We start from the raw sequence: 111,895 nt of genomic DNA, 5'->3' as shown, positions 1-111,895 counted from the left end.
GCGCCGCGGATGTCATCGCCGTGGCCCGTGGCGGTGCCCGTGTCGAGCTGTCGGCCGACGCCGTGGCCGCGCTGGCCGCCGCCCGCGAGATCGTCGACGCCCTGGCCGCCAAGCCCGAGCCCGTCTACGGCGTCTCGACCGGCTTCGGCGCGCTCGCCACCCGGCACATCAGCCAGGAGCTCCGCGCCCAGCTGCAGCGCAACATCGTCCGCTCGCACGCCGCCGGCATGGGCCCGCGCGTGGAGCGCGAGGTCGTCAGGGCCCTGATGTTCCTGCGCCTGAAGACGGTCTGCTCCGGGCACACCGGCGTACGCCCCGAAGTCGCGCAGACGATGGCGGATGTGCTCAACGCCGGGATCACCCCGGTCGTCCACGAATACGGCTCGCTCGGCTGCTCCGGCGACCTCGCGCCGCTCTCGCACTGTGCCCTGACGCTCATGGGGGAGGGCGAGGCCGAGGACCGCGACGGCACCGTCCGCCCGGCCGGCGAACTGCTCGCCGAGCACGGCATCGCCCCCGTCGAGCTGCGCGAGAAGGAGGGCCTCGCGTTGCTCAACGGCACCGACGGCATGCTCGGCATGCTGCTCATGGCCCTCGCGGACCTGGAGCGGCTCTACGTCAGCGCCGACATCACCGCGGCCCTCTCCCTGGAGGCCCTGCTCGGCACCGACAAGGTCCTCGCGCCCGAGCTGCACGCCATCCGCCCGCACCCCGGCCAGGCCGCCGCGGCCGCCAACATGCTGAAGGTCCTTGCCGGTTCGGGCCTCACCGGCCACCACCAGGACGACTCGCCGCGCGTCCAGGACGCCTACTCGGTGCGGTGCGCCCCGCAGGTCGCGGGCGCGGGCCGGGACACTCTCGCGCACGCCCGTCTGGTGGCCGAGCGGGAGCTGGCCGCCGCCGTCGACAATCCGGTGGTCCTGCCCGACGGCCGGGTCGAGTCCAACGGCAACTTCCACGGCGCCCCGGTGGCGTACGTCCTGGACTTCCTCGCCATCGCAGCCGCCGACCTCGGCTCGATCGCCGAGCGCCGTACGGACCGGCTTCTCGACAAGAACCGTTCCCACGGCCTGCCGCCGTTCCTCGCGGACGACGCGGGCGTCGACTCGGGCCTGATGATCGCCCAGTACACCCAGGCCGCCCTGGTCAGCGAGATGAAGCGGCTCGCGGTCCCGGCGTCGGCCGACTCGATCCCCTCGTCGGCCATGCAGGAGGACCATGTCTCCATGGGCTGGTCGGCGGCGCGGAAGCTGCGGACCGCGGTCGACAACCTGGGGCGGATCGTGGCGGTCGAGCTGTACGCGGCGACGCGCGGCATCGAGCTGCGCGAAGGCCTCCAGGCGGCGCCGGCTTCGCGCGCGGTGATCGCCGCCGCGCGGGCCGCCGGGGTTCAAGGGGCCGGTCCCGACCGGTACTTGTCGCCCGATCTCGCCGCGGCCGAGGCGTTTGTGCGCGGTGGGGGACTGGTCGAGGCCGCGGAGTCGGTGACGGGTCCGCTGGCCTAGGAGGGGCAATCGCCGGAGGGGCCGGGTCTTCCCGGCCCCTCCGGAAAGAGACCTCTTACGGAAGTCCTCTTACGGAAGTCCTCTTACGGAAGTCCTCGTAACGGAAGACCCCTTACGACAGCCGCGCCCGCCGCGCCGAGTACGCCACGAAGCCGAGGCCCGCGCCCAGGAACAGCATGCCGCCGACCGCGTAGGGCGTGGTGTCCACCGGGGGGCCCGTTTCCGCGAGGCGTGGCTCGGAGGCGGACCGTGCCGCCGGGTGCTGATCCTCATGCCGGTCCGCCGTCGCGTTCGCGGAGGGGACGAACCACAGGGCGCCGAGTACGGAGGCGGCGGCGGTGGCGGTGAACAACGAGCGACGTGCGGCGGACACGGGATCGATCCCCCTTGTGGTGCTGGCGATTTGGCCGTGTGAGCCGATGCTAGTGAAAGCCGCGGGTCGCGGGAAAGTCGGGAGGGGCCGGCGGCTTACGCTCCGTCGTATGAGCACTCCTGAGACATCCCGTTATGTGCGCCTCCGGGTTGAACTGGTCCTGGACATCACCGACTCCGACGGCCTGACCAGCGCCGCTCTGGAGCGGATCGGCGAGGACGAGTACATGCCCGACGAGGAGCGCACCCACGCCGCGACCGCCGTGCGGGAGGACGACGCCGAGGCCCTCGCCTATCTCGTCGACCCGTTCGACCTCGTCTCCGATGTGCCGGGCGTCGAGCTCGCCCAGGCGTCGTGGAGCAGCGAGCCGGTCGACTTCGACCCGGACGCCGACGACTGGGACGCCGACGATGAGGACGAGGACGAGGACGGGGACGGCGACGAGGACGGCTACGAGGAGGAGGACGAAGGCGCCAATGACGCCGACGACGACGAGCGCGGGGACGGTGAAGGGGGCGCTTCGCGCGGGGCGTAACCTCGAAGAGTGCGGACCCTGGACGGCGCGGCCGCCCGGGGTTCCGTCATACGCGGCCGACCTGCTAGAACGGCGGCCGAGAGGCGAATGACGTGGTGTTCCCCACATCTTCCGCACCTTTGGAACCGGACGCACCGGCAGGGGTGTTCTAGGGAAGGTGGGGGGTACTCAGCCACTCCGCCTGTTTCGGGGGACTCTCGGGGATTTCGTGGGGATTCGGCAACGATGGAGAAGCGTGTGATGACGGACAGCAAGCGGCGCAGGGGCCTGATAGCCGTGTCCGCACTGCTCGGCGGCGTACTGGTGCTCTCTGCCTGTAGCAGCGATGACGGTGACAAGGCGGCCGACGGCGGCAAGAAGTCGCAGGCCGAGGCCGACGAGGCGGCCGCCAAGGACGCGTCGGCTGCCCGAATAAAGATCACGCCCAAGGACGGCGAGAACAAGGCCGGCATCAACAACGCGGCCCGGGTCACCGTCAGTGAGGGCAAGCTCACCGCCGTCACGATGAAGACCTCCGAGGGCACCGCCGTGGCGGGCACGATCTCCGCCGACAAGAAGAGCTGGAAGCCCGACGCCCAGCTGGAGCGCGCGACCACCTACAAGGTCACCGCCGCGGCCAAGGACTCCGAGGGCCGCGAGGCGCACGAGAACGCCTCGTTCACCACTGTCTCGCCCGACAACAGCTTCATCGGCAACTTCACGCCCGACGACGGCAAGGAAGTCGGCGTGGGCATGCCGGTGTCGATCAACTTCGACAAGGCGATCACCGACAAGAAGGCCGTCCAGTCCGGCATCAAGGTCAGCTCCAGCAGCGGCCAGGAGGTCGTCGGCCACTGGTTCAGCCCGAACCGCCTGGACTTCCGCCCGGAGGACTACTGGAAGGAAGGCTCCACGGTCACCCTGAAGCTGAGCCTCGACGGCGTCGAGGGCGCCGACGGTGTCTACGGCGTGCAGCAGAAGACCGTCACCTTCAAGATCGGCCGTAACCAGGTCTCCACCGTCGACGCCAAGACGAAGACGATGACGGTCACGCAGGACGGCAAGACCGTCAAGACCATCCCGATCTCCGCGGGCGCCCCGGACAACCCCACGTACAACGGCCAGATGGTGATCTCCGAGAAGTTCAAGGAGACCCGGATGAACGGCGCGACGGTCGGCTTCACCGACGACGACGGCAAGGGCGAGTACGACATCAAGGACGTGCCGCACGCCATGCGTCTGTCGACGTCCGGCACCTTCATCCACGGCAACTACTGGGGCGCCAAGTCGATCTTCGGCTCGGCCAACACCAGCCACGGCTGTGTGGGCCTCGCGGACGCCAAGGGTGCGAACGACTCCAAGACGCCGGGCTCCTGGTTCTACGACAACTCGCTCATCGGCGACGTGGTCATCGTGAAGAACTCCCCGGACAAGACCATCAAGCCGGACAACGGCCTCAACGGCTGGAACATGGACTGGTCCGAGTGGAAGGCCGGCTCCGCCGTCTGACCCTCGCCCCACGGCCGCCGAGCGGGCCCGCACCGATCCGTCGGTGCGGGCCCGCTCCCGTTCACACGGGCGCCGTACCCCGGTTCACACGGGCGCCGTACCCCACGAGTTGAGCAGCCGCAGCGACTCCTCGGAGTGCGAGCCGGGCTCCGCGTGATAGGTCACCAGGGACTGCTCGTGGGTGTCGGGCAGCGTCAGCGTCTCGTACGACAGGGTCAACTCGCCCACCACCGGGTGGTGCAGGCGCTTCGTGCCGTGCCGTTTGCGCTGCACCGTGTGCGCGGCCCACAGCCGCCTGAAGTCCTCGCTCTTCACCGACAGTTCACCGACCAGGGCGGACAGCTCCTTGTCGTCCGGGTAGCAGCCGGCTTCCAGGCGCAGGAAGCTGACCACCTCCACCGCCTTCGCCTCCCAGTCCACATACAGCTCGTGCGCGGCCGGGGCGAGGAAGATCTGCCGGGCCATGTTGCGCTCGTCCGGGCCGAGCGCCGCGAAGTCGCCGAGCAGGGCGCAGGCCATCCGGTTCCAGGCGATGATGTCCAGGCGCCGCCCCAGGACGTACGCGGGCACGCCCTCCATCGCGTCGAGCAGATGCTGCAGCTGCACCCGCACGTGCTGCGGCCGCGCGGACGGCTTCTTCTTCTTGCGCACCAGCTTGGGCTTGGCCAGATGCGTCAGATGCGCCTGCTCGTCCTCGGTCAGCTGCAGGGCGCGGGCGATGGCGTCCAGGACCTCGCCCGACACGTTGTTGCCGTGGCCCTGCTCGAGCCGGGTGTAGTACGCCACCGACACCCCCGCCAGCTGCGACAGCTCCTCGCGCCGCAGGCCCGGCACACGGCGCCGGTTCCCGTAGTCCGGCAGACCCACGTCGGCGGGCTTGAGACGGGCCCTGCGGGTCCGCAGGAACTCGCTGAGCTGGGCTTCCGCGGAGTGCCCCGCCACGGGCGTGACGCCGCTGCCAGGGCCTTCGGCGCCGCTGCCGGGGCGGTCGGTGCCTGTGCCGGGGCGGTCGGTGCCGGGGCGGTCGGTGCCTGTGCCGGGGCGCGGGGTGTCGAGAGGGGCCATGACGTCCAGTATCGAGGCCCGCCGCCGGACGGGCGCGGCCGAGCCTGTCCTTGCCAGTGGTAGGCACGGCAGACGTAGGTACGACAGAGGCCTGGGTAGCGGTCCCGCGCCCCGGCAGGCTTGCTGCCATGACCACCACTGCACCGACGTCCGTCGCCGCCTACGCCGCACCCTCCGCCAAGGCCCCGCTGGAGCGCACCACCGTGCCGCGGCGCCCCGTGGGCGAGCACGACGTTCTGATCGACATCAAGTACGCGGGCATCTGCCACTCCGACATCCACCAGGCCAGGGACGGCTGGGGCGAGGGCATCTTCCCGATGGTGCCGGGCCACGAGATCGCCGGCGTCGTCGCCGAGGTCGGCCCCGGCGTCACCAAGTACGCCGTCGGCGACCACGTGGGCGTCGGCTGCTTCGTCGACTCCTGCCGCGAGTGCGCGTACTGCCGGCAGGGCCTGGAGCAGTTCTGCACCCAGGGCATGACCGGTACGTACAACGCCCTCGACAAGAACGGCGAGCCCACCTACGGCGGCTACTCGACGCACCTCGTCGTCGACGAGAACTACGCCGTCCGCATCCCCGACGGCCTCGCCCTCGACATCGCCGCACCGCTGCTGTGCGCCGGCATCACCCTCTACTCGCCGCTGCGGCACTGGAACGCGGGCCCAGGCAAGAAGGTCGCCGTCGTCGGCCTCGGCGGTCTCGGGCACATGGGCGTGAAGATCGCGCACGCCCTCGGCGCCGAAGTGACCGTCCTGTCGCAGTCGCTGCGCAAGAAGGACGACGGTCTGCGCCTGGGCGCCGACCACTACTACGCGACCAGCGACCCGGCCACCTTCGAGACGCTCGCCGGCACCTTCGACCTGATCGTCTCCACGGTGTCCGCGCCGCTGAACATGGACGCCTACATGGGCCTTCTGAAGGTGGACGGCGCTTTCGTGAACGTCGGGGCGCCCGAGGAGCCCAACGCCCTCAACATGTTCTCCCTCATCAACGGCCGCAAGACGCTTGCCGGTTCGATGATCGGCGGTATCGCGGAGACCCAGGAGATGCTGGACTTCTGCGCCGCGCACGGCCTCGGCTCGGAGATCGAGGTGATCAGGGCCGAGCAGATCAACGAGGCGTACGAGCGGGTCCTGGCCAGCGATGTGCGCTACCGGTTCGTCATCGACACAGCGACCATCTGACGAGAGGGGCCCCGTCCTGGGCCCTAGGCCGGATTGCCGATGGTGGATACAGGTACGCCCGCATAGCGTTCCTCGGGACAGCGGAAGTGGAGGGAGAAACCATGTCCATCGAGCTGAACCACACCATCGTCACCGCCCACGACAAGAAGGCCTCAGCGGCCTTCCTCGCCGAGCTGCTCGGCCTCCAAGTGGGCGCGCCTTACGGCCCGTTCATCCCGGTCGAGGCCGACAACGGCGTCACTCTCGACTACATGGAGAGCGACGGCGGAGAGATCACCTCGCAGCACTACGCGTTCCTGATCTCGGAGGACGAGTTCACCGAGATCTTCGGCCGCATCCAGGCCGCGGGCATCGAGTTCTACGCGGACCCGGGGCACCAGCGCGCGGGCGAGATCAACACCAACGACGGCGGCAGGGGCGCGTACTTCTCCGACCCCAACGGTCACAACATGGAGATCTTCACGCGCCCCTACGGCAGCGGCTCCTGAGGCCTTTCGGAAGGGACTTAGGGCACCCGATCCAGGTCTTTCGGGTGCCCCGTCGGCCCCTCGCTCCCCGTACGAATGAGAGGTCCTCGCCTCAAGACACCCGTACGGATACAGGAGCACCGCCCGATGAAGGTCCAGTCCCGCTTCGCCCTCGCCGGTGGTCTGCTCGCCGCCGGCGCGCTGCTGACCCTGACCGGGTGCGACAACGGCGCCAAGAAGGGCCAGGACACCCCGTCTACCCCGCCCGCCTCCACGGCCCCGTCCAAGTCCGCCGAGCAGCGCGGCCGTGAGACCGGCCGCGACGCGGAGGAGAAGGGCCGGGAGATCGGCCGCGAAGCGGAGAAGAAGGGCCGTGAGGCCGGCCGCGAAGCGGAGGAAAAGGCCCGCGAGAAGGCGCGTGAGGCCGAGCAGAAGGGCCGGGAGACCGGCGAGAAGTGGCGCGAGTACGGCGAGAGCCACCGCGGCTGACCGTCCGCGGACCGGACCGGACCGGACCAGCCGGCCAGTCCGCGCCGGCCAGTCCGCGCCGACCAGGACCGCGCCGGATCGCTCCGGCCGGTCCGCGCCGTTCAGACCTCGTCCGTCAGAAGGGGAACCCGTCGCTGTGGAAGACGGCGAGGTTCGCCGTGGCCAGGACGAGGAGCAGTCCGGCGGAACGCATGCCGCCCGCCACGTCCCGTGGCGGTCCGGCGGCCATGGTGTGCAGGAGACCGCCGGTGAAGGGCGGCCACGCGGCGAAGTAGAGGTACCAGCCGACGCGCTCGGCGGACGCTCCGTCGACGAAAGCGCTCAGGGCCATCGCCACCGCGGCGAGCACCCCGGACGCAAGCCACCACAGATCACGTACGCGGAACTTCTCGCCCCGGCCCTCCCGGCCCTCCTGGCTCTTCCGATCCGTGAACGTCATGTCCGCCCCCGAATATGAACCGGCCCCGAACTGCCCCCGTTGCAGGGGCAGTCGGGGCCAGTGAATCATGAGGCGCCGGGCCACTTCGACAGGTGACCGCGAGCATCACCCCTCAGCCTTGGCCACCCCGATCGGGCAGGAGACGCCCGTGCCGCCGATGCCGCAGTAGCCGGCCGGGTTCTTGTCCAAGTACTGCTGGTGATAATCCTCTGCCACGTAGAAGGGCCGGTCGTCGGCCGGGAGGATTTCCGTGGTGATCGTGCCGTGGCCCGAGGAGGTCAGGACCTTCTGATAGGCCTCGCGGGACGCCTCCGCCGCCGCGGCCTGCTCGGGGGAGTGGGTGTGGATCGCCGAGCGGTACTGGGTGCCGACGTCATTGCCCTGGCGGAAGCCCTGGGTGGGGTTGTGGCTCTCCCAGAACAGCTTCAGGAGTTCCGTGTACGAGACGGCCTCGGGGTCGAAGACGACGCGGACGGCCTCCGTGTGACCGGTCAGGCCCGAGCAGGCCTCTTCGTACGTGGGGTGCGGGGTGTACCCGCCCTGGTAGCCGACCAGCGTCGTCCAGACCCCGGGGGTCTGCCAGAACTTGCGTTCCGCGCCCCAGAAGCAGCCGAGCGCGAAGTCGGCCACCTCCAAGTGCTCGGGGTAGGGGCCGAGCAGCGGGTTGCCCAGGACCGTGTGGCGCTCGGGCACGGCGTAGGCCCGCTCCGGGCGGCCGACGAGGGCCTCCTCGCGGGTCGGCAGGACGGGCGTACGGCCGAAGAGCATCTGGTCCTCCAGAGGGCACGGGCAGGGGTCGCGGATGGTTCAACGTACGAGCGGCCGCGCGGATTCCTCAGCGCGGCGGCGGAGCGGCGGCGGCCGTCAGGGAGTCACTGCGGGAGCGTCGCCGGAGTGCCGCCGTTCGCCTCGTACCCGGCGACCGCGAGCGCCCGGAAGACCGCGTACTCCGCGGCCGGGTCGGGGGAGAGGGTCCACGGCAGTGCGCCCACGTGCCCGTCGACCGCGACCAGCTGGTGCATGGCCTCGCCCCAGCGCTCGGAGCGGACCAGGAAGTAGACGAGGAGATGGCGTACGTGGGCGAGCATCGGGTCGTCGGGGCGGGCCGAGTGCGCCGCGAACTGCGCGCCCTCGACGGCCTTGCGGACCACTTCGCTCTCCCAGAAGCTGCGGACCAGATTCACCTCGGGAAGGTGCTCGAAGACCGCGAAGAGGGGCAGGGCGGAAAGCAGCGAACCCCGGGGGGCGCGGGCCGCGGCCGCCTCCGCGAACTCGTAGGCCTGCACGCGCGAACCGTGCCACTTCTCGCTGTAGTACGGCAGCGCCGCCAGGTGCGCGCCCATGTGCTGGGGCGCGCGGTCCAGGATCTTCAGCCACAGCTGGTCGAACTCCGTACGGGAGTACGCGAGACCGCGCGCGACGGCCAGTTCCGTGATGTACGGGACGGGGTCGCCGGGGGCCAGGAGCGCCGCTTCCGCGCAGGCCGCCTTGGCCTCCTCCAGGATGATGCGGTACTCGTCCGTGCCCGGCATCGACGTGCGGAACGCCTGCTGCACGAGGAACTCCGCGTGCACCTGCGCGCCGCCCGCGTCCTTGGGCGACTCCGCCCGCCACACCCGCAGCCACTGCCCGCCGGGAGCGTCGCTGACCCCGCCGGGCCGCTCGGCCAGCTCAAGGGAGGCCGCACCGGCGAAGGCCTGTACGCGCTGCAGCCGTACCTCGCCCTCCTTCTCGGTGCCGGCGAGCAGCTGCGACGCGTACTTCCAGTCCTGGGACCGCTGCACCACGTCGAGGACGTCGAGAAGATCCTGGTCGGGGCCCGGCATCCGGATGTCGAGCTCCTCCTGGCGCGCGAAGCCGTAGTTCGCCGGGTCCGCGGCGTCCGGCGAGCCCGGGGCCGCCAGGCGGATACCGCCGCGACGGCGGAACAGGAACGGACCGAGAGCCGCGCCCAGCATGAGGAAGGCCAACAGGACCCAGAGAATCTCCATGCCTACAAGCGAACCAGACTGCCACGGCAAACGGCCAACCCGCGGAAGTTGCCGTGGCCTGGCCGAACCTCGACCGGCCCCGTGCCGCCCCGGCTACGCTCGGGCCGCATGACCGACACGCACAGCAGTGACAGCAACGGCCTCACCGACAGCGGCCGGAGCTTCGAGACGCTCGCCATCCACGCGGGCAACACCGCGGACCCCCTGACCGGCGCCGTCGTCCCGCCGATCTACCAGGTGTCGACCTACAAGCAGGACGGCGTCGGCGGCCTGCGCGGCGGCTACGAGTACAGCCGCAGCGCCAATCCGACCAGGACCGCGCTGGAGGAGAACCTGGCCGCCCTGGAGGGCGGGCGGCGCGGGCTCGCCTTCGCCTCGGGCCTCGCCGCCGAGGACTGCCTGCTGCGGACGCTGCTCACCCCCGGCGACCACGTGGTGATCCCCAACGACGCGTACGGCGGCACCTTCCGGCTCTTCGCCAAGGTCGTCTCGCGCTGGGGCGTCGAGTTCTCCGTCGCCGACACCAGCGAGCCGGCCGCGGTCCGTGCCGCGCTCACCGACCGTACGAAGGCGGTCTGGGTGGAGACGCCCTCCAACCCGCTGCTCGGCATCTCCGACATCGCGGCACTCGCGGCGGTGGCGCGGACGGCGGGCGCGAAGCTGGTCGTCGACAACACCTTCGCCAGCCCCTATCTGCAGCAGCCGCTCGCGCTCGGCGCGGACGTGGTGGTGCACTCGACCACCAAGTACATGGGCGGTCACTCGGACGTGGTCGGCGGCGCCCTCGTCGTCAACGACCCGGAGCTCGGCGACGAGTTGGCGTACCACCAGAACGCGATGGGCGCCGTGGCCGGGCCCTTCGACGCGTGGCTTGTCCTTCGCGGCATCAAGACCCTTGCGGTACGCATGGACCGGCACAGCGAGAACGCCACCCGGATCGCGGAGATGCTCGGCACGCACGCGCGCGTGACGCGGGTTCTCTACCCGGGCCTGCCCGGCCACCCGGGCCACGAGACCGCCGCCAAGCAGATGCGGGCCTTCGGCGGCATGGTGTCGTTCCAGGTCGAGGGCGGCGAGGAGGCGGCCGTGGAGGTCTGCAACCGCGCCAAGCTGTTCACCCTCGGTGAGTCGCTCGGCGGCGTCGAGTCGCTGATCGAGCACCCGGGCCGGATGACCCACGCCTCCGCGGCGGGCTCGGCGCTCGAGGTGCCCGCCGATCTCGTACGCCTCTCCGTGGGCATCGAGTCCGGCGACGACCTCCTCGCGGACCTGCGGCAGGCGCTGGGGTAACCGGCTTACGGGGTGCGGGAGTTCGGGCCCGCACCCCCGCGCTCTACCAGCCGTCGAGCGGCGGTGTCGTCTCCGAGGGCGGCACCACCCAGGGCTGTGCCACCGACGCCCACACCGCGAACGCCACCACCGCGACGAGCAGCAGCAGCCACATCAGCCGCCGTATCGCCGCCCGCCGCCGGCCGAGCCGGGCGCCGCGCCGCATCGCCTCGGCGCACAGGTTGGGCGGCACGGTGGGCGTCGGCCCGTCGAGCAGCCGTCTGACCTGCTCCTCCTTGCGGTCGGATGTCATGAACGCGGCTCCTTCTCGCGGTCGGGCGTCATGACGGCGCCACCGTCACCGCGGGCGGTGACGCCCCTTTGCCGCCAGGGGCGCCCGGGGGCGGGGCGCTCAGAAGCACCGCCATCGACCGGAAGCAGATCGTCCGGACACGTTCCACGGGCAGCCCGAGCAGCGCGGCGGTCTGTTCCTCGGCGACGCCCTCGCAGAGCCGCAGCACCACGATCAGGCGCTCCTGCGGGCCGAGGGCGGAGAGCAGTCCGCCGCGGCCGCGGTGCGAGCGCCAGGCGGAGTGGGCGAAGCGGGCGGCGAGCTCCTGCCGGGTGCGGTCGTAGGGGTCCTCGCCGCGCAGCCGGTCCCAGGAGGCGTAGGTGCCGGCGAGTGCGGCAGTGAGCAGGCGGCGTGCCCGCGGGTTGGCCTCGGGCGGTTCGCTGGTCAGCAGGGTCGCGGCATGCAGCAGCCGCCCTGCCGCGCCCGCGACGAAGGACTCGAACTCACGGGCCCGGCGGGCGTGTTGACGTATCCGCCGGAGGGACGGACTCCGGACCGCGTCTGCCTGCCGTTCTCGCACCGCGCCTCCCGTTGACCGGGGACCCTGATTTCATCTAGGGGGCAGCGCGGGCACGAGGTCAAGAGGTCGGCGGCACCTCGTCCGCACCGGAGCCGCCCGCCTGGCGGGCGGAGAGCGCGGCGTTGAAGCGCGTGAGGAGCGTGCAGAACGCCTCGCGCTCCTTGGGGGCCCAGTCCTCGGTCAGCTGGGCCATCAGCTCACGGCGCGAGGAGCGCACCTCGTCCAGGCGGGCCTGGCCGCGCGGCGACAGCTGGAGCACCACGGCGCGGCCGTCCTCCGGGTGCGAGGTCCGCTTGACCAGGCCGGACTCGACGAGCGGCGCGACCTGCCGGGTGACCGTCGACGAGTCGATCCCCATGCTCGCGGCGAGCGCCTTGACGCCCATGGGGCCTTCTTTGTCGAGGCGGTTGAGCAGGAGGTACGCGGCGCGGTCCATGGAGTTGCGCACCTGGCCGACGCCGCCGAGCCGGGTCTGCTCCGCGCGGCGGGCGAAGACCGCGACCTCGTGCTGGAGGTGGTCCAGGAGGCTGGGATGACCGGACTGCGGATCGGTCGTCATGTCCGAAGGTGTGGGCATGGCCGGAGGCTCACTTCATGCGTAGTCGGCGGGTTGGGGGACAGGGTACGCGGCCGTGGGCCCCCTCGTACCTGCGCTGCGTAAACCCGTGGCCGCCCGACGCCCCCTCGAGCCGTGCCCTGTGAGGACTGGGAGACTTGAGGTCATGAGCTACAGCACGGCTGACTCCTTGCCCACGGTGACCCTGGACGATGTGCGCGGGGCGCAGAAGATGCTCTCCGGCATCGCCCGGATCACGGCGATGGAAGGCAGCAGGCATCTGTCGCAGCTGGTGGGTGCGCCGGTCCACTTCAAGTGCGAGAACCTGCAGCGCACCGGGTCGTTCAAGCTGCGTGGCGCGTATGTGCGGATCGCGGGTCTGATCGCCGAGGAGCGGGCCGCGGGGGTGGTCGCGGCCAGTGCGGGCAACCACGCGCAGGGCGTGGCGCTGGCGTCGTCGCTGCTCGGTGTGCGGTCCACGGTCTTCATGCCGAGCGGCGCCCCGCTGCCGAAGATCGCGGCCACGCGTGAATACGGCGCGGAAGTGCGTCTGCAGGGGCAGGTGGTGGACGAAACCCTGGCCGCCGCGCAGGAGTACGCGCGCGAGACGGGCGCCGTCTTCATCCACCCCTTCGACCACCCCGACATCGTCGCGGGCCAGGGCACGGTGGGCCTGGAGATCCTGGAGCAGTGCCCCGAGGTGCGGACCATCGTGGTGGGCATCGGCGGCGGCGGGCTCGCAGCCGGCATCGCGCTCGCGGTCAAGTCGCTGCGCCCCGACGTGAAGGTGATCGGCGTGCAGGCGGAGGGTGCGGCGGCCTATCCGCCCTCGCTCGTGGCGGGCCGTCCGGTGGCGATCGAGAACCCCTCGACGATGGCGGACGGCATCAAGGTCGGCCGCCCCGGCGATGTGCCCTTCAAAATCATTGGCGATCTCGTGGACGAGGTCCGTACCGTCTCCGAGGACGCGCTCTCGAGTGCGCTGCTGCTCTGCCTGGAGCGGGCCAAGCTCGTCGTCGAACCGGCGGGCGCGAGTCCGGTCGCGGCGCTGCTGAGCGAGCCGGAGTCGTTCGAGGGTCCGGTGGTCGCGGTGCTCACCGGCGGCAATGTGGACCCGCTTCTGATGCAGCGCATCCTGCGTCACGGCATGGCGGCGGCAGGCAGGTATCTGTCCCTTCGGCTGCGTCTTACCGACCGGCCGGGCGCCCTGGCGACGCTTCTCGGGGTGTTGTCAGTGGTGGATGCCAATGTGTTGGACGTGAGCCATGTCCGGACCGACCCGCGCCTTGGGCTCACGGAGGCGGAGGTCGAGCTGCATCTCGAGACAAAGGGCCCGGAGCACTGCGCCGAGGTGCGCGGCGCGCTGCAGGAAGCGGGCTACACGGTCATGACCTGAGCGGTGAGTACGGGGGTGGGGAGTGCGCACAGGTACGAGGAAGCGCGGACAGTCGCGATATAGGTCGCGGTGGGTACACCCGCTTCCGGACGCCCGTCTCTTGAGTAAACGCGATACATCGCGTTATGGTGTGGGCCTCGCGAGCCCTCTGTCGGGCGGAACAATCCCGGCAAATCTAAAATCTGCTTAGGAAATCACCCAAACCCTGGGAGAACCCACATGCCAGGCGCCATCTACGCCGAAGGGCTGGTCAAGCACTTCGGTGACGTAAAGGCTCTGGACGGCGTCGATATCGACGTCCCCGAAGGCACCGTCCTGGGCCTGCTCGGTCCGAACGGCGCGGGCAAGACCACCGCGGTCCGCTGCCTGACCACCCTTCTCACCCCCGACAGCGGCAAGGCGGTCGTCGCCGGTATCGACGTCCTCAAGCACCCCAACGAGGTGCGCCGTTCCATCGGCCTGTCCGGCCAGTTCGCGGCGGTCGACGAATACCTCACCGGCCGCGAGAACCTCCAAATGGTCGGCCAGCTCTACCAGATGAGTGCCAAGGCCGCGAAGCAGCGGGCCGGTGAACTCCTCGAGCAGTTCAATCTCGCGGACGCCGCCGACCGACCCTCCAAGACGTACTCCGGCGGTATGCGCCGCCGGCTCGACCTCGCGGCCGCCCTGGTCGTCAGGCCGCCGGTGATGTTCATGGACGAACCCACCACGGGGCTCGACCCGCGCAACCGGCAGGGCCTGTGGGAGGTCATCAAGGACCTCGTCGACGGAGGCACGACGCTGCTCCTGACCACCCAATACCTCGAAGAGGCCGACCACTTGGCGCATGACATCTGCGTCGTGGACCACGGCCGGGTGATCGCCCGCGGCACCTCCGACCAGCTCAAGGCCCAGACCGGCGGCGAGCGCGTCGAGGTCGTCGTGCACGACCGCGACCGGATCGCCACGGCCGAGGAGATCCTGCGCGGCTTCGCCAAGGGCGGCGGCGGCACCAAGGTCGAGGAGCACACCCGCAAGCTGACCGTCCCGGTCGCCGGCGGCGCCAAGCTGCTCGCCGAGGTCATCCGTGAACTGGACGCCCGCGGCATCGAGATCGACGACATCGGCCTGCGCCGCCCCACCCTGGACGACGTGTTCATCTCGCTCACCGGCCACGCGGCCGAGGCGGAGGACGCGACGGGCGACGCCGACAAGGAGGACGCGAAGTGAGTGCCGTAACCGACACGGTCAGGCCCGGGGCGCCGGTGGCCGGCGGCGGCATCGCCGGGTCCATCAGAGACTCCCTGGTCGTCGCGAAGCGCAATCTGATCCGGATGATGCGGATTCCGGAGATGATCATCTTCGGTCTCATCCAGCCGATCATGTTCGTGGTGCTGTTCACCTACGTGTTCGGCGGATCGATCCAGGTCGGCGGCTCGCTCTCGTCGCAGGACTACAGAGAGTTCCTGATGGCGGGCATCTTCGCCCAGACCGTCACGTTCGCCACCGCGGGCGCCGGTGCGGGTATCGCCGACGACATGCACAAGGGACTGATCGACCGCTTCCGTTCGCTGCCCATGGCGCGTGGCGCGGTGCTCACCGGACGCACCCTGGCCGACCTGGTGCAGACGGCGCTCACTCTGGTGGTGCTCGCGGGCGTCGCGCTGCTCATCGGCTGGCGCACCCATGAGAACTTCGGCAAGATCCTCGCGGGCTTCGGCCTGCTGCTCCTGCTCGGCTACGCGTTCTCGTGGATCGGCGCCCTGATCGGTCTGGTGGTGCGCACGCCGGAGGCCGCGACCTCGGGCGGACTGATCTGGCTGTTCCCGCTGACGTTCATCTCGAACGCCTTCGTGGACTCCAACAACCTGCCGACGTTCTTCCGGCACATCGCCGAGTGGAACCCGTTCAGCACCACGGTCCAGGCCTGCCGCGAGCTGTTCGGCAACCTGCCGCCCGGCTTCAAGACCCCGGACGCCTGGCCCATGCAGCACCCGGTCATCGCGTCGATCCTGTGGTCGGTGCTGATCCTGGTGGTCTTCCGGACCCTCGCCGTCCGCAAGTACCGCTCCGCCACCGCCTGAGGCGACGGCACGACAGCAGTACGAGTGCGGCACGACAGCAGCACGACGAGAGGCCCCGGTGCACCGTGCACCGGGGCCTTCGCCGTGCCGCTACTTCTTCTCGCGGCCCTCGGCGGACGCGGATCCCGAGGACGCCGGCGCTGCGGGCGCCGTCCCCTCGGCCGCCGGCGGGGCCGCCGGGTCCGGGGCCTCCTTGAAGTTCACCCGACCCATGTGCCGGTTCATCGACTTCATCAGCAGCCATACGCCGACGGCGAGGGCCGCGAACACGATGAAGCCGAGGACGCCGGGGGTCACCTTGTCCTCGTCGATCTCCTTGGCCAGAGGGACGAGGTGCGTCATTGCCAGGCTCGCGCTTGCGCTCATGTCAGACATTGTCCCTCAGGGCTGTCAGGCCCCGGTGAAGAGGGGCTACCGGATGCCCGCGAACAGGTCGTCCTCCGGCAGCGACGTGTCGACGAGCGACTTCGCCAGCTCGTACTCCTCCGTCGGCCAGACCTCCCGCTGGATCTCCATCGGGACCCGGAACCAGCCGCCGTCGGGGTCGATCTGGGTGGCGTGTGCGATCAGCGCCTTGTCCCGGATCTCGTAGAAGTCCGCGCACGGGACATGCGTGGTCAGGGTGCGCTCGACCCGCTCGAACTCGTCCCAGCGCTTGAGCCAGTCCCCGTACGGCGACTCCATGCCGCGCTCAAGGAGGGCGTGGTGCAGGGCCTCCGTGCGGGGGCGGTTGAAGCCCTGGTTGTAGTAGAGCTTCTGCGGCTGGAAGACCGGTCCGAACTCGCTCTCGGGGAACTTCTCGGCGTCGGCCGCGCCCTCGAAGGCCACCATCGAGATCTTGTGGGTCATGATGTGGTCGGGGTGCGGATAGCCGCCGTTCTCGTCGTACGTCGTGATCACCTGCGGACGGAACGAGCGGATCTGCCGCACCAGTTCTCCGGCCGCCTTGTCCACGTCCTCAAGGGCGAAGCAGCCCTCGGGCAGCGGCGGCAGCGGGTCGCCCTCGGGCAGACCCGAGTCGACGAAGCCCAGCCAGGACTGCTTGACGCCGAGAATCTCGCGCGCCTCGTCCATCTCCTTGCGGCGTACCTCGTGGATGTTCTCCTCGATGTACTTGTCGCCCTGGAGCTTCGGATTGAGGATGGAGCCCCGCTCGCCGCCCGTGCAGGTCACCACGAGCACGTCCACCCCCTCGGACACGTACTTGGCCATGGTGGCCGCGCCCTTGCTCGACTCGTCGTCGGGGTGGGCGTGGACGGCCATCAGTCGCAGTTGCTCTGTCAAGACTCGATCCTCATGTGTTCGGCGCCCTCGGTCGAAGGGCGGCCCTCGGTCATCCGGCGCTTCGGGGGGCTTCTATAGTGACCGAATCGGGGTCGGGATAATTCCCCGGGCCCCGCAGCGGGGCCGAGCCGGAGAGGACGATCATGAGCGCGGTACGGGAGCAGCTGCCCGAAGGGCGGTACGGCCGCTCCGCGGACGCCCGCGCCGACCGCAAGCTGAAGATCGTCGGATCGGTCCTCGGCGTACTGCTGCTCGCCGTGGTCGGCTGGATCGGCTACGACTACATCTCCGGCAAGAGCGCCTTCAGCGGCGAGATGATCAAGTTCAAGGTGACGTCGGCGGAAGCCGTGGACGTCCACATGGAGATCCGTAAGGACGCGGAGGCCACCGGCGTGTGCACGCTGCGTGCGCTCGCGGAGTCCGGTGCCGAGGTCGGCCGCAAGGACTTCACCTTCGACCAGCACGAGAAGCTGGTCAACGAGGTGGTCACGATCCGCACGACCCAGCGGGCCACCGCCGTGGAGTCGGTCTCCTGCGAAGCCCGCTGAGCGCGGGGTCACGGACCGGGAGCATTACCTCCTCCCCCTTTTCTGCCTGAATTGTTAGGCTCGTGGTTTCGCCCATCCATAAGGGAACATCCTTCTGGGTAGGGCGATGCTTTGTATTCCCAGTACCGACGAGGAGCACCTGTGACCCAGACCAGCGACAACGTCACCTGGCTGACCCAGGAGGCGTACAACCAGCTCAAGGCAGAGCTGGAGTACCTGTCTGGTCCCGCGCGCGTCGAGATCGCGAAGAAGATCGAGGCCGCCCGCGAGGAGGGCGACCTGCGGGAGAACGGCGGGTATCACGCAGCCAAGGAGGAGCAGGGCAAGCAGGAGCTCCGGGTGCGCCAGCTCACCCAGCTCCTCGAGCACGCGAAGGTGGGTGAGGCCCCCGCCGACACCGGTGTGGTGGCCCCCGGCATGGTCGTGACGATCGCCTTCGACGGTGACGAGGACGACACCCTCACTTTCCTGCTCGCCTCGCGTGAGTACGCGTCCGAGGACATCGCGACCTACTCGCCGCAGTCGCCGCTCGGCGGTGGCGTGAACGGCAAGAAGGTCGGCGAGGAAGCGGAGTACGAACTCCCCAACGGCAAGACGGCGATGGTGAAGATCCTCGACGCCAAGCCGTACCAGGGCTGACCGCCCGCTCGTCCTTGCCCGTGCCCCGGCACCCGGGTTCCGCCCGGTGCCGGGGCACGGTCATGTCTGCCATCTCTGCCATCTCTGCCATCTCTGTCATGTCTGCACGGTCATGCCGTGGCAGCCATGGCTACGCCGCGACCGGCACCCCCATGACCTCCCGGGCGTGGCGGCTCGGGACCATGCCGAGGCGCCAGGCCTGCCAGCCCGCGTCCAGCTCCACGCCGCGGTCGAGCATCAGGGCGTAGGTCGCGAGGTACTCGGTGAGTTTGGTGTCGCGGGTCGGGTGGACGGCGCGGGTGAGCTGGGCCAGCTCCTCCTGGGCGACGGCCGTGCCGATCTCCGAGCCGCCGGGTGAGGCGTACGGCAGGAGCGTGCAGCGCAGGAAGCGGGCCCAGTCCTCGCCACGCCGGTCGCCGTAGGAGACGAACAGCTCGGCCGCCTCGTCGCAGAGCGCCAGGGCCTGCTGGGAGCGGGCGTTGCCGGCGTCCACCACCGCAAGCTCCAGACAGGTCCAGGCCTCGCCGTGGGCGACGCCGATGCGCTGGAAGTCGGCGCGCGCGTCCTGGAGCAGCTGGCGGGCGAAGCCGGAGTTGCGCAGCGAGCCGGTGCGGGCGGCGCTCTGGTCGCGGGTGACACGGCCCGAGTGGTGGCGGGCGCAGGCCAGTCCGTACACGTCACGCATCCGCGAGAACATCGTGCGGGCCCGCTCCAGGTCGCGTACCGCCTGGTCGAGGTTGCCGGTCTCCTCCAGGGACTGGCCGAGGTAGTACAGGGTCCAGGCCTCGCCGCGCGCGTCCTCGTTGTCGCGGTGGCGTGAGACCGCCTGCCGCAGGCCGTCCACGGCCGCCGACGGGTCGCCGTCGACGAGCCGCGCGCGGGCCAGCTGGGTCAGCGCCCAGGCCTCGCCGCGCGGGTCGCGGGTGCGGCCGTACAGATCGAGGGCCGCCCTCAACTCGCCTTCCGCGCGCGGTACATCACCCATGCGCAGACAGAGCTGGCCGAGCTGGAAGTGCGCCCAGGCCTGGCCGTGCACCGACTCGCTGTCCTGGTGCAGGGCCTGGGCCGTGGTCAGCAGGTCGAGGGCCTCGGCGACATGGGCGCGGTCGCGTTCGACGGCCGCGAGTGCGTGCAGGGTCCAGGCGCGGTCACCGGCGAGTTCCTCCGCGCTCTGCAGTTCGAGCGCCTCGCGCAGCTTCGTCGCGGCCTCGGTGAGCTGGCCCTGGTGGTGCAGGGTGATGCCGAGGGAGCCGAGGGCGCGGGCCGCGCCCGCTTCGTTGTGGGCCTCGAAGTACAGGTCGACGACGGAGGAGAGGGTCGTACGCGCCTTGTCGAGCTCGCCGAGCTGGCGGGCGGCGATACCGGTGCGCCACTGCACGGAGCGGCCGAGCAGACCCTGGTCGACGGCCTGCGTCAACTCGCTGATCTCGCCCAGGCGGTAGAGGTCGCCGCGCAGCAGGCAGTAGTCGCACAGGGCGCCGAGGAGATTCAGTACGGCCTGTTCGTCGACGCCTTCCGCGTGCCGCAGGGCCGCCGTGATGAAGCTCGACTCGTCGTCGAGCCAGCGAAGGGCGGCGTCGAGCGAGGTGAAGCCGTGCGGCCCGAACTGGTCGGCGCGGGTGGAGGTCTTGCCGTCGACCAGGCGGATCACCGAGTCCGCGAGCTCCGCGTAGCTGGCGATCAATCGTTCCTGCGCGGCGGTGCGTTCGGCCGGCTCCTCCTCGTCCTGGAGGCGGGCGGAGGCGAAGGACCGCACCAGGTCGTGCAGGCGGTAGCGGCTGCCGCGGACGTGGTCGACCAGGCCGGCGTGGGCCAGGGCGGTCAGCTGGCGGCCCGCCTCGCGTTCGTCGGAGCCGAGGAGCGCGGCCGCGGCGGCCGCGCCGAGGGAGGCGCGCCCGGCGAGCGCGAGCCGGCGCAGCAGGCGCCGGGCCGGGTCCGGCAGATCGGTGTAGCGCAGCCACAGGACCCGCTCGACCGGGTCGATCGGGCCGTATGCCGCGAGGTCGGTGGCGAGGCGGCTCGCGGTGCGCGGCCCGAGTGCGGAGCCCGCTATCCGCAGGGGCAGCGGCAGGCCGCCGCACAACTCCCTGATCCGGTCGGCGGCTTCGGCGTCGTACGGATCGGAGGGGTCCTCCGCCGCTTCCTTGAGCAGCTCTTCCGTGCCCGCCGCGTCCAGGGGCCGCACCGGCAGCTGGTGCACCCAGGCGGGCAGGTCGTCCGGCAGGTCGAGCGGGGTGCGCGAGGTGACCAGGACCAGGCTGTCGGAGCGGTCGGGGACGAGGGTGCGCACCTGCTCGGCGTCGCTCGCGTCGTCCAGGACGACCGTCACCGGCAGTCCGGTCAGATGCTGGTGGTACAGCTCGGTGAGCCGCTTCAGCTGCTGGTCCTGCGCCGAGCGCTCCCGGAAGAGCAGCTGCTCGCGCGGGGCGCCGAGGCGGTTGAGGAGATGCAGGAGCGCGTCCCGGGTCGAGCGTGGCTGCTCCGTCGGGCTGTCACCGCGCAGGTCCACGAGGCAGGCGCCGCGGAACTGGTCGCGCAGGGCGTGCGCCGCGCGGATCGCGAGGGTGGAGCGGCCCGAGCCGGGCGCGCCGTGCAGGACCACGACCGTGGGCCTGGTCTCGGTGGAGGCGCGGGCGGCGTGCACCCACCGGCCGATCTGCGCCAGGTCCTGCCGCCGGCCCGCGAACGGGCCCTCGGGTTCTGGAAGTTGGCCGAAAGACTTCTCCAGGACGCTTCTGCGCCGGGCCGCCGCGCTCTTGTCGGTACGCCGCAGCGGCACCGGCTTCTTGCCGCCGGAGCCGGTGCTGGCGGCCACCACGCGCTGCTGGTCGAGATAGGGGCGGATACCGCGCACTTCGAGGGCGGTGAGCCACTGCAGGCGCAGCTGCTCGGGTCCGCCGGGCTGGCCGAGCGCCCCGGCCCGCTGGTGGGCGGCGGGCAGATGGGTGGCGGTGACCTTGCCGACGGTGGCCGCCGCGCCCGCCACGGCCACGACCGCGCCGGTGCCCACCGCGGTGCCCGCGCCGGTGCCGAAGCCGAGGTCGGCGACGGCCGCCGCGACGGCCGCGACCAGGGTGACCAGGGCGGGCGTGGGCGCCTCCCGGCCGAGCCGCTCACCGAAGGTCTCCCGGCCCGCCTCCGCCTCGTCCACCGCGCGCGCATAGGCGGCGTACTCCTCGGCGGCCGTCCCGGCCATGGCGTCCAGGGCGCCGCGCGCCCGGCTCAGGAGGATATTGCCGTCGGTACGGCCACCGGAGCGGCGTACCTCCTCCTCCACGGCCCGTGCCAACAGCCGCTCGGCTTCGGCCCGATGGCTGTCCCGCATGCGCGTCCCCCTCCACCTGCGTCGGTCATCGCACCAAGTGTCCTGCGTACACGGCGAGTACGCGAGGGAGTCGGCCGATCACGTGAGGCGCGGGGGTGGGAGGAGGACCTGGCCGCCCCGGTGCGTAAGGATGGGGGTATGCCGAACCGACTGGCCCACGAGACCTCCCCCTACCTCATCCAGCACGCCGACAACCCGGTCGACTGGTGGCCCTGGTCGGACGGGGCCTTCGACGAGGCCCGCAGGCGTGGTGTGCCGGTGCTGCTCAGCGTCGGCTACTCCAGCTGCCACTGGTGTCACGTCATGGCGCACGAGTCGTTCGAGGACGAGACGACGGCCGCGTACATGAACGAGCACTTCGTGAACATCAAGGTGGACCGCGAGGAGCGCCCCGACGTCGACGCCGTCTACATGGAGGCCGTGCAGGCAGCCACCGGGCAGGGCGGCTGGCCCATGACCGTCTTCCTGACCGCCGACGCCGAGCCGTTCTACTTCGGCACCTACTTCCCGCCCGCGCCGCGCCACGGCATGCCCGCGTTCCGGCAGGTCCTGCAGGGTGTGCACGACGCGTGGACGGGCCGGCGCGACGAGGTCGCCGAGGTCGCCACGAAGATCGTCCGGGATCTGGCGGCCCGTGAGCTTCCCTACGGTGGCACCGAGGTGCCCGGCGAGGAGCAGCTCGCGCAGGCGCTGCTCGGTCTGACCCGGGACTACGACGCGACGCACGGCGGCTTCGGCGGGGCGCCGAAGTTCCCGGCGGCGATGGTCGTGGAGTTCCTGCTCCGCCACCATGCCCGCACCGGTGCCGAGGGCGCCCTGCAGATGGCCGTCGACACCTGTGAGCGGATGGCGCGCGGCGGGATCTACGACCAGCTGGGCGGTGGCTTCGCCCGTTACTCCGTGGACCGCGAGTGGGTCGTGCCGCACTTCGAGAAGATGCTGTACGACAACGCCCTGCTGTGCCGGGCCTACGCCCATCTGTGGCGGTCCACCGGCAGCGAGCTCGCCAAGCGCGTCGCCCTGGAGACCGCCGACTTCCTGGTGCGTGAACTGCGCACGAACGAAGGCGGGTTCGCCTCCGCGCTCGACGCCGACAGCGACGACGGTACGGGCAGGCATGTGGAGGGCGCGTTCTATGTGTGGACGCCCGGGCAGCTGCGCGAGGTGCTGGGCGAGGCCGACGCGGAGCTCGCCGCCGTGCACTTCGGCGTGACGGACGAGGGCACCTTCGAAGAGGGTGCGTCGGTGCTCCAGCTCCCGCAGGACAACGCCCTGCTGGACTCCGAGCGGCTGGTGTCGATCCGCTCGCGCCTGCTCGCCGCGCGCGAAGAGCGGCCGCGGCCCGGCCGTGACGACAAGGTGGTCGCCGCCTGGAACGGCCTGGCGATCGCGGCGCTCGCCGAGACCGGCGCGTACTTCGACCGCCCCGACCTGGTGGACGCGGCACTCGCGGCCGCCGACCTTCTCGTACGCCTGCACATGGGTCCCGACGCGCGCCTCGTCCGTACCTCGATGGACGGCAAGGCCGGTGCGCACGCCGGTGTGCTCGAGGACTACGCGGATGTCGCCGAGGGCTTCCTCGCGCTCGCCTCGGTCACCGGCGAGGGGGTGTGGCTGGAATTCTCCGGGTTCCTGCTCGATATCGTCCTCGATCAGTTCACCGGTGAGAACGGCGCCCTGTACGACACCGCACACGACGCCGAACAGCTGATCCGCCGCCCGCAGGACCCCACCGACAACGCGACGCCCTCCGGGTGGTGCGCGGCCGCCGGTGCCCTGCTCTCGTACGCCGCGCAGACCGGGGCCGAGCCCCATCGCACCGCCGCCGAACGGGCGTTGGGCGTGGTCACGGCGCTGGGGCCGCGCGCCCCGCGCTTCATCGGGCACGGTCTGTCGGTCGCCGAGGCGCTCCTCGACGGCCCGCGTGAGGTGGCCGTGGTCGGCCCGCCCGGCGACCCGCGGACCAAGGCGCTGCACCGTGCCGCGCTGCTCGCCACCGCGCCCGGCGCCGTGGTCGCCGTCGGTGAACCGGCAGGCGGGGAGCTGCCGTTGCTGGCGGGCCGGGAGCTGGTGGACGGGCACCCGGCGGCGTACGTCTGCCGGAACTTCACCTGCGACCGGCCGGTGACCGATGTGTCCGCACTGGCCGAAAATCTCACGCGGCCCGCACAACCCTAGACAGGCACCCCTTGTCGTACTTCGGGGGGCATCGGGGGAAGCAGCCGGGGGTTGGCCGAAACACTAGATTTATCGGAACAGGGTCTGAGTTTCACATTCCCCCCTTACTCTCTCCACGTTGAAGGGGGAGGCGCGACGCAACAGGAAATCGCGCCTTAGGGGGTCTGGGGGGACCGTTGCTCACATCTGTGCTCATTTCTGCTGTCTCGCTCGCGCTGTTCTGGATGGCCGCCTTCACGCTCTGGTGGCAGATGCACGCCTGGCGCACACCCGAGACACTGGCCGCGACCCGTTTCGAACCACCGCGAGGCGGGGCCGGGCTCGCCTTCTCGCTGCTCCTGCCGGCCCGTCATGAACAGGCCGTGCTCGACCACACCATCCAGCGGCTGCTCGAATCGAGCCACGCCGCCTTCGAGATCATCGTGATCGTCGGTCATGACGACCCGGAGACCGCCACGGTCGCCTTCGCGGCCGCCGGGCGCGATCCGCGCGTACGCGTCGTCACCGACACCCACGAGACGAAGAACAAACCCAAGGCGCTCAACACGGCGCTGCCGCACTGCCGGGGCGATGTCGTCGGGGTCTTCGACGCCGAGGACCAGGTGCACCCGGAGCTGCTCACCCACGTCGACCACGCCTTCAGGTCCACCGGCGCCGATGTCGTCCAGGGCGGCGTCCAGCTGATCAACTTCCACTCCAGCTGGTACAGCCTGCGCAACTGCCTGGAGTACTTCTTCTGGTTCCGCTCCCGGCTCCATCTGCACGCGCAGAAGGGGTTCATCCCGCTCGGCGGCAACACCGTCTTCGTCCGCACCGACGTGCTGCGCGAGGCGGGCGGCTGGGACCAGAACTGTCTGGCCGAGGACTGCGACCTGGGCGTACGGCTCTCCAGCGTCGGCAAGAAGGTCGTCGTCGCCTATGACTCCGACATGGTGACCAGGGAGGAGACACCCGGCACCCTGATGTCGCTGCTCAAGCAGCGCACCCGCTGGAACCAGGGCTTCCTGCAGGTCTACCGCAAGAAGGACTGGCGCCAACTGCCGGGCAGGGGACAGCGGATGCTGGCCCGCTACACCCTGATGACCCCGTTCCTGCAGGCCTTCACCGGGGTCATCATCCCGCTGAACGTCGCTGTCGCGGTCTTCCTCGACGTGCCGGTCGGGATCGCCTTCATCACCTTCCTGCCGCTCATCACCGCCGCGGTCACCTTTGTCTTCGAGGTGGTCGGGCTGCATGACTTCGGCAAGCAGTACGCCCTGCGGGTGCGGTTCGTGCACTACCTCAAGCTGATCATCGGCGGCCCCTTCTACCAGGTGCTCCTGGCCGGCGCGGCGATCCGCGCGGTCTGGCGGGAACAGCGCGGCCGTAACGAGTGGGAACTCACCAGCCATGTCGGCGCACATCTGACCCGCGAGGAGATCCGCGCGTGACCTCCACACTCCCCGCGGCGGACCCGGCCAGGGTTCCCGCGCAAGACACCCGTGCGCCCGAACGGCCCCGCCCTGCCGCACCGGTCGTGCGGCGCGCCAAGCGGCAGCTCACCGTCCGGCCCGTCGTCCGCTTCCGCAGCTCCCCGCCCGACCTGCTGCTCTGCGCCGTCCTGCTCGCCGCGATCCTGGTCGTCCAGGGCTGGAACATCGCGGCCTACCCGACGCTCAGCGACGACGAGGGCACCTATCTCGCGCAGGCCTGGGCCGTGCAGCAGGGCGAGGGCCTCGCCCACTACACCTACTGGTACGACCACCCGCCGCTCGGCTGGATCCAGATCGCCGTACTCACCTGGATACCGGCCCTGTTCACGCCCGAGTCGATGAACGTCGGCTCGATGCGGGTGGCGATGCTGCTCGTCAGCGCCGCGAGCGCGGTCCTGCTCTACGTCCTCGCACGCCGCCTCTGGCTGCCGCGCTGGGCCGCGGGACTCGCCATGGTCCTCTTCGGCCTGTCCCCGCTCTCCGTGATCCTGCAGCGCGAGATCTTCCTCGACAACATCGCCGTGATGTGGATGCTGCTCGCCTTCTGCTGGGCGGCCTCCCCGAACCGGCATCTGTGGCACCACTTCGCCGCCGGCATCGCCGCCGCCATCGGGGTGCTCACCAAGGAGACGATGCTCGTCGTCCTGCCCGCGCTGCTCGTCACCATGTGGCGCCACAGCCACAAGGACACCCGTAAGTTCGCGCTCACCGGCGCCATCACGGCCTGCGCGCTCATCGGCCTCGGCTACCCCCTGTTCGCCCTGCTCAAGGGCGAACTGTTCCCGGGCGACGACCATGTGTCGCTGTGGGAGGGCATCACGTACCAGATGAGCCGCCCCGGCTCCGGCTTCATCCTCGACGCGGGCTCGGGCTCGCACGGCGTCCTCACGTCCTGGCTCTACTACGACCGGGTGTTGCCCGTCGGCGGCCTGGCCGCGGCCCTGCTGCTCCTGCTCGTGCTGTGCTGGTCGGTCACGGCCCGCGCCCTCGCGGGCCCCGCGCTCGCGGTGGCGATCCTCGCCCTGGTCGCGCTGCGCCCCTCCGGCTATCTGCCCGCCATGTACATCATCCAGGCCCTGCCGTTCCTGGCCCTGGTGCTCGCCGGTGCGGCCGCCAGCGTCTGTCACGCGGTGCTGCGCAAACTCCGGCGTACGGACGAGAGGCGCGTCCTGACTGGGGCGCGCTGGGCGGTGGCCGTCGCCCTGTCGGTGGCGGCCGCGGCGTATGTGACGCCGCGCTGGTACGACGGCGCGCGCACCGCGATGACCGCCGACGCCAACGGCCCCTACCGCGCCGCCGCTTCCTGGATGGCGACCGAGGTCGCCGACCCGGCTCAGACCCGGGTCCTGGTCGACGACGCGCTCTGGCTCGACCTGGTGCACGCGGGCTACCGCCCCGGGCTCGGCGCCATCTGGTTCTACAAGGCCGACCTCGACCCGGCCGTGACGAAGACGATGCCGCGCGGCTGGCGCGACCTCGACTACGTCGTCGCGTCCCCGACGGTGCGCCGCGACGCACCGGATCTGCCGGGCGTCAAGGCGGCCCTTGAGCACTCGACACCCGTCGCCGTGTTCGGCGAGGGCGAGGAGCGGATCGAGATCCGGAAGATCGGGGGGCGGCGATGAGTGCGTTTCCGGTGCCGGCCGAGGACGAGCTCGACGCCCTGGCCACCGCTACCCGCCCCGGCACGGTCACCGTGATCGTGCCGACGTTCAACGAGGCGGCGAACGTGGGGGAGTTGCTGGCCCGTATCGCCGCGTCGGTCCCCTCGCACCTCCCCTGCGAGGTCCTGTTCGTCGACGACTCCACGGACGACACCCCCGAGGTGATCGCCAAGGCGGCCCAGGACTGCCCCTTTCCCGTCTCGGTCATCCACCGCGACCGCCCCGACGGCGGTCTCGGCGGCGCCGTGGTCGAGGGCATCAAGGCGGCCGCTTCCGACTGGGTCGTGGTCATGGACGGCGATCTGCAGCATCCGCCGTCCCTGGTACCGGAGTTGGTGGCCGTCGGCGAGTCGGCGGACGCGGACCTGGTGGTCGCCAGCCGCTACACCAAGGGCGGCAGCCGGGCGGGCCTCGCCGGCGGCTATCGCGTCGCCGTATCTCGCGCCTCCACCTGGCTGACGAAGTCCCTGTTCCCGCGGGCCCTGCGGGGTATCAGCGACCCGATGAGCGGCTTCTTCGCGATCCGCCGCGCCGCTGTGCCGGCCGGATCCCTGCGCCCGCTCGGCTACAAGATCCTCATGGAACTGGCGGTACGCAGCCGACCGCGCGCCGTCGCCGAGGTGCCGTTCGTCTTCCAGGAGCGGTACGCGGGCGAGTCCAAGTCGACGCCGCGCGAGGGCCTGCGCTTCCTGCGCCACCTGGTGGAACTGCGCACGGCCGCGCCCCTGGCCCGGCTCCTGGTCTTCGGCCTGATCGGCCTGACGGGGTTCGTGCCGAACCTGCTGGGGCTTTACGTGCTCACGCAGGCCGGAATGCACTACCTCCCGGCGGAGATCCTGGCGAACCAGGCGGGGGTCGCGTGGAACTTCGTGCTGATCGAGGTGTTCTTGTTCCGGTCACGACGGCACCGTCACTGGGCCGACCGGGCGGGCCGCTTCGCGCTTCTCGCCAACGCCGACCTGGTGCTCCGGATCCCGCTGATCGCGGTGCTGGTGGGCCAGTTGGGCATGTCGGTGCTGCCGGCGACCGGGCTCGCCCTGCTCCTGACGTTCGTGGTGCGTTTCGCGGCGACGGAGGCGCTGGTGTACTCGCGCCGCCGGAAGTTCCCCACCCCGCCCCTTCCCGTAACTGGGGCTCCGCCCCAGACCCCGTGTCCTCAATCTCCCCCAGCTACCGCTGGGAGGTGCCCCCAGACGGGCTCAGTTTGAGCCTGTCCGGCGATTGAGGACAGCCGTCCGCAGGACTTTCGGGAAGGGGCGGGGAGGGGATCAAGCCCGCCGCAGGCGCAACGCACCCGCACCGCATCACGAAGCGCAGCACAGCTCAGCATCACAAGGGGGGAATCCATTGGCACCGAAACGCAGAACCGCGGCCCTGGGCGTGGGAGCCCTGACCGCAGGTCTGATCCTGGCCGTACCACCACCGCACGCGACCGCCGCCCCGAACCTCATCAAGAACCCCGGCTTCGAACTCACCGCCGCGGGTGCCGACATGCCCGACTGCTGGTCCAAGTCCGGCTGGGGCGACAACGACTTCACCTTCCGGACCGTCGCCGACGCCCACACCGGCACCAAGGCCATGAAGGTCGAGCTGACCAGACGGGTCGACGGCGACCGCAAGGCGCTGATCACGGAGAGCGGTGCCTGCGCCCCGCACGTGACGCCCGACAAGCAGTACGACCTGTCGCTCTGGTACAAGTCCACGACCCCGGACGCGTCGATCACCTTGTTCCGGCATGACACGACGGCGGGCTGGCAGTACTGGACGGACCTCAAGTCCCTGCCCGTGAGCCCGGGTTACGCCCGCACCGAAGTGCGGACCCCGCCCGTACCGCCGGGCACCGACCAGATCACCTGGGGCGTGTCCGTGTACGGCACGGGCGCCGTCACCACCGACGACTACGTGATGGAAGAGGTCACCCCGCCCGCCCCCGACCCCGGCTGCACCGGCACCGCGGCCGAGTGCGCGGACGGCAAGTGGGAGGTGCTGCCCACGAAGAACCCGGTGCGGTCGATGCACTCGGTGGTGCTGCACAACGGCAAGATCCTGCTGATCGCGGGCTCGGGCAACGACAAGGCGGCCTTCGAGGCGGGCAAGTTCACCTCGGCCGTGTACGACCCGAAGTCGGGGACGTACAAGCAGATCCCGACCCCGAAGGACATGTTCTGCGCGGGCCACGTACAGCTCTCCGACGGCAAGGTCCTCGTCATGAGCGGTACGAAGGGCTTCCCGACGGCGGACGGGACCATCGGCTACCAGGGCTACAAGGACAGTTATGTCTTCGACCCGGCGACCGAGTCGTACATCAGGACCAACGACATGAACGACGGCCACTGGTACCCGTCGGCGACCGTACTCGGCAACGGTGACGTGATCTCCTTCGGCGGCCTCAAGGAGGACTCCACCGGCTCCGTGACCGCGGAGAAGTTCTCGCAGGCGCAGAACAAGTGGCTGCCCCTGAACGAGGTCAACCAGACCTGGTCGTACTGGGGGCTCTACCCCTCCATGATCCTGATGCAGGACGGGCGGCTCTTCTACTCCGGCAGCCACACCTTCGGCAACGGAACGCCGGGCACCGGCGCCTCGGTCTACGACTACGACGCCAACACCATCACCGATGTGCCGGGCCTGCAGAACAAGGACCAGCGCGATGAGTCCGCGAGCGTGCTGCTGCCGTCGGCACAGGACCAGAAGGTCATCACGATGGGCGGCGGCAACAACGAGACCAACCCGGTGGCCAACCGGCTCGTCGACATCATCGACCTGAAAGAGCCCAACCCCGCTTATCAGCACGGCCCGTTGATCCCGCAGGGCCAGGTCGACCAGGGGCAGGGCAAGCGGCCGCAGACCGGTGCCGAGGGCAAGATGTATGTCTCCGCGGTGCTGCTGCCCGACGGCAAGGTCCTGGAGACCGGCGGCGCGATGCACGACCGGGCCGATCCGGTCTACGAGTCGTCGCTGTTCGACCCGCGGACGGAGACCTTCGACCCGGTGGCCCCCGACCCGGAGGAGCGGGGCTATCACTCGTCGGCGTTCCTGATGCCGGACGGCCGGGTCATGACGACCGGCGACAACCCGGGCAACGGCACCTGGAACCACGACGTGTCCGTCTACTCGCCGCCGTATCTCTTCAAGGGGCCACGGCCGAAGATCACTTCGGTGATCGACAAGCAGTGGAGTTACGGCGACACGCAGCGGATCACCGTCGACCGGCCCATCGCCAAGGCGGAGTTGATCCGTCCGGCGGCCGTCACGCACTCGTCGGACCCGAACCAGCGGTTCGTCGATCTGCCGATGACCGTCGACGGCAGCACCATCGACCTCAATGTCACCAGCAACCCGAATCTCGCACCGCCCGGCTGGTACATGCTCTTCGCGGTGGACGCGAACGGCGTGCCGTCCGTCGCCGAGTGGGTGCGGGTCGGCGGCCCGGCCGCGCTCGACGCCCCCGCCCCGCACGTCCATGACTTCGCGGACGAGCCGGCGGGCGGCGCGAAGAGGAACGGCAAGAAGCGGGACGGGGTGCCCGTGAGCCCGCAGATCGCGGGCTGCGACCGGCACTACGGCAGCGCCAACGTCTGCGTACCGACGCACTTCCCGCCGCAGGTGGCGAGGACGACGGCGGCCCGCTGCGACTGGCTGAAGGACCACGACTACGGCCGTCTGAAGGTCAACGGCAAGGACGATCCGCTGCGCCTCGACCCGGACAGGGACGGGCGGGCCTGCGGGAAGGGAGACGTCAGGCGCCGCTGACGCGCTGGTGGTTGGGCGTCAACGGGCGCCCTACCACCCGTCCTTGAACACATCGAGCGCCTCGTTCACCAGCGCCACCAGATCGTCCTCGCAGCCGTGCTCCCCCCAGTAGAGGAGCGCCTCCATCAGCGAACCGATGACGCCCATCGCGAAGACCCGCACCTTCAGGTCGTCCGCGTCGCGGCCCGTGCGTTCGGCGATGACCCGGCAGACCAGGCGGCCGGTGACGGACATGGACTCCATCATCCGGGAGCGCACGGCGGGCACCTCGATCATCAGCTTGGTGCGTACGTACAGCTCCTTGCGCTCGTCCTCGCCGCCCTGCTCCAGGATCGCCCGCACATGCGCCGTGATGATGTACCGCAGCGATTCCAGCATCGGTTCGTCGAGCGGCCGGTCACGCAACTCGGCCTCCATGACCGGGTCGTACTCGTCGGTGAGCACGATGTCTTCCTTGGTCGGGAAGTAGCGGAAGACGGTGGAGGGGGAGACCTCGGCGGCGTCGGCGATCTGCTCGATGGTGGTGGCTTCGTACCCCTGACTCTCGATCAGCCCGTAGGTGGCGCGGCGAATGGCGAGGCGCGTCTTGAGCTTCTTGCGCTCGCGCAGTCCGAGCGCGTCCGCGGAGGCGGCGGGGGTCAGGGGGGTACGTGCTGCCGTCATGCGGTCATTCTCGGCTATCACCACGACCCGCGGCCACGCCGTGGACCGCAACCGGAACCGGATCGGGCCCCGCCGCCCGGCGCGGGTTCGGCAGCAGCAGCGCCACCAGGAGCGCCGTGGCGAGGGCCGCGAACGCGCAGGCCACCAGGACGAGCCCCATGCCGTGCAGATAGGCCTCGTCGGCGGAGGCGGCGAGCCGTGGCAGGCCGAGGCGCTCGGCGACCATATGCGCGCCCACCACCGAGTCGTCCGCGGCGTCGGCCGCCGCCGCGGGCAGCCCCGACGTGTCCAGACGCCCGGCGTAGGCCCCGGCCATGAGGCTGCCGAGCAGGGCGACACCGAGCGCGGTGCCCACCTGTTTGAAGGTCTGCAGAAGCGCGGAGCCGCTGCCCGCCTCCTGCGCCGGCACGTCGCCGATCGCCCCGTCCATGGCGGGCATCAGGGCGAAGCCGAAACCGAGGCCCGCGACGCTCAGCCAGACGGCCGTGAACACATAGCCGTCGCCGGGCCCGGTGCGCGCGCCGAGCAGCGCCGCGAAGCACAGCACCACGAGTCCCGCGGCGACGACGGGGCGCGGCCCGAGCCGTCCGGTCAGCGGCGCCGCGGCCTTGGCGGCGACGACGATCCCCGCCATCAGCGGCAGCAGCCGCAGGCCGGTGCCGAAGGCGTCGTACCCGAGGACCGTCTGCAGATGGGCGGGCAGCAGGAAGAGCAGACCGGAGATGACGAACGAACCGAGCGTCACGGTGACGGTGTTCCACAGAAACCCGCGGCGGGCGAGCAGCCGCAGGTCGAGCATCGGGCGGGCGGCCCGGCGTTCCCGCAGCACCAGGGCGGCGACCAGGACGACGCTGCCGCCGAGCAGCGCGAGCACCAGCGGATCCGACCAGCCGCGGGCCGGCGCCTCGATGAAGCCGAGCACGAGCGCGCCGAGCCCGGCGGCGCTGAAGAGGGTCGACAGGACGCCGATCCGGGGTGCCGACGGGGTGGGGGCACCTCCCATGCCTTCAGGGCTATGGGGGAGGGTCTCGGGCAGCAGCCACAGGCAGGCGGCGATGCCGAGGGCGACGAGCGGCACGTTGATCAGGAAGATCGAGCCCCACCAGTAGTGGTCGAGCAGCCAGCCGCCGATCATCGGCCCGAGCGGAAGCCCGGAAGCGGTGGCCGCGGTCACGGCGGCGACCGCCTTGCCGCGTTCCTCGGGCCCGAACAGCGAGGGCAGCACGGCCAGGGAGAGCGGGGCGACCAGGGCCGCGCCCATGCCCATCACGCCACGCGCGGCGATCACCAGGGCGGGGGTGCCGGCGAGCGTGCCCGCGAGAGCACCGGCCAGGAAGACCACGAGCCCGGCGACGAGCATCCGGCGCCGCCCGTACCGGTCGCCGAGCAGTCCGGCGGGGAGCATCAGGGCGGCGAAGACCACGATGTACGAGTCCACGATCCACTGCTGTTCGCCGGTGGAGGCGCCCAGCTGCGCGGCCATCGTCGGCAGCGCCACGTTGAGGATCGTCATGTCGAAGCCGAGCACGAGGGTGCTCGCGACCAGGGCGCCGAGCGCCCACCAGCGCCGGGGGTGGAGCTGTGCTGCCTTGGGGTCCATGAAATGACAGTAACTCTCAAAAGGGAGTCACTGTCAATATTTTTTCTCATGGGTGTGCCTGGGCGTGGTGCAGGGGTACTCAACGGCCGCTTGAGACTTGCCACTTGAGGCTCGGGAATGGCCGGTGGCGCATGTCACCCTGTGCTGGGGGAAGCATCACTTTCTGCGATCACGAGATGGCATACGGCAGGGGCATCGGTATCGAGGGGGCTCATATGCGGGGATCGGTGAACGCGCTGGCGCTGCTGCTCGCGGCGCTGTGTGTGGTGGGTTATGTGCTCGGCGGCACGACCGCCGTGGTGGCCCTTGTCCTGGCCACCGTCACGCTCCTGGCATGGGAAGTGGCCGCGGCGTCGAGGCCACGGCCACGGAACGGACGGCTGGAGTCCGGCTCAGCTGTGCTGATAGGCCACGATCGAAATGCCCGTGTAGTGCACGGTGAACGCGGCGAGGGTGAGGGAGTGGAACACCTCATGGAAGCCGAACCACCGAGGTGACGGGTTGGGGCGCTTGATTCCGTAGATCACGCCGCCCGCGCTGTAGAGCAGCCCGCCGACGACCACCAGGACGAGTACGGCGATGCCGCCCGCCCGCATGAAGTCGGGCAGGAAGAAGACGGCGGCCCAGCCCATCGCGATGTAGCACGGGGTGTAGAGCCAGCGCGGGGCGCCGACCCAGAAGACCCGGAAGGCGATCCCGGCGGCCGCGGCCGCCCAGATGCCCCACAGCAGCCACTGCCCCTTGGAGTCCGGAAGCAGCAGCATGGTCAGCGGGGTGTACGTGCCCGCGATGATCAGGAAGATATTGGCGTGGTCGAGCCGACGGAGGACGGCGTTGGCCCGCGGGCTCCAGTTGCCCCGGTGGTAGACCGCGCTCACGCCGAAGAGCAGGCAGGCGGTCAGGGCGAAGATCCCGCAGGCGATACGGGCGCGGGTCGAGTCGGCGAGCGCGGTGAGGACGATCCCCGAGATCAGCACCGCCGGGAACATGCCGGCGTGCAGCCAGCCGCGGAGCTTCGGTTTCACCGGGTCCGGGAGCGCTATCGGCGTCGGACCGCCATCGGCGTCTGTGGATGCGGCGGGGACAGGCGCAGTCATAGGCCGAATGGTACCTACGCGACCGTAGGTTGCGTATCAGTGCCCGAGGAGAAGCTGTGGCCGCTCGCTCCGGCCGCAGTCCGTCTCCGGTCCTACCCGGACCGCTGCTCGCCCATGCCTGAAGCGGCTTTCGAGTGGTGATGCTCACGTGTGAGGCCCTCTGGACATATGGGCGCGTGGGTCGGATGATCAAATGAGTGCGGTCGGCACCGGATGAGCAGCTACGACGCATCCGGGTCGCAGCCCCCACGGGGCATACATCTCGAAACCCCTCATAAGACCCCTCATCAAGGAGCAATCGTGGCGCGCGACAACGCGGCTCCCAGCACCGTCCCGACCACCCACCAGGAACTGATCTCCTGGGTAGACGAGATCGCCGAACTGACGCAGCCGGACAGCGTGGTCTGGTGTGACGGATCCGAGGCGGAGTACGAGCGCCTCGCCGAGGAGCTCGTCGCGAAGGGCACCTTCAAGAAGCTCGACCCGATCAAGCGCCCCAACTCCTACTACGCGGCCTCCGACCCGACCGATGTCGCGCGCGTCGAGGACCGCACCTTCATCTGCTCCGAGAAGGAGGAGGACGCGGGCCCGACGAACCACTGGAAGGACCCTGCCGAGATGCGGCAGATCTTCCAGGGGAAGGACGGGGTCGAGGGGGGCGGAGCCGAAGGCTCCTCGGACAAGGGTGGTGGCGGGCGACGGGAGGGCGGTATCTTCCGCGGCTCGATGCGCGGCCGGACGATGTACGTGGTGCCCTTCTGCATGGGCCCGCTCGGCTCGCCGCTCTCCGCCATCGGCGTGGAGATCACCGACTCGGCCTACGTGGCCGTGTCGATGCGCACGATGACCCGGATGGGCCGGCCCGTACTGGACGAGCTCGGCGACGACGGCTTCTTCGTCAAGGCCGTGCACTCACTCGGCGCCCCGCTCCAGGAGGGCGAGGCCGACGTCCCGTGGCCGTGCAGCACCACGAAGTACATCTCGCACTTCCCGGAGTCCCGCGAGATCTGGTCGTACGGCTCGGGCTACGGCGGCAACGCGCTGCTCGGCAAGAAGTGCTACGCCCTGCGCATCGCGTCCGTCATGGCGCGCGACGAGGGCTGGCTCGCCGAGCACATGCTGATTCTCAAGCTCACGCCGCCGCAGGGGGAGTCGAAGTACGTCGCCGCCGCGTTCCCGAGCGCCTGCGGCAAGACCAACCTCGCGATGCTGGAGCCCACGATCTCCGGCTGGACGGTCGAGACGATCGGTGACGACATCGCCTGGATGCGCTTCGGCGAGGACGGCCGGCTCTACGCGATCAACCCCGAGGCCGGCTTCTTCGGTGTCGCGCCCGGCACCGGCGAGCACACCAACGCCAACGCCATGAAGACCCTCTGGGGCAACTCGGTCTTCACGAACGTCGCGCTCACCGACGACAACGACATCTGGTGGGAGGGGATGACGGAGGACACTCCGGCGCACCTCACCGACTGGAAGGGCAACGACTGGACGCCCGAGTCCGGGACGCCCGCCGCGCACCCCAACGCCCGCTTCACCGTCCCCGCCTCCCAGTGCCCGATCATCGCGCCCGAGTGGGAGGACCCCAAGGGCGTGCCGATCTCGGCGATCCTCTTCGGTGGCCGCCGCGCCAGCGCCGTGCCGCTGGTTACCGAGTCCTTCGACTGGAACCACGGCGTCTTCCTCGGCGCCAACGTGGCCTCCGAGAAGACCGCCGCCGCCGAGGGCAAGGTCGGCGAGCTGCGCCGCGACCCGTTCGCGATGCTGCCGTTCTGCGGCTACAACATGGGCGACTACATGGGCCACTGGGTCGATGTCGCCAAGGGCAAGGACGCGGACAAGCTGCCGAAGATCTACTACGTGAACTGGTTCCGCAAGAACGAGGCGGGCAAGTTCGTGTGGCCCGGCTTCGGTGAGAACAGCCGCGTACTGAAGTGGATCGTCGAGCGTCTCGACGGCAAGGCGGAAGGCGTCGAGACCCCCATCGGCATCCTGCCGACGGCCGGTTCCCTGGACACGGCGGGCCTCGAACTGGCCGACTCCGACCTGGAGTTCCTGCTCACCGTCGACAAGGACGTCTGGCGCGAGGAGGCCTCGCTGGTCCCCGAGCACCTCAACACCTTCGGTGACCACACGCCCAAGGAGCTGTGGGACGAGTACCGGGCGCTGGTGCAGCGCCTCGGCTGACCGCACGCCTTCCGGAGGGGCCCGCACCGTGAGGTGCGGGCCCCTCCGCGTGTGCAGGCCGGTGACTCCCGTACCGGAACACACTTTGAATACGTTGCCTTCACATCCCCCTCACATGTTTCAATGTCCCGCACGGCGGCCCGCTGATCGACGCGAAGCCGCCAACTGATCCTGTGGGGGGACAAGTTGATCATTTCTCGGGGCTTGAGACGGGCCATGGGCGTGGCCCTCGCGACGGCACTCGGCTCGGCCGGACTGGTCGCCGTCGGCGCACCCGCCGCGCATGCCGCCACCGCGTCCGACGAGGTGGCGAAGCTGCCGATCTCGTCGTTCGGGGCGCTGGTGGTCGACTCCGCGCACGAGCGGGTCTATCTCAGTGACGGCCGCAAGGGCAGCGGGGCGAGCGAGGTCCTGGTCTACAACTTCCAGGGGCAGCGGGTGGGTTCGCTCGCCACGGACCAGCCCGCCTCCGGAATGGCGCTCAGCGCCGACGGCGCGACGCTGCATGTGTCGCAGACCAACCGCATGCTGACCTTCGACACGGAGACGCTGACCAGGAGCGGCGCCACCTACACGCCGTACGACGTCGCCTGTGGCCGGGACGTGGCCGTGGCGGGCGGCAAGGCGTGGTTCACGGAGACGCCGTACTACGACTCGTACTGCGACCGGCCCGACAACAGCGCGCTGCTGTACGGGGTCGGCGACCCCTACGCGGTCGACACCGGCTGGCGGGCCGAGGGGCGGCTGAAGCTGGAGGCCGGGCCCGAGGCGCCGGACCGGCTCGTGATGGGGCAGGCGGGCGCGGGCGATGCGGCCAACGCGTTCCTCACCACGTTCGACGCGAGCGGCGACACGCTCGTACGGGGCCCCTCGCGGCGCTTCGCGGACGCCGAGGGCAAGGGCGCCCTCGATCTGAAGGACATGGCCCAGAGCGCCGACGGCAAGCGGATCGCCGTGGCCGACGCGGCGTACGGCACCCGGCTGCTCGAAGCCGGTGACCTGACGGACGCCCCGGCCGGCTACCAGCCGCTCGCGGACGGCGCGAAGGCCTCGGCGGTGGCGTTCAGCGGTGACGGGAAGTACGTGGCGCGGGGCGCGGTCGCCGCGGGCAGTGCGGCCGACCTGCTGGTGCAGCCCGCCGACCCGGCGGCCGGGGGCACGCCGCTGGAGTTCGCCTTCGAAGGGGAGCTCGACGGGGCGCGGGTCGTGCCGCAGGGCCTGGCCTGGTCCAAGGACGGCTCGCGGCTCTTCGCGGTGACCTCGAACGGCGCCAGCAGCCACTGGCTGCATGTCATCCAGCCGCCCGCCGCGCAGTACGACTCGCGCTTCACGGGCGGGCTCAGCACCACGCCCGCGCAGGCCGTGGTCGGTGAACCCCTCGGTATCCGGGGCCGGTTGGAGCTCGACGGGCCCGCGCCCGCCGAGCCCGTGAAGGTCACGGCGGTCCGCAAGGACGCCGACGGGACGCAGGAGGTGGCGGCCGCGAAGGTCGCGGCCGACGGCAGCTTCACCGTGCTCGACGTGCCGGACCGGGTCGGCGAGGCGACGTACACCCTGCGGTTCCTCGGCGATGTCACGCACCGTCCGGCCGAGGACGTCACGGTCACGGTCGCTGTCGCGAAGGCGCCGACCGCCATCGCGCTGACCGCGCCCGCCGAGGCGACCCGCGCGGACGGAGTCGAGATCACCGGGAAGCTCACCGCCCAGGGGCGCGCGCTGCCCTCCGGGATCAGCCTGAAGGTGACCCGGACGGACCGGTTCGGCACGACGGGGGAGCTGACCTCGGCGGCGGTGGCCTCCGACGGGACGTTCCGCATCAGGGATCTGCCGAACAAGCGCGGCAGGACGGTCTACGCCGTCAGCTACGGGGGCGACGCCCTGCACACGGCCTCATCGGCGGAGGCGACGGTGCGCGTGACGGGCTGAACCGTGCCCCAAAGGGGCGCGGGGAACTGCGCGACAAGCCACGACGTACCCGCAGATGAGGCACCGCACATCCGCGAAGCGTGGGTGGCACCCGGTCCGCGGCCTCCCCGGCCGCGGACCGGGGCCGATCAGGGGGTGCCGACGAGATCGCCGGTGTGCGCGGCGGCGGCCGCGTGCGCGTCCATCCGCTCGGCGGCGAGGATCGCCGCCGCGGTGTCCGCGCGGGAGGCGGCGACGACCAGGGCGCGGCCCGCGAGGGCGTGGGCGCGCTGGTGCAGGGCCGCGAGGTCGGGCTCGTGGATGGCGGCGGCGACGGTCGAGCGGACCGGGGGCAGACCGCCGCGCAGGCGGGCGATCTGCAGGGCCAACTGCTCGGCCCCCGCGTCCAGTTCGGCATCGGGGGCCAGGCCCCGCAGCTCGTCGGTGACGGCGAGCAGGGCGGCGAGGTGACCGGCGAGCTGGATGTCCAGCTCCTCCTCGCGCGAGCGATGCGGGAAGTTCTGGTCCTGGGCGCCGGCCATCGTGTGGACCGACTTGCTGCGGATCGGTTCGTACATGGTGGATGGCCTCCTGAACTCTCAGGAAGCCATCCTAGCTTAGAAGCAGTCTAAAGTTTTGCCGGGTCGGAAAGTGGCCGGGATACGGCGGCGGACATGTCGGCCGCCGCCGCGGTCACGGCTGGCTGTAGCCGTCCAGGAAGTTCCCGATCCGGGTGACCGCCTCCGCCAGGTCGGAGGCCTGGGGCAGGGTCACGATGCGGAAGTGGTCGGGCTCCGGCCAGTTGAAGCCGGTGCCCTGCACGGCCATGATCTTTTCCTGCCGGAGCAGGTCGAGGACCATCTGCCGGTCGTCCTTGATCTTGAAGATCTTGGGGTCGAGCCGCGGGAAGAGATAGAGCGCGCCCTTGGGCTTGACGCAGGTCACGCCCGGGATCTGGGTGAGCAGGTCGTACGCGGTGTCGCGCTGCTCAAGCAGCCTGCCGCCGGGCAGCACCAGGTCGTCGATGGTCTGCCGCCCGGTGAGCGCGGCGACCACGCCGTGCTGTGCGGGCATGTTCGCGCACAGGCGCATGTTGGCGAGGGTCGTCAGGCCCTCGATATACGACTCGGCGTGCGCCCGCGGCCCGGAGATCACCATCCAGCCGGTGCGGTACCCGGCCACCCGGTACGCCTTCGACATGCCGTTGAAGGTGAGGGTGAGCAGATCGGGGGCGAGGGCGGCGGTCGGGGTGTGGGTGGCGCCGTCGTACAGGATCTTGTCGTAGATCTCGTCGGAGCAGACCAGGAGGTTGTGGCGGCGGGCGATGTCGGCGAGGCCGCGCACCACGTCGTCGCTGTAGACCGCGCCCGTCGGGTTGTTCGGGTTGATGATCACGATCGCCTTGGTGCGGTCGGTGACCTTCCGCTCCACGTCGGCGAGATCGGGCATCCAGTCGGACTGCTCGTCGCAGCGGTAGTGCACCGCGGTGCCGCCCGACAGGGAGACGGCGGCCGTCCACAGCGGATAGTCGGGGGAGGGTACGAGCACCTCGTCGCCGTCGTCGAGCAGGGCCTGCATGGCCATCACGATCAGCTCGGAGACGCCGTTGCCCATGAAGACGTTCTCGACGTCCGAGTCCACGCCCAGGGTCTGGTAGTGCATCATCACCGCGCGCCGGGCCGCGAGCAGGCCCTTCGCGTCGCCGTATCCATGGGCGCTGCCGACGTTGCGCAGGACGTCCTCGAGGATCTCCGGCGGGCACTCGAAGCCGAATGCCGCGGGGTTGCCGGTGTTGAGCTTGAGGATGCGATGGCCTGCTGCTTCGAGCCGCATGGCCTCCTCGAGAACCGGACCCCGGATCTCGTAGCAGACGTTCGCGAGCTTCGTCGACTGGATCAGCTGCATGCGGCAACTTTACGAGCGTGTTTCGTCCTGGCGCGCGGTGTTTAAGCCCACGTGGGCGCGGGGGAACCGGACCGCGCCCGCCGCCGCCTTCCATCGTGAGGCCCCGACCGGCGGCCACGTGCGGATTGCCGGGCCGCGCGGTGGGCGGGGCTTGGAAGTGGCGGGGGCGGGCCACGGGAGTGAGGTACACCACCCAGGCGGTCGCCGCCTCAGGTCCCGGTCTCAGGGCCCCGGTCCAAGGGCCCTTGTCTCAGGCCCTGGGGGTGCGGCGCACCGCACGGCCGGCGAGCACCTCCGTGCGCCGGCCGTCCTCGATGACGAAGCGGCCGTCGATCAGGACGTGCGGGATACCGACGGGCAGGGTGCGGGGCGCCTCGAAGGTGGAGCCCGCGGCGACCGTGTCCGGGTCGAAGAGGACGAGGTCGGCGCGGTAGCCCTCGCGGACCAGGCCGCGGTCGGGCAGCCGGAGCCGGGCGGCGGGGCGCGAGGTGAGATGGGCGACGGTCTCCTCCAGGCTGAGGATGCCCAACTCCCGTGCGTAGCGCCCCAGGTACTGCGGGAACGTGCCGTACGCCCGCGGGTGCGGCTTGAAGCCCTGCAGGATGCCGTCGCTGCCGCCGGTGTGCACCCGGTGCTTCATGATCGCCTGGACGTTCTCCTCGTGCCCGACGTGCTGGAGGATCGTGGAGCCCAGCTTGTCGTTGAGGAGCAGCCGGCGGGCGGTGACCCAGGGTGCCTCGCCGCGCATCCCGGCGGACTCGGCGATGGTCTTGCCGACACAGGAGGCGAGCCCGGGGTCGGAGACGCCGGAGATCTCGATCGTGTCCCACTCGATGGGCACCCCGTGGCAGCCGTCCGCGCCGATCACCTCCATGTGGTGGCGGATCTTCTCGGCCGTCTCGTCGTCCCGGAGCCGCGCCATGATCGCGTCGGGGCCGCCCTCGCTCGCCCAGCTGGGCAGCATCGCGACGAGGGTGGTGCAGCCCGGGGTGTAGGGGTACGTGTCGAGGCTGATGTCGGCGCCGGAACCGAGGGCGTCGTCGATGAGGGAGAGCAGATCGGGCGCTTTCCCCTTGTTCACGCCGAAGTTCATGGTGGCGTGCGCGAGGTGCAGGGCGCAGTCGGCCTCACGGGTCAGCTCCACCATTTCCCGGTACGCGTCCAGGGCCCCGGCGCCGTAGGAGCGGTGATGGGGGCAGTAGTAGCCGTCGTACGCCGCCACGACCCGGCACAGCTCGGCCAGTTCGGAGTCCTTGGCGTACATGCCGGGCGTGTAGGTGAGCCCGGAACTCATGCCGACGGCTCCCTGCTCCAGGCCTTCGGCCACCAACTGCCGCATCCGGTCCAGCTCTTGGGGCGTGGCGTCGCGGTCGTCCCAGCCGACGGCGTACATCCGGACGGTGCCCTGCGGGATGAGGTACGCGGCGTTCACCGCGATGCCGTTGCCGCCGTGGGCGCGGTCGAGGGTGTCGAGGTACTCGCCCACGGTGCGCCAGCTGAAGTCGATATCGCTGCCGTCGCCGTTCCAGCCGGTGATGGCCTGGCGGACCTGGGCGAGGGTGCGGTCGTCGACCGGCGCGTAGCTGAGCCCGTCCTGCCCGATGACTTCGAGGGTGACGCCCTGGGCGGCCTTCGCGCTGTGGTCGGGGTCGCGGAGCAGGGCGAGGTCGCTGTGGGCGTGCATGTCGATGAAGCCGGGGGAGAGGGCGAGGCCGTCGGCCTCGATCACCTCCGCGGCGGTGGGCCGCGGCCCACCGCCCTCTTTCCGGATCTCGGCGATCCGGCCGTTCCGTATGCCGACATCGGCGCGGTACGAGGCGTCGCCGGTGCCGTCGATGACGCGGGCGTCGCGGATGAGGAGGTCCATGGTGGGGTGTGCTGCCTCTCATGAGAATCAGCCCGTCCTGGGGGGGGCACCTCCCAGCGGTAGCTGGGGGAGTTTGAGGACGAGCCCGCAGGGCGATCTGCGGTGCCCCGGTTGCCGGGTGAGGGGGCGACGGCGGTCAGAAGTACGTGCGGATGTAGTCCGTGACCGTGCCGTCCGCCTCGACCAGAGGGATCAACTGCCACTTGTCGAAGGACGTGCAGGGGTGGGAGAGGCCCATGCCCACCCAGTCCCCGACCTCCAGGTCCGCCTCCGGCGACGTCCGCAGCCAGGCGTGCTGGTCGGAGAGACCGGTGACCTCGATACCGGTGGCCGGCCGCTGCGAGCCGTCACGTGCGTCCCGCACCACCTGCGCCGCGGGCAGATGCAGGTCGTACGCCGCGTCCCGCTTGCCCGCGTTGGTGAACGCTTGCTCCGGGTTCGGCCGCGACACCACCTGCGCCCACAGGCGGAAGGCCGGCTGCAGGGTGCCCTCCTCGGGCACGCGGTTGAAGGGGGTCAGCTCCTTGTAGTGGCCGTCGTCGTGCGAGACGTACGCACCGGAGCGCAGCAACTTCAGGACGGGGGCGGACAGTTCGGGGATCTCCGCGAAGACATCCGCCACCGCGTCGAACCACGCGCTGCCGCCCGCGCTGACCACGATCTCGTCGAGCCCGGCGAACCGTCCCGCCTTGTCGAACTCCGCCGCGAGCGCGACCAGGCGCCGCAGCCAGGCGTGCACCCGCTCCGGGTCGGCCTGCGGCACCTCGCCCTCGTAGCCGGCGACACCGGTCAGACGCAGGGTCGGGGCGGTGGCCACCGCGTCCGCCACCGCCGCGCACTCGGCCTCCGTGCGTACGCCGGTACGGGCCCCGTCGCCCGCGCCGAGCTCCACCACGACGTCGACGGGCCTGGTCGCGCCCGCCTCGCGCAGGGCGGCGTCCATCAGCTCGACGCCGCGCTCGGAGTCGACGTAGCAGACGAAGCGGAACTCGGGGTCCGCCGTCAGTTCGGCCGCGAGCCAGCGCAGGGCCGCCGCGTCGACCAGTTCGTTGGCGAGGAAGATCCGGCGGAAGCCGTGGGCGCGCGCGACCCGTACCTGGTGCGGCACCGCGAGCGTGATGCCCCAGGCGCCGTGCCGCTCCTGGCGGGCGAACAGTTCGGGGGCCATGGAGGTCTTGCCGTGCGGGGCGAAGGCCAGGCCGTGGCGGGTGGAGTAGGTCTCCATGAGGGCCAGGTTGTGCGCGACGCACTCGGCCGAGAGGGCGAGGACGGGGGTGGTGAAGCCGCCGGTGAAGAGGTTGCGGCCCTGTGCGGCCAGCTCGCCAACGGTCAGTCCGTCGGCGTCGGGCGGCAGCCCCTTGAAGCGGAAGTCGACGCGCTCGTCGGCGAGTTGGGTCAGTTCCGTGTGCTGTCCGACCGCGTTGTCGGCTGCCATGGGGGCCTCCTGAGGGCTGGCTGCAACCGTGCGTTGCAACATGTGCAACACCTATTGCGTATTTCGCTTACTGCTGTCTAACATCCGAGCCAACGCCGGGTCAATGGCGCCCGGAACGGCTGTGAAGGAGCTCAAGCGTGCCCACTGTGAACGTGTCAGGACCCCTCCGAGAGGCCCAAGACGTCGGGACCGACGTCGTCTGCCTCGGTGAGTCCATGGTCACGTTCCGGCCCACGCGGCCCGGGCGGCTCGCCGATGTGCCGTCCTTCGAGCGCGGGATCGGGGGTGCGGAGTCGAATGTCGCCTGCGCGCTTGCCCTGGCCGGGCACCGTGCGAAGTGGGTGAGCCGGGTCGGCTCGGACGGGTTCGGGGATCATCTGGTCTCCGCGATTGCCGCGTGCGGTGTCGACACGTCGGGTGTCGGGCGGGATTCTTCGCGGCCCACGGGGATTTACTTCCGTACGGCGGGAGAGCGGGCGACGGGGCTTCGCCCCGGGGGCGCGTCACTTGAGGAGCGGGGCCCAAACTCAGCCTCTCCGGCGTTCGAGGAGCGGGGTCCGGGGCGGAGCCCCGTGGCGTCGGCAGGGTCGACGGTGCCTGATGAGCCGGGCTCGGAACATGAGGCAAACGCCGGCCAGGCCGAAGTCGCCTACTACCGGGCCGGGTCCGCCGCGTCCGCCATGTCTTCGCGGAACATGGACCTCTCCGCGCTCGCCGGTGCCCGTGTTCTTCATCTTTCCGGTATCACCGCCGCCCTCTCCGCCGACTGCCTCGCCCTGATGCGGGATCTCACCGAGCACCGGGCCGGCCGGCCGCTCGTGTCCTTCGATGTGAACTACCGCGTCCACCTGTGGGCGGAGCCCGCGCAGGCGGGGCCCGTGCTGCTTGACCTCGCGCGCCGCAGCGATCTCGTGTTCGTCGGTGAGGACGAGGCCGAGGCCGCCTGGGGGATCACCGGTGGGCCCGTGGCGATCAGGGCCGCGCTGCCCGAGCCCGCGACCCTCGTGGTCAAGCAGGGGGCCCGGGGTGCGACGGCCTTCGGCAGCGGTACGGAGGCCACGTACGAACCCGCCCCCAAGGTCGATGTCGTCGCGGCCGTCGGGGCCGGGGACGCCTTCGCCGCCGGGTTCCTCTCGGCCACCCTGCGCGCCCTGCCCGTCGCCGCCCGGCTGCGGCACGGCCACCTCATGGCCGCCGCCGCGCTCACCGTCCCCGGCGACCTGGGCACACCGCCCGCCCGCGCCGACGCCGACCGCCTTGCGGCGCTGCCCGCCGAGGCGTGGGGCACACTGCGCCTTGGCCCCGGTTCGCCGACCGCCGGTGCCGCAACCGGGGAGGTAGTGACCACATGAGCCAGACCGTCGACCGGGCGCTGAGCATTCTGCCGCTGCTCGCCGAGGGGCCCGCCGATCTGGGGCAGGTCGCCGAGCGGCTCGACGTGCACAAGTCGACCGCCCTGCGGCTCCTTCGCACCCTGCACGAGCACGGCCTCGTCTACCGCCAGTCCGACCAGCGCTACCGCCTGGGCGCCCGCCTCTTCGCGCTCGCCCAGGAGGCCGTAGAGAACCTGGACGTACGGGAGATCGCGCATCCCCACCTCGTCGAGCTGAACGAGAGGGTCGGGCACACCGTTCATCTCGCGGTGTACGAGGAGAACGAAGTCCTCTACATCGACAAGGTCGAGAGCCGCTACCCGGTGCGCATGTACTCGCGGATCGGCAAGCCCGTCGCGATCACCGTCGCCGCCGTGGCCAAGCTGCTGCTCGCCGATCTGTCCGAGCCCGAGCGGCGCGCCGTCGCCGAGAAGCTCGACTACCCCATGTACACGGCCCGTTCGACCCCCAGCGCCGCGGCCTTCCTCAAGGAGCTCGCGACGGTACGGGAACAGGGCTGGGCCACCGACCTCGGTGGCCACGAGGAGTCCATCAACTGCGTCGGCGCCCCCATTCGCGGCGCGGACGGGCGCGTCGTCGCCGCCATGTCGGTCTCCGCGCCGAATGTCGTCGTCACCGCCGAGGAACTCCTCTCCCTGCTGCCCCTGGTGCGCCGCACCGCGGAGGCCGTCAGCCGGGAGTACTCGGGGCACACGCCCACGTAAGTCATACGCCCACGTAAGCCATGTATTTCGCACGCAGCACCCAACACCCCTCAGAAGGAAGACAGTTCATGAGCAACGAGAAGGTCGCCCTGACCCCCGCCACCCACACCACCCCGCCCGCGAAGTTCTCGCACGGTGTGAAGAAGGGCAACATCCTGCAGGTCGCCGGTCAGGTCGGCTTCCTTCCGGCGGAAGAGGGCAAGGCCCCCACCCCCGCAGGCCCGACCCTGCGCGAGCAGACCCTGCAGACCTTCGCCAACGTCAAGGCGATCCTCGAAGAGGGCGGCGCCACTTGGGACGACGTGATGATGATGCGCGTCTACCTCACGGACGTGGACCACTTCGCCGAGATGAACCAGATCTACAACGAGTACTTCGAGGAGCAGGGCCTCAAGGCCCCCGCCTCCGCCCGTACGACCGTCTACGTCGGTCTTCCCAAGGGTCTGCTCATCGAGATCGACGCGCTGGCCGTCCTCGGCTGACGTCTGCGCCGACGTGCCCTTAGCTCCCCGGACTCCCACCGGCACGGCGCCCCGCATCCCGGGTGCGCCGTGCCGTGATCCGCCCTGCCCGCAAGCCCCGTAACGAACAATGGAGTTCCCCCCATGTTGCTTGCCGCCGCCGCGCCCGCCCCCGAGCCACCACCCCACACGGGCGGTCTCCTCACTCTCATAGACGGCACCGCCGGTCTGCTGACCGTCGCGGTCCTCGGTATCGCCCTGCTGCTCTTCCTGATCATCAAGGTCAGGCTGCAGCCCTTCGTGGCCCTGCTCGCGGTCTCCATCGCGGTCGGCCTTTCGGCGGGTCTCTCGGTCACCGAACTCTTCGGCACCGTCCAGAAATCCGACGCCGTCTCCATGATCGAGTCCGGTATGGGCGGCATCCTCGGCCATGTCGCGATCATCATCGGCCTCGGCACCATGCTCGGCGCGATCCTCGAAGTGTCCGGCGGCGCCGAGGTGTTGAGCAGCCGGCTGCTCGGCCTCTTCGGCGAGAAGCGCGCTCCGCTCGCCATGGGTATGACCGGCCTGATCTTCGGTATCCCGGTCTTCTTCGACGTCGGCATCTTCGTGCTCGCGCCGATCGTCTACGCCGCCGCCAAGCGCTCCGGCAAGTCCATCCTGCTGTACGCGATGCCGCTGCTCGCGGGTCTGTCGATGACCCATGCCTTCCTGCCGCCGCACCCCGGACCCGTCGCCGCCGCCGGGCTCTTCAAGGTCTCGCTCGGCTGGATCATCATCATGGGCATCGTCTGCGGCATCCCCGCGGTGCTCGCCGCCTGGGCCTACTCCACCTGGATCGGCAACCGTCTCTTCGTGCCCGTGCCGCAGGACATGCTGGAGGCCACCGAGGAGGCCAAGGCCGCCGTCGCCGCCGAGCGGGAGGCGGCGGGCGCCAAGGCCCCGGAGAAGCCGGTCGCGCTCGGCACGGTCTTCGCCATCATCGGTACGCCGCTGGTCCTGATCCTGGCCGCGACGTTCTCCTCGATCGCCCTCGACCCCTCGACGCTGCGCTCGGTCATCGAGTTCTTCGGCCACCCCTTCGTCGCCCTGACGATCGCGCTGCTCCTCGCGTACTACCTGCTCGGTCTGCGCCGCGGCTGGTCCCGCAAGTCCCTGGAGCAGGTGTCCACCGCGTCCCTGAAGCCGGTCGGCAACATCCTGCTCGTGGTCGGCGCCGGCGGTGTCTTCGGCGCGGTCCTCAAGGGCTCCGGCATCGCGGACGCACTCGCCGACGCCTTCAACGGCATGGGCCTGCCGGTGATCGTGCTCGCCTATCTGATCTCCGTGGTCCTGCGCGTGGCCCAGGGCTCGGCCACCGTGGCGATCGTCGCGACCGCGGGCATCGTCGTCCCCCTCGTCGAGGGCGGCGGCCACTCGCAGGCCTTCCTCGCCCTGGTCATCATGGCCATCTCGGCGGGCTCGATCTTCGCCTCGCATGTCAATGACGGCGGCTTCTGGATCGTCGCGAAGTACTTCGGGATCTCGGAGCGGGACACGCTGAAGTCGTGGACGGTCCTGGAGTCGGTGCTTTCGGTGGCCGGGTTCGCGGTGGCCGCGGTGCTGAGCCTGCTGGTGTAGCTCCCCGCGGGCAGAGACGGCGCGGCTCCCCGCCGACAGGGAGAGCGCCGGGTGGGCCGGTCGAGCGGCCCACCCGGCGCTTTACTCTTTTTCCCATGTCATTCGGTCCGCCGCCCCCCGCCTACCCGCCCGCGCAGCCCCCGCTTCCCCCGCCGCCCCCGCAGGGCCCCGAGTTCCTCGCCACCGACCCGCGCAACGCGGTCGTCGTAGACGCGGACGGTGTCTCCTTCGAGCTGGGCGGGCAGACCGCGGACTTCCCCTGGCAGCAGATCGGCAACGTCCACTACACGGGGAACGGCAACTGGCTGCTCGTCGGCGTGACGCATGCGAGCGGGGCGTTCTACGAGTGCCGGGTCGACGCCAAGCGACCGGAGCGGCTGCAGCAGTGGTTCGCGGAGCTCGCTCCGGTGCTCGGGTACTACCTCGGCGGCCGTACCGCGCCGCAGGGCTGACTCACCCGGTGCAGTACTGGCTCTCCTTGCCGATGGAGCGGTACATGCAGTCGGAGTTCTCCAGGAGCTGCAGGACCGCGTCGCGGTTGCGGCTCGTCTCGCGCTCGATCACCTCGTCGGGCGGGTAGAAGCCCCCGCCGCTGCCCGAGCGCGGATACATCTCGAAGGTGTAGCCGAAGATCTTCTGGGCGCCCCAGAGATAGTCGTCGATCGAGCCGTCCGTGATGTAGAGGTCGCTGGACTGCTCCGGGGTGTAGCCGTTGCTCGCGGCCATCTTGCGGCCCACGGTCGCGAAGGCGTCCCGGTCGTCCTGGGTCAGGCCCGGGGCGGTGTCGTTGTACGTGTAGCCGTACGGCCACAGGACCAGCTCGCTGTACGTGTGGAAGTCGATACCGGTCCTGATCTGCTGCTTGCCGCCGATGACCCGGCTGCGCACGAAGTTGGCGACGACCTTCACCTCGGGGGCCGACTCGGGCGCGGTGCCGCGGTAGGTCTCGGAGCCGGTGTTGCCCGAAGAGCCGCCGCAGCAGCCCCACTTGAAGTTCCAGTTGCGGTTCATGTCGGTGCCGACGTACGACGAACCGGAGTTGGGCTGCCGGTTCTTGCGCCAGCTGCGGTACGAGCCGGTCGCGATGTCGTACTCGCCGCCGTCCGGGTTGAGGTCGGGGACGATCCAGATCTCGCGCTCGTCGACCATCTTCTTGATCCGGGCGTCGGTGGTGTAGTCGTCGCCCAGTTCACGGATCAGATAGAGCGCCATCTCCACGGTGAGGTGCTCGCGGGCGTGCTGGTGGTGGGTGAAGAGCACCTCGGGCTCGGCCTCGTCGGTCGCGACATTGTCGCTGATCTTGATCGCGATGATGTCGCGGCCCTGGTAGGACTTGCCGATGACGCGCTTGGACATCAGGTTCGGGTGCTTCTGCAGCGCCGCGTTGATGTCCGTGTTCATCTCGGCGTAGTTGTGATACCGCGAGTCGGCCGGCGGAAAGTCCAGCGGCGTGACGTCCTTGCCGCCCGTGCGGTCCGGGACGGCGCCGAGCGGTGCGAGCTCGTAGCCGAGTTTCCTGAGCTTGTCGGCCTGGGCCGCGCGGGCCGAGACGACCACGACATGGCCGTCCGACTCGTCGATGGCCACTCCGGTCTTCGCGAGTGCGGTGCGCGTGACCTTGGTGTTGGAGTGCAGATGGATCTCGTACTGACGGATCTCGTCCTCGGCGGCACGGTCCCTGCCGTCGGACGAGGCGCTGGCGCTGAGCGGCGCCGCCAGGGCGAGGGCGAGTATCCCCGCGAGTGCGGCTGAACGTCTTCCGCGGATGCGAAGTCGCATGGATGTCTCCTGAGGGGTGGGGGTGACTCAGTGCGACGCATGTGCTGGACGTGCAGGAGGTGCAAGGGGTGCAAGGGGTGCAAGAGGCGCAAGAGGTGCGGAGAGTGCAGGAGTTGCTACTCGTGCAGAGAGTGCTGCCGGTGGCGATGTGCGATATCCGGTACACCGGGTCCTCGTGTGCGGGCTCATGGTGGGCCTGTGGCATGGGCCGGTCAATAGGCGCCTCGGGCCAAACTCACCGGAACGCCGAAGACCGGAGTGGCCACGGCGGTTGATCCGCCGGGCTCACTCCGGTCCCGGGTCCTCAAGGGCGCTCGCTCACCCCTGACGGTGGCTCACATACGACTGAGGCTCACCCCTTGCAGTACTGCTCCTCCTTGCCGATCGAGCGGTACATGCAGTCGGAGTTCTCCAGGAACTGGAGCACCGCGTCCTTGTTGCGGCTCGTCTCCCGGTCGATCACCTCGTCGGGCGGGTAGAAGCCGTCGCCGCCCGACGACGAGGGATACATCTCGAAGGTGTAGGAGAAGATCTTCTGGTTGCCCCACAGCCAGTCGTCGATCGTGCCGTCCGTGACGTACAGGTCGCTGGACTGCTCGGGCGTGTAGCCGTTGGACGCTGCCATCTTCTCGCCGACCGCCGCGTGTGCGTCCCGGTCGTCCTGGGTGAGGCCGTCCGCGGTGTCGTCGGTGGTGTAGCCGTAGGGCCACATGACCAGTTCGCTGTACGTGTGGAAGTCGATGGCCGACTTGATCTGCTGCTTGCCGCCGACCTCACGGCTGCGCACGAAGTCCGCGACGACCTTGGTCTCGGGGGCCGACTCGGCGGACTCGCCCCGGTAGGTCTCGGAGCCCGGAGTGTCCGAGGAGCCGCCGCAGCAGCCCCACTTGTGGGCCCAGTTGCGGTTGAGGTCGGTGCCGGTGTCGCCGCCCGGGTTGGGCTGGCGGTTGAGCCGCCAGCTGCGGTAGGAGCCGGAGGCGATGTCGTACTCGCCGCCGTCCGGGTTCATGTCGGGCACGATCCAGATCTCGCGCTCGTCGACCATCTTCTTCACGCGGTCGTCGGAGCCGTACTCGCCGCCGAGGGTCTTGATCAGATAGAGCGCCATCTCGACGGTGAGGTGCTCGCGCGCGTGCTGGTGGTGGGTGAACAGGACCTCGGGCTCGGCCTCGTCCTCGCCGACCTTGTCGCTGATCTTGACGGCGATGATGTCGCGGCCCTCGTGGGACTTGCCGATGACCTTCTTGCTGATCAGGTCGGAGTGCGCGGCGATCTGCTTGTCGATCTCCGCGTTCATCTCGGCGTAGTTGTGGTACTTCGCGTCGGCGGGCGGGAAGTCCTTGGCGCTCACCTTCTTGCCGCCGGTCCGGGCGGGCGGCGCGGGCAGGATGTCGAGCTTGTGCCCGAGCGCGCGCAGCTTCTCGGCCTGCGCGGCGGTGGCCGAGACCACGACGGAGTGGTCGTCGGCCTCGTCGACGGAGACACCGGCGGAGGCGATGGCCGTACGGTCCTGCGCTGTCGAGGGCCCGTGGATCTCGTACTGACGGATCTGCTCGTCACCGCCGCCGCCGCCGCCGGCGGCCTCGGCCGACGGCTTCGGGTCCTCGCCGACGGGTGATGCGTTGGCGCTGATGGGCGCGGCGATCGCGACCGCGAGGAGGGCCGCGAGTATCGCTGACTGTTTTCCGCGTATGCGGAGTCGCATGAAGTCTCCTGAGAATGTGGGGGGTTGGAGATGTGGGGGGTAGTTCAGTGCGACACAAGTGATGCAAGTGATGCGAGCGAGGTGTGCGCTATGCGGTACGGGCGGTACCTCTGTGCGGGCCATCGTGGGCCCCTGGCATGGCCCGGTCAAGAGTGGCCCCGACTCGGCCCCCAGAGCGCCCCGGTCGAACCCCTTGTGCAGGCAGTGGGGTTCACGCTTTGGTGACCTGTGATCACGTACTCGGGGACGAGTGCCGACGACGGGGAGGCAGCCGGCATGGCGGACACCACCGACAGCACCACCGGCGGTACGGGGGACATCTCCCGGCCGCGCAAATCCAGCTGGAAGTACATCGGGCCCGGCATCGTCGTCGCCGCGACCGGTGTCGGGGCCGGCGACCTGGTCGCCACCCTGATCGCGGGCAGCAAGTTCGGCTACACCCTGATGTGGGCCGCCGTGATCGGCTGTCTGGTGAAGATCTCCCTCGCGGAGGCGGCCGGGCGCTGGCATCTGGCCACCGGGCGCACGCTCTTCGAGGGCTGGCGCAGCCTCGGCCAGTGGACCACGGTCTACTTCGCGGTCTACGTCGTCGTCTGGGGCTTCATCTACGGGGCGACGGCGATGTCGTCCTCCGCCCTGCCCCTGGTGGCGCTCTTCCCCGACGGGCCCGGCCTGAAGACCTGGGCCATCATCACCGGCCTCATCGGTCTGGTCTTCGTCTGGTTCAACAAGTACGCCGTCTTCGAGAAGGCCATGACCGTCCTGGTCGGCGTGATGTTCGTGGTCGTCGTCTACGTGGCGATCCGGGTCACCCCCGATGTCGGCGCGAGCTTCGCGGGTCTGCTGCCCGTGCTGCCCGACGGGTCGCTGCTCTACACCCTCGGCCTGGTCGGCGGCGTCGGCGGCACCATCACGATGGCCGCGTACGGCTACTGGGTGAACGCCAAGGGCTGGACCAACACCGGCTGGATGAAGGTGATGCGCCTGGACAACCGCGTCGCGTACATCACCACCGGCGTCTTCGTCGTCGCCATGCTGATCGTCGGCGCCGAGCTGCTGCACGCCTCCAACATCGCGCTCACCAAGGGCGACCAGGGCCTGGTCGACCTGGGCAGGATCCTGGAGCAGCGGTACGGCACGGCCACCGCGAAGCTGTTCCTGATCGGGTTCCTGGCCACCTCCTTCTCCTCCCTGATCGGCGTCTGGCACGGCGTGAGCCTGATGTTCGCCGACTTCGTGGAGCGGCTGCAGCGGGACCGCAAGGGCGCCCCGGTCGAGGAGGGCACCGTGGCCGAGGTGGCCGCGGGCAAGAAGGAGCAGTCGGCGGCGTTCCGCGCGTATCTGCTGTGGCTGACCTTCCCGCCGATGGCGCTGCTCTGGCTCGACCAGCCCTTCGGCCTGGTGATCGTCTACGGCGTGCTCGGCGCCTTCTTCATGCCGTTCCTCGCGCTCACCCTGGTCTGGCTGCTCAACTCCTCGCGTACGCCGAGGGAGTGGCGCAACGGCATCCTGAGCAATGTGATGCTGGTCGCCGCCGGGCTGCTCTTCATCGTGCTCTGCGTCCAGCAGCTGCGCGAACTGCCCTGGTAGGAAGCCGGGGTCCGGACGTACGACGCGGCGCCACCGGGGGAGCGGTGGCGCCGCGTCGGCCTGCGGAGCCGGTGTACGGCGTGTGCGGCGCTTACGGCGCCTTCGGCACTTACGGCGTTTGAGGCGTTTACGGCAGACCGTGGACGTGCGGGCCCACCGTCTTGGACCAGGAACTGCCCGCCGTGGCGTCCCAGTTCGTCGACCACGTCATGGCGCCCCGGATGTCCGGGTAGGTCTTCGACGGCTTGAAGGAGCCGCAGTTCGTGCCCTTGGCAAGGCAGTCGAGGGCCGCGTTCACGACCGACGGCTCGGCATAGCCGCCGCCCGCCGCCCGGCTGGACGCGGGGGTGCCGAGGCCCACCTGCGAGGGTGCGAGGCCGCCCTCCAGCTGGATGCAGGCCAGGCCGGTGAGGAAGTCGACGGTGCCCTGCGAGTAGACCTTGCCGTCGCAGCCCAGCATCGAACCGCTGTTGTAGTACTGCATGTTGACGACGGTCAGGATGTCCTTGATGTTGAGGGCCGTCTTGAAGTACTCGTTCGACGTCGACTGCATGTCGATGGTCTGCGGCGCCATCGTGATGACGAGCCCGGGGGCCTTCTGCGCGAGGGACTTCAGGGCCTGCGACATATACGTGGAGTTGAGGCCGTTCTCCAGGTCGATGTCGACACCGTCGAAGCCGTACTCCTGCATCTGCGCGTACACGGAGTCGGCGAACGCCGTGGCCGAGGCCGCGTCATTGACCGAAACCGTGCCCTTCTCGCCGCCGACCGAGAGGATCACGGACTTGCCGTCGGCCTGCTTGGCCTTGATGTCGGCCTTGAACTGGTCGACGGTGTAGCCGCCGAGCCCGGCCGAGTCGAGGTTGAACTTCACCTCGCCGGGTGAGCCGGTGGCGTCCGCGAAGGCGACGGCGATGATGTCGTAGTCGCTCTGTACGTCGGCGAGTTTCTGCACGGTGGCGCCGTTGTTGAAGTTCTGCCAGTAGCCGGTTACGGCATGCTTCGGTACGGCGGCCGAGCCGACCGCGACCTCGAAGGCGGCATCGTCACTCCGGCCGGTGTCCGTCTGGCCCGCGTTCGCCTGGGTCGCGTTGCCGGTGAGGGCGAGCGCGCACGCGGCGAGTGCCGCCACCGCCGCGCCGATACACCTCTTTCTGGTCATGCCCGATACGCGGTGCACTGCTACCTCCTGTGGGGGGGGTGAGGGAGGGTGCGTTTCTGGAAACGGTGGCCACCGCCGGTGCTGCCCGTACAAGCTGGTCCAGACCAATCGGGTTGTCAAGACCTCTGGAACCCCAACTGACCTTTGAGATAACGAGGTTGGGGAAAGAGAACCCGGAATAGCGTGAATTCGTGGCGAGACCTTCACCGTCCGTCGATCAAGAACCCACCAGGAGTTATGAACTTCGAGTGTTGAGGGGCGCGCGACCTGGATATGGTGCAGACGCGGGCGATGGCCGCATCTACCGAAGTGAACGGGGTGTGGGGGTGTGGGAAAGTGCCGACCGCTATAGCCGTCACCAGTCCCGATCTGGTCCTGCCGCCGCCGGACCGGCAGACTCCGCCCGCTGCCGTACTGCACCCCGCGAGCAAGCAGCACACGCTCGACCACTCGCTCGCCGAGATGCACACCTTGCTGGAGCAGCACGGCTACGTGATCGTCCTGTACCCGGCGTCCCTGCCGGCCCGCGCCGTGCACCGGCTGCACACCGTGCGCTCACTCCTGGAATCCGACCGGATCGCCCTGCTGCGCCTCGATCTGCCGCCGCTCGGGCTCGCCATGCTCGCGCTGCAGCTGCGCCAGCTCGCCCTGTGCGACTTCAGCCCCGGGGTGCTCGCCTCCGCCGCGCGGCTCCTGTCGCACTACATCTACGCGGGCGCCCTGCTCGGCTCCGTCACCAAACTCGACCGGGTCCCGGTCAGCCTCACCTCGCACGCCAAGTCCTGGGTGCCCGGCTCCCAGTTCGCCGTGCTCGCCACGCCGCAGCCCCACCTGGTGAAGATCAGCGGCGGCAACGGCCAGGGCGGCACGCTCGAAGGCCCCGGATTCGGTACGCAGTTGCTCATCGCCAAAGGACAGCTCCAGTCCGACTGGGTGACCTCGCATCTCGCCCCCGCCTGGAAGGTGCAGGGCGTCGGCGAGGCCCGGCTGCCCGCGGAGTCCACCCGCTGGTGGGCCACCGGGCGCCTGGTGGAATTCGCCGCGGCGATCCCCGATATCTCGATGCTCTATCAGCTGGTGTCGTCGGTGAAACGGGAGGACTGCCATTGGTGCGGCCTCGAACTCATAGGGGACCGCTGCGGATTCTGCGCGGCGCCGCTGCTCGCGCGTGAGCAGCGCGGCGCCCGTGCGCGTGGCCCGGGGGTGGGCCCCGGTGCCGGCAGCGGAACCGGAGCCCGTGAACTCAGCCCCGCCACCCGGGCCCTCGCCACCCCGCGACCACGAAGGGCCATAGGCCCTTGACGACTCACCGGCCGCCGGGTTCCCGTGGCGGCCCCGCCCGCCCCTCCGACCCCCGCACCAGTGCCCGCTCCCGTCCCCGTCCCCGTCAATACCCGTCTTGATCGAGGTAGTTCGCCCCATGAACTCTCGCCAGCGCCGCGGCGTGATACTCCTGCTCCTGTCGGTCCTGTGCGCCTTCGGCGCCTTCGCCGGGGTGCTCTCGGTGATCCGCGACGTGAACTCCAAGGTGGGTCCCGAGGTCTCGGCGTACCGGCTGAAAAGCGATGTCGCGCCCTACAAGGCGCTCAGCGCGGCCCAGTTCGAGAAGATCGAGATGCCCGAACGCTGGCTGTCGGAGAACGCCGTGACCGATCTCGGCGAGATCCGCGGCAAGATCGCCGTCACCCAGCTGCGCAAGGGTTCGCTGCTGCAGAACGACATGATCGTGAAGCGGCCCGCGGTCGGTGAGGGCGAACAGGAGATCGCCATCATGATCGACGCCGCCACCGGTGTGGCCGGCAAGATCACGCCCGGCGCGACGGTGAACATCTTCGCCACCTTCAAGGGCGAGGACCAGGGCGGCCAGGGCGTGAAGGACCAGTCGAAGGTCATCGTCCAGAACGCCCGCGTCATCGACGTCGGCAAGCTCACGGCGCTCGAACCGAGCGAGGACGACCGCACGAGCCGCCGCAGGGAGACCGAGGCCGTGCCCATCACCTTCGCCCTCACCACCGCCGACGCCCAGCGCGTCGCCTACGCCGAGTCCTTCGCCACCCACGTCAGGCTCGCCCTGGTCGGTGGCGGCGGCGAGTCACCCGTATCGGCGGACGACCGGAGCTACACCCTCGATGAGGACAAGTGAGGGCCCCGTGACCACCCGAATCCTGCCCGCCGTCGGTGACGCGGATGCCGCGCGCTGGCTGACGGCCTTGCCCGGCCGGCTCCCGGAGGCGAAGTCCGCGGCCTGCGTATCGGCGGGCAACCGGAGCTACACCCTCGATGAGGACAAGTGAGGGCCCCGTGACCACCCGAATCCTGCCCGCCGTCGGTGACGCGGATGCCGCGCGCTCGCTGACGACCTTGCTGAGCCAGCTCCCGGACGCGGAGCCCGCGTTGCCCGTCACCGACTCCACGGCGCTGCTCGACACCCTCGCGCGGCTCGCCGGTGAGTCCATCGACGAGCTGCCGGAGGTCGTCCTGGTCCATGAGCGCATCGGCCCGGCGCCGGCCCTGGAGCTGATCAGGGAGGTCGCGCTGCGCTTTCCCGCCGTCGGCGTCGTCCTCATCACCACCGACGCCAGCGCCGGGCTCTTCTCCGCCGCCATGGACTCCGGCGCCCGCGGCCTGGTCGGACTGCCCCTGGGCTACGAGGAGCTGGCGGCCCGCGTGCAGACCGCGGCGTCCTGGTCGGTCGGCGTACGCCGCCATCTCACCAGCGGCCACGACGTGGTCACCGGCCCCGGCGGCACCGTCGTGACCGTGACCGGCGCGAAGGGCGGTGTCGGCACCACCCTCACCGCCGTCCAGCTCGCCCTCGCCGCGAAGGCCTCCGGCAGGAGCGTGGCCCTGCTCGACCTGGATCTGCAGTCCGGCGACGTCGCCTCGTATCTCGACGTGCAGTTCCGCCGCTCCATCGTCGACCTCGCCGGTATCAACGACATCAGCCCCCGGGTCCTCCAGGACGCCGTCTTCAGCCATCCGACGGGCCTCGGCCTGCTCCTCGCCCCCGCCGAGGGCGAACGCGGCGAGGAGGTCACCGACCGGGTGGCCCGCCAGGCCGTCAGCGCGCTGCGCAACCGGTACGAAGTCGTGGTCGTCGACTGCGGCACGCAGATGAACAGCGCGAACGCCGCCGCCATCGAAATGGCCGACCAGGCCCTGCTGTTGGTGACCCCCGACGTGGTCGCCGTACGCGCGGCCAAGCGCATGGTGCGGATGTGGGACCGGCTGCAGATCCGCAAGGCGGAGGAGACGGTGACGGTGGTCAACCGGAACTCCCGCCTCACCGAGATCCAGCCCGCCCTCGTCGAACGCATCACCGGCACCCGGGTCGCCGGGATCGCGATCCCTTCCCAGTTCAAGGAGTTGCAGGCGGCCGTCGACGCGGGCCGTATGCAGGACCTCGACAACCGCAGCACGGTCAAGCAGGCCATGTGGGGACTGGCGGGCGAGCTGGGACTGCTGACCGCCCCGGGAGAGGCCCCGGGCCCGCCCTCCGGACGCAAGGCCCTCACCCGCTTCCAGGGCGACCGCGGCGCCCTCGGCCCGTGGCGCCGCAGGGCCACGGACGACACCGGCTCGGCGACCCTGGAGTTCGCGGGCATGGCCCCCCTGATCTTCATGGTGGTCGCCCTCCTGTGGCAGTGCGTCCTCTTCGGCTACACGTGGTCCCTGGCCGGGAACGCCGCGGACGAGGGGGCGCGGGCGGGAACCTCGGCCGAGTGGTCGGGCGACGGCGCCGGCGCCTGCGAGGAGGCCGCCCGCGAGCGCCTCCCCGGGGCGTGGGAGGGCGGTTTCAACGTCACCTGCGGCGGCGGCGACCAGGTCTACCGCGCGGAAGTCACCCTGAACGTCCCCCTGTTCTTCCCGGGCTTCGACGCGGGGTGGACGGTGGACGGGGGCGCGGGAGCGGCGAGAGAGGGGGAGCAGTGATGACCGCTCGTTCAGGGAAGGGGCGGGGCGGGGTGAGAGACGACCGGGGCTCGATCATTCTCGAGTTCACCGGCTTCCTGCCGATCCTCCTCGTCGTGGGCCTGGCCGTGATCCAACTCGGCCTGGTCGGCTACTCCTTCAGCCAGGCCGGATCAGGAGCCCGTGCCGCCGCCCGCGCGGAATCACTGGAGCCCGGCACCGGAGCCGGCGCCGCCGACGCCGCGATGAGCGACTGGTACGACCCGGCGGTGAGCGTCACGGGCGGCGACCTCGTCGAGGCCACGGTCACCGTCGAGATCCCCGCCCTGATCCCCTTCGTGGGCCTGGGCGACGCCGCCCGCACCGTCACCATGCCCGCAGACGAAGACTGACCCGAGCCCAGCCCGACCGAGCCCAGCCCCACAGAGCCCAGCCGACCCGAGCCCAGCCCGACCGAGCAGCCCCACCGAGTACAGCCCGACCCGAGAGGCGAGAGGCACCGCACCATGAGCCTGAGGTCCCGTATCGCGACGCCCGAGGACACCGGCCCCGGACACGAGGACGACCACGTCGTGGCCGTCTACCGGGCCAAGCTCCTGGAGGAGATCGATCTCGCCGAGATGTCGTCCCTCGCCGCGGCCGAGCGCAGGGCCCGCCTGGAGCGCGTACTCGGCCACATCATCAGTCGCGAGGGCCCGGTCCTGTCCACCTCGCAGCGCGCCCAGCTGATCCGGCGCGTGGTCGACGAGGCGCTCGGCCTCGGCGTACTCGAACCGCTCCTCGAAGACGCCTCGATCACCGAGATCATGGTCAACGGCCCGGACGCGATCTTCGTCGAACGTGCCGGACGGGTCGAGCAACTCCCCCTCCGCTTCGCCTCGCACGAGCAGCTGATGCAGACCATCGAGCGCATCGTGTCGACCGTGAACCGCCGGGTCGACGAGTCCACGCCGATGGTCGACGCCCGGCTGCCCTCCGGCGAGCGCGTCAACGTGATCATCCCGCCGCTCAGCCTGTCCGGCGCGACCCTCACCATCCGCCGCTTCCCGCGCGCGTACAAGCTCAGCGAGCTGATCGACCTCGGCTCGCTCGACCAGCAGATGCTGATGCTGCTCAGCAGCTTCGTACGGGCCCGTTTCAACGTGATCGTCGCCGGCGGCACCGGCACCGGAAAGACCACGCTCCTCAACGCGCTCTCCGCGCTCATCCCCGAACACGAACGCATCATCACCATCGAGGACTCCGCCGAACTGAGCCTCCAGCAGGCCCATGTGATCAGCCTCGAATCGCGGCCGCCCAACGTGGAGGGCAAGGGCCAGGTCACCATCCGCGACCTCGTACGCAACAGCCTGCGCATGCGTCCCGACCGCATCATCGTCGGCGAGGTCCGCGGCGGCGAGACCCTCGACATGCTGCAGGCCATGTCGACCGGCCACGACGGCTCCCTCGCCACCGTGCACGCCAACTCCGCCGAGGACGCCCTGATGCGGCTGCAGACGCTCGGCTCGATGTCCAACGTCGACGTGCCCTTCGAGGCGCTGCGCGACCAGATCAACTCGGCCGTGGACGTGGTGGTCCAGCTGACCCGGTTCGCGGACGGCTCCCGCAAGGTCACCGAGATATCGCTGCTGGTCTCGCACGGCCGCGAACCCTTCCGGATCGCACCGGTGGCCCGCTTCTCGCCCGCCCCGATCGGCTCCGACCGCGTCGTGCGGGGCGTCTTCGAGCATCTGCCGCTGCCCCGCCGCGCCGCCGACCGGCTCTATCTGGCGGCCGAGCCGATCCCGCCGACGTTCGGGGTGATCGAAGGGGTGGACGTACTCAACACGAGGGAGGCGGCGGGCTGATGCCTCGTAGGGACGCCACGGACACCAGGGTCGCCACGGACACCAGGGTCGCCACGGACACCAGGGTCGCCACGGACACCAGGGTCGCCACGGGAAGCCCGCTGATACGAGCAGCGCACCCGATACGAGCAGCGCACCCGATACGAGAGGCAGCCGCCGCATGAACAACCCCGCGCTTCTCGCGCTCGGTGCCACGCTCCTGTGCGGCACCCTCGCCGTGGCGGGTCTGCACACGTACGCCTCGGGCAGGGCGCAGCGCCAGGCCCTGGTCGAGCGGCTCATCGACGAGGGACCGCTGCCCGGCGGCCGGCAGCGGCACTTCACGGCCGTCGACCGCAGGCTGCGGCACACCCGGCTCGGCCGCCGTATCCAGCGGAAGCTGGCCGCGACCGGACTCGACGTCACACCGGGCGAGTTCTTCGTCTACGTCCTCGTCGGCGCCGCCGCGGTGTGGCTGATCGCGACCGCCCTGCTCGCCCCCTTCTTCGGCCCGCTGGCCGCCGTCGTCGCGGTCGGCACCGCCAACGCCTTCCTCAACTGGCAGCACCAGAAGCGGATAGAGGCCTTCATCAACCAGCTGCCCGACCTGGCCCGGCTGCTCGCCAACGGCACCTCGGCGGGCCTGGCCCTGCGCACCTCGCTCGCCATGGCCGCCGACGAGCTGGAGGCGCCGGCGGGCGAGGAGCTGAGAGTGGTCTCCAACCAGCTGGCCATGGGCCGCTCCATCGACGACGCGCTCGGCGAGCTGGCCGAACGCCTGCCGTCGCGTGAACTCAGCGTCCTCGTCACGACGTTGATCCTCTCCAACAAGGCCGGCGGCACCATCGTGGAGAGCCTGCGCAACCTCACCCAGACCCTGGAGGAGCGCAAGGAGACCCGGCGTGAGGTACGCACGATGCTCTCCGAGGTCAACGCCACCGCGTTCACCATCCCGTGCCTGGGCGTCGGCGCGATGCTGATGCTGAACGCCATGAACGACGGCGCCCTCGCGAAGGTCACCGGTTCCCCGCTCGGGCAGATCCTGATCCTGGTCTCACTCGGCCTGTACGCGGCCGGGTTCGTGGTCATCCGCCGCCTCGGCAAGATCGAAGTCTGAGGGGGCCGCCGACGTGATCGCACTGCTGCTCGCACTCCTGGGAGGCGTCGCCGTCGCGGGTGTCTTCCTGGGCGTCCGGATGTACCGCGCGGAGGCCAGGCTCCCCGACGACCTGGCGCTCGCCCTCGAAGTGGGCTCGTCGCGGGTGTCCGTCGCCGACTCGGCCATCGACCGCCTGGGCATGCGCTTCGCGCCCACGGTGCTGCGCCTGATGGGCCCCAAGCGGGTCGACGCCAAGCGCCGCAAGATCGACCAGGCGGGCAACCCGAACGGTCTGACCGTGGACCGGTACGCGGCCCGCCGCGCGGTCTACGGGGTCTTCGGCGCGGTCTGCGCGTTCTCGCTCTTCGTCAACGGCGTCCCGCTGATCGGCTTTCTCGCCCTGGCCTTCGGCCTGTTCGCTGCGGACGCGCTGATCTGGCAGGCCGTCCGGGAGCGCAAGGAGCAGATCGAGCGCACGCTGCCCGACTTCCTCGACGTACTCGCCGTCGTGGTCTCGGCGGGCCTCGGTTTCCGCCAGGCCCTCGACCGGGTCGCCGACCACTACGAGGGTCCCTGGGCCGACGAACTGCGCATCACACTCCGCCAGATGGACATGGGGGTCTCGCGCCGCAAGGCCTTCGAGGAGCTGCGCAGAAGGAACACGAGTGAGCAGGTCAGCCAGTTCGTGACCGCGCTGCAGCAGGGCGAGGAGCTGGGTGCCCCGATCGCCGAGACGCTCATCCAGATCGCCAACGACATGCGCCGCACCGACGCGCAGAACGCCCGTCGCCGCGCCGCCAAGACCGTCCCCAAGACGACGCTCGTCACGCTCATCTTCATGGTCCCGGCGACCCTGATCCTGATCGTGTGCGGCATGTTCCTGGGCTCGGACACGGACTTCGGATCGATCCTGGGGGGCTGATGGGGCGATGGACGAGTCGATCCCGGGGGCGGGAGGCGCTGTGGAGGGCGACCGGCAGACGGTGAGATTCCCTGCGGGGCAGGTGGGGGTGGGGGGTTCGGCTCCGGGTCCGGCTCCGGCTCCGGCTCCGGCTCCGGGTCCGGCTCCGGCTCCGGGCCCCGCAGGCCCGCCGATGCCGCAGTCCGGTGGCGCGCAGATGCCGCAGTCCGGTGGCGCGGAGGGGGCTCAGTCCGGTGGCGGCCCGCAGATGCCGCAGTCCGGTGGCGCGGAGAGGTCGCTGCCTGGCGGTATACAGATGCCGCAGTCCGGCGGCGCGGAGAGGTCGCAGCTCGGGAGCGCGCAGATGCCACAGCCCGGCGGTATGCAGACGTCACAGCCCGCCGACGCGCAGACGCCACAGCCCGCCGACGCGCAGACGCCACAGCCCGCCGACGCGCAGACGCCACAGCCCGCCGACGCGCAGGCGTCACAGCCCAGCGGCACGCAGAGGTCGCAGCCCGGTGCGCAGACGCCGCCGCTCCACGGACAGCCGCCCCCGGCCGACAGCTCCGCCCTGAGCAGTTTCCGGCCGGCCCGTGCCCCCGGCTCCCGCCCCCGCACGCCAACCCCCGGCTCCCGCCCCCGCACGCCAACCCCCGGCTCCCGCCCCCGCACGCCAACCCCCGTCTCCCGCCCCGCGATCAGCTACGGCCCGGCGCCCGAACCCGTCGCCGCCTCCGCCCTGGCGGACGACGCCCCCGCGCCCAGCCTCCCCATCCAGCTCAACGCTCTGCAGGCCCTGTGCCGCCAGGTCTTCGGCTTCCGGCTCGCGATGATCATCATCGGGGCACCCCTTGCCCTGAGCCGCGCCGAGGGCCGGTTCGGCAGCGTCCTCGTGGGCGCGGCGGTGGTCTTCAGCCTCATGGGCTCGTACGCGATGCTCCGCGACTGGGAGCGCCTCGGCCCCCTCGTCCTGCGCCACCGCTGGCTGATGGGCATCGACCTGCTCTTCGGCGCGGTCCTGCTCCTGACCGCGTCCCCCGACTCCACCCTCGGCTACGCCACGGTCTGCACCCCCCTCCTCGCCGGACTGCTCTACGGCTGGCGCGGCGCCGGTATCTACACGGGCATCCAGATCGTGGTGCTCGTGGCGGCGTTCACGGCCTGGCGCGACCGTCTGTCGGCGCCCGACGACCCGGCGAGCCCGGCGAGCACGCTCCTCATCAGCGGATTCTGCGTCGCCGCGGGGATCATCGGCGTCACGCTCCGCAACCTGATGTTCCGCTTCGGCACGGCGACCCAGGCCCTGTCGGAGGCCAACGCCCGCCTCGCGGTGACGGACGCCGTCGAGGCCGAACGGGCCCGCCTGGCACGGGAGATGCACGACTCGGTGGCGAAGACCCTGCACGGCGTGGCCCTGTCCGCCGACGCGCTCGCCACCTCCGCCGACCGCATGGACCCCCTCACGGTTAAGCACCAGGCGGGCATCGTGGCCCGCTCGGCCCGCCGCGCCGCCGCCGAGTCCCGTGAACTCCTCGCGGATCTGCGCCGCAGGACGGACTACGCGGAAGGGGAGACGGGCAGCGGCGTGGACATCCCCGCCGAACTCGCGGCCCGGGTGGAGGACTTCAGAACACGTACGGGAGTTGTCTGCGACTGGCACCTGGTGGGCGAGGCCCCGGTCCCGCTGGTGCCGCACGCGGTGGCCCGCCAGCTCCTGACGGTCGCCACGGAGGCCCTGGAGAACGCCCACCGCCACGCCGAGGCATCGCACGTCACGGTCGAACTGGGCGTCACGAGCGCCTCCGGCACGGCGGCCGGAGACCTCCTGCACCTCAACATCCTGGACAACGGCAAGGGCCTGCCGCCCGGCACCAACCTCGAAGAGCTGCGCAGATCCGGCCACTTCGGCCTGGTCGGCATGGTCGAGCGGGCGGCGTCGGTCGGGGCGCGCATCCGGATAGGCCGCGGCCACGGGGCGAGAGGCACGGAGGTCCGGGTGGACCTGCCGCTTTCGGCCCTGAACACCCCCACACTTCCTACACCCCCCACGACTCCGCCTTCCCCCTGAAACCCCACTCTGAGAGGAGGCCGCCATGCAGGACGAGAACGTGAACGTGAACGTGAATGGGAATGGGAATGTGCACATGTCCCAGCACACTTCGGCGTACACCACGCCGCCGCGTTCCGAGCACACCCCCGCTCAAGTCCCCGTCCCCGCGCCGGTCTCGCCCCCCGGGCAAGCCCCACCGGCCCTGCGTGTGGTCGTGGCGGACGACAATCCCGTCGTACGCGCGGGCCTGACCGCTCTCCTCGGCGCCCGGGACGACATCCACGTGGTGGCGGAGGCGGCGGACGGCCGCGAGGCGCTGGCACGGGCCCGCGAACACCGCCCGGACGTCGTACTCCTGGACGTCCGCATGCCCGGCGTCGACGGCATCTCGGCCCTGCCCCACCTGGTACGGGTCGCGCCGGTGATGATGCTGACGTACAGCCGCGAGAACACGATCGTGCGGGAAGCGCTACGCCTGGGCGCGGACGGCTATCTCGTCCACGGCGAGTTCACGGCGGAGCAACTCGTCGCGGCGGTACGGGACGTACGCGACGGCCGGGCCCACTTCACGGCGTCGGCCCAGGGCGCACTCCTTGCACACGTACGGGACGGCGCCCCGACCCCCGCCGGGCTACCCGAAGGCCTCGGCCACGCCTACGGGACCGAAGTGCCGCCCTCCGCCCCGCCACCGGAGCCACCTGTCTCGATTCCGCACCAACTCCCCGTAACCACTTCGCATGTGCAACCAGTTGTGCCAGAGTCTGAGCGACGCGAAAACCGCCGCGAATTCGGGCTGAGCACACGGGAGGTGGAGGTGATGGGGCTCATCGCAGCAGGAATGAACAACCAGCAGATCGCCGCCACCTGCTTCATCAGCGAGAAGACCGTGAAGAACCACATCAACCGAATCTTCGCGAAACTGCACAGTACAAGCAGAAGCGAAGCCATCGCGGTATGGCTGGGCACGGCCCGGGGGAGGTCGACACGATGAGCCTCCGACCACGACAACTGCGGCTTTGGGCCCGGGGTTGGGCCCAGGGGCCCTCTGGCCATCGTCGCCATTCGGCGTACGTTTCTCCTGTCAGCGCATCGGCAGGGGCCGGAGGAGAACGTCATGTCGAGGATCCGAACCTGGAAGAACACCGTCATCGCACGGATGCGTGGCGAGAAGGCCGACGCGGGGGCCGGGTTCGTGGAGTACGCGGGGTTGTTGGTGCTGATCGCGGCGATCGTCACTGCGGTGATGGGGTTGGGGTTGGACGACACGATCTCGTCGGCGATCGACGAGGCGGTGGCCTCCATCACCGGCGGCTGACTTTTCGCCGTCTCCGCGACGACAAGGGCTCGACCATCCCGCTGTACGTATGGCTGGTCGGCATGCTCCTCTTCGTCGCCTTTGTCTTCTTCGTCTTCGCCAAGGGAGCCGTGGCGCGCAACGGAGCTCAGTCCGCTGCCGACGCCGCGGCTCTCGCTGCTGCCCAGGAAGTCCGTGATGAGCTGACAGAGGGCTTCCTCGGCGGACTCAAGGCGGGGGACTGGGACGACTGGCTCGACGGCGACGGCTTCCTCGGCGACGGCGAGGCGGCGGCAGCGGATCTGGCCGCCGCGAACGACTCCTCGCTCACGAGCCTGGACACCGGCTCCCTGGACGGGAATCCGTCGTTCACAGCCGCAGTGGAGACCAACTACACCGTGGGCGACTCGCTCATTCCCGGAACCGAGAACACCCGCGCCAATGCCGAGGCGACGGCGGTGATCGAACCCCGATGCACCGTCGAGGTGGACATCGACCCGGCGAAAGACGTGAAGTTCACCTGTGACGGCAGTGGTCCCTGGGAGATTGATCCCAAGAACCCGGGAGAGATCGCCGATCTCCCGAAGGCCAAGGACTTGTTCGCTGTCCGGCTGGCCGACTGATGTCTACGAAGGAGTCTCGATGAGGGCCCGAAGGGCACTGACCGTAGTGGCGATCACGACCGGCCTGGTCCTGACGGTGGCCGGCTGTGGTGGTGGCGACGACGGCGGCAAGAAGAAGACGGACACGCAGTCCACGACCTCCTCCAAGGGCGGCGGCAACAAGGAAGAGCCGGAGGAGCAGGCGGAGGACAAGGTCCTGGCCGAGGTGACGGGTGGCGAGGGCGTCACGCTCACCATCAACTCGGCCGTTCGTGACCAAGGTGGCTTCCTTACTGTCAGTGGCAAGGTGCGGAACGGCGGTTCCGGGCGCTGGGTCGCCAACTCCTGGCGTGGCGAGGAGCAGGAGCTGCAGCGCAACGCCGCGTCCATGGCCGGCGCCAGCATCGTCGACAAGGCAGGAAAGAAGCGCTACTTGATCCTTCGCGACACCGAGGGTCGCTGCCTGTGTACGACCTTCACGCCCTTCAAGCAGGGGGAGGAGAAGACCTGGTACGCCCAGTTCCCGGCCCCGCCGGACTCGGCCACTAATGTCACCTTCCAAATCGCGGACATGCCCCCCGCCACCATCGAAATCTCCGAGGGTGAGTGACCCATGCCCCGCACTCTCCCCACCCTCGTCGCCTTGACCCTGCTGACGGCGGTCAGTGTCACGGGCACCGCGTACGCCGAGGACGACCCGAGCGTGCCACCGGGCTCGGTGACATCCGACCCGCCCCCGAAGGTCGACGCCAACTCCCCGGGTCTGAAGCTCGGTGACGGGGCGACGCTCGCGCCGGCGAAGGTTCTGGACATCAAGTCCGTGGTCGAGGACATGGGCGGCGAGGAGCGCCGCGAGGACACGAACTCGGATGTGAAGTTCGCGCTGCAGGCAGAGGTGCTCTTCCCGAAGGACAGCGCGAAACTGAACCCCGAGGCGAACTCCCGTATCAAGGCCATCGCGGAGGAGATCAAGGCTCAGAACTCCACGAAGGTCAGGGTCTTCGGCTTCACGGACAACCTGGGGTCGTACGGGCACGGGAAGAAGCTCTCGAAGGAGCGCGCGGACGCGGTGCACGACCAGTTGTCGAAGGACCTCGGTCCGGAGATCACGTTCGAGGTGCGCGGGTACAGCGAGGACTACCCGATCGCGTCGAACTCCTCGGAGGAGGGCCGTAAGAAGAACCGACGGGTCGAGGTGACGTTCCCGCGAGGCGAGACGGGCGAGTCCGGCGACTCGGCCGAGTAGCTCCGCAGGGCGACGAGCTCGCCGGGCTCGGCCAGGCTCTTCTAGAGCAGGTGATCCGCCTTGCCGTCCTTGATGTCGCGGATCAGCGTCCGCAGGGCGTCGTGGCTGTCGGTGAGGTATCGGTCCTCCTGCCCGGCGACGGCGATGTAGGCGTTGCCTTCGTCGTCGGTGCCGAGCCGGAAGCAGCTTGAGCCTTCCCCGCAGAAGGGTTCTTCCCAGGTGATGCCGGTCATCGAACTCCCCATCAGAGCTGTTGGGCGATGGCGTGAATGAAGTCGCGTGACGCAGGAGGGTCGAGAGCGATGCGCTCCATCCAGTCCAACTGGGCGGTGTACTTGGACAACTGCGCTTCCTGGTACAGGAATTCCGGCCCGTGTGTGCTGTCGATCTGCACAGTGTCGAGCTGTGGCACCGGTCCCTCGGCGTAGATCACGGTCTGTCCGGCTCCGGGGAAGACCCCGGCCTCGATCGTGATGACCCTCAGGATCACGCTGCCTCGTTCGGCCAGCTCAAGCAAGTGCGCCAACTGCGCTCGTGCGGCTTTCCGCCCGCCGAACTGCATGCGAAGTGCGGCCTCATGGATTATCGCGACGTACTCGGGGTGGTCCGCGCCATCCAGTACCTGCCGCCGTTCCATGCGATGCGCCACGCGAAGGGCGACTTCGTGCTGGGGGAGTGTGGGGACCACCGCCCGGAAAATGGCAGTCGCATGGTCAGCGGTTTGCAGGAGCCCCGGCATGTGCACGGTGTGGGCACTGCGCATACGGGTGGCGTGCCATTCCATCTCGGCGATGTCCAGGAGCCCGGCGGGCAGCTGACCCCGGTATCGCTCCCACCAGCCCCGCTCGCGTCCACCGGCCATCGCGGCGAGAGCTTCGGCGTAACTCTTGTCCGCACACGCGCAGTTGCATGCCAGGGTGCGAACCCGTTCGGCACTGATCGCGCGAGCGCCCGACTCTATGGCGGAGATGTTGCTGCGGTTGACGCCGAGTAGCCCGGCAGCGGACTCGATGGACATGCCCGCAGCGGTGCGCATCTTCCGCAATTCCGCACCAAGCCGCTGCTGACGTTCAGTTGGGGCTGTCCTGAGTGGCATGCGCCGGAGTGTAGTGGGTGGGCCAAATTGCTGGAATGGGTGGTCCATGGACCACTCGTAGCCCTACAGTGAGTAGCGCAACAGTCACGCCAAGCACGCGGCGGAAGTGCATCCCGTCATGCCCGGGACAGAGCCACCGCCCACACTCCAAACCCCCACCGCGCCCGGGAGTCCCCCATGCTCACCGATACCGCCCCCACCCCCTGTCCCTCGTTCAGGCCCCCCTCCACACCTCCCGCCCCACCACCCCCAGAAGACCTCACCTACAGCCTCACGCTGCCCGCGTCCCTCACCACACCGGCCATCGCGCGGACCGCGACCCGGCGCATCCTGGTCGCTCACGGCCTGCACGGGCTCACCGATGCCGCGCAGCAAGCCGTGGGTGAACTGGCCGCCGCCGCATGCCAGTTCACACCCACCCCGGAGGTGTATCTCTCCCTCCGTTTTCGCGACGGCGCCCTGCGCGTGATCCTCTACGACGGGCACCCGCGGCACACGAACGAACGCCTGGCCGCCGCCTGTGACACGCGCCGCCGCGCGGCCCTGCGGCTCCTGGCCTGTGTCGTACGGGCCTGCGGCGGAGAGTGGGGCTTCGGGGAGGCCCGGGAGCCCGGCGGCGGAACCCGGATGTGGGCGGTGCTGCCGCAGGCCGGTGCGACGGCGTACGGGCGGCCTGGCAGGGTGGAGGAAAGAGCACTCCACCTGGGAGGGAACGACAGACATGCAGCTCGCGGGTAGGACCGCCATCGTCACGGGAGCCGCCCGAGGCCTCGGCCTCGCCATCGCTCAGCGCTTCGCGCAGGAGGGCGCCACCGTCGTCATGGCGGATGTCATCGACGCCACCGAGGAGGCCGAGAAGCTGGGCGGCCGCTACATCCGTACCGACGTGAGCGACGAGGCACAGGTCGCGGCGCTGGTCGCGGAGACCGTCGACGCGTACGGCCGTCTCGACATCCTCGTGAACAACGCCGGGATCGAATTCGCCGCCACCGTCCTCGACACCACCGTCGACCAGTGGGACCGGCTCATGTCCGTCAACATGCGCGGCGTCTTCCTCGGCACCAAGCACGCCGTCCCCGCGATGACCGACGGCGGCGGCGGGGTCATCGTCAATGTCGCATCCGAGCTCGGTTTGGTCGGAGACGCCGGCGTGGCCGCGTACTGCGCCTCCAAGGGCGGTGTCATCCAGCTCACCAAGGCCACCGCCATCGACCACGCGAAGGCCGGGATCCGGGTCAACGCCCTGTGCCCGGGGCCGGTCGCGACCGACCTCCTGGAGGAGGTCTTCCGGGCGAGCGGCGACCCCGAGGGCATGCGGCGGAAATTCGAGGAGCTGACGCTGCTCGGACGCCTCGGCCGCCCGGACGAGGTCGCCGCGTCCGCCGTCTTCCTCGCCTCCGACCAGTCGTCCAACATGACGGGCGCGAACCTCGTCCTCGACGGCGGCTGGACGGCGCGCTAGTCCACAAAGGGCTCAGCGGCAAAGCAGGCTCAACGGCAAAACCTCAGCGGCAAAGCAGGCTCAACGGCAAAACCTCAGCGGCAAAGCAGGCTCAGCGGATCTCCGTCGGCGTACGCCGATACGTCGAGCGCCGGTCGTCGATCTCCCAGGCCCGGTCGCCGTAGACCGTCTCTACGATCCCCGGTTCACGCAGGAACGCATGCGGGAACCCGAGCGGCACCGCACTCACCTCGTCCAGGCGCCGCAGCGCGTCCTCGTCGAGGTGTACGTCGACGGCGCCCAGGTTGTCGACGAGCTGCTGCTCCTTCGTGGCGCTGATGATGGGGACGACATTGCCGGGGCGCGAGCGCAGCCAGGCCAGGGCGACCTGGGCCGGGCTGAAGCCGCCCTGCTCGGCGATCTCCAGGACCGCGGTGACGGTGGCCTCCGTGTTGTGGTCGCGGTGGCTCTCGTCGCCGCCGCTCAGACGGCCGCTCTCGCCGCGCCGGTACTTTCCGGTGAGCATGCCCGCGGCGAGCGGCGCCCAGGCGAGTACGGCCTGGTCGAAGGCGCGCGCCTGCGGCAGCAGCTCCCGCTCGGGGGTGCGTTCGAGCAGGTTGTAGCGCAGCTGCGAACCCGCGAACACCGTCCAGCCCCGAAGCTCCGCAAGCGTGTTGGCGGTGGCGATCTCCCAGGCCGGCCAGTCCGAGACCCCGAGATAGAGCACCTTTCCCGCGCGTACGACATCGTCGAGGGCGCGCATCACCTCGTCGATGGGCGTGAAGTTGTCGCGTGCGTGCACCCACAGGACGTCCAGGTGGTCGGTGCGCAGCCGCTCCAGGCTCTCCTCCACCGACCGCACCAGGTTCTTGCGGTGGTTGCCCGCCGAGTTCACCTCGCCCTTGCGGGTGGCGCAGGTGTACTTGCTGGCCAGTACGTAGGAGTCGCGGCGGCCTTCAAGGAGTTCACCGAGGATGGACTCGGAGTTGCCGTCGGTGTAGATGTTCGCGGTGTCGACGAAGTTGCCGCCGGCGTCGGTGTACGCGTCGAGAATGCGGGCGCTGGTGTCCTTGTCGGCGCCGAAGCCCGCACCGCCGCCGAAGGTCATGGCGCCGAGGCTCAGTTCGCTGACGCGCAGACCGGTCCTGCCGAACAGTGTGTAACGCACCGTGGTTCCCTTTCATCGGCCGATGTCGATGTCGATGTCCATGTCCATGCCGAGGTCGAAGTCGAGGCCGAGGTTGAGGATGGGCCTGCTGGGGAGGCAGACGCAGACGACGCGGACGCTACGCGCTGGAGCCCACTCCAAGGCAAGACCGCACGAACGCCACCCGCTCCGCCACCGGCACGAGCGGCAGCGGCACCAGCTCGTACCCGTACCGCGGATACACCTCGGCCATCGCCTCGTACGTGGCCACCGCGACCTCGAAGGTCTGCTTGCGCTCGGCGTCCTGGGCGTAGATCTCGGGCCAGGGCGGCGCGATGAAGACCCGCCGGTGGTAGCGCAACTCCCGCGCGGCGGCGTCCATATGGGCGGGCAGGGGGAGCCCTTCGAGCCGGAGATAGCCGACGAGGTCGGGTACGCCACGGTCGAAGATCACGGGTCCGGGGCCGAGGTCCGCCGCCTCACGGTGCGACCGCAGTTCCCTCTCCAGCATCAGCTCGGCGAACGACTCCCGGTCCGTCCACGGCAACGCCCGCCCGCCGGCGGCCAGTTGCTCCTGGATCACCGCGCGCCCGGCTTCCTGGGTACGGGCGAGCCCTGACGCTTCGAGCGCGTCGATGAGAGTGGTCTTGCCGGAACCGGGCCCGCCGGTGACCACGACGAAATCGTCCACGAGCCGCGTGGGCCGTGTGGGGCGCGTGAACCGCATGAGACCTCCGTGAGCGCCGAACCGCCGCCGGTCGAGCCGTTACTCGTCCCGCAGCCCCAGACGCAGGTGTTCCACATGGAAAAGGGCCTGGTCGAGTAGCTCGGCCACATGGTGGTCGTACAGCGCGTACACGATGGAACGCCCCCGGCGCTCCCCGGTGACCAGGCCCAGATTGCGCAGCAGCCGCAGCTGGTGCGAGCAGGCCGACTGTTCGAGCCCGGCGGCCTCCGCGAGCTCGCCCACGGCGCAGGGTCCCTCCTGCAGACGGGCCAGGATCCGCAGCCGCGACGGGGTGGCGAGGGCCTGCAGCGTGGCCGCGACATCCGCGGCGCCCACGGCGTCGAGACGCTCCCGGGTGCTGCGCTGCTGGTCGACTCCGTGGCCCATGGAGCCATCGTAGCGAGCCGGGCACCTCCACCCCGGATTGAATGAAGACTTGTTCATTCATTCGGGTATGGTGACGGAGTCCTGCCCGCCTGGTGCCAAGCCGCCACGCCTGCCCGAGGTGTCACTTCGCCATGCCCACTTCCGCCCAGGACGCCGGGGAGCGGACCGTCGCGTCCGGCGCGCCGCCCGTGTTCCCCGCCCCCGCCCCCGTCCGCCGCACGCGTGTCCTCGCTCTCGCCGAGGCCCGCTGGGCGGCGCTCGCCACGGCGGCGTTCCTGCTCGCCCTGCCGCTCCAACTCACCGGCCTGAGCGCCTGGTTGTGGGGTCCGCTCTACGCCGTCGCGTACGCGGCGGGTGGCTGGGAACCGGCCGTCGAAGGCCTGCGCGCCCTGCGGGAACGCAGCCTCGACGTCGATCTGCTCATGATCGTCGCGGCCCTCGGTGCGGCCGCCATCGGCCAGGTCATGGACGGCGGCCTGCTGATCGTCATCTTCGCCACGTCCGGCGCCCTCGAGGCCCTGGCCACGGCCCGTACCGAGGACTCCGTACGCGGACTGCTCGACCTGGCACCGTCCACCGCCACCCGGATCACCCCCGGCGGCGAGCAGACGGTGCCCGCCGGCACCCTTGCCGTCGGTGACGAGATCCTGGTCAGGCCCGGTGAGCGCATCGGCGCCGACGGCCGGGTCCTGGACGGTGCGAGCGAGGTCGACCAGGCCACCATCACCGGCGAGCCGCTGCCCGTACCGAAGGAGCCGGGGGACGAGGTGTTCGCGGGCACCGTCAACGGCGCGGGCGGCGCGCTGCGGGTCCGTGTGGAGCGCGACCCCTCGGACACGGTGATCGCCCGGATCGTCACGCTCGTCGAGGAGGCGTCCCGTACCAAGGCGCCCACGCAGCTGTTCATCGAGAAGGTCGAGCAGCGTTATGCCGTGGCCGTGGTCGTCGCCACCCTGGCGGTCTTCGCGGTGCCCCTCGCCTTTGGCGCGGACCTGACCGGGGCCCTGCTGCGCGCGATGACCTTCATGATCGTGGCCTCGCCGTGCGCGGTGGTGCTCGCCACGATGCCGCCGCTGCTCTCCGCGATGGCCAACGCGGGCCGCCACGGTGTGCTCATCAAGTCGGCGGTCGTCATGGAACGCCTCGGCCAGATCGACACGGTGGCCTACGACAAGACGGGCACCCTCACCGAGGGCCGCCCCCGCGTGCTCGCCGTGGCCCCCGAACCCGGCTTCTCCGAGAGCGAGTTGCTGGCCATCGCCGCGGCCGTCGAGCATCGCAGCGAGCATCCGATCGCCACGGCGGTCGTGACGGCGGCCGCCGGACTGCCCCTGCCCGACGCGTACGACTTCACGTCCACGCCCGGCCGCGGAGTGGCGGCCACGGTGGCCGGCCGCAAGGTGGAGGTCGGGGCGGAGTCCCGGCTGTGCCCCTCGGACGCACCGCCGGCAGCGGCCGCCGACGGTGCCACGACCGTGCTCGTCCTGGTGGACGGCGACCCTGCGGGCCGGATCGTCCTCGCCGACGAAGTGCGCCCCGACGCCCCCGCGGCCGTGGCCGCCCTGGCCCGGCTCACCGGTACGGCCCCGCTGCTGCTCACCGGCGACGCACCGGGACCCGCGGCCGCGGTGGCGGCCCAGGTCGGCATCGGCGCCGCCCACGTACACGCGAATCTGCTGCCGCAGCAGAAGTCGGACGCGGTGCGGGAGTTGGGGGAAGGAAGGGAAGGAGGGGCAGGAGCGGGCCCGGACCGCCGCAAGGTGCTGCTGATCGGCGACGGCGTGAACGACGCCCCCGCGCTCGCCGCGGCACACACCGGGATCGCGATGGGCCGCGCGGGCTCCGATCTGGCCCTGGAGACGGCCGACGCGATCGTCGTACGCGATGAACTGGCCGCCGTACCCCGGGCGGTGGCCCTCTCGCGGCGGGCCCGCCGCCTGGTCACCCAGAACCTGTGGATCGCGGGGACCTGCATCGCGGCCCTGACCGTCTGGGACCTCGTGGGCCATCTGCCGCTGCCCCTGGGCGTCGCGGGCCACGAGGGCTCCACCATCCTGGTGGCTCTCAACGGCCTCCGCCTGCTGAGGGAATCGGCCTGGCGCTCCACCTGACCTGCACCCTGAGCCCGGCCCTGGGGGAGGGCGCCGGGTCTGGGCGATCCCCGTCCAGTTCCCTCGGAGGGGGCGCCGGGTCCGGGCGATCCCCGTCCAGTTCCCTCGGAGGGGGCGCCGGGTCCGGGCGATCCCCGTCCAGTTTCCTCGGAGGGGGCGCCGGGTCTGGGCGATCCTCGTCCAGTTCCCTCGGAGGGGGCGCCGGGTCCGGGCGGACCCCGTCCCCTCCCCGCGCGGCCCTACGCGTGCGCCCCCACCGTCACCTCGCCCACCACCAACTCCGCCCGCGCCTCGACCACTTCTCCCACCCGCCGCACCTGCGCCTCAAGGTCGCGCAGCCGGGAGCCCGTGAGCCGGCGGCCGATGGACTCCACCGTCACCACCGCGCGGCGGCCCGAGCGGCGCAGATGCCAGACGCCGGCGACCGCGTCGTCCACGAGGAGGACCGGGTAGTTCCCCGCCTGCCCGCCGGCCAGGGCGCGTTCACGGGCGCGACCGGGGAACAGTCGCTCCCTCGGGTGGGACGCGATGCCGAACGCGTCGAAATACGGAAGCAGCCGCAACCCCCGCGCCGGCTCCGGCGGGAACTCCGTGTCCCCGGCGGCCACCCACGCCTCGGCCCCGTCGAAGACGACCCGCTCGATCCGCTCGCCCTGCGCGGCGAACAGCCGGACCGCCCAACCCGGGGGAGCGGCGAGCCACTTGGCGAAGGACTGCGGTGTCGCCGGACCGTAGGCGCGCAGATAGCGGCGTACCAGCTCGGCGAGCGCCTCGTCCCCGGGCAGCGGTGCGGCCACCGGCGGCCGGGTGTACGTCACCTTGCGCCCCCGGTTCGGGCCGAAGCAGAGCGCGCCGCGGTGGGCGGCGAGGTGCGTGACGGTGCGCCAGCGCGGCCACATCCCCTGGAACGCGGGCATCTTCAGCTCCCCGGCCCAGGGGCCGGTGCGCTCGACGACCGCCTCGGTCAGCTCGTCGACGGTCAGAAAGGCACCGTCAAGGGCGTCCGCGACGGCCGCGACCACCTGCTCGGTCTGCTCCGCGTCGAGTCGTACGCCCTCGGGATGCGGGGAAGGTCCCGTGGGCAGCGCCGACAACGCGCCCGTCCACAGCGGCAGTTCGGCGCTCGGCAGCAGATGCACCGTGCCACGCGGCCCGTACGTCTTGGTCAGCGCCTCCGCATCCCACAGTGCCGCCCGTACATCCGCCCGGTCCGCGCTCTCGTGCCGCAGACACAGGGAGAGTTCGGCGGCGGACAGCACCTGGGCGTGCGCGCCGAGCATGGCCCCCGCCGTGAGCGCCAGGTCGGCGGGCGCCGAACCCTTTGCCGGTGCGGTGAGCGACTGGCGTTCCAGGCGCCGGGAATGAGCGGCGGTCCATGTGACGCTGAGATTCATCGCGTCAGTATCGAACAGCGGTGTCGTGGAAGCGAGGAGCCTGCGGTGGCCAGAGCCAGGGGAATGTACGTGTGCGGAATCGACGCGGCGGTCGATGTCGTCGGCGGCAAGTGGAAGCCGATGATCCTGTGGGCCCTGTACGAGCACGGCACGCTCCGCTTCGGCCGGCTCAGGCGCGAACTGGACGGTGTCACCGAGAAGGTCCTCGTCCAGCAGCTCAAGGAGATGGAGGCCGACGGCATCGTGCACCGCGAGGTCTACCGCGAAGTGCCGCCCCGGGTCGAGTACTCGATGACGGAGCTCGGCCGGAAGCTCAACACGGCCCTGATGCCGCTCGGTGAGTGGGGCGACACCTTCATGGAGCAGATCGTCGCCAACAAGAAGCGGGCCGCCGAAGAGGCGGCAGTCAAAGACAGCCAGAAGGACGGCCCGGTCCGCCCGGTCCGCCCGGTCCGCCGGGCCACCACGACCGCCAAGACCGTCCGCCCGTACGCCACATAGACGGCCAAATCCGGGCAACTAACCCTCTTCGATTCCGCATTGTTATCGGAACCGGTCGATCCTCATGTAGGGATCACGTAAGTTCAGACCAAGGCTAATTCGCGCAGGCAAATCCGCGCGATGCGGCACCGTGCAGTGGAGGGGGCTGCGCGGTGCCGCCTGCCTCTCTCTTACCCAGTGCGGTCACCGCGCCATAAGGTCGGCCCGTGCCCGCGCTGCTCACCGCCCTCGCCGCCGTCTACGGCGCGCTCGCCGGACTCCTCGTCCCGCGCGCCGCCCACCGGCTCGCGGTCGCCCCCGACGAGCCCTGGCGCGACACCTGCCCCGGCGGCCATCCGCTCACCGGCCCCGCGGGCGGCTGGATAGGCACCGCCCGCTGCGCCGACTGCACGGCGCCCGCGGCAAGTTGGTTCGGCCCGCGGACCCCGCACCTCGCCGCCGTCACCGCGCTCCTGTGCGCCGCCCTGGCCGCCGCCGCGGGGCTGCGGCCCGAACTCGCCGTCTGGCTGGCCCTCGCGCCCTTCGGTGTACTGCTCGCCGTCGTCGATCTCGCCGTGCACCGGCTGCCCGACGTCCTCACCCTGCCGCTCGCCGCCGCGGCCCTCGCCCTGCTCGGCGTCGCCGCGGCCCTGGACGGGGCGGCCGGCTCCTGGACCGGCGCCCTGCTCGGCGGCCTCGCCCTCGGCTCGACGTACTTGCTGCTCTTCCTCGCCCGCCCCAGCGGCATGGGCTTCGGCGACGTCAAGCTGGCGATCGTCCTCGGGGTAACTCTTGGGTGGTACGGCTGGGGGGTGCTCGTTCTGGGCTTCTTCGCCGGTGTCCTCTACGGCGGCGGATACGCCCTCGCCCTTGTCCTGCGGGGCCGCGCGGGCCGCAAGACGGCCATGCCCCTCGGCCCCTGCATGCTCGCCGGAACCGTCACCGGCCTGTTGCTCGGTGGCTTCGGAGCGTAGTTGTGGCACGCCGATGCACACGGCATCCCTTACGAAGGGTTATGGTGGAAACCCCCCCTCGGGCCGGTCCGTCTCCCCCCCCACGGACCGGCCCGTTTTTTTGTGCCCGCGCCAGGGTCCGGGTTGTGCCCGTGTCAGGGCCCCGGCTGTACGCGCACCCAGGGCCCCGTGCGACCCGGTGCCTACTTGCGTCCGGCCCAGATGTTCGTGCCCGGAGTCGACACCGCGAAGGTGTCGATCTCGGCCAGCTCCTCATCGGTGAGCTTCGCCCCGCTGAGCGCCGCCACGTTCTCCTCCAGCTGCTTCACGCTGGACGCACCGATCAGCGCCGACGTCATCCGCTCGTCCCGCAGCACCCAGTTCAGGGCCAGCTGCGCGAGGGACTGGCCGCGCCGGGCGGCGATGTCGTTCAGTCCGTTGAGGCGCCGTACGACCTCGTCGCTCAGCAGGTTCGGGTCGAGGGACTTGCCCTGCGTGGCACGCGAACCCTCCGGGATGCCGTTCAGGTACTTGCCGGTGAGCAGGCCCTGGGCGAGCGGCACGAAGGAGATACAGCCCATGCCCGACTCTTCGAGGACGTCGAGGAGGGCGTCGTCCTCGGTCCAGCGGTTGATCATCGAGTACGACGGCTGGTGAATAAGGGGACGCACCCCCATCTCCTTGAGGATCCGCACCGCCTCACGCGTCTGCTCGCTGGTGTAGGAGGAGACGCCCACGTACAGCGCCTTGCCCTGCTGCACCGCCGAGGCCAGGGCGCCCATGGTCTCTTCCAGCGGGGTGTCCGGGTCGAAGCGGTGCGAGTAGAAGATGTCGACGTAGTCCACGCCCATCCGCCGCAGCGAATTGTCGAGCGACGACAGCAGGTACTTGCGCGAACCCCACTCGCCGTACGGGCCGGGGTGCATCAGATAGCCGGCCTTCGTGGACAGCACCAGCTCGTCGCGGTACGGAGCGAAGTCCTGCTTGAGCAGCTTGCCGAAGTTCAGCTCCGCCGAGCCGGCCGGCGGTCCGTAGTTGTTCGCCAGGTCGAAGTGGGTCACACCCAGGTCGAAGGCGCGGCGCAGGATCGCCCGCTGGCTGTCCAGGCCCTTGTCGTCGCCGAAGTTGTGCCACAGGCCGAGCGAGATCGCGGGCAGCTTCAGTCCGGAGCGGCCGGTGCGCCGGTACTCCATCTCGTCGTAACGGTCCCCGGTGGCGCGGTACACGCGGTTGTCGTTCATGGGTAAGAAGCTACCTTCAGCGCGCCCGCGCCCCTGGACAGAGACCTTTGGACAGAGACATTGGCGTACGGCGGTAAGGTGCTGCCTTCGGGGGCCGCATCTGCCATCTGCACGGAGGGGCTGAAGAGAGTGAACCTGCGCGACCTGGTGTACGGGCTATACGCCCGCCGGGTGGAAGGACGCCTCGACCACTCCGCTGTGCCCAAGCACATCGGCGTCATCATGGACGGCAACCGGCGCTGGGCCAAGGCGGCGGGCAGCACGACCGCGCAGGGCCACCAGGCCGGAGCCGAGAAGATCTCCGAATTCCTCGGCTGGTGCTCCGAGACCGATGTCGAGGTCGTCACCCTCTGGCTGCTCTCCACGGACAACTTCGACCGCCCGCAGGACGAGCTCGGCCCGCTCCTCGGCATCATCGAGAACGTGGTGCGCACCCTCGCCGGTGACGGCCGCTGGCGCGTCCACCACGTCGGTACGCCGGACATCCTGCCCGCGCAGATGCAGAACGCGCTGAAGGAGGCAGAGGAGTCCACGGCCCACGTCGACGGAATAGTGGTCAACGTCGCGGTCGGCTACGGCGGCCGCCAGGAGATCGCCGACGCGGTGCGCTCCATGCTCATCGACCACGCCGACAAGGGCACCTCCATGGAGACCCTCGCCGAGATCGTCGACACCGACCTGATCGGCCGCCACCTCTACACCAGCGACCAGCCCGACCCGGACCTCGTCATCCGCACCAGCGGTGAGCAGCGTCTGTCCGGGTTCATGTTGTGGCAGACGGCGCACTCGGAGTACTACTTCTGCGAAGTCTTCTGGCCCGCCTTCCGCAAGGTGGACTTCCTGCGTGCCCTGCGCGACTACGCGGCACGGCACCGGCGTTACGGCTCCTGAGCCGCACGTATCCCCCCTGGCACACGAACCCCCGGTGACCGATGTCACCGGGGGTTCATCAACGCGTCGTCATATGCCATTGCATGGCTTCGCGTGTTCGAGGGAATATCCCTTCCAGATCGACACCCGCACCAAGGGTGTCGCTCTCAGCGGGCGGCATGGGGCTGCCCGCCCGGGAGGCCCTTTGCACCAGAAGGCCCGTACTCCGTACGGACTCGTGGAGGGCCGGTGCTCGGCCCGCGCAAGGTGGCCCGAGCCCGGTCCAGTCCCCCGCGACGCCGTCGCTCCCCGACCTCATCCGAGGGGGTACGTCCTTCCGTGGTGACCAGCACAAAGCGCCGCATGCCCGACAGGCGCACCTATGTTCTCGACACCAGCGTGCTGCTGGCCGACCCGAACGCCCTGAACCGCTTCGACGAACACGAAGTCGTGCTCCCGATCGTGGTGGTCACGGAACTCGAGGCCAAAAGGCATCACCCCGAACTCGGCTACTTCGCCCGGCAGGCCCTGCGCATGCTGGACGACTGCCGCATCAGGTACGGGCGGCTCGACGCCCCCATCCCGATCGGCGAGTTGGGCGGAACGCTGCGCGTCGAGCTCAACCACTCGGATCCCGGCGTGCTTCCGGCCGGCTATCGACTGGGGGACAACGACTCACGGATTCTCGCGGTGGCCCGCAATCTGCAGGCGGAGGGGTACGACGTCACGGTCGTCTCCAAGGATCTGCCGCTGCGGATCAAGGCCTCGTCGGTGGGCCTGCTCGCCGAGGAGTACCGGGCGGAACTCGCGATCACGGATTCCGGCTGGACCGGAATGTCCGAACTCGCCTTGTCCGGGGAGCAGGTGGACCTGCTCTTCGAGCAGGACACTCTGTACGCCCCCGAGGCGGCGGACCTGCCCGTGCACACGGGCCTGACCCTGCAGTCGGAGAAGGGCAAGGCGCTCGGGCGTGTGACGCCCGAGGGCAATGTCCGGCTCGTCCGCGGGGATCGTGAGGCCTTCGGTATCAAGGGCCGCAGCGCCGAGCAGCGCATCGCCCTCGATCTGCTCCTCGATCCGGACATCGGCATCGTGTCGATGGGCGGCCGGGCCGGCACCGGAAAGTCCGCGCTCGCGCTGTGCGCGGGCCTGGACGCGGTGCTCGAACGCAGGCAGCACCAGAAGGTGATGGTCTTCCGGCCGCTGTACGCGGTGGGCGGGCAGGAGCTCGGCTATCTGCCCGGCACCGAGGCCGAGAAGATGGGCCCGTGGGCGCAGGCGGTCTTCGACACCCTCTCGGCGGTCACGTCCCGCGAGGTGATCGAGGAGGTCACGGCGCGCGGCATGCTGGAAGTGCTGCCGCTCACCCATATCCGGGGCCGCTCGCTGCACGACGCGTTCGTGATCGTGGACGAGGCTCAATCCCTGGAGCGGAACGTCCTCTTGACCGTTCTGTCCAGGATCGGGGCGAACTCCCGTGTCGTCCTGACCCATGACGTCGCCCAGCGCGACAACCTCAGGGTCGGGCGGTACGACGGGGTCGTCGCCGTCGTCGAGAAGCTGAAGGGGCATCCGCTGTTCGCGCATATCACGCTGACGCGCTCGGAGCGTTCGCAGATCGCGGCGCTTGTGACCGAAATGCTGGAGGACGGCCACATCTGAGCCCTCTGCGGAAAATGCAGTAGCTACGCGGTAGTTGGCGCCGCCCGGCGAGCCGAAGAGCTTAGCCGGGCGGCGTCGTGCCGTACGCGCATTTCCTCAAAACTCCCGGGGCAAACGGGGTGTGAGCTTTCACACGCAACGGAGAATTGCTTCGCGGCGTCCGGTTCCGGCAGAGTCGTGGTCCTGTCAGGCCCCGCATGCGGCACTTGCGTACCCCCAGCGGTACGGCACCACAGAACTTCATAGAGACCGCCGTATGCCACCCACTTCACGGGAGGCCACTTCCACAGGGGAGTTGTCGCCCAGGGTCCGTGCCGCCCGTGACCACGTATCAATGGGCGGCCAGTGCAAGGGGCACGATTGCGCCCGAAAGGTCACCGACCGGGCGATGCTGGAAGGAATGCATGTGAGCCGGATTTCGGTCCGGGGATTCGCGGTGGCTTCGGCCACGGCGGTCACCACTGTCGGCGCCGTCGTGGGCGTTGCCTCGGGCAACACCCAGCCCTCCAACGACATGGAGGCCACGGCTGCGTCCGGCGAAGGGACGCTCCTCGCAGACATACCCGCGGGTCAGCAGGCGGATGTACAGACCGCATCCCTGGCTCAGCAGGCCGACGCACAGGCAGCCGCCGCCGACACCGCCGCGCAGAAGTCCGCGGAAGAGTCGGCTCGTAAGCAGGCCGCCGAGGACGCCGTCGCCAAGAAGGAAGCCGCGGAGAAGAAGATCGCGGAGGAGAAGGCAGCCGAGAAGCGGGAGGCCGAACTCAAGGCCAGCCGCTCCGAAGCACGCGCCGACGCCTCGGACATCGCGACGCAGAGCTCGTACTCCATCGCGGAGACCCAGGCGATCGCCCGCCAGATGATCCCCGCGGACCAGTTCCAGTGCTTCAGCAACATCGTGGACCACGAGTCCGGCTGGAACTACAAGGCCTCCAACCCGTCTTCCGGTGCCTACGGCCTCGTCCAGGCACTGCCGGGTTCCAAGATGGCCTCCGCCGGCTCCGACTGGCAGACCAACCCGGCCACACAGATCAAGTGGGGCCTGAACTACATGAACGACCGGTACGGCAGCCCCTGCGGTGCCTGGGACTTCTGGCAGGCCAACAACTGGTACTGAGGTACCGGCGTTTCGTCTGACGCTCAACTTCGTGGAGCCCTCCACCGTCCTACGGTGGGGGGCTCCGCGCGTGTACGGTCATCCAGACGGGCTGTGTGTGAAGCCCTGATCCGGGGGGACCGGTGTCGGTGGGGGACGAAGGAAGAGTCATGTCGAGAGTGCCAGGGTGGCTGGGCCGGGTGGGCTCCGGGCTCACCCGGATGGGAGAGCGGTTGGACGAGCGCCGCGCCGCCGCGGAGCGGGAGCCGGACGGGGCTCCGTATGCGACTTCGTCCACGGATGCGGAGCCCGACGGATCCGGGACCTCCGAGGCCTCGTCGTCCGCCGCCCCGCGCGATCACGTCCCCGCGCCCCCCGCCTACGCTCCCGCCGTCGCCGCCAAGGCCGAGCCGGTGGCCGCCGTGCCCTGGGGACTCCGGGTCGCGGCCGAGGCCGGCTGGCGGCTGCTCGTACTGGCGGGTGCGCTCTGGGTGTTGGCGAAGGCCATCACCTCGGTGCAGCTCGTCGTCATGGCGTTCCTGGCCGCGCTCCTCATCACCGCCCTGCTCCAGCCCACCGTCGCCCGGCTGCGCAACCTCGGGCTGCCCCGGGGCCTCGCGACCGCGGTCACCTTCATCGCGGGCTTCGTCATCATGGGCCTGGTCGGCTGGTTCGTGGTCTGGCAGGTGATGGAGAACATCGACACCCTCTCGGACAAGGTCCAGGAGGGCATCGACGAACTCCAGAAGTGGCTCCTCGAAAGCCCCTTCCATGTCACCGAGGACCAGATCAGGGATATCGCGAAGAACCTTCGGGACGCCGTCGGCACCAACACCGAAGAGATCACCACGGCGGGCCTCGAAGGCGTCACGGTGATGGTGGAGATCCTCACCGGCATCCTGCTCGCGATGTTCTCCACGCTCTTCCTGCTCTACGACGGCAAGCGGATCTGGAACTGGGTCCTGAAGCTGGTGCCCGCGCAGGCGAGGCCCGGAGTGGCGGGCGCGGGGCCGAAGGCGTGGCGCACGCTGACGGCCTATGTGCGCGGCACGGTGATAGTGGCTCTGATCGACGCGATCTTCATCGGCATCGGGATCTACTTCCTGGACGTCCCGATGGCCGTCCCGCTCGCCGTCTTCATCTTCCTGTTCGCCTTCATCCCCCTGGTGGGCGCCGTCATCTCGGGCGCGCTCGCGGTGGTCGTCGCCCTGGTGACGCAGGGGGTCTTCACGGCCCTGATGGCGCTGATCGTGGTGCTCGCGGTCCAGCAGATCGAGGGCCATGTCCTGCAGCCGTTCATCCTCGGCCGCGCGGTCCGCGTCCACCCCCTCGCCGTCGTCCTGTCCGTCGCGGCCGGCGGCATGGTCGGCGGCATCGGGGGAGCGGTGGTGGCGGTGCCGCTGGTCGCGGTGGCGAACACCGTGGTCGGCTACTTGCGCGCGTACTCGCAGGAACAGGCCCTGCGCCAGTCACCGGCTCCGCACGGCGCGACGGCGATCGAGGTCGCGCCGGTGGATCCGCCGCCCGTGTCCTCGCCGCCGTCGAATTCCTAGTCCCCTCCCCGCCCGCATGGCGACGGCCCCCACCCGGACGAACCGGATGGGGGCCGTAACAGTCAAGCGCGCAGGGCGACTTACTCCGAGGCGAGAACCGCCTCCGCGTCCAGCGTCGCGCCGACCGCCTGCAGGACCGCGGCGATCTTGACCGCTTCCTGGACCGTCTCGCGGTCGACGCCGGCCTTGCGCAGCACCTGCTCGTGCGAGTCGAGGCACTGGCCGCAGCCGTTGATCGCGGAGACCGCGAGGGACCACAGCTCGAAGTCGACCTTCTCGACACCGGGGTTGCCGATGACGTTCATCCGCAGACCGGCCCGCATCGTGCCGTACTCCGGGTCGGAGAGCAGATGACGCGTCCGGTAGAAGACGTTGTTCATCGCCATGATCGCGGCAGCGGACTTCGCCGCGGTGTACGCCTCGGGCGACAGCTGCGCCTTGGCCTCCGGCTCCAGCTCACGCAGTACCCGCGGGGAGCGGGAGGCGATCGCGCAGGCGAGCACCGTGCCCCACAGCTGCTGCTGCGGCAGGCCGCTGTTGCCGATCACCGAACCGAGGTTCAGCTTCAGGTCCTTGGCGTAGTCCGGTATGGCGGACTTCAGTTCATCGAGTGCCATGTCGGATCCGCTCACTCACCGGCGAGGAGCTTGACCGGGTCGAGGGTGTCCTCGCCGGAAGTCCAGTTGCAGGGGCAGAGCTCGTCGGTCTGCAGGGCGTCGAGGACCCGCAGGACCTCCTTGGGGTTACGGCCCACGGAACCGGCGGTCACCATCGAGAACTGGATCTCGTTGTTCTGGTCGACGATGAAGACGGCGCGCTGCGCGAAGCCGTCCTCGCCCTCGACGCCGCAGTCGCGCATGAGCTCGTGCTTGGAGTCCGCGAGCATCGGGAAGGGCAGGTCACGCAGGTCGGCGTGGTCCTTGCGCCAGGCGTGGTGGACGAACTCCGAGTCGCCGGAGACGCCGAGGATCTGGGCGTCGCGGTCGGCGAACTCCTCGTTCAGCTTGCCGAAGGCGGCGATCTCGGTGGGGCAGACGAACGTGAAGTCCTTCGGCCAGAAGAACACCACGCGCCACTTGCCCTCGTAGGACTTGTGGTTGATCTGCTCGAACTCCTTGCCGCTCTCCAGCGACACACAGGCAGTCAGGTCGTACGTGGGGAACTGGTCACCGACAGTGAGCACGCGCTCTCCTTGCGAGGAAGGAAGTCCCTTTTAGGGGATTTCCAGGGGGTTGGACGGATTCAGATCTTGGCACAGAGTGCATTGATCGCGGAAATAGCTAGACTCGGTTGTGGTGATCGGAGGTGCTTATCAGTGGCCAGTAATAAGGGGAGCGCGGGCGGCAAGGGGCCCGGCGGCAAGCGAAGCGGGCGGCAGCCCAGCCTCGCCCAGCTGCGCGCCTTCGCCGCCGTGGCCGAGCATCTGCACTTCCGGGACGCGGCCGCCGCGATCGGTATGAGCCAGCCCGCGCTGTCCGGCGCCGTCTCCGCACTCGAGGACGTCCTCGGCGTACGCCTCCTGGAGCGCACCACCCGCAAGGTGCTGCTCTCGCCCGCGGGGGAGCGGCTCGCGGTGCGCGCCAAGGTCGTGCTCGAAGCGGTCGGCGAGCTGATCGAGGAGGCCGAGGCGGTACGCGGGCCCTTCACCGGAGCACTCAGGCTCGGGGTGATCCCGACGGTGGCGCCGTATCTGCTGCCGACGGTGCTGCGCCTCGTCCACGACCGCTATCCGGACCTCGATCTGCAGGTGCACGAGGAGCAGACCTCCTCGCTCGTCGACGGGCTGCTCGCGGGCCGCCTCGATCTGCTGCTGCTCGCCGTGCCGCTCGGCGTGCCCGGAGTGACCGAACTGCCGCTGTTCGACGAGGACTTCGTGCTCGTGACCCCGCTCGACCACTGGCTCGGCGGTCGCGAGGGCATCCCGCGCGAGGCGCTGCGCGAGCTGAATCTGCTGCTTCTGGACGAGGGGCACTGCCTGCGGGACCAGGCGCTCGACATCTGCCGGGAGGCGGGGCGCGGGGATCTACCGGTGACGACGACCGCGGCGGGTCTGTCCACGCTCGTACAACTCGTCGCCGGCGGGCTCGGTGTGACGCTGCTGCCGCGGACGGCGGTCAAGGTCGAGAGCAGCCGCTCCAGCCAGCTGCTCACGGGCTACTTCGCGGACCCGGCCCCGACGCGCCGGATCGCCCTCGCCATGCGGACGGGGGCGGCCAGAGCCGGGGAGTACGAGGAGCTGGCGGGGGCGCTGCGGGGGGCGATGCGGGGACTGCCGGTGCGGATGGTGCCGTCACCACTCGCACCGGCTTGATCCCCGTTCCGGCTTGCCCCCCCCGCACCGGCGTGACCTCCGCACCGGCGTGTCCCCCCGCACCGCGGATCGCTACTCCGTGCGCAGCCCGTCCGGCCGCATCATCCTCAGCAGCGGCGGCAGGCTGAGCAGGGTGACGAGCAGGACAACTCCCGCGCCCACGCCGGTCATCGCGACCACGGAGGCCCAGTCGACCGTCACCGCCCGGCCGGCCATCTTCAGGAGCACCGCGCCGAGCGCGAGCCCCACCACGACAGAGAGCAGCAGGCCGAGGGCGATGGGAACCGCCGTCTGCCAGAACACCGAGGCGCTCAGTGTGCGGCGCCGCGTGCCGAACGCGATCAGTGCGGAGAGGAGCTTCCTGCGCTCCCGCAGCTGCTCCAGCTGGGAGACGAGCAGGCTCACCCCGATCAGGAGCAGCACACAGGACGCGCCCGCGAACAGGCCCGTGCGGAGCTGCGCGAAGCGGTCCGTCTGCTTGCTCGCCGCGAGGGTGAACACGCTGACCAGCGGCCCTGTCTGCGCGGCGGCGTTGCGGACGTACTCCTGTGCGTTCGGCACCGACTTGTCGGTCTTGACGAAGAGTTCGCCGTGGCGCTCCATACCGGACACGGCCGGAAACGCCTTCGGGGTGATGAGGACGCCGCCGATCATGTTGCCGAGCGGGTCCTCGCGCACCTTGGCCCGCTTCAGGTCCGACGGCAGCTTCCAGGGCACCGCCTTGCCGGGGCCGCCGTTGTATCGCGGGTCCAGATACAGCGTGCGGCCGGGCCGGATCAGCTTCTCGGTGTCGGTGTCGTAGGGCGCGCCGAGGGAGGCGAAGACATCGCCGTCGCGGCACGAGGGCAGGTGGGCGACCTCGCGCAGAGCGGCGCAGCTGCCGACGGTGACGGCGGCGGACCGGTCCGGGTCCGCTCTGCCGTCGCCCGCGTCGAGCCGGGTGAAGGGCGGTGTCACCTCGGTGACGCCCTTGGTGGTGGCCAGCTTGCGTTCCGCCTTGGCGGCCAGCTCGGCGGTTTCGGCGGACGGCGGCACGCTGATGCTCATATGCGCCCGCGTCACGTCCTGCCCGGTGCTACGGGTGTAGCCGCTCTCGACCCCGGAGAACAGCATCTGCAGCGCGATCGCACCGGCCACCGCCACCGCGATGCCGTTGACCATCCGGGCCGCGGTCCCGCTGCTCAACTGCAGCCGCCTGACGGCCAGTTGCCAGGACACGCTGCCGCCGCCGAGCCGGGCGACGGTGAACTCCACGAGCCAGGGGAGCAGCGCCGTGACACCGACGAGGAGCAGCACCACACCGGCGGTGACCATCCACTGGTTGAAGTCGCCGTTGTCGTTGCCCTGCCCGATCATCGGAGCGAGCAGGCCGAGACCGGCGAGCGGCAGCACGAGCCGCCACCACAGCCTGCGGCGCGAGGGCTTGGCGGTGCGGACCACTCCGAGCGGTTCGATGACGACGCTGCGCAGCGCGAACAGCGTCACGCCCACCGCGGCCGCCGGCACCGCGACCGCCACGAGCAGCGCCAGGGCGGGTGCCGGGTCGAGGTCCTGCGGGAAGACGCTGAGCCGGTACAGCTCGACACCTCCCGCCAACTGCCGTGCCACGGCGAACAGTCCGGCGCCCACGACCAGGCCGAGCAGCGCACCGGCGAGCGCCTCGCCCGCCGCGACCCGGCGCGCCATCCGGGCGTCCGCGCCGACCAGGCGCAACGCGGCGAGCCTGCGGTCGCGCCGCTCGCCGCCGAACCGCACCGCCGTGGCGATGAACACGCCCACGGGCATGAGCAGCACCACGAAGACGACGAGGGTGAGCAGGAGCAGCACCGGGTCGAGGGCCTCGGACGGCTGGTCGGTGCCGAACTTCTCGATGCGCTCGACGGGGTACGCGGAGGGCTTCAGATGGTCCGCGCCCTTGTAGAACACCAGCTCCTTCGATCCGATCAGACCGTCGTCGCCGATCGTGCCGACGACCTTCGCGTCGATCCGCTCGCGCAGGAGCCTGCCGTCGTCGGACTTGAGGAGTTCGCCGAGCGCGGGCGAGACGAGCACCTCGCCGGGCTTCGGATACGCGGAAACCCCGGGCGGCAGCGGTGCGTTGGGGCCCTCGGGCTGATAGAGGCGGCCGCGGATGTCCTGGTCGTGGAAGACGGTGTCGACGCTGGCGACGACCAGGGTGCGGTCCGTCCTGGGCGGCGGTGTGGCGCTGAAGGTCACGTCCGTACGGGCGTCTGCGCGGGCTTCGCGGGCGGTGAGGGCGCTCGGTACGGCCGTGGTGACCAGCAGCAGCGCGACGCCGAGACCGACGCCGACCGCGGTGAGCGCGGTGCGCACCCAGGCCTCGCGGCCCCCGGTGACGGCGAACCGGACACCGAGCCCCAGATCCCGCGCCCATGCCCGGAACCCGCTCATACGGCGCGCTCCATGTCACGGGACTTTCCGTCGCGTACGACGATCTCGCGGTCCGAGTAGGCGGCGACCCGGGTCTCGTGGGTGACGAGCACGACGGCGGCGTTGGTGGCGCGCGCGGCCTCGGTGAGCAGCTCCATGACGCGCTCGCCGTTGAGGGAGTCGAGGGCGCCGGTCGGCTCGTCCGCGAACAGCACGCGCGGGCTCGTCACCAGGGCGCGGGCCACGGCGACGCGCTGGCCCTGGCCGCCCGAGACCTCGCCGGGCCGCTTGCGCGCCAGGTCGGCGACCTCGAGCCGCTCCATCCAGTGCAGCGCGGTCTTCTCGGCGTCCTTGCGCTTGGCGCCGGTCAGACGCAGCGGAAGGGCGACGTTCTCGACACAGCTCAACTCGGGGACCAGCTGCCCGAACTGGAAGACGAAGCCGAACTCGCTGCGCCGCAGGGCGCTGCGCTCGGTGTCGCTCATCGCGCTCAGCTCGCGGCCGTTGTACGTGATGGTGCCCGAGTCAGGGGTGACGATCCCGGCGAGGCAGTGCAGGAGCGTCGACTTGCCGGAGCCGGAGGGGCCCATGACGGCGACGATCTCGCCCGGGTGGATGGAGAAGTCCGCCCCGTCCAGGGCGTTGGTGGGTCCGTACGCCTTGCGCAGGTCGTCCGCTATGAGCAGGGACCCCGCGGGCGCGGGCCGGTTCGTCCTGTCGGTGGCGGTACTCATGCGCCGACCGCCTTTCCGAGCTTGTCGAGACGGGCGGCGGTCAGTTCGAGCCACCGCAGATCGGCCTCGAGGTGGAACAGCGCGTGATCGCAGATCAGCTGGTCGGCGAGGTCGCCCTTGCGCTTGCGGTCCGTGAGGATGCGCATCATCCGCAGATGCTCGGCGCGCTGCGTATCGAGCAGGTCGGCGGCGTCGCGGCCGGTGAGCAGGGCGAGGACGACCTTGGTGTAGAGGGTCGAGGTGAGATAGGGGTCGGGCTTCTCGGGCGTCGCGAGCCACTGCTGCACGTCGGTGATGCCGGCTTCGGTGATGGCGTAGCGCTTGCGCTCCGGCCCGTCGCCGGCCTCTATCCCGTCGACCTCGACGAGGCCGTTCTTCAGGAGGCGGGACATGGTCGAGTAGACCTGCCCGTAGTGCAGAGGCTTGTCGTGACCGAACTTCTCGTCGAAGGCCCGCTTGAGGTCATAGCCATGGCGGGGGCCGGATTCGAGGAGGCCGAGGAGGGTGTGACCGATGGACATGACTGTGACTGTACACGGTGTGTATACGTGGGGTGTATACCTCCTGTGTATAGCTGGCCCGCAAGCGCCGGAGGGGCTGAAAAATCAGCCCCTCCGGCGCTTGAGGAGCGGGGTCTGGGGCGGAGCCCCAGATACGGGAAGGGGCGGGACCGGGGACTACTCCCGCTCCGGAGCGCCCGACTTCGGCGGCCGCCCCCTGCGAGGCAGAGGCCCCGCCTCACCGGGCAGCCGCCCCGCCTCCGCCAGCGCCCGCCGCAGCAGAAACTCGATCTGCGCGTTCGCCGAGCGCAGCTCGTCCCCGGCCCACCGCGCCAACGCGTCGTACACCAGAGGATCGAGCCGCAACAGCACCTGCTTCCGCTGCTGCTGCGGCCGCCGCTTCCGCTCCGGCCCCGGTTCCCGCTCCGGTTCCCGCCCCGGCGCGGCCTCCTCGCTCACTGGTACAGGGACCCCGTGTTGAGGACCGGCTGCGCCGCACGGTCACCGCACAGGACCACCATCAGGTTGGACACCATGGCCGCCTTGCGCTCGGAGTCGAGCTCGACGATGTCCTGCTCGGTGATCCGGGCGAGCGCGGCCTCCACCATGCCGACGGCGCCGTCCACGATCTGCCTCCGCGCGGCGACCACCGCACCGGCCTGCTGCCGCTGCAGCATCGCCGACGCGATCTCCGGTGCGTACGCGAGATGCGTGAAGCGGGACTCGATGATCTTCACCCCGGCCGCCTCCACGCGCGCGTGCAGCTCGATCGCCAGCTTCTCGGTGATCTCCTCGGCGTTGCCGCGCAGGGACAGGCCCTCCTCGTCGTGCGCGTCATAGGGGTACTCGATGGCGATATGGCGGACGGCCGCCTCGGTCTGCGTCGAGACGAACTCGAGGAAGTCGTCCACCTCGAAGATGGCCTGCGCGGTGTCCTCGACCTTCCATACGACGACCGAGGCGAGCTCGATGGGGTTGCCGTAGGCGTCGTTGACCTTGAGGACGGCGGTCTCGTGGTTGCGTACCCGAGTCGAGATCTTGGTCCGTGAGGTCAGCGGGTTCACCCAGCGCAGACCGTCCGTGCGGATCGTGCCGCGGTAGCGCCCGAAGAGCTGGACGACCCGGGCCTCGCCCGGCGCCACCATGTTCAGACCGCACATCGCGAGGAACGCGGCGATCGCGATCAGGATGCCGAGGGTGATCATCGTGGCCTTGAGGCCGGCCGCGCCCACGGCGGTGGCGGCGACCACGAGGCCGACGCCGCCCACCAGGCCGACGAGGCCGAGCAGCAGGGCGAGACCGCCGCCGATGGACTGCGCGGCGAACTCGCGGACGCCGGGCTCGGGCATCTCGGGCATCTCCGGCGCGGTGTCTTCCGTCTTGCTTGGCATGTGCTTCCCCGTTTCTGCTCCGACTGCTCTCATTGCTTTCGCTGGTTTAGCAAAGTGATAGCACTTTAGCCGGAAAGCGGAGCCGCCGCCAACCCGGGCGCAGGTCCGTTGCCAAGCCTCCACATGCCCCACGAGCAACCCTTTGCCCTACGTATGAGTCGGTTCCCTAGGGACAGGTGCTGATTGTCACGTCCGGAAAAGACCGGATCGGCAGGCCTTTGTCCGCATGGCCGGTGTTAGCTTCGTGAGCTGACCCCGGGGGGAGCCGACTTGACTGGAGCAACGGAGTAATGGGCCGAGCGGAAGCGAGACGAGCGCGACAGCGCGGCGGGGCACGCCGGGCGTCGGCGCGGTCGCAGTCCGAGGGCATACGTCCCCGTGGCGCCCGCCGGGCGGCCAGAAGCCGTGGCGGCATACGCCGCTTCTTCACCTGGAAGAGGGTGCTCGGCACCCTCTTCGGTCTCTGTCTTCTCACCATGGGCGGCTTCATCGCCCTGTACCTGCTGGTCCCGGTGCCGGACGCGAACGCGCAGGCGGAGCAGCAGAGCAACGTCTACAAGTACAGCGACGGCACGGTCATCACCCGCACCGGTGAGATCAACCGCGAGATCGTCGGCCTCGACCGGGTGCCCAAGGACGTCCAGGAGACGTTCGTGGCCGCGGAGAACAAGTCCTTCTACAAGGACCAGGGCGTCGACTTCAAGGGCACGGCCCGCGGAGTCCTCAACACCCTCACCGGCAAGGGCAAGCAGGGTGGCTCGACCATCACCCAGCAGTACGTCAAGAACTACTACCTGAACCAGGACCAGACGGTCACCCGCAAGCTCAAGGAGCTGGTGATCTCCCTCAAGGTGGACCGTCAGAAGTCCAAGGACGAGATCCTCGCGGGCTATATCAACACCAGCTACTACGGCCGCGGCGCCTACGGCATCCAGGCCGCAGCCCAGGCCTACTACGGTATCGACGCCGACAAGCTGAACGTCTCGCAGGGCGCCTATCTCGCGGCGCTGCTCCAGGCACCGAGCCAGTACGACTGGACGGCCGCTTCGGACGACAGCAAGAAGCTGGTCACGGCTCGCTGGAACTACGTACTCGACAACATGGTCGAGGAAGGCTGGCTCGACCAGGGCAAGCGCGCCGGGCTCAAGTTCGAGAAGCCGGACAGGCCCAAGGCCGAGGCGGGCAAGGCGGGCCAGGCCGGCTATCTGGTGGACGCGGCCGACGACCAGATCGTGCGCGAGCTGGTCAAGCGCGGCGACACCAGGGAAGACGCCATCGCCAAGGTGAAGGCGGGCGGCTGGACCGTCACCCTGAACGTCCAGCCGAAGAAGCAGAAGTCGCTCGAGCAGGCGGTGAAGAAGCAGCTCGGCGAGAAGCTGGACAGCAAGGAGCGGAAGGTCGACGCGGCCGTGCAGGCCGGAGCCGTCTCCGTGGACCCGAAGTCGGGCAAGGTCGTCGCGCTCTACGGCGGCGAGGACTACGCCAAGCACTATCTGTCCAACGCCACCCGCCGTGACTACCAGCCGGGCTCCACCTTCAAGCCGGTGATCCTCGCCGCGGCCCTGGAGAACGGCGCAAAGACGCAGGACGGCCAGACCATCAGGGCGGGCACGATCTACGACGGCACCAGCGGCCGTCCCGTCAAGGGCGGCGAGAAGGCCTACGCCCCGCCGAACGAAGGCAAGAAGGACTACGGCCCGATCAGCGTCCAGAAGGGCATGGACAACTCGGTCAACTCGGTGTTCGCACAGATGGGCGCCGACGTGGGCATGGACAAGGTGGCGCAGACCGCGTCCGACCTCGGCATGCAGAAGATCACCACCGACCCGGCGATGACGCTCGGCTCGATGGGGTCGAGCCCGATGGACATGGCGGGGGTCTACTCGACCCTCGACAACCACGGCAAGAAGGTCACCCCGTCCATCCTGAAGACCGCCGAACACAAGGACCGCGAGGAGATCGAGCCGGAGTCCATCGGCGACCAGGTCATCAAGCGGGAGACCGCGGACTCGGTGACCTCGGTCCTGCAGGGCGTCGTCAACGACGGCACGGGCTCGGTGGTGAACGACGGCAAGTACGCCGGGAAGTACGAGGCCGCGGGCAAGACCGGTACCTCCGACAACAACGTGTCGGCCTGGTTCGCGGGCTACACCCCCGAAATGGTCACCGTGGTGGGCATGTTCGGGGAGGCGCCCGAGGGCGGCGGCGATCTGAAGCGCCCGGACAAGACGCCCGCGGGCACCGGCGACCATGTCTCGCTCGCCGGCGCGGGCGGCGACGGCAAGATCCACGGCAGTGGCTTCCCGTCCCGGATCTGGGCGGCGTACACCCTCGGTGCCCTGAACGGCGGCTCGGACGCGCAGTTCGACCTGGACACGGACATGGGCGCGGGCGTGGCACCCACACCGACGCCGACCCGCACGCAGACACCGACCACGCCGCCGGCCACCGAGAAGCCGACGACGGAGCCGCCCACGACGGAGCCGCCGACGACACAGCCGCCGACGACCACCGCGCCGCCGACGACGCAGCCGCCGACCGGTGACCCGACCGGCGATCCGACCGGTCCGGAGGAACCGACACCGTCCTTCAGCATCCCGGAGAACCCCCAACGGCCCGGCCGGCACTGAGCGGTCGCGTACGCGAGGACGGGACCTGAGCGGTCACAAATGGCGAAGGCGCCCGGAGCAGCTGCTCCGGGCGCCTTCGCCGTTCCCGCCGTTGATTCGCCGTTCCCGCCGTCGAGGGGATCAGCCGCCGCTCACCTTCGCCGCGATCCGGTCGCCGGTCTCCTTGTCGATGTTGCGCCAGTACGTCAGCGCACGCTCCAGCACGGCCTGTGACACACCCTGCGACAGATGCCCGCTGACGTTCGACACGAGCCGCTCGCGCTCCGCGTCGTCCAGTACCTGGCGGACCATCGTGCCCGGCTGGCCCCAGTCGTCGTCCTCGGAGTGCAGCCGGTACGCCTCGCGCACCATCTCGCCCGCCGTCTGCCAGCCCGCGGGCTCACCGAAGGACTGCGCGGCCGCCGCGGGACCGCCGTAGGAGTTCGGCGCGTACACGGCGCCGACCTGAGCCGGCTCGAACCGCATCGGGCCGTCCTTGGAGTACGAACGCACGGCCGAGCGCGGCCGGTTGGGCGGCAGCTGCGTGTAGTTGGGGCCGATCCGGTAGCGGTGGGTGTCGGGGTACGAGAAGAGCCGGCCGAGGAGCATCTTGTCCGGGGACGGGCCGATGCCCGGCACCAGGTTCGAGGGCTCGAAGGCGGCCTGCTCGATATGGACGAAGAAGTCGTCCGGGTTCTTGTCGAGCCGCATCCTGCCGACCTCGATCAGCGGGTAGTCGCCGTGCGGCCACACCTTGGTCAGGTCGAAGGGGTTGAAGCGGTAGTCGGGGGCGTCGTCGAAGGGCATGACCTGTACGTGCATCGTCCAGGTCGGCGCGTCCCCGGACGCGATCGAGTCGAACAGGTCACGGCGGTGGAAGTCGCCGTCGGAGCCCGCCAGTTGGTCCGCCTCGTCCTGGGTGAGGAACTCGATGCCCTGGTCGGTCTTGAGGTGGTACTTGACCCAGAACTTCTCGCCGCCGCCGTTGATCCACATATAGGTGTGCGAGGAGTACCCGTTCATGTGGCGGTACGTCTTCGGGATGCCGCGGTCGCCCATCAGCCACGTCACCTGGTGCGCGGACTCGGGGGAGAGGGTCCAGAAGTCCCACTGCATGTCGTGGTCGCGCAGACCGCTGTCGGGGCGGCGCTTCTGGGAGCGGATGAAGTCCTGGAACTTGATCGGGTCCCGTACGAAGAAGACCGGGGTGTTATTGCCCACCAGATCGTAATTGCCGTGCTCCGTATAGAACTTGAGCGCGAAGCCGCGGGGGTCGCGCCAGGTGTCGGGGGAGCCCTGCTCACCCGCGACGGTCGAGAAGCGCGCGAGCATCTCGGTGCGCTTGCCCGGCCGGAACAGGTCGGCCTTGGTGAACTGGCTTACGTCATTGGTCACTTCGAAGGTGCCGTAGGCCCCGGAGCCCTTGGCGTGCACCACCCGCTCGGGGACCCGTTCACGGTTGAACTGGGCCATCTTCTCGATGAGGTAGTGATCCTGGAGCAGGATCGGGCCGGTGGAGCCGACGGTGAGCGAATGCTCGTCGCTCTCCACCGGAATGCCCGCGTTGGTCGTGGTGTACGGGACCTTCTGCGGCTGCTCGGTCACGATGCGTCCTCCCATCACAAGGCGAGGTCGGATCAGGTCGCTTCGTTCACCGTGCCAGTCAACGCCGCATCCGGGACATCAGCAACATTTTGGACGCGGTCCACCCGCAGTGTCATAACGGACTTCCCGCGGAGCGCTAGCTGCGGTTCAGCTCGAACCACACGACCTTGCCGGTGGAAAGCCGGGTCGCGCCCCACCGCCGTGCCATCCGGTTGACCAGATAGAGGCCGCGCCCGCCCTCGTCCGTGGCCCGCGCCTGCCTCAGGCGCGGCAGCTGCGGTACGTCGTCGCCGACTTCGCAGCGCAGGACGTCGGTGCGCAGCAGCCGCAGCGTGATCGGCCGTGAGGCATAGCGCACCGCGTTCGTGACGACCTCGCTGACGAGGAGCTCCACGGAGTCGGTGAGGTCCTCGAGGCCCCAGCGGGCGAGTGCCCTGCGGGCAAGCCGCCTGGCCCGTCCCGGTGCAGAGTCCTCCGGCTCCAGGTACCAGTACGCGACATCGCTCGGCGCGATCCCGTCGAAGCGGGCGGCGAGCAGCGCGATGTCGTCGTCGCGGTCGCCGGGGCCGAGCATGTCGAGCACCTCGTCACAGAGCGCTTCCAGCGGCGGCGAGTGGTCGGAGCCCGTCAACTGGGCGGTGGCGGCGAGACGTTCCCGCAGTTGCTCGATGCCGGTCCACACGTCGCGCAGCCGGGACTCGACGAGGCCGTCGGTGTAGAGCAGGAGCGTGGCGCCGGCGGGGGCGTCGAGTTCCACGGCTTCGAAGTCGACACCGCCGACGCCGATGGGGGCGCCCGCGGGCACCCGGAGCACCTCGGCGCGGCCGCCGATGTGCAGGAGCACGGGCGGCGGGTGGCCGGCGTTGGCGATGGTGATGCGGTGGGCCACCGGGTCGTAGACCGCGTACAGGCAGGTGGCCATGCGGTCGGTGCCGAGGCGCTGGGCCTGTTCGTCGAGGTGGTGCAGGACTTCCTGCGGCGGCAGATCGAGGCCCGCGAGGGTCTGCGCGGTGGTGCGCAGCTGGCCCATGATGGCCGCCGATGTCATGGAGTGGCCCATGACATCGCCCACGACCAGGGCGACCCGGCTGCCGGGCAGCGGGATCGCGTCGTACCAGTCGCCGCCGACCCGGGCTGTCTCGGCCGCGGGCAGATAGCGGCTGGCGAGCCGCACCCCGGTGGGCTGCGGCAGGGTCTCGGGCAGCATGGTGCGCTGCAGCTCGTCGGCGATATAGGCCTCGCGGCCGTAGAGGACCGCCTTGTCGATGCCGAGCGCGGTGTGGGTGGCCAGCTGGGCCGCGACCAGGAGGTCGTCCTGCTCGAAGGCGGCCCGGTCGGGCCGGCGCAGGAACACCGCGGCGCCGATCACCCGGCGCCGGCCGCGCAGCGGAGCGAGGATCGCGCGCCGCCCGTTGGGCACCGCCCGGTCCTCGCCGAGCAGTTCGGGCAGCGCGGCACGGGCCGCCGGTGCGTCCGCGAAGACGGGACGCACTCCCCGGAGCACCTCGGCGAGCGCACCGCCGGTGCGGACCTCGCACAGCTCGGCGGCGGGCGCGAGGTCGGGCTGCACCGGCAGCGCGGGCAGCAGCTGGCCGCTCTCGGCGCCGGTGTCCGACGTGTCGTCGGCGTTCTCGGGTATCCGGTCGGTACGGCGCAGCCGCAGCACGACAGGGCCCACGGGCCGCTCGTCGCCCACGGGAAGCGGGTCGCGCAGATAGACGAGGATGGCGTCGGCGAAGGTCGGCACCGTCGCCCGGCACAGGCCCATCACGATCTCGTCGAGGTCTATGCCGCGGGCGATCCGCCGGGTCGCGGCCCCCACGAAGCGCAGCCGGTCGGCCTCGCGCCGTGAGTTTCCAGGCCCCGGTGCGGGCAGCGTGGGCGGAGCGGGCTCGCGCGGGCCGCCGGGCGGCAGCGCGGCGCCGCCCGCGCCGTGCTCGGTCCCTGCCTCGGGGTGGTCGGCGGCGGTGCGGCCGGCGCCGGTGTGCCCGGCGGGGGCCGCGTCCGCGCCGCGCCGGGTGCTGTGGTCCGCGCCGGTGGGCTGCATGGGCACTCCCCGTCCGATGTCGGTGGGCGGGGTCTCGGGACGGGGCCGGTGGCCCTCGTCCCCGGAGGCGTCCGCGGGCGCGGGCTGGCTGTGCTCCGCATCGTCGTCGGGCCGGCCCTTCGCCGGTAAGGCGGCCGCGGCACGCACGCTTCCCTGCGAACCGAGCGGCTCACGGGACTCACGGGGCTCACAGGACTCGCGGGGTGCACGGGAGTCGCGGGACTCCGGCTCCACGGTCTCGGCCGGATCCGGGGTACGCAGCAGCGCCCCGCGGGGGTCCGCGGGGGCGTTCGGCCGGGCAGCTCGGGGCGGCTGCCTGCCTTCGTGCGAGGTGGGATGCTCCGTCACGCGTTTCGAATCCGTCCGTCCGGGGCTGCGCGGTACTCGGGTGGTACGGGGGTGCTCGCCGGAGCGTACGCGTACGGGTCCTCCCCGGCGATCCCCTGACCCGCGGCGCCCGCGACCTGGCGCAGTTCGGCCTGCCGGTAACCCGATACCCGGATTGTGTGTCCCAGGAACGGAATTGCCGTGTCCGCAGCACCGGGTCCGGCCACTGCCCGCTGATGCCTCTCGCTCACGTCCCTGCCGCCCCTCGGTGACGTACGGTCAAGAGCCCCGAGAGCCTGGTCGGTTGCTCCCGTGCCCCAGCCGCATCCCTGGCCGCACCGTTGCACACGGCGCGGACGACGATCCTACGTTTGGACCATGGGGGCGCAGCAAGGGTCTCATGGGGACACATGCGCGGGCGTACGATCCCAGTCCGCCGGAAGCGCCGGCACCTTCCACGCCGGATCCGGGCGCCAGTGCGCCCATCCGTCGGCGAACGGCGAGCCCCAGGCCTTGATCACCTCAACTGCCGCGCGGCCCGCGTTCCGTACCGCCCGCGCCTTGTCCGGGCTCATCAGGCCCGCCCGCTGAGCCTGCGCGAACTCGTCCTCGTCGCGCCAGTGCCAACTGCGGTCCGGGTGCACGGAGATGTCCAGAAAGTGATCCTCGGAGTCGACGCCGCCGGCCCAGCGGGCGCGCGGCTCCTCGAGGTTCACGTACCAGTTCTTGAACCGCCAGCCCGGTTCCCAGAACAGCCATACCGACCATGGCTCATCGGGACGCGCGAGCTTCAGGACGCCGGTGCCGAACCAGCGGTCGCGCTGGGTGGTGCGGGGTTTGGTGTACCGGGTCGCCAAGGGTTCCTGATGCACCGGGGTGCCGTCCGCGAGCAACGGCTTCACGCATTCCGTGCCCGGGGCCATCCATACGGCGAGCAGGTCTTCGCTGTCCTTTACGACGGTGACGGGGCGGCAGATATGGAAATCGGGCCCGGCGTTCTCCCGGTACCGCCACAGGATGTGGGTGCCCGGCGACCAGTATCCGGTGCCGTTCAGGCTGCTCCGTGCCCTCGTCGAATCTGTCATGCACAGATATTAGTCGCCGGGTTGTTTCCGTAACCGGACCCGCGACGGGCCGCTGATGTCACAGCGGCCCGGGCCCCGGCGCCTACGGGCGCGTCATGCGCAGTACGTCGAGCGCATCGTCCAGCTGCTGCTCCGACAGATCGCCCCGCTCCACATATCCGCCCTCCAGCACGACCTGACGAATCGTCTTCCGCTCCGCGAGCGCCCGCTTGGCGACCTTCGCCGCCTCCTCGTACCCGATGTACTTGTTCAGCGGTGTCACGACGGACGGCGAGGACTCCGCGTACTCCCGCGCCCGCTCGGCATTGGCGGTGATCCCGTCGATCGTGCGGTCGGCGAGCAGCCGGGTCGCATTCGCGAGCAGCCGAATGGATTCGAGCACATTCTTCGCGAGTACCGGCAGCATCACATTCAACTCGAAGTTGCCCGCGGCCCCGGCCGCCGCAACTGTCGCGTCATTTCCGGTCACTTGGGCCGCGACCATGAGAACGGCCTCGGGAATCACCGGATTGACCTTGCCCGGCATGATCGACGAACCCGGCTGCAGATCGGGCAGATTGATTTCGGCGAGCCCGGTGCGGGGCCCGGAGGCCATCCAGCGCAGATCGTTGGCGATCTTCGTGAGGCCGACCGCCACGACCCGCAGCTGTCCGCTGGCCTCCACGAGACCGTCCCTCGCCCCCTGCGCCTCGAAGTGGTCGCGCGCCTCGGTGAGCGGCAGGCCCGTGGCCCGCGCCACCTCCGCGATCACGGCCGCCGAGAAGCCGGGCGGCGTGTTGATGCCGGTGCCCACCGCCGTGCCGCCGAGCGGGAGTTCGGCCAGGCGCGGCAGGCTGGACCGCAGCCGCTGCACGCCGTAGCGCACCTGTGCCGCGTAGCCGCCGAACTCCTGGCCCAGGGTCACCGGGGTGGCGTCCATGAGGTGCGTGCGGCCGGACTTCACGACCTGCGCGAACTCCTCGGACTTGCGCTCCAGGGCCGCCGCCAGGTGCTCAAGGGCCGGGATCAGATCCCGGGTCACGGCGGCCGTCGCCGCGATGTGGATCGAGGACGGGAAGACGTCGTTGGACGACTGGGAGGCGTTCACATGGTCGTTGGGGTGCACGTCACGGCCCAGGCGCTCCGTGGCGAGCGTGGCGAGGACCTCGTTGGTGTTCATGTTCGACGAGGTGCCGGAGCCGGTCTGGAAGACATCCACGGGGAAGTGCTCGTCCCAGCGGCCGTCGGCGACCTCCGCGGCAGCCGACTGGATCGCCTCGGCGATGTCCTTGTCGAGTACGTCGAGTTCCGCGTTGACCTTGGCGGCGGCGCCCTTGATATGGGCCAGGGCCTCGATGTGGGCGCGCTCGATGCGCTGCCCCGAGATCGGGAAGTTCTCCACGGCGCGCTGGGTCTGGGCCCGCCACTTGGCGTCCGCGGGGACCCGCACCTCGCCCATGGAGTCGTGCTCGACGCGGTACCTGCCGCGGTCGGTGCCGTCCGTACCGCCCGTGCCGCTCGTGCCGTCCGTCGCCATGATCTCCGTACCTCCGCTTACGTCCTGAAAACTTGAGCGTTTGTCTTGTTCCGCGTATTCCCAAGTCGCCTACCCGCCAGTAAATACCGGGAGCACCACTGAAATCGGGGAGGCAGCATGAAACGCACCAGACCCAGGTTCAGATGTACCGTCGCCGCGCTCGCGGCGGTGGCGGCGGCCCTCGTCGGATTCAGCGCTCCCGGCGCGCAGGCCGCTCCCGTGGACGCCGCTTCCGTGAACGCCTCGACCCCGCTCCCGCCGGAGCTGGAGAAGATCCGCGCGGCGGAGGCCACCAAGCTCTACGGCGATCCGGCGGAGCGCCCGCTCGCCGAACGGAAAACTGGCTTGATTTCGCTGGGCGACAGCGAGATCTCGGGCGAGGGGGTCGGCACCTACGAGTCCGGCACGGACGGCCCGGACAACTGGTGCCACCGCTCGCCGGACGCGGCCGTCCACCGCACCGGGATCGCCGCGGACGTGACGTACAACGTCTCCTGCTCGGGCGCCTCCACCGGCAACATCCGGATCGGCGGCAGCAAGCAGTACGCCGACGAGCTGGTGCAGAGCGACAGCCTCGCGATCAAGGCCAGGAACACGAGGATCAAGATGGTGCTCCTCGTCGCCGGGGCCAACGACGATCTGCAGTTCGGTCCCGTGATGACCGACTGCGTGACCCGCTGGTTCCTGCTGCAGGGCGCCTGCGAGCCCAAGTACGCGCCGGGCTGGCAGGCCCGTGTCGACGGCCTCACTCCCAAGGTCACCGCCACCGTCGGCGATCTGCGCAAGGTGATGCGGGACGCCGGGTACGCGGACGGCGACTACAAGCTGGTCCTGATGAGCTACCCGAGCCCCATCGGCCCCGACGTCTACGACAACCCCGGCTTCCCCGGCAAGCTGCCCGGCGGCTGCACCGGCTACGACGGCGACGCCGCCTGGGGCCGCGACGCCGCGGTGCCGGCCTTCGAGCGCGGTATCCGCAAGGCCGCCAAGGACTCGGGCGCGACGTATCTCGACGGCTCCCGGCTCTTCCACGGCCACGAGGTGTGCATGGAGGACACCTGGGCGCGCGGCCTGTACGTGAACCTCTCCAACCCCTTCCCGCCGGACGCCAATTCGGTACGGCAGTCCTTCCACCCCAACGCGCGCGGCCACCGTGCCTTCGCGTCCTGTCTGACCCAGCTCTACAACTCCGGCCTCGGCGAGGCGAGTTGCGCCGATCCGGCGAGCACCGGAAGCCCGAAGCTGTACCCGGGCGCCTGGGACGACGCGTACAAGCCCTTGAAGAACGCGGCCACCGGCACCTGCGTGGACGCCGACGGCGCGAGCACCCGCAACGGCACCAGGATCATCGGCTGGGACTGCTCGGGCGCCCGGAACCAGGGCTGGTGGTACGACAGCGCCGGCGGCGCGGGAGGGCGGTCCCTGCATGTCGAGTCCACCCATGACCGCTGCCTCGACGTACCGAACGGCTCGTACACGGCGGGCACGGCCGTCACTCTCTGGAACTGCCACGGCGGTGCCAACCAGCAGTTCGTACGCCAATCGGGGACCCTGCGCCCGGCCGCGGCCACCGGCCTCTGTCTGGCCCTGGCCTCGGCAAAGGACGCGGTGAAGCTGCAGAAGTGCGACGGCTCGGCGAGCCAGCGGTTCGCCTAGGCCTTACGTTCGGATCATGATCTCCATACTCTCCGTGGTCGCGGCCGCACTGGCCGCGACCACGCTCACCCCCGCAGGGACTCCCGTGGAGTCCGGCGCGGACGACATCCGCGCCTACTGGACCTCCGAGCGCATCCGCGCGGCCGTCGCCGCCGGCTCCCCGGCCGCCGACGAGCCGCCCGACGGCGTCAAGTGGGGCTTCGGCCCCGACTCCGTACGCAACGTCGGCCGCCTGTTCATGACGCTCCCGCCGGACAAGACCGGCAAGGAGCGCGAGGCCACCTGTACGGCCGCCGTCGTCGAGTCGGCCAACCGCAGCGTCGTCGCCACCGCCGGGCACTGTGTGCACCTCAAGGAGGTCGGCGGCTGGATGAAGCGGCTGCTCTTCGTGCCCGCGTACGACAACGGCAAGAAGCCCTACGGCAGTTACACCGCCGAATCCGTGGGCATAGCGCCCGCCTGGTCCGAAGCCGAGGACCACAAGGCCGACTTCGCCTTCGTCACCCTCGGCAAGGACGAGAAGGGCCGGACCGTGCAGGACGTCACGGGCGCCCGCAAGCCCCACTTCGGACCGGTTCCCGGCCCCAAGTCGGCGCTCGGCTACCCCTTCGTGAAGCCCTACGACGGCGAGACCCTGCAGCACTGCACAGGGCCCACGTCGGCGGTCACCGACGCCCGTCTGGCCGGCGGCGAGCAGCTCAAGCCGTGCCGGATGACCAATGGCGCCAGCGGCGGCCCCTGGTACGCGCGTACCGCCTTCCAGGAGGACGTGCAGGTCGGCGTCACCAGCTCACGCCCCAAGGAAGAGCAGTTCAAGGACGTGGCCTGGGGCGCGATGTTCGACGGCGCGGCACGCGAGCTGCACGCGGCGCAGGAACGCAAGTAGGCCTTCCCCGCACGCCTAGTTGGCGAACACGAACAGCGTGAACGCGAAGAAGAGCCCGATCAGGACCGGCCAGTACAGGAGGGTCGGCAGCAGGTTGTCGCGCCACTCCAGGGCCGGGACCTTCGCCTCGGAGCCGATGATGATGGCGTTGGCGAAGATGCCCATGATCACGACGTACTGCGCGATGGCGAAGAACTCCAGATAGGTCAGCGACGTGTCACCGGCGATCTCGCGGATCTGTGTCTGGTCCACGACGACCACGAGCAGCAGCGACACGGCGAACGAGATCGCCGTCCACGTCGAGAACCCGAAGCGCGGATTGCGCTTGTCGTCCTTCGTGTAGACGAACAGCGCCAGGAACATGATCGCCGAGATGAAGAAGGACTGGAGCAGCTTGCCGGTGAGCGGCCCCGCGTAACTGCGGGCCACCCCGATGTTGAAGTACAGCTCGGGCACCGTGATGAAGTTGCTCGCGTACGGCGTCACTCCGTACGTCATCGAGTAGTCGTGCCCCAGATAGCTGAAGCCCGTGTAGTACGGCGACCAGCCCGAGGACACGATGTCCTGGTCGAGCCCCAGGGAGTCGTAGCGCCAGGGCGGGTACGAGGAGAAGTCCGGCACGAGCACCTCGTTCTCGAAGGCGCTCACGGTCATCATCCGCAGCCAGATGTTCTGCTTGTCGAGCGGGTACTTCTCGTAGCTGAACTTCTGGCGCAGCGTGAGGTTGAAGTGCCAGCCCTGGACGGTCTTCCCGTCGGAGGTCTTGGCCTTGTAGACCTCGTCCATGTCGTAGCCGTCGGGCGCCTCGGGGAAGGTCACACCGCGGCTGCTCTCCGGCACGTCGTCGGTGTAGCGCTGCCACACATAGCCGTTGACCTCCACCTCCTCCGGGCTGGAGAACTTCGCGCCCTGGATGAACAGACCGGTGGGGAGCTGCCGGAACTTCGGATACGCCTTCGTCAGCTTGCCCTTGAGGTGGTTCTGCGTCTCCTTCTCGTTCATGACCGGCTGGCCGACCATGGTGGACAGCTCCATGTCGCGGGAGACGATCTGCCAGACGGTGACCGTGCCGAGAGCGAAGAGCAGCGTGGCCGCCGTGGCCATCAGGGCGCACCGCTTGGCCGTGAGCGCGAAGGGGCGGATCAGGGCCGCCGACAGGCACACCAGGAACAGCACCAGGAAGACGAGCAGCGGTGCCCAGCCGTCGCGCTGGGTGTGGCCGGCGTCCACGTCCTCACGGAAGTAGCGGACGGCGCAGATGGCGGTCGCGACGGCGAAGAGGCCGAGCAGCACGAGGTTGGCCCGCTCCAGGCGGCGCGGCCAGCGCCGGGGCCGCCTGGGCTCCGGCTCCGGCGCGCTCGGCTGCTCGGGGGACGGATCCTGCGACGGCTCCGGCGGCGGTTCGGGCATCGGCGGCCCCTGCGGCGTCGTCACGGCGCGAAGGGCGCGGGCGGAGCTGACGGCGAGGGCGTGGCGGCCTGCGGGGGCGCGGACGGCGTCGCCATGGGCTGCGGCTGCTGGGGTTGCCGCGGCTGCTGGGGCTGTGTCTGCGAGTTCTGGGAGGACGGTGTCTTGCGGGGGTCCTGCGGCGGCTCCGGCAGCTTGAACTCGGGCAGCTTGAACGGGATGAAGGACTGCGCGACGTTCAGACCGAGGGCGAAGCAGATGTCCACGGAGAGCCAGCCGAAGTGCATGATCATGAAGGCCGCGGTCATCATCCAGCCGGCCACGTCGTTCTTCTTGGCCTGCTCCGCCAGCTTCAGGTGGTCTTCCTTGAGGAGGCGCACGCTGAGCTTCACGTCGCGCCCCGCGGCCTTGGCCCGGGCGAGCGAGCCGCCGGGGGCGATGGCCATGAGGTTGTCGAGCGACTTGTTCGCCTCGGCGACGCCCTTGTCGAGCTCCTTCGGGTCCTTCTCGCCGCCGATGACGGATCCGACCAGGTCGGCCGAGTTGCCGGTGGCCGCGCCCGACCGGCCCATCATCTTCCACTGCCTGGCCATGCGCTCCCGGTCGCGGTGCGGGTCCTCGTCGTGGGTCAGCCCGGACGGGGGCTGGGCCTGTGGCTGCGCCGGGGGCTGTGACGGGAACTGCGGCTGTGGCTGTCCCGGGGGCTGCGGCGACGGGGACGTCAGGGACGGCAGCGGCGGCAGGGTGGGCGGTGGCGACGGGACGCCGGCCGACGTCGGGGCGGGCTCCTTGGGAGCGGCGGACGCCGCGGGAATGACGGCCAGCGTGCCGCAGAGGGTGACGCTGAGCGCGGCGGTCAGGGCCTTCTTGGGGAGCATGGAGGCGGGATCCTTCCGTACAGGGCCGTACGGCACGGCACGCGTGCTCCCCACCCTTGGACACAAGAACACCCTCCGCAATCGGACGACTGCGGAGGGTGATCCGTACGTGTAATTACGCGCGGTGTCAGGTGTGTTTGCGTGCGGTGGTGCGTGTGCCCGCGTGCGCGGTTACGCCTGTCCGGGCGCCCGCACCGGGATGTTCAGGATCGTCGGCGGCTCGGCCGGGGCCTGGAAGAAGTCATTGCCCTTGTCGTCCACCACGATGAACGCCGGGAAGTCCTCGACCTCGATCTTCCAGACGGCCTCCATGCCGAGCTCCTCGTACTCGACGACCTCGACCTTCTTGATGCAGTCCTGGGCGAGCCGGGCTGCGGGGCCGCCGATCGAGCCCAGGTAGAAGCCGCCGTGCGCGTCGCACGCGTCCGTGACCTGCTTCGACCGGTTGCCCTTGGCCAGCATGACCTTGGAGCCGCCCGCGGCCTGGAACTGCTCGACGTAGGAGTCCATGCGCCCGGCGGTCGTCGGCCCGAAGGAGCCGGAGGCGTAACCCTCGGGGGTCTTCGCGGGGCCCGCGTAGTAGACCGGGTGGTCCTTCAGGTACTGCGGCATCTCCTCGCCGGCGTCAAGGCGCTCCTTGATCTTGGCGTGCGCGATGTCACGGGCCACGACGAGGGGGCCGTTCAGGGAGAGCCGGGTCTTGACCGGGTACTTGGTGAGCTCGGCGAGGATCTCGTCCATGGGCCGGTTGAGGTCGATGCGTACGACGTCCTCTTCCTCGCCCAGGTGCTCATCCGTCGTCTCGGGCAGGAAGCGCGCCGGATCCGTCTCCAGCTGCTCCAGGAAGACGCCCTCGGCGGTGATCTTCGCGGTCGCCTGGCGGTCGGCGGAGCAGGAGACGGCGATGGCGACGGGGCAGGAGGCGCCGTGCCGCGGCAGGCGGACGACCCGCACGTCGTGGCAGAAGTACTTGCCGCCGAACTGCGCGCCGATGCCGATCTTCTGCGTCAGCTCGAAGACCTTCTCCTCGAGGTCCTTGTCACGGAAGCCGTGGCCGAGCTCGGAGCCCTCGGCGGGGATCTCGTCGAGGTAGTGCGCGGAGGCGTACTTCGCGGTCTTGAGGGCGTACTCGGCGGACGTGCCGCCGACGACGATCGCGAGGTGGTACGGCGGGCAGGCCGCGGTCCCCAGGGACCGGATCTTCTCCTCCAGGAACTTCATCATGGAGCCCTCGTTGAGGACCGCCTTGGTCTCCTGGTAGAGGAACGACTTGTTGGCGGAGCCGCCGCCCTTGGCCATGAAGAGGAACTTGTAGGCGCCGCCGTCGGTCGCGTACAGCTCGATCTGGGCCGGCAGGTTGGAGCCGGTGTTCTTCTCGTCCCACATGGTCAGGGGAGCCATCTGCGAGTAGCGCAGATTGAGGTTCTGGTACGCGTCGTGGATACCGCGCGAAAGGGCGGCCTCGTCGCCGCCCTCGGTCAGGACGTTCTGGCCGCGCTTGCCCATGACGATGGCGGTGCCGGTGTCCTGGCACATGGGCAGGACGCCCGCGGCCGCGATGTTGGCGTTCTTCAGCAGGTCGAGGGCGACGAACTTGTCATTGCCCGAGGCCTCGGGGTCGTCGACGATGCGGCGCAGCTGCGCGAGGTGGGCCGGGCGCAGATAGTGCTGGATGTCGTGGATGGCCTCTTCGGCGAGCTTGCGCAGCGCCTCGGGCTCGACCTTGAGGAAGGTGCGTCCGTCGGCCTCGAAGGTGGAGACACCCTCGGAGGTCACCAGCCGGTACGGCGTGGTGTCCTCTCCCGTGGGAAGCAGATCGGTGTACGCGAATTCCGGCATCTCGGCCCATTCCTCACTCGGCAGACAGCGGCGGGCCTCCCTTGGCCAGCGCCCTCAAGGGTAGGACCTGGACTTGTCCCTGAACTTGTGAGGTAAGGCTCAGTCCCGGCCTCCGCGGGGTAGTCGCGATCTATCGCGTTTGGGTACGCTGTCGGGGTGGACCTCGAAAAGCGCCCTCAGCCCCAAGAAGCGCCCGCGGCGGCCCCGGTGACCGAGGGCCCGGAAGCCGGCCCCCGGGATGCGCCGCCCGTGGGCCTTCGCGCCTCGGACGCCGACCGTGACCGCACCGCCGACATCCTGCGCGAGGCCCTCGCCGAGGGGCGCCTGACCGCGGAGGAGCACTCCGAGCGCATCGGCGGGGTGTACCGCGCGAAGACGGTCGCCGAACTCGACCCGTACGTAGCGGACTTGCCGGGAGCGCACCAGCCCGCGGCCGCCGCGTACGCCACCGCGCCCCTGCCCGGCACGATCCCCACGGAGCCGGACGAGAACCTGGTCGCGGTCTTCAGCAGCTCGACCCGCAAGGGCCGCTGGCGCGTGGGCCGCAGAACCCATGCGTACGCCGTCTTCGGCAATGTGGAGATCGATCTGACCGAGGCGCTCTTCGAGTACAAGGAGATCGTGATCAAGGCGGTCTCCGTCTTCGGGAACGTGGAGATCCGCGTCCCGGAGAATGTCTCGCTGCGCGGCAGCGGCAGCGGTGTCTTCGGCAACTTCGAGGTGGACACCCTGGAGGCGTCCGACGCGCAAGCCCCCGTCGTCTTCGTGGACGGCTTCTCGGTGCTCGGAAACATCGAGGCAAAGCCCAAGCGCGGCAAGCTCGTTGCCGATCTGCACAAGTACGTCGGCCGGTACGTGGACAAGCAGATGCGCAAGCATCTGGGGCACTGAGCGGGGCGCCGGACGGCACCTGGCTCCACGCCAACACTCCTGGCGGGGCGCGGAAGTTGAGTCAGAACTTCCGTACACCGGAACTCAGTGCATAGGCCCGCGTACAGCGGGTAGGGACTGCTGCATCGTCTCTTCTCGCCCGCGAAGTCGTCGTCAGGAGTAGACCGTGCTGCCATCGCCGCATCAGTCCCTGCAGGTCGCCGCAGTTCCGGCCGATGGGGCGTCCCCAGCTCGAGCGGAGTCGAGAGCTTGGGGAAGGGTGCCGACGCAAAATCCGGGCCCTCAGGAAGTCGCGCCGAGGGACCAGGACGTTCCCTGGCACTCGGACGCGGTGTGCCGTCGCGACGAGGCCGGTCTGTTCTTCGCGCCGTCCAAGGAGCCGACCGCGGCGCGCCTTTCCCGCGAGGAAGCCGCCAAGCGCGTCTGCGCACGCTGTCCGGTGATGGTCGAGTGCCGCGAGCACGCGCTGCTGCAGCCCGAGCCGTACGGCGTGTGGGGCGGACTCACCGCCGCCGAGCGCCGCGTGGTCCTGGCCCGCCGCAGGCGCCGGGACCTGGAGCTGAAGAAGGCGGCACGCACCACGAACCCGATCGCGGCCGCCGGCTAGCAGTCGCGGCCGCCGGGGCGGAACCCCGACGGAACCCGGACAGGACCTCGCACACGAGTCGGGGTGCCCCTCCGCACAAGGGGCACCCCGACTCGTCGTATCCGGCCTGTTACCTGCTGCTCCGGGCTACTCCGGGCTACTTCGCACGGTCGAAGTCGATGGCGCTGTAGGCGCGCAGCTTCTCCAGGCGGTGGGTGGAGTCGATCTGCCGGATGGTGCCCGACTTGGAGCGCATCACCAGGGACTGCGTGGTGGCGGTCTCGGCGCGGTAGCGGGCACCGCGCAGGAGCTCGCCGTCGGTGATGCCGGTGGCGACGAAGAAGACGTTCTCGCCGGAGACCAGGTCGCCGGTGTAGAGCACCCGGTCCAGGTCGTGCCCCGCGTCGATCGCCCGCTGCTTCTCGGCATCGTCCTTGGGCCACAGCTTGCCCTGGATGGTGCCGCCGAGGCACTTGATCGCGCAGGCCGAGATGATGCCCTCGGGGGTGCCGCCGACGCCCATCAGCAGATCGACGCCGGTGCCCTCGCGCACCGCCATGACCGAACCGGCCACGTCGCCGTCGGAGATGAACCTGATCCGGGCGCCGGTCTCGCGGATCTCCTTGACGATGCCCTCGTGCCGCGGCCGGTCGAGGATGACCACCGTGACGTCCTCGGGCGTGGACTTCTTCGCCTTGGCGACCCGGCGGATGTTCACCGACACGGGGGCGTTGATGTCCACGTAGTCGGCGGCCTCGGGGCCGGTGACCAGCTTGTCCATGTAGAAGACCGCGGACGGGTCGAACATGGTGCCGCGGTCGGCGGCGGCCAGGACGGCGATGGCGTTCGGCATGCCCTTGGCGGTCAGGGTGGTGCCGTCGATCGGGTCGACGGCGATGTCCACCTCGGCGCCGGTGCCGTCGCCGATCCGCTCGCCGTTGAACAGCATCGGGGCTTCGTCCTTCTCGCCCTCACCGATGACGACGACGCCGTTCATGGAGACGGTGGAGACGAGGGTGCGCATGGCGCGTACGGCGGCGCCGTCGGCACCGATCTTGTCGCCGCGGCCGACCCACCGCCCGGCGGCCATCGCGGCGGCCTCGGTGACCCGGACGAGTTCCAGGGCGAGGTTGCGGTCGGGGGCCTCCGGAGAGACCTCGAGTGCGGACGGGAGATGATGCTCGGTCATCGAGGCGTACCTTTCTCTGATACGACCAAGTGGCTGCGCCCGAAGGTGTCCGTCAGGGCGGTGGCGGGCGACGGGTGGGCGGCCGTGAGGGTGTGCCCTTGACTTTATCCTTAGGCCGACAAAATGAGCAGAGGGGGCCACGCATGAGCGCATCGGACGGGTTTGCGCCCACCGGTGCGAGGCCGCCGAGTCGCACCTGCGACGATGGGGGGCGTGGCAGGAATGCAAGGCACGAAGACGATCCGGGACATGGTGCTGTCCCTCGCGGTGGTCGGTGCGGTGGTGGCGTGCATCTACGTCTTCATCCCGCACGACGACTCCACGAACCCCGTGAAGCCCGTGAACTACAAGGTCGAGCTGGCCACGGCCAAGCGCGCGGCGGCCTATCCGATACTCGCCCCCGAAGGCCTCCCGGCCGGCTGGAAGCCGACCTCTGTGCGCTACAAGGGCGCTGAGAACGACCACTGGCACCTGGGCTTCCACGCTCCGGACGGCAAGTACGTCGCGATCGAGCAGTCCACGGAGAAGGCTCCGGTCTTCGTCGACCGGGTCAGCCAGGGCGCCAAGGAGACCTCGGGCCGCGAGCGGATCGGCGACAAGACCTGGCAGCGCTTCGAGGGCTCGACGTACGACGCTCTCGTACGCACGGACAAGGGCGCGACGACGGTGGTCACGGGCTCCGGTTCGTGGGAGCGGCTGACGGAGATGGCCCGGTCGCTGCGGTAGCGGCGGAGGATCTGCGACAGCGGAGCATCCGCGGTATGCGCAAAGGAAAGGCCCCCGGCGCTCGCCGGGGGCCTTTCGCGTACCGCTCGTGCGGTGGTCAGACGTGGTCAGACGGTGGTGACGACCTCGTCGTAGGCGAGGCGGGGCAGGCGCGGGAACCAGGCGTCGGGGCCGGGCTTGCCGATGTTGACGACCATGAGCGGGGTGTGGTCGTCGTCGAGGAATTCCTTCTGTACGCCGGCGAAGTCAAAGCCGGTCATGGGGCCGGCGGCGAGGCCTGCGGCGCGGATGCCGACGATGAAGTACGCGGCCTGCAGCGCGCCGTTGACCTGTGCGGCCTGCTCGCGCACCGGGCGCTCGGAGAAGAAGGCGTCCTTGATGCCGGGAGCGTGCGGGACCAGCTTCGGCAGGTCCTCGTGGAACTCGTTGTCCACGGAGAGGATCGCGACGAGCGGGGCGGCGGCGGTCTTCGGCTGGTTGCCCTCGGCCATCAGCTTCACCAGGCGCTCGCGGGCCTCGGGGGAGCGGACGAGCGTGACCCGCAGGGGGGTCTGGTTGAAGGCGGTGGGGCCGTACTTGACCAGGTCGTAGACCGCCTGGATCTGCTCCTCGGTGACGGGCTCGTCGGTGAAGGTGTTGGCGGTGCGGGCCTCGCGGAACAGGAGGTCCTGGGCGGCGGCGTCAAGTACGAGGGACATACGGGCAACCTTCTCAATGACGGTGGATCTGTCTTCTGCGCATGACTGTATGCCGCATACGTTTAACTTTCAACAAAAGCGGCGGCATGGTGATCGGCTTCACAGGATCCAGGTCGGGTCCGGGGGCTAGCTGTCCTAGTCCTCGGCGCCCTCGCCCTCGCCCTCGCCGTCGTCGGACTCGGTGAGCGCCGCGTCCAGGCGGGCGCGCGCGCCGTCGAGCCAGCGGCGGCAGACCTTGGCGAGCTCCTCGCCGCGCTCCCACAGGGCGAGGGACTCCTCGAGCGTCGTGCCGCCCGCCTCCAGGCGACGCACCACCTCGATCAGTTCGTCCCGCGCCTGCTCGTAGCCGAGGGCGCCCTCGGTGGCGGTCTCGGTCCCCGTGCTGCTCATGTGTTCCACCCTAGATCCCGGTTACGACAACGATGTTGCGGCAGTGCTTCGGCTGCTTCGGCTCACGCGGAGTCCTCAGCCGCAGTCCTCACCCGGAGTCCTCGTCGGTCCCGCTCCCGGAGGACTCGGTGACCCGGACCGTGAACCCGCCCTCCGCGACCCGGGCCCGCAGCTCCTCGCCCGCCGTGGCCTCCGCGGGGGCGCGCACCACCTGACCGTCCGCCTTCTGCAGTACGGCATAACCGCGCTGCAGGGTCGCGGCCGGGGAAAGCGCCACCACGCGCGCGTGCGTATGGGCCAGCTCCGAGTCGGCGCGGTCGAGGAGATGGCCGAGGGTGCGGCGGCCGCGGTCGAGGAGCGCGCCGACCTGCTCGTCCCGCTCGTCGATCATGCGGTGCGGGTGCTCCATGGAAGGCCGGGACATCGCCACGGCCAGGCCGCGCTCCTCACGGTCGAGGTGTATGTCCACGGCCCGCCGGGCCCGTTCCCTGAGGAGCTGCACCCGGTCGTACTCCTCGCCGACGTCGGGCACGACCTTCTTGGCCGCGTCGGTGGGCGTCGAGGCCCGCAGATCGGCGACCAGGTCGAGCAGCGGCGAGTCGGGTTCGTGGCCGATCGCGGACACCACAGGGGTGCGGCAGGACGCCACCGCGCGGACGAGCTGCTCGTCCGAGAAGGGCAGCAGGTCCTCGACGCTGCCGCCGCCGCGCGCCACGATGATCACGTCCACGGCGGCCAGTTCGTCGAGCTCCTTGACCGCCTGCACCACCTGCGGCACCGCGTGCACCCCCTGCACCGGGACGTTGCGCACCTCGAAGCGGACGGCGGGCCAGCGATGCCGGGCGTTCTCCAGGACGTCCCGCTCGGCCGCCGACGCGCGGCCGCAGACGAGCCCGATCAGCTGCGGCAGGAAGGGCAGCGCCTTCTTCCGCTCGGCGGCGAACAGCCCCTCGCGCGCCAGGGACTTCTTCAACTGCTCCAGGCGGGCGAGCAGTTCGCCCACGCCGACCGGCTTTATCTCCGCGGCCCGCAGCGACAGCTGCCCCCGCGGTGCGTACCACTCCGGCTTCGCGTGTACGACGACCCTGGCGCCCTCGGAGACGACATCGGCCACCGCGTCGAAGACCTGGCGGTAACAGGTGACGCTCACGGAGATGTCGTACGACGGGTCGCGCAGCGTCATGAAGACCACCCCGGCCCCGGGCCGCCTGCTCAGCTGGGTGATCTGTCCCTCGACCCAGACGGCACCGAGCCGGTCGATCCACCCGCCGATGAGCCGCGAGACCTCGCCCACCGGCAAGGGGGTTTCGGGGGAGGTGTTGAGAGCCATGCGAAGGAGCGTAGCCGCCGGGGGTGACAAGTCGGGCCGGGCGAGGCAGGGGCGGTCAGTCGTGCCCCAAAGGGGCGCGGGGGAACTGCGCGACCAGCCACGACGCACCCGCAGGTGCCTTACCGGACGTCCCGCGGAGCGTTAGGCGCGCGACGGCCTCGACCGGCTCTGCACCGCCAGCAC

General features: G+C 70.1%; 102 protein-coding genes and 1 pseudogene (1 of these 103 cut by a window edge). 55 read left to right on the top strand and 48 right to left on the bottom strand.

Annotated elements, in window-relative coordinates; translation table 11 throughout:
- Positions 1–1,505, top strand: the 3' portion of a protein-coding gene (gene hutH / locus ACFQVC_RS13645; RefSeq protein WP_381830572.1) for a histidine ammonia-lyase. Its footprint begins 61 nt before the window's first position; 1,505 of the gene's 1,566 nt are visible here — the last part of the coding sequence; its start codon lies beyond the left edge, outside the window; it ends in the stop codon at positions 1,503–1,505.
- A gap of 112 nt (positions 1,506–1,617) precedes the next feature.
- On the opposite strand, the gene ACFQVC_RS13640 is transcribed toward hutH, so the two are convergent.
- Positions 1,618–1,878 (bottom strand): hypothetical protein, encoded by a 261-nt coding sequence (locus ACFQVC_RS13640; protein WP_381830496.1) that lies wholly within the window; start codon positions 1,876–1,878, stop codon positions 1,618–1,620.
- A 109-nt stretch (positions 1,879–1,987) separates the two neighbouring features.
- On the opposite strand from ACFQVC_RS13640, the gene ACFQVC_RS13635 reads away from it, so the two are divergent.
- Both ACFQVC_RS13635 and ACFQVC_RS13630 read left to right on the top strand, forming a co-directional pair.
- Positions 1,988–2,413 carry a hypothetical protein gene (locus ACFQVC_RS13635; protein ID WP_381830494.1) on the top strand — a complete coding sequence of 142 codons (426 nt, stop codon included), beginning with the start codon at positions 1,988–1,990 and terminating at the stop codon, positions 2,411–2,413.
- A gap of 225 nt (positions 2,414–2,638) precedes the next feature.
- Positions 2,639–3,901, top strand: a complete 1,263-nt coding sequence (locus ACFQVC_RS13630; RefSeq protein ID WP_381830492.1) for a L,D-transpeptidase — start codon at positions 2,639–2,641, stop codon at positions 3,899–3,901.
- Positions 3,902–3,985: 84 nt separating this feature from the next.
- Here the strand turns inward: ACFQVC_RS13630 and ACFQVC_RS13625 are convergent, their stop codons facing one another.
- Positions 3,986–4,966, bottom strand: a complete 981-nt coding sequence (locus ACFQVC_RS13625) for a helix-turn-helix domain-containing protein (RefSeq protein WP_381830490.1) — start codon at positions 4,964–4,966, stop codon at positions 3,986–3,988.
- Between the two features lie 128 nt (positions 4,967–5,094).
- Here ACFQVC_RS13625 and ACFQVC_RS13620 point away from each other — a divergent pair, with 128 nt between their 5' ends.
- The 3 genes from ACFQVC_RS13620 to ACFQVC_RS13610 all read left to right on the top strand — a co-directional run bounded on the left by ACFQVC_RS13620 (position 5,095) and on the right by ACFQVC_RS13610 (position 7,106).
- Positions 5,095–6,150 (top strand): NAD(P)-dependent alcohol dehydrogenase, encoded by a 1,056-nt coding sequence (locus ACFQVC_RS13620; RefSeq protein ID WP_381830488.1) that lies wholly within the window; start codon positions 5,095–5,097, stop codon positions 6,148–6,150.
- Positions 6,151–6,251: 101 nt separating this feature from the next.
- On the top strand, positions 6,252–6,638 hold the full coding sequence (locus ACFQVC_RS13615) for a VOC family protein (protein ID WP_381830486.1): 387 nt from the start codon (positions 6,252–6,254) through the stop codon (positions 6,636–6,638).
- A 126-nt stretch (positions 6,639–6,764) separates the two neighbouring features.
- Entirely contained in the window at positions 6,765–7,106 is a 342-nt protein-coding gene (locus tag ACFQVC_RS13610; protein WP_381830485.1) for a hypothetical protein, read from the top strand.
- Positions 7,107–7,221: 115 nt separating this feature from the next.
- Here the strand turns inward: ACFQVC_RS13610 and ACFQVC_RS13605 are convergent, their stop codons facing one another.
- From ACFQVC_RS13605 to ACFQVC_RS13595, 3 genes are all read right to left on the bottom strand, one after another.
- Positions 7,222–7,545, bottom strand: coding sequence for a hypothetical protein (locus tag ACFQVC_RS13605; protein WP_381830483.1), 324 nt, complete (start codon positions 7,543–7,545; stop codon positions 7,222–7,224).
- 105 nt (positions 7,546–7,650) lie between these two features.
- Positions 7,651–8,313, bottom strand: a complete 663-nt coding sequence (msrA, locus tag ACFQVC_RS13600; RefSeq protein WP_381830481.1) for a peptide-methionine (S)-S-oxide reductase MsrA — start codon at positions 8,311–8,313, stop codon at positions 7,651–7,653.
- A 104-nt stretch (positions 8,314–8,417) separates the two neighbouring features.
- Entirely contained in the window at positions 8,418–9,536 is a 1,119-nt protein-coding gene (locus ACFQVC_RS13595; RefSeq protein ID WP_381830479.1) for a hypothetical protein, read from the bottom strand.
- 108 nt (positions 9,537–9,644) lie between these two features.
- Between ACFQVC_RS13595 and ACFQVC_RS13590 the strand changes: the two genes are divergently transcribed.
- Positions 9,645–10,826, top strand: coding sequence for a cystathionine gamma-synthase (locus ACFQVC_RS13590; RefSeq protein ID WP_381830477.1), 1,182 nt, complete (start codon positions 9,645–9,647; stop codon positions 10,824–10,826).
- Positions 10,827–10,869: 43 nt separating this feature from the next.
- Here ACFQVC_RS13590 and ACFQVC_RS13585 read toward each other — a convergent pair whose 3' ends face one another.
- The 3 genes from ACFQVC_RS13585 to ACFQVC_RS13575 are packed head-to-tail and all read right to left on the bottom strand — an operon-like array spanning position 10,870 to position 12,254.
- Entirely contained in the window at positions 10,870–11,118 is a 249-nt protein-coding gene (locus tag ACFQVC_RS13585) for a hypothetical protein (RefSeq protein WP_381830475.1), read from the bottom strand.
- Between the two features lie 28 nt (positions 11,119–11,146).
- A complete protein-coding gene (locus ACFQVC_RS13580) occupies positions 11,147–11,677 on the bottom strand; it encodes a sigma factor-like helix-turn-helix DNA-binding protein (RefSeq protein ID WP_381830473.1) in 531 nt (176 codons plus the stop codon).
- 58 nt (positions 11,678–11,735) lie between these two features.
- A complete protein-coding gene (locus ACFQVC_RS13575) occupies positions 11,736–12,254 on the bottom strand; it encodes a MarR family winged helix-turn-helix transcriptional regulator (RefSeq protein ID WP_381830471.1) in 519 nt (172 codons plus the stop codon).
- A 145-nt stretch (positions 12,255–12,399) separates the two neighbouring features.
- Between ACFQVC_RS13575 and ilvA the strand changes: the two genes are divergently transcribed.
- The 3 genes from ilvA to ACFQVC_RS13560 all read left to right on the top strand — a co-directional run bounded on the left by ilvA (position 12,400) and on the right by ACFQVC_RS13560 (position 15,692).
- A complete protein-coding gene (gene ilvA, locus ACFQVC_RS13570; protein ID WP_381830469.1) occupies positions 12,400–13,629 on the top strand; it encodes a threonine ammonia-lyase in 1,230 nt (409 codons plus the stop codon).
- A gap of 219 nt (positions 13,630–13,848) precedes the next feature.
- Positions 13,849–14,838 carry an ATP-binding cassette domain-containing protein gene (locus ACFQVC_RS13565; RefSeq protein ID WP_381830467.1) on the top strand — a complete coding sequence of 330 codons (990 nt, stop codon included), beginning with the start codon at positions 13,849–13,851 and terminating at the stop codon, positions 14,836–14,838.
- On the top strand, positions 14,835–15,692 hold the full coding sequence (locus tag ACFQVC_RS13560) for an ABC transporter permease (protein ID WP_381830465.1): 858 nt from the start codon (positions 14,835–14,837) through the stop codon (positions 15,690–15,692). Before ACFQVC_RS13565 ends, ACFQVC_RS13560 begins: the two co-directional genes overlap by 4 nt.
- Positions 15,693–15,782: 90 nt before the next feature.
- On the opposite strand, the gene ACFQVC_RS13555 is transcribed toward ACFQVC_RS13560, so the two are convergent.
- Positions 15,783–16,067: a hypothetical protein gene (locus ACFQVC_RS13555; protein ID WP_381830463.1), complete on the bottom strand. Its 285-nt coding sequence runs from the start codon at positions 16,065–16,067 to the stop codon at positions 15,783–15,785.
- A gap of 36 nt (positions 16,068–16,103) precedes the next feature.
- Positions 16,104–16,976, bottom strand: coding sequence for a mycothiol conjugate amidase Mca (gene mca, locus ACFQVC_RS13550; protein WP_381830461.1), 873 nt, complete (start codon positions 16,974–16,976; stop codon positions 16,104–16,106).
- Between the two features lie 143 nt (positions 16,977–17,119).
- Between mca and ACFQVC_RS13545 the strand changes: the two genes are divergently transcribed.
- Together ACFQVC_RS13545 and greA are read left to right on the top strand one after the other, a co-directional pair.
- Entirely contained in the window at positions 17,120–17,524 is a 405-nt protein-coding gene (locus tag ACFQVC_RS13545; protein WP_381830459.1) for a DUF4307 domain-containing protein, read from the top strand.
- Between the two features lie 141 nt (positions 17,525–17,665).
- Positions 17,666–18,163, top strand: coding sequence for a transcription elongation factor GreA (gene greA, locus ACFQVC_RS13540; RefSeq protein WP_381830457.1), 498 nt, complete (start codon positions 17,666–17,668; stop codon positions 18,161–18,163).
- Between the two features lie 130 nt (positions 18,164–18,293).
- On the opposite strand, the gene ACFQVC_RS13535 is transcribed toward greA, so the two are convergent.
- Complete coding sequence (locus ACFQVC_RS13535; RefSeq protein WP_381830455.1) at positions 18,294–21,488, bottom strand: tetratricopeptide repeat protein; 3,195 nt, start codon at positions 21,486–21,488, stop codon at positions 18,294–18,296.
- A 138-nt stretch (positions 21,489–21,626) separates the two neighbouring features.
- On the opposite strand from ACFQVC_RS13535, the gene ACFQVC_RS13530 reads away from it, so the two are divergent.
- The 5 genes from ACFQVC_RS13530 (at position 21,627) to ACFQVC_RS13510 (ending at position 30,555) form a co-directional block, all read left to right on the top strand.
- Entirely contained in the window at positions 21,627–23,666 is a 2,040-nt protein-coding gene (locus tag ACFQVC_RS13530; RefSeq protein WP_381830453.1) for a thioredoxin domain-containing protein, read from the top strand.
- Positions 23,667–23,842: 176 nt separating this feature from the next.
- Positions 23,843–25,096 carry a glycosyltransferase gene (locus tag ACFQVC_RS13525; protein WP_381830451.1) on the top strand — a complete coding sequence of 418 codons (1,254 nt, stop codon included), beginning with the start codon at positions 23,843–23,845 and terminating at the stop codon, positions 25,094–25,096.
- Positions 25,093–26,763, top strand: coding sequence for an ArnT family glycosyltransferase (locus tag ACFQVC_RS13520; RefSeq protein ID WP_381830449.1), 1,671 nt, complete (start codon positions 25,093–25,095; stop codon positions 26,761–26,763). The genes ACFQVC_RS13525 and ACFQVC_RS13520 overlap by 4 nt, the downstream gene beginning before the upstream one ends.
- Positions 26,760–28,010 carry a glycosyltransferase gene (locus tag ACFQVC_RS13515; RefSeq protein ID WP_381830447.1) on the top strand — a complete coding sequence of 417 codons (1,251 nt, stop codon included), beginning with the start codon at positions 26,760–26,762 and terminating at the stop codon, positions 28,008–28,010. The genes ACFQVC_RS13520 and ACFQVC_RS13515 overlap by 4 nt, the downstream gene beginning before the upstream one ends.
- Positions 28,011–28,149: 139 nt before the next feature.
- Positions 28,150–30,555, top strand: a complete 2,406-nt coding sequence (locus ACFQVC_RS13510) for a galactose oxidase-like domain-containing protein (RefSeq protein WP_381830445.1) — start codon at positions 28,150–28,152, stop codon at positions 30,553–30,555.
- A gap of 30 nt (positions 30,556–30,585) precedes the next feature.
- Here the strand turns inward: ACFQVC_RS13510 and ACFQVC_RS13505 are convergent, their stop codons facing one another.
- The 3 genes from ACFQVC_RS13505 to trhA all read right to left on the bottom strand — a co-directional run bounded on the left by ACFQVC_RS13505 (position 30,586) and on the right by trhA (position 33,915).
- Positions 30,586–31,218 carry a TetR/AcrR family transcriptional regulator gene (locus ACFQVC_RS13505; protein WP_381830443.1) on the bottom strand — a complete coding sequence of 211 codons (633 nt, stop codon included), beginning with the start codon at positions 31,216–31,218 and terminating at the stop codon, positions 30,586–30,588.
- Between the two features lie 4 nt (positions 31,219–31,222).
- Positions 31,223–32,818 (bottom strand): MFS transporter, encoded by a 1,596-nt coding sequence (locus ACFQVC_RS13500; protein WP_381830441.1) that lies wholly within the window; start codon positions 32,816–32,818, stop codon positions 31,223–31,225.
- Positions 32,819–33,210: 392 nt separating this feature from the next.
- The gene (gene trhA / locus ACFQVC_RS13495) at positions 33,211–33,915 is read right to left on the bottom strand and encodes a PAQR family membrane homeostasis protein TrhA (RefSeq protein WP_381830439.1); all 705 of its coding nucleotides are present in this window, start codon (positions 33,913–33,915) and stop codon (positions 33,211–33,213) included.
- Between the two features lie 300 nt (positions 33,916–34,215).
- Between trhA and ACFQVC_RS13490 the strand changes: the two genes are divergently transcribed.
- Both ACFQVC_RS13490 and ACFQVC_RS13485 read left to right on the top strand, forming a co-directional pair.
- Entirely contained in the window at positions 34,216–36,102 is a 1,887-nt protein-coding gene (locus ACFQVC_RS13490; RefSeq protein WP_381830437.1) for a phosphoenolpyruvate carboxykinase (GTP), read from the top strand.
- Positions 36,103–36,318: 216 nt separating this feature from the next.
- Positions 36,319–38,028 carry an Ig-like domain repeat protein gene (locus ACFQVC_RS13485; RefSeq protein WP_381830435.1) on the top strand — a complete coding sequence of 570 codons (1,710 nt, stop codon included), beginning with the start codon at positions 36,319–36,321 and terminating at the stop codon, positions 38,026–38,028.
- Positions 38,029–38,156: 128 nt separating this feature from the next.
- Here the strand turns inward: ACFQVC_RS13485 and ACFQVC_RS13480 are convergent, their stop codons facing one another.
- From ACFQVC_RS13480 to ACFQVC_RS13465, 4 genes are all read right to left on the bottom strand, one after another.
- Positions 38,157–38,585: an SCO4983 family protein gene (locus ACFQVC_RS13480; RefSeq protein WP_381830433.1), complete on the bottom strand. Its 429-nt coding sequence runs from the start codon at positions 38,583–38,585 to the stop codon at positions 38,157–38,159.
- Between the two features lie 115 nt (positions 38,586–38,700).
- Positions 38,701–39,912 (bottom strand): pyridoxal phosphate-dependent aminotransferase, encoded by a 1,212-nt coding sequence (locus ACFQVC_RS13475; RefSeq protein ID WP_381830431.1) that lies wholly within the window; start codon positions 39,910–39,912, stop codon positions 38,701–38,703.
- A 250-nt stretch (positions 39,913–40,162) separates the two neighbouring features.
- Entirely contained in the window at positions 40,163–41,779 is a 1,617-nt protein-coding gene (locus ACFQVC_RS13470; RefSeq protein ID WP_381830429.1) for an N-acyl-D-amino-acid deacylase family protein, read from the bottom strand.
- A gap of 136 nt (positions 41,780–41,915) precedes the next feature.
- A complete protein-coding gene (locus tag ACFQVC_RS13465) occupies positions 41,916–43,214 on the bottom strand; it encodes an amino acid deaminase (protein WP_381830427.1) in 1,299 nt (432 codons plus the stop codon).
- A 146-nt stretch (positions 43,215–43,360) separates the two neighbouring features.
- Between ACFQVC_RS13465 and ACFQVC_RS13460 the strand changes: the two genes are divergently transcribed.
- From ACFQVC_RS13460 to ACFQVC_RS13440, 5 genes are all read left to right on the top strand, one after another.
- On the top strand, positions 43,361–44,566 hold the full coding sequence (locus tag ACFQVC_RS13460) for a sugar kinase (protein WP_381830570.1): 1,206 nt from the start codon (positions 43,361–43,363) through the stop codon (positions 44,564–44,566).
- Positions 44,563–45,312 carry an IclR family transcriptional regulator gene (locus tag ACFQVC_RS13455; protein ID WP_381830425.1) on the top strand — a complete coding sequence of 250 codons (750 nt, stop codon included), beginning with the start codon at positions 44,563–44,565 and terminating at the stop codon, positions 45,310–45,312. Before ACFQVC_RS13460 ends, ACFQVC_RS13455 begins: the two co-directional genes overlap by 4 nt.
- 68 nt (positions 45,313–45,380) lie before the next feature.
- Positions 45,381–45,794, top strand: coding sequence for a RidA family protein (locus ACFQVC_RS13450; RefSeq protein ID WP_381830423.1), 414 nt, complete (start codon positions 45,381–45,383; stop codon positions 45,792–45,794).
- 123 nt (positions 45,795–45,917) lie between these two features.
- Entirely contained in the window at positions 45,918–47,393 is a 1,476-nt protein-coding gene (locus ACFQVC_RS13445; RefSeq protein WP_381830421.1) for a GntP family permease, read from the top strand.
- 95 nt (positions 47,394–47,488) lie between these two features.
- A complete protein-coding gene (locus tag ACFQVC_RS13440) occupies positions 47,489–47,845 on the top strand; it encodes a hypothetical protein (RefSeq protein ID WP_381830419.1) in 357 nt (118 codons plus the stop codon).
- A gap of 1 nt (position 47,846) precedes the next feature.
- Here the strand turns inward: ACFQVC_RS13440 and ACFQVC_RS13435 are convergent, their stop codons facing one another.
- The gene (locus ACFQVC_RS13435; protein ID WP_381830417.1) at positions 47,847–49,172 is read right to left on the bottom strand and encodes a M14 family metallopeptidase; all 1,326 of its coding nucleotides are present in this window, start codon (positions 49,170–49,172) and stop codon (positions 47,847–47,849) included.
- A 352-nt stretch (positions 49,173–49,524) separates the two neighbouring features.
- The gene (locus ACFQVC_RS13430; RefSeq protein WP_381830415.1) at positions 49,525–50,877 is read right to left on the bottom strand and encodes a M14 family metallopeptidase; all 1,353 of its coding nucleotides are present in this window, start codon (positions 50,875–50,877) and stop codon (positions 49,525–49,527) included.
- 276 nt (positions 50,878–51,153) lie between these two features.
- On the opposite strand from ACFQVC_RS13430, the gene ACFQVC_RS13425 reads away from it, so the two are divergent.
- A complete protein-coding gene (locus ACFQVC_RS13425) occupies positions 51,154–52,467 on the top strand; it encodes an Nramp family divalent metal transporter (RefSeq protein ID WP_381830413.1) in 1,314 nt (437 codons plus the stop codon).
- A gap of 127 nt (positions 52,468–52,594) precedes the next feature.
- On the opposite strand, the gene ACFQVC_RS13420 is transcribed toward ACFQVC_RS13425, so the two are convergent.
- Positions 52,595–53,629 (bottom strand): chitinase, encoded by a 1,035-nt coding sequence (locus ACFQVC_RS13420; protein ID WP_381830411.1) that lies wholly within the window; start codon positions 53,627–53,629, stop codon positions 52,595–52,597.
- 336 nt (positions 53,630–53,965) lie between these two features.
- On the opposite strand from ACFQVC_RS13420, the gene ACFQVC_RS13415 reads away from it, so the two are divergent.
- The 14 genes from ACFQVC_RS13415 to ACFQVC_RS13350 all read left to right on the top strand — a co-directional run bounded on the left by ACFQVC_RS13415 (position 53,966) and on the right by ACFQVC_RS13350 (position 66,562).
- A complete protein-coding gene (locus tag ACFQVC_RS13415) occupies positions 53,966–54,931 on the top strand; it encodes a hypothetical protein (RefSeq protein ID WP_381830409.1) in 966 nt (321 codons plus the stop codon).
- Positions 54,932–55,049: 118 nt separating this feature from the next.
- Positions 55,050–55,772: a Flp pilus assembly protein CpaB gene (cpaB, locus tag ACFQVC_RS13410; RefSeq protein WP_381830407.1), complete on the top strand. Its 723-nt coding sequence runs from the start codon at positions 55,050–55,052 to the stop codon at positions 55,770–55,772.
- Positions 55,773–55,779: 7 nt separating this feature from the next.
- A complete protein-coding gene (locus tag ACFQVC_RS13405; RefSeq protein ID WP_381830405.1) occupies positions 55,780–55,923 on the top strand; it encodes a hypothetical protein in 144 nt (47 codons plus the stop codon).
- Between the two features lie 7 nt (positions 55,924–55,930).
- Positions 55,931–57,562 (top strand): CpaE/TadZ family protein, encoded by a 1,632-nt coding sequence (locus tag ACFQVC_RS13400; RefSeq protein WP_381830403.1) that lies wholly within the window; start codon positions 55,931–55,933, stop codon positions 57,560–57,562.
- A gap of 32 nt (positions 57,563–57,594) precedes the next feature.
- Complete coding sequence (locus ACFQVC_RS13395) at positions 57,595–57,933, top strand: TadE/TadG family type IV pilus assembly protein (protein ID WP_381830401.1); 339 nt, start codon at positions 57,595–57,597, stop codon at positions 57,931–57,933.
- A gap of 114 nt (positions 57,934–58,047) precedes the next feature.
- Entirely contained in the window at positions 58,048–59,388 is a 1,341-nt protein-coding gene (locus tag ACFQVC_RS13390) for a CpaF family protein (RefSeq protein WP_381830399.1), read from the top strand.
- 160 nt (positions 59,389–59,548) lie between these two features.
- Complete coding sequence (locus tag ACFQVC_RS13385; RefSeq protein ID WP_381830397.1) at positions 59,549–60,484, top strand: type II secretion system F family protein; 936 nt, start codon at positions 59,549–59,551, stop codon at positions 60,482–60,484.
- Positions 60,485–60,497: 13 nt separating this feature from the next.
- Positions 60,498–61,388, top strand: a complete 891-nt coding sequence (locus ACFQVC_RS13380) for a DUF5936 domain-containing protein (RefSeq protein WP_381830395.1) — start codon at positions 60,498–60,500, stop codon at positions 61,386–61,388.
- 343 nt (positions 61,389–61,731) lie between these two features.
- Positions 61,732–63,438, top strand: coding sequence for a sensor histidine kinase (locus ACFQVC_RS13375; RefSeq protein ID WP_381830393.1), 1,707 nt, complete (start codon positions 61,732–61,734; stop codon positions 63,436–63,438).
- A 76-nt stretch (positions 63,439–63,514) separates the two neighbouring features.
- Positions 63,515–64,411 carry a response regulator gene (locus tag ACFQVC_RS13370; protein ID WP_381830391.1) on the top strand — a complete coding sequence of 299 codons (897 nt, stop codon included), beginning with the start codon at positions 63,515–63,517 and terminating at the stop codon, positions 64,409–64,411.
- 123 nt (positions 64,412–64,534) lie between these two features.
- Positions 64,535–64,735, top strand: a complete 201-nt coding sequence (locus ACFQVC_RS13365) for a hypothetical protein (RefSeq protein ID WP_381830568.1) — start codon at positions 64,535–64,537, stop codon at positions 64,733–64,735.
- Complete coding sequence (locus tag ACFQVC_RS13360) at positions 64,732–65,337, top strand: pilus assembly protein TadG-related protein (protein WP_381830566.1); 606 nt, start codon at positions 64,732–64,734, stop codon at positions 65,335–65,337. Before ACFQVC_RS13365 ends, ACFQVC_RS13360 begins: the two co-directional genes overlap by 4 nt.
- 19 nt (positions 65,338–65,356) lie before the next feature.
- The gene (locus ACFQVC_RS13355) at positions 65,357–65,926 is read left to right on the top strand and encodes a hypothetical protein (RefSeq protein WP_381830389.1); all 570 of its coding nucleotides are present in this window, start codon (positions 65,357–65,359) and stop codon (positions 65,924–65,926) included.
- A 3-nt stretch (positions 65,927–65,929) separates the two neighbouring features.
- Positions 65,930–66,562 carry an OmpA family protein gene (locus tag ACFQVC_RS13350; RefSeq protein ID WP_381830387.1) on the top strand — a complete coding sequence of 211 codons (633 nt, stop codon included), beginning with the start codon at positions 65,930–65,932 and terminating at the stop codon, positions 66,560–66,562.
- 41 nt (positions 66,563–66,603) lie between these two features.
- On the opposite strand, the gene ACFQVC_RS13345 is transcribed toward ACFQVC_RS13350, so the two are convergent.
- Both ACFQVC_RS13345 and ACFQVC_RS13340 read right to left on the bottom strand, forming a co-directional pair.
- The gene (locus ACFQVC_RS13345) at positions 66,604–66,795 is read right to left on the bottom strand and encodes a hypothetical protein (RefSeq protein WP_381830385.1); all 192 of its coding nucleotides are present in this window, start codon (positions 66,793–66,795) and stop codon (positions 66,604–66,606) included.
- 11 nt (positions 66,796–66,806) lie between these two features.
- Entirely contained in the window at positions 66,807–67,658 is an 852-nt protein-coding gene (locus ACFQVC_RS13340; RefSeq protein WP_381830383.1) for a helix-turn-helix domain-containing protein, read from the bottom strand.
- A gap of 177 nt (positions 67,659–67,835) precedes the next feature.
- Here ACFQVC_RS13340 and ACFQVC_RS13335 point away from each other — a divergent pair, with 177 nt between their 5' ends.
- Positions 67,836–68,396: an ATP-binding protein gene (locus ACFQVC_RS13335; protein ID WP_381830381.1), complete on the top strand. Its 561-nt coding sequence runs from the start codon at positions 67,836–67,838 to the stop codon at positions 68,394–68,396.
- Positions 68,380–69,120 (top strand): SDR family NAD(P)-dependent oxidoreductase, encoded by a 741-nt coding sequence (locus ACFQVC_RS13330; protein ID WP_381830379.1) that lies wholly within the window; start codon positions 68,380–68,382, stop codon positions 69,118–69,120. Before ACFQVC_RS13335 ends, ACFQVC_RS13330 begins: the two co-directional genes overlap by 17 nt.
- A 91-nt stretch (positions 69,121–69,211) precedes the next feature.
- Here the strand turns inward: ACFQVC_RS13330 and ACFQVC_RS13325 are convergent, their stop codons facing one another.
- The 4 genes from ACFQVC_RS13325 to ACFQVC_RS13310 are packed head-to-tail and all read right to left on the bottom strand — an operon-like array spanning position 69,212 to position 71,360.
- On the bottom strand, positions 69,212–70,267 hold the full coding sequence (locus ACFQVC_RS13325) for an aldo/keto reductase (protein WP_381830377.1): 1,056 nt from the start codon (positions 70,265–70,267) through the stop codon (positions 69,212–69,214).
- A gap of 12 nt (positions 70,268–70,279) precedes the next feature.
- On the bottom strand, positions 70,280–70,408 hold the full coding sequence (locus tag ACFQVC_RS13320; RefSeq protein WP_381830375.1) for a hypothetical protein: 129 nt from the start codon (positions 70,406–70,408) through the stop codon (positions 70,280–70,282).
- Entirely contained in the window at positions 70,386–70,973 is a 588-nt protein-coding gene (locus ACFQVC_RS13315) for an AAA family ATPase (protein WP_381830373.1), read from the bottom strand. Before ACFQVC_RS13315 ends, ACFQVC_RS13320 begins: the two co-directional genes overlap by 23 nt.
- 39 nt (positions 70,974–71,012) lie before the next feature.
- The gene (locus ACFQVC_RS13310; RefSeq protein ID WP_381830371.1) at positions 71,013–71,360 is read right to left on the bottom strand and encodes an ArsR/SmtB family transcription factor; all 348 of its coding nucleotides are present in this window, start codon (positions 71,358–71,360) and stop codon (positions 71,013–71,015) included.
- A gap of 131 nt (positions 71,361–71,491) precedes the next feature.
- On the opposite strand from ACFQVC_RS13310, the gene ACFQVC_RS13305 reads away from it, so the two are divergent.
- Positions 71,492–73,471 (top strand): heavy metal translocating P-type ATPase, encoded by a 1,980-nt coding sequence (locus tag ACFQVC_RS13305; RefSeq protein ID WP_381830369.1) that lies wholly within the window; start codon positions 71,492–71,494, stop codon positions 73,469–73,471.
- Between the two features lie 239 nt (positions 73,472–73,710).
- Here the strand turns inward: ACFQVC_RS13305 and ACFQVC_RS13300 are convergent, their stop codons facing one another.
- Positions 73,711–74,865, bottom strand: coding sequence for a winged helix DNA-binding domain-containing protein (locus ACFQVC_RS13300; protein WP_381830367.1), 1,155 nt, complete (start codon positions 74,863–74,865; stop codon positions 73,711–73,713).
- Between the two features lie 63 nt (positions 74,866–74,928).
- Here ACFQVC_RS13300 and ACFQVC_RS13295 point away from each other — a divergent pair, with 63 nt between their 5' ends.
- Both ACFQVC_RS13295 and ACFQVC_RS13290 read left to right on the top strand, forming a co-directional pair.
- A complete protein-coding gene (locus ACFQVC_RS13295) occupies positions 74,929–75,366 on the top strand; it encodes a winged helix-turn-helix transcriptional regulator (RefSeq protein WP_381830564.1) in 438 nt (145 codons plus the stop codon).
- Between the two features lie 206 nt (positions 75,367–75,572).
- Complete coding sequence (locus ACFQVC_RS13290; RefSeq protein WP_381830365.1) at positions 75,573–76,319, top strand: prepilin peptidase; 747 nt, start codon at positions 75,573–75,575, stop codon at positions 76,317–76,319.
- 182 nt (positions 76,320–76,501) lie between these two features.
- On the opposite strand, the gene mgrA is transcribed toward ACFQVC_RS13290, so the two are convergent.
- Positions 76,502–77,539: an L-glyceraldehyde 3-phosphate reductase gene (gene mgrA, locus ACFQVC_RS13285; protein ID WP_381830363.1), complete on the bottom strand. Its 1,038-nt coding sequence runs from the start codon at positions 77,537–77,539 to the stop codon at positions 76,502–76,504.
- A 129-nt stretch (positions 77,540–77,668) separates the two neighbouring features.
- On the opposite strand from mgrA, the gene ACFQVC_RS13280 reads away from it, so the two are divergent.
- From ACFQVC_RS13280 to ACFQVC_RS13265, 4 genes are all read left to right on the top strand, one after another.
- A complete protein-coding gene (locus tag ACFQVC_RS13280; protein ID WP_381830361.1) occupies positions 77,669–78,430 on the top strand; it encodes an isoprenyl transferase in 762 nt (253 codons plus the stop codon).
- Positions 78,431–78,748: 318 nt separating this feature from the next.
- Positions 78,749–80,071, top strand: a complete 1,323-nt coding sequence (locus ACFQVC_RS13275; protein WP_381830359.1) for a PhoH family protein — start codon at positions 78,749–78,751, stop codon at positions 80,069–80,071.
- Between the two features lie 406 nt (positions 80,072–80,477).
- Positions 80,478–81,188, top strand: coding sequence for an aggregation-promoting factor C-terminal-like domain-containing protein (locus ACFQVC_RS13270; RefSeq protein ID WP_465270590.1), 711 nt, complete (start codon positions 80,478–80,480; stop codon positions 81,186–81,188).
- A gap of 149 nt (positions 81,189–81,337) precedes the next feature.
- The gene (locus ACFQVC_RS13265) at positions 81,338–82,720 is read left to right on the top strand and encodes an AI-2E family transporter (RefSeq protein ID WP_381830355.1); all 1,383 of its coding nucleotides are present in this window, start codon (positions 81,338–81,340) and stop codon (positions 82,718–82,720) included.
- A gap of 80 nt (positions 82,721–82,800) precedes the next feature.
- On the opposite strand, the gene ACFQVC_RS13260 is transcribed toward ACFQVC_RS13265, so the two are convergent.
- Positions 82,801–83,337, bottom strand: coding sequence for an alkyl hydroperoxide reductase (locus ACFQVC_RS13260; protein WP_381830353.1), 537 nt, complete (start codon positions 83,335–83,337; stop codon positions 82,801–82,803).
- 11 nt (positions 83,338–83,348) lie between these two features.
- Positions 83,349–83,903 carry a peroxiredoxin gene (locus ACFQVC_RS13255; RefSeq protein WP_381830351.1) on the bottom strand — a complete coding sequence of 185 codons (555 nt, stop codon included), beginning with the start codon at positions 83,901–83,903 and terminating at the stop codon, positions 83,349–83,351.
- A gap of 132 nt (positions 83,904–84,035) precedes the next feature.
- Here ACFQVC_RS13255 and ACFQVC_RS13250 point away from each other — a divergent pair, with 132 nt between their 5' ends.
- The gene (locus ACFQVC_RS13250) at positions 84,036–85,031 is read left to right on the top strand and encodes a LysR substrate-binding domain-containing protein (protein ID WP_381830349.1); all 996 of its coding nucleotides are present in this window, start codon (positions 84,036–84,038) and stop codon (positions 85,029–85,031) included.
- 72 nt (positions 85,032–85,103) lie between these two features.
- Here ACFQVC_RS13250 and ACFQVC_RS13245 read toward each other — a convergent pair whose 3' ends face one another.
- The 5 genes from ACFQVC_RS13245 to ACFQVC_RS13225 all read right to left on the bottom strand — a co-directional run bounded on the left by ACFQVC_RS13245 (position 85,104) and on the right by ACFQVC_RS13225 (position 90,047).
- Positions 85,104–87,443: an ABC transporter permease gene (locus ACFQVC_RS13245; protein WP_381830347.1), complete on the bottom strand. Its 2,340-nt coding sequence runs from the start codon at positions 87,441–87,443 to the stop codon at positions 85,104–85,106.
- Entirely contained in the window at positions 87,440–88,156 is a 717-nt protein-coding gene (locus tag ACFQVC_RS13240) for an ABC transporter ATP-binding protein (RefSeq protein ID WP_381830345.1), read from the bottom strand. The genes ACFQVC_RS13245 and ACFQVC_RS13240 overlap by 4 nt, the downstream gene beginning before the upstream one ends.
- Positions 88,153–88,677, bottom strand: coding sequence for a PadR family transcriptional regulator (locus ACFQVC_RS13235; RefSeq protein ID WP_381830343.1), 525 nt, complete (start codon positions 88,675–88,677; stop codon positions 88,153–88,155). Before ACFQVC_RS13235 ends, ACFQVC_RS13240 begins: the two co-directional genes overlap by 4 nt.
- Before the next feature lie 156 nt (positions 88,678–88,833).
- Entirely contained in the window at positions 88,834–89,115 is a 282-nt protein-coding gene (locus tag ACFQVC_RS13230; RefSeq protein ID WP_381830341.1) for a type II toxin-antitoxin system antitoxin, read from the bottom strand.
- On the bottom strand, positions 89,112–90,047 hold the full coding sequence (locus ACFQVC_RS13225) for an SPFH domain-containing protein (protein WP_381830339.1): 936 nt from the start codon (positions 90,045–90,047) through the stop codon (positions 89,112–89,114). The genes ACFQVC_RS13230 and ACFQVC_RS13225 overlap by 4 nt, the downstream gene beginning before the upstream one ends.
- 290 nt (positions 90,048–90,337) lie before the next feature.
- On the opposite strand from ACFQVC_RS13225, the gene ACFQVC_RS13220 reads away from it, so the two are divergent.
- Positions 90,338–92,677, top strand: a complete 2,340-nt coding sequence (locus ACFQVC_RS13220; protein ID WP_381830337.1) for a transglycosylase domain-containing protein — start codon at positions 90,338–90,340, stop codon at positions 92,675–92,677.
- Positions 92,678–92,797: 120 nt separating this feature from the next.
- On the opposite strand, the gene ACFQVC_RS13215 is transcribed toward ACFQVC_RS13220, so the two are convergent.
- From ACFQVC_RS13215 to ACFQVC_RS13195, 5 genes and pseudogenes are all read right to left on the bottom strand, one after another.
- A complete protein-coding gene (locus ACFQVC_RS13215; RefSeq protein WP_381830335.1) occupies positions 92,798–94,276 on the bottom strand; it encodes a catalase in 1,479 nt (492 codons plus the stop codon).
- A gap of 121 nt (positions 94,277–94,397) precedes the next feature.
- Entirely contained in the window at positions 94,398–96,542 is a 2,145-nt protein-coding gene (locus ACFQVC_RS13210) for a SpoIIE family protein phosphatase (RefSeq protein WP_417851979.1), read from the bottom strand.
- 110 nt (positions 96,543–96,652) lie between these two features.
- Positions 96,653–96,841, bottom strand: a pseudogene (locus ACFQVC_RS13205) (hypothetical protein); the annotation flags it as partial.
- Between the two features lie 192 nt (positions 96,842–97,033).
- Positions 97,034–97,720, bottom strand: coding sequence for a cytidylyl-2-hydroxypropylphosphonate hydrolase (gene fomD, locus ACFQVC_RS13200; protein WP_381830331.1), 687 nt, complete (start codon positions 97,718–97,720; stop codon positions 97,034–97,036).
- A gap of 82 nt (positions 97,721–97,802) precedes the next feature.
- Entirely contained in the window at positions 97,803–99,236 is a 1,434-nt protein-coding gene (locus ACFQVC_RS13195; RefSeq protein ID WP_381830329.1) for a class II fumarate hydratase, read from the bottom strand.
- 117 nt (positions 99,237–99,353) lie between these two features.
- Here ACFQVC_RS13195 and ACFQVC_RS13190 point away from each other — a divergent pair, with 117 nt between their 5' ends.
- Both ACFQVC_RS13190 and ACFQVC_RS13185 read left to right on the top strand, forming a co-directional pair.
- Positions 99,354–100,892 (top strand): ricin-type beta-trefoil lectin domain protein, encoded by a 1,539-nt coding sequence (locus tag ACFQVC_RS13190; RefSeq protein WP_381830327.1) that lies wholly within the window; start codon positions 99,354–99,356, stop codon positions 100,890–100,892.
- Positions 100,893–100,908: 16 nt separating this feature from the next.
- Entirely contained in the window at positions 100,909–101,778 is an 870-nt protein-coding gene (locus tag ACFQVC_RS13185) for a trypsin-like serine peptidase (RefSeq protein ID WP_381830325.1), read from the top strand.
- Positions 101,779–101,793: 15 nt separating this feature from the next.
- Here the strand turns inward: ACFQVC_RS13185 and ACFQVC_RS13180 are convergent, their stop codons facing one another.
- The 3 genes from ACFQVC_RS13180 to ACFQVC_RS13170 form a co-directional block, all read right to left on the bottom strand.
- On the bottom strand, positions 101,794–103,188 hold the full coding sequence (locus ACFQVC_RS13180) for a ligand-gated ion channel (RefSeq protein WP_381830323.1): 1,395 nt from the start codon (positions 103,186–103,188) through the stop codon (positions 101,794–101,796).
- 20 nt (positions 103,189–103,208) lie between these two features.
- Positions 103,209–104,063, bottom strand: coding sequence for a hypothetical protein (locus ACFQVC_RS13175; RefSeq protein ID WP_381830321.1), 855 nt, complete (start codon positions 104,061–104,063; stop codon positions 103,209–103,211).
- A 171-nt stretch (positions 104,064–104,234) separates the two neighbouring features.
- Complete coding sequence (locus ACFQVC_RS13170) at positions 104,235–105,902, bottom strand: fumarate hydratase (RefSeq protein ID WP_381830319.1); 1,668 nt, start codon at positions 105,900–105,902, stop codon at positions 104,235–104,237.
- A gap of 156 nt (positions 105,903–106,058) precedes the next feature.
- Between ACFQVC_RS13170 and ACFQVC_RS13165 the strand changes: the two genes are divergently transcribed.
- On the top strand, positions 106,059–106,793 hold the full coding sequence (locus tag ACFQVC_RS13165; protein ID WP_381830317.1) for a DUF1707 SHOCT-like domain-containing protein: 735 nt from the start codon (positions 106,059–106,061) through the stop codon (positions 106,791–106,793).
- Between the two features lie 166 nt (positions 106,794–106,959).
- Positions 106,960–107,400 (top strand): WhiB family transcriptional regulator, encoded by a 441-nt coding sequence (locus tag ACFQVC_RS13160; RefSeq protein WP_381830315.1) that lies wholly within the window; start codon positions 106,960–106,962, stop codon positions 107,398–107,400.
- Between the two features lie 136 nt (positions 107,401–107,536).
- On the opposite strand, the gene glpX is transcribed toward ACFQVC_RS13160, so the two are convergent.
- A complete protein-coding gene (glpX, locus tag ACFQVC_RS13155) occupies positions 107,537–108,568 on the bottom strand; it encodes a class II fructose-bisphosphatase (RefSeq protein WP_381830313.1) in 1,032 nt (343 codons plus the stop codon).
- A 204-nt stretch (positions 108,569–108,772) separates the two neighbouring features.
- Here glpX and ACFQVC_RS13150 point away from each other — a divergent pair, with 204 nt between their 5' ends.
- Positions 108,773–109,294 carry a DUF4245 domain-containing protein gene (locus ACFQVC_RS13150; RefSeq protein WP_381830311.1) on the top strand — a complete coding sequence of 174 codons (522 nt, stop codon included), beginning with the start codon at positions 108,773–108,775 and terminating at the stop codon, positions 109,292–109,294.
- A 107-nt stretch (positions 109,295–109,401) separates the two neighbouring features.
- On the opposite strand, the gene ACFQVC_RS13145 is transcribed toward ACFQVC_RS13150, so the two are convergent.
- The 3 genes from ACFQVC_RS13145 to xseA all read right to left on the bottom strand — a co-directional run bounded on the left by ACFQVC_RS13145 (position 109,402) and on the right by xseA (position 111,712).
- Positions 109,402–109,992 carry a malonic semialdehyde reductase gene (locus ACFQVC_RS13145; RefSeq protein ID WP_381830309.1) on the bottom strand — a complete coding sequence of 197 codons (591 nt, stop codon included), beginning with the start codon at positions 109,990–109,992 and terminating at the stop codon, positions 109,402–109,404.
- 135 nt (positions 109,993–110,127) lie between these two features.
- Positions 110,128–110,382: an exodeoxyribonuclease VII small subunit gene (locus ACFQVC_RS13140; RefSeq protein WP_381830307.1), complete on the bottom strand. Its 255-nt coding sequence runs from the start codon at positions 110,380–110,382 to the stop codon at positions 110,128–110,130.
- A gap of 88 nt (positions 110,383–110,470) precedes the next feature.
- Positions 110,471–111,712, bottom strand: coding sequence for an exodeoxyribonuclease VII large subunit (xseA, locus tag ACFQVC_RS13135; protein WP_381830305.1), 1,242 nt, complete (start codon positions 111,710–111,712; stop codon positions 110,471–110,473).
- Positions 111,713–111,895: the final 183 nt, after the last annotated feature.

Origin of the sequence: Streptomyces monticola (assembly GCF_042665355.1) — a bacterium.
GTDB classification, from domain to species: domain Bacteria; phylum Actinomycetota; class Actinomycetes; order Streptomycetales; family Streptomycetaceae; genus Streptomyces; species Streptomyces monticola.
Note: the sequence above shows the minus strand (reverse complement) of the source record. Positions and strands in the feature narration are given on the sequence as shown.

What these genes read in the sequence shown, in the direction of transcription:
- ACFQVC_RS13140 (WP_381830307.1), bottom strand. Translation starts at nt 110,382, where the DNA reads ATGAGCAGCACGGGGACCGAGACCGCCACCGAGGGCGCCCTCGGCTAC.
- ACFQVC_RS13335 (WP_381830381.1), top strand. Translation starts at nt 67,836, where the DNA reads ATGCTCACCGATACCGCCCCCACCCCCTGTCCCTCGTTCAGGCCCCCC.
- ACFQVC_RS13505 (WP_381830443.1), bottom strand. Translation starts at nt 31,218, where the DNA reads ATGACGGCAGCACGTACCCCCCTGACCCCCGCCGCCTCCGCGGACGCG.
- ACFQVC_RS13615 (WP_381830486.1), top strand. Translation starts at nt 6,252, where the DNA reads ATGTCCATCGAGCTGAACCACACCATCGTCACCGCCCACGACAAGAAG.
- ilvA (WP_381830469.1), top strand. Translation starts at nt 12,400, where the DNA reads ATGAGCTACAGCACGGCTGACTCCTTGCCCACGGTGACCCTGGACGAT.
- ACFQVC_RS13195 (WP_381830329.1), bottom strand. Translation starts at nt 99,236, where the DNA reads ATGGCGACGGACGGCACGAGCGGCACGGGCGGTACGGACGGCACCGAC.
- ACFQVC_RS13530 (WP_381830453.1), top strand. Translation starts at nt 21,627, where the DNA reads ATGCCGAACCGACTGGCCCACGAGACCTCCCCCTACCTCATCCAGCAC.
- ACFQVC_RS13315 (WP_381830373.1), bottom strand. Translation starts at nt 70,973, where the DNA reads ATGCGGTTCACGCGCCCCACACGGCCCACGCGGCTCGTGGACGATTTC.
- trhA (WP_381830439.1), bottom strand. Translation starts at nt 33,915, where the DNA reads ATGACTGCGCCTGTCCCCGCCGCATCCACAGACGCCGATGGCGGTCCG.
- ACFQVC_RS13545 (WP_381830459.1), top strand. Translation starts at nt 17,120, where the DNA reads ATGAGCGCGGTACGGGAGCAGCTGCCCGAAGGGCGGTACGGCCGCTCC.
- msrA (WP_381830481.1), bottom strand. Translation starts at nt 8,313, where the DNA reads ATGCTCTTCGGCCGTACGCCCGTCCTGCCGACCCGCGAGGAGGCCCTC.
- ACFQVC_RS13630 (WP_381830492.1), top strand. Translation starts at nt 2,639, where the DNA reads ATGGAGAAGCGTGTGATGACGGACAGCAAGCGGCGCAGGGGCCTGATA.
- ACFQVC_RS13625 (WP_381830490.1), bottom strand. Translation starts at nt 4,966, where the DNA reads ATGGCCCCTCTCGACACCCCGCGCCCCGGCACAGGCACCGACCGCCCC.
- ACFQVC_RS13310 (WP_381830371.1), bottom strand. Translation starts at nt 71,360, where the DNA reads ATGGGCCACGGAGTCGACCAGCAGCGCAGCACCCGGGAGCGTCTCGAC.
- fomD (WP_381830331.1), bottom strand. Translation starts at nt 97,720, where the DNA reads ATGACAGATTCGACGAGGGCACGGAGCAGCCTGAACGGCACCGGATAC.
- ACFQVC_RS13575 (WP_381830471.1), bottom strand. Translation starts at nt 12,254, where the DNA reads ATGCCCACACCTTCGGACATGACGACCGATCCGCAGTCCGGTCATCCC.
- ACFQVC_RS13445 (WP_381830421.1), top strand. Translation starts at nt 45,918, where the DNA reads ATGTTGCTTGCCGCCGCCGCGCCCGCCCCCGAGCCACCACCCCACACG.
- ACFQVC_RS13500 (WP_381830441.1), bottom strand. Translation starts at nt 32,818, where the DNA reads ATGGACCCCAAGGCAGCACAGCTCCACCCCCGGCGCTGGTGGGCGCTC.
- ACFQVC_RS13555 (WP_381830463.1), bottom strand. Translation starts at nt 16,067, where the DNA reads ATGTCTGACATGAGCGCAAGCGCGAGCCTGGCAATGACGCACCTCGTC.
- ACFQVC_RS13220 (WP_381830337.1), top strand. Translation starts at nt 90,338, where the DNA reads ATGGGCCGAGCGGAAGCGAGACGAGCGCGACAGCGCGGCGGGGCACGC.
- ACFQVC_RS13170 (WP_381830319.1), bottom strand. Translation starts at nt 105,902, where the DNA reads ATGCCGGAATTCGCGTACACCGATCTGCTTCCCACGGGAGAGGACACC.
- ACFQVC_RS13295 (WP_381830564.1), top strand. Translation starts at nt 74,929, where the DNA reads ATGTACGTGTGCGGAATCGACGCGGCGGTCGATGTCGTCGGCGGCAAG.
- ACFQVC_RS13450 (WP_381830423.1), top strand. Translation starts at nt 45,381, where the DNA reads ATGAGCAACGAGAAGGTCGCCCTGACCCCCGCCACCCACACCACCCCG.
- ACFQVC_RS13480 (WP_381830433.1), bottom strand. Translation starts at nt 38,585, where the DNA reads ATGTACGAACCGATCCGCAGCAAGTCGGTCCACACGATGGCCGGCGCC.
- ACFQVC_RS13430 (WP_381830415.1), bottom strand. Translation starts at nt 50,877, where the DNA reads ATGCGACTCCGCATACGCGGAAAACAGTCAGCGATACTCGCGGCCCTC.
- ACFQVC_RS13440 (WP_381830419.1), top strand. Translation starts at nt 47,489, where the DNA reads ATGTCATTCGGTCCGCCGCCCCCCGCCTACCCGCCCGCGCAGCCCCCG.
- ACFQVC_RS13215 (WP_381830335.1), bottom strand. Translation starts at nt 94,276, where the DNA reads ATGGGAGGACGCATCGTGACCGAGCAGCCGCAGAAGGTCCCGTACACC.
- ACFQVC_RS13240 (WP_381830345.1), bottom strand. Translation starts at nt 88,156, where the DNA reads ATGAGTACCGCCACCGACAGGACGAACCGGCCCGCGCCCGCGGGGTCC.
- ACFQVC_RS13485 (WP_381830435.1), top strand. Translation starts at nt 36,319, where the DNA reads ATGGGCGTGGCCCTCGCGACGGCACTCGGCTCGGCCGGACTGGTCGCC.
- ACFQVC_RS13635 (WP_381830494.1), top strand. Translation starts at nt 1,988, where the DNA reads ATGAGCACTCCTGAGACATCCCGTTATGTGCGCCTCCGGGTTGAACTG.
- ACFQVC_RS13425 (WP_381830413.1), top strand. Translation starts at nt 51,154, where the DNA reads ATGGCGGACACCACCGACAGCACCACCGGCGGTACGGGGGACATCTCC.
- ACFQVC_RS13305 (WP_381830369.1), top strand. Translation starts at nt 71,492, where the DNA reads ATGCCCACTTCCGCCCAGGACGCCGGGGAGCGGACCGTCGCGTCCGGC.
- ACFQVC_RS13390 (WP_381830399.1), top strand. Translation starts at nt 58,048, where the DNA reads ATGAGCCTGAGGTCCCGTATCGCGACGCCCGAGGACACCGGCCCCGGA.
- ACFQVC_RS13595 (WP_381830479.1), bottom strand. Translation starts at nt 9,536, where the DNA reads ATGGAGATTCTCTGGGTCCTGTTGGCCTTCCTCATGCTGGGCGCGGCT.
- ACFQVC_RS13355 (WP_381830389.1), top strand. Translation starts at nt 65,357, where the DNA reads ATGAGGGCCCGAAGGGCACTGACCGTAGTGGCGATCACGACCGGCCTG.
- ACFQVC_RS13180 (WP_381830323.1), bottom strand. Translation starts at nt 103,188, where the DNA reads ATGCCCGAACCGCCGCCGGAGCCGTCGCAGGATCCGTCCCCCGAGCAG.
- ACFQVC_RS13590 (WP_381830477.1), top strand. Translation starts at nt 9,645, where the DNA reads ATGACCGACACGCACAGCAGTGACAGCAACGGCCTCACCGACAGCGGC.
- ACFQVC_RS13265 (WP_381830355.1), top strand. Translation starts at nt 81,338, where the DNA reads ATGTCGAGAGTGCCAGGGTGGCTGGGCCGGGTGGGCTCCGGGCTCACC.
- ACFQVC_RS13330 (WP_381830379.1), top strand. Translation starts at nt 68,380, where the DNA reads ATGCAGCTCGCGGGTAGGACCGCCATCGTCACGGGAGCCGCCCGAGGC.
- ACFQVC_RS13420 (WP_381830411.1), bottom strand. Translation starts at nt 53,629, where the DNA reads ATGACCAGAAAGAGGTGTATCGGCGCGGCGGTGGCGGCACTCGCCGCG.
- ACFQVC_RS13515 (WP_381830447.1), top strand. Translation starts at nt 26,760, where the DNA reads ATGAGTGCGTTTCCGGTGCCGGCCGAGGACGAGCTCGACGCCCTGGCC.
- mgrA (WP_381830363.1), bottom strand. Translation starts at nt 77,539, where the DNA reads ATGAACGACAACCGCGTGTACCGCGCCACCGGGGACCGTTACGACGAG.
- ACFQVC_RS13150 (WP_381830311.1), top strand. Translation starts at nt 108,773, where the DNA reads ATGGGGGGCGTGGCAGGAATGCAAGGCACGAAGACGATCCGGGACATG.
- ACFQVC_RS13610 (WP_381830485.1), top strand. Translation starts at nt 6,765, where the DNA reads ATGAAGGTCCAGTCCCGCTTCGCCCTCGCCGGTGGTCTGCTCGCCGCC.
- ACFQVC_RS13385 (WP_381830397.1), top strand. Translation starts at nt 59,549, where the DNA reads ATGAACAACCCCGCGCTTCTCGCGCTCGGTGCCACGCTCCTGTGCGGC.
- ACFQVC_RS13225 (WP_381830339.1), bottom strand. Translation starts at nt 90,047, where the DNA reads ATGCCAAGCAAGACGGAAGACACCGCGCCGGAGATGCCCGAGATGCCC.
- ACFQVC_RS13375 (WP_381830393.1), top strand. Translation starts at nt 61,732, where the DNA reads ATGCCACAGCCCGGCGGTATGCAGACGTCACAGCCCGCCGACGCGCAG.
- ACFQVC_RS13605 (WP_381830483.1), bottom strand. Translation starts at nt 7,545, where the DNA reads ATGACGTTCACGGATCGGAAGAGCCAGGAGGGCCGGGAGGGCCGGGGC.
- ACFQVC_RS13470 (WP_381830429.1), bottom strand. Translation starts at nt 41,779, where the DNA reads ATGGACCTCCTCATCCGCGACGCCCGCGTCATCGACGGCACCGGCGAC.
- ACFQVC_RS13455 (WP_381830425.1), top strand. Translation starts at nt 44,563, where the DNA reads ATGAGCCAGACCGTCGACCGGGCGCTGAGCATTCTGCCGCTGCTCGCC.
- ACFQVC_RS13370 (WP_381830391.1), top strand. Translation starts at nt 63,515, where the DNA reads ATGTCCCAGCACACTTCGGCGTACACCACGCCGCCGCGTTCCGAGCAC.
- ACFQVC_RS13345 (WP_381830385.1), bottom strand. Translation starts at nt 66,795, where the DNA reads ATGACCGGCATCACCTGGGAAGAACCCTTCTGCGGGGAAGGCTCAAGC.
- ACFQVC_RS13475 (WP_381830431.1), bottom strand. Translation starts at nt 39,912, where the DNA reads ATGCAGCTGATCCAGTCGACGAAGCTCGCGAACGTCTGCTACGAGATC.
- ACFQVC_RS13365 (WP_381830568.1), top strand. Translation starts at nt 64,535, where the DNA reads ATGTCGAGGATCCGAACCTGGAAGAACACCGTCATCGCACGGATGCGT.
- ACFQVC_RS13185 (WP_381830325.1), top strand. Translation starts at nt 100,909, where the DNA reads ATGATCTCCATACTCTCCGTGGTCGCGGCCGCACTGGCCGCGACCACG.
- ACFQVC_RS13145 (WP_381830309.1), bottom strand. Translation starts at nt 109,992, where the DNA reads ATGTCCCTCGTACTTGACGCCGCCGCCCAGGACCTCCTGTTCCGCGAG.
- glpX (WP_381830313.1), bottom strand. Translation starts at nt 108,568, where the DNA reads ATGACCGAGCATCATCTCCCGTCCGCACTCGAGGTCTCTCCGGAGGCC.
- ACFQVC_RS13620 (WP_381830488.1), top strand. Translation starts at nt 5,095, where the DNA reads ATGACCACCACTGCACCGACGTCCGTCGCCGCCTACGCCGCACCCTCC.
- xseA (WP_381830305.1), bottom strand. Translation starts at nt 111,712, where the DNA reads ATGGCTCTCAACACCTCCCCCGAAACCCCCTTGCCGGTGGGCGAGGTC.
- ACFQVC_RS13260 (WP_381830353.1), bottom strand. Translation starts at nt 83,337, where the DNA reads ATGGCACTCGATGAACTGAAGTCCGCCATACCGGACTACGCCAAGGAC.
- cpaB (WP_381830407.1), top strand. Translation starts at nt 55,050, where the DNA reads ATGAACTCTCGCCAGCGCCGCGGCGTGATACTCCTGCTCCTGTCGGTC.
- ACFQVC_RS13565 (WP_381830467.1), top strand. Translation starts at nt 13,849, where the DNA reads ATGCCAGGCGCCATCTACGCCGAAGGGCTGGTCAAGCACTTCGGTGAC.
- ACFQVC_RS13535 (WP_381830455.1), bottom strand. Translation starts at nt 21,488, where the DNA reads ATGCGGGACAGCCATCGGGCCGAAGCCGAGCGGCTGTTGGCACGGGCC.
- ACFQVC_RS13585 (WP_381830475.1), bottom strand. Translation starts at nt 11,118, where the DNA reads ATGACATCCGACCGCAAGGAGGAGCAGGTCAGACGGCTGCTCGACGGG.
- ACFQVC_RS13190 (WP_381830327.1), top strand. Translation starts at nt 99,354, where the DNA reads ATGAAACGCACCAGACCCAGGTTCAGATGTACCGTCGCCGCGCTCGCG.
- ACFQVC_RS13235 (WP_381830343.1), bottom strand. Translation starts at nt 88,677, where the DNA reads ATGTCCATCGGTCACACCCTCCTCGGCCTCCTCGAATCCGGCCCCCGC.
- ACFQVC_RS13350 (WP_381830387.1), top strand. Translation starts at nt 65,930, where the DNA reads ATGCCCCGCACTCTCCCCACCCTCGTCGCCTTGACCCTGCTGACGGCG.
- ACFQVC_RS13245 (WP_381830347.1), bottom strand. Translation starts at nt 87,443, where the DNA reads ATGAGCGGGTTCCGGGCATGGGCGCGGGATCTGGGGCTCGGTGTCCGG.
- ACFQVC_RS13465 (WP_381830427.1), bottom strand. Translation starts at nt 43,214, where the DNA reads ATGGCAGCCGACAACGCGGTCGGACAGCACACGGAACTGACCCAACTC.
- ACFQVC_RS13300 (WP_381830367.1), bottom strand. Translation starts at nt 74,865, where the DNA reads ATGAATCTCAGCGTCACATGGACCGCCGCTCATTCCCGGCGCCTGGAA.
- ACFQVC_RS13435 (WP_381830417.1), bottom strand. Translation starts at nt 49,172, where the DNA reads ATGCGACTTCGCATCCGCGGAAGACGTTCAGCCGCACTCGCGGGGATA.
- ACFQVC_RS13340 (WP_381830383.1), bottom strand. Translation starts at nt 67,658, where the DNA reads ATGCCACTCAGGACAGCCCCAACTGAACGTCAGCAGCGGCTTGGTGCG.
- ACFQVC_RS13175 (WP_381830321.1), bottom strand. Translation starts at nt 104,063, where the DNA reads ATGCTCCCCAAGAAGGCCCTGACCGCCGCGCTCAGCGTCACCCTCTGC.